Annotated in this window: 106 protein-coding genes, 2 tRNA genes and 4 pseudogenes (2 of these 112 only partly in view); 70 read left to right on the top strand and 42 right to left on the bottom strand. The window is 69.6% G+C overall.

Annotated elements, in window-relative coordinates; genetic code table 11:
• Positions 1-1,239 carry the 5' portion of an FAD-binding oxidoreductase gene (locus ACLJQF_RS19060; RefSeq protein ID WP_410610321.1) on the bottom strand. 54 nt of this gene lie to the left of the window's left edge, so the window shows 1,239 of its 1,293 coding nt (coding positions 1-1,239); it begins with the start codon at positions 1,237-1,239; the stop codon falls past the left edge of the window.
• 90 nt (positions 1,240-1,329) lie between these two features.
• Here ACLJQF_RS19060 and ACLJQF_RS19055 point away from each other — a divergent pair, with 90 nt between their 5' ends.
• The 3 genes from ACLJQF_RS19055 to ACLJQF_RS19045 are packed head-to-tail and all read left to right on the top strand — an operon-like array spanning position 1,330 to position 4,022.
• Positions 1,330-2,214 carry a LysR family transcriptional regulator gene (locus tag ACLJQF_RS19055; RefSeq protein ID WP_410610320.1) on the top strand — a complete coding sequence of 295 codons (885 nt, stop codon included), beginning with the start codon at positions 1,330-1,332 and terminating at the stop codon, positions 2,212-2,214.
• Between the two features lie 31 nt (positions 2,215-2,245).
• On the top strand, positions 2,246-3,049 hold the full coding sequence (locus ACLJQF_RS19050) for an oxygenase MpaB family protein (RefSeq protein ID WP_410610319.1): 804 nt from the start codon (positions 2,246-2,248) through the stop codon (positions 3,047-3,049).
• A 31-nt stretch (positions 3,050-3,080) separates the two neighbouring features.
• Positions 3,081-4,022 carry a DNA polymerase domain-containing protein gene (locus ACLJQF_RS19045; protein WP_410610318.1) on the top strand — a complete coding sequence of 314 codons (942 nt, stop codon included), beginning with the start codon at positions 3,081-3,083 and terminating at the stop codon, positions 4,020-4,022.
• Between the two features lie 31 nt (positions 4,023-4,053).
• Here ACLJQF_RS19045 and ACLJQF_RS19040 read toward each other — a convergent pair whose 3' ends face one another.
• Complete coding sequence (locus ACLJQF_RS19040) at positions 4,054-4,809, bottom strand: CDP-alcohol phosphatidyltransferase family protein (RefSeq protein WP_410610317.1); 756 nt, start codon at positions 4,807-4,809, stop codon at positions 4,054-4,056.
• Between the two features lie 66 nt (positions 4,810-4,875).
• Here ACLJQF_RS19040 and ACLJQF_RS19035 point away from each other — a divergent pair, with 66 nt between their 5' ends.
• The 6 genes from ACLJQF_RS19035 to ribA are packed head-to-tail and all read left to right on the top strand — an operon-like array spanning position 4,876 to position 9,812.
• Positions 4,876-5,838 (top strand): zinc-dependent alcohol dehydrogenase, encoded by a 963-nt coding sequence (locus tag ACLJQF_RS19035; protein WP_410610316.1) that lies wholly within the window; start codon positions 4,876-4,878, stop codon positions 5,836-5,838.
• A 31-nt stretch (positions 5,839-5,869) separates the two neighbouring features.
• Positions 5,870-6,268, top strand: coding sequence for a 6-pyruvoyl trahydropterin synthase family protein (locus ACLJQF_RS19030; RefSeq protein ID WP_410610315.1), 399 nt, complete (start codon positions 5,870-5,872; stop codon positions 6,266-6,268).
• A complete protein-coding gene (locus ACLJQF_RS19025) occupies positions 6,265-7,332 on the top strand; it encodes a glycosyltransferase family 4 protein (RefSeq protein ID WP_410610314.1) in 1,068 nt (355 codons plus the stop codon). The genes ACLJQF_RS19030 and ACLJQF_RS19025 overlap by 4 nt, the downstream gene beginning before the upstream one ends.
• Entirely contained in the window at positions 7,329-8,162 is an 834-nt protein-coding gene (locus ACLJQF_RS19020) for a methyltransferase domain-containing protein (RefSeq protein ID WP_410610312.1), read from the top strand. The genes ACLJQF_RS19025 and ACLJQF_RS19020 overlap by 4 nt, the downstream gene beginning before the upstream one ends.
• Entirely contained in the window at positions 8,159-9,145 is a 987-nt protein-coding gene (locus tag ACLJQF_RS19015) for a lysylphosphatidylglycerol synthase transmembrane domain-containing protein (protein WP_410610310.1), read from the top strand. Before ACLJQF_RS19020 ends, ACLJQF_RS19015 begins: the two co-directional genes overlap by 4 nt.
• A 13-nt stretch (positions 9,146-9,158) precedes the next feature.
• Complete coding sequence (ribA, locus tag ACLJQF_RS19010) at positions 9,159-9,812, top strand: GTP cyclohydrolase II (protein ID WP_410610309.1); 654 nt, start codon at positions 9,159-9,161, stop codon at positions 9,810-9,812.
• Between the two features lie 57 nt (positions 9,813-9,869).
• On the opposite strand, the gene ACLJQF_RS19005 is transcribed toward ribA, so the two are convergent.
• A complete protein-coding gene (locus ACLJQF_RS19005; RefSeq protein WP_410610308.1) occupies positions 9,870-10,580 on the bottom strand; it encodes a creatininase family protein in 711 nt (236 codons plus the stop codon).
• A 28-nt stretch (positions 10,581-10,608) separates the two neighbouring features.
• Between ACLJQF_RS19005 and ACLJQF_RS19000 the strand changes: the two genes are divergently transcribed.
• The 4 genes from ACLJQF_RS19000 to ACLJQF_RS18985 all read left to right on the top strand — a co-directional run bounded on the left by ACLJQF_RS19000 (position 10,609) and on the right by ACLJQF_RS18985 (position 14,811).
• Positions 10,609-11,409, top strand: a complete 801-nt coding sequence (locus ACLJQF_RS19000; protein ID WP_410610306.1) for an inositol monophosphatase family protein — start codon at positions 10,609-10,611, stop codon at positions 11,407-11,409.
• A gap of 152 nt (positions 11,410-11,561) precedes the next feature.
• Positions 11,562-13,037, top strand: a complete 1,476-nt coding sequence (locus ACLJQF_RS18995) for a serine/threonine-protein kinase (protein ID WP_410610305.1) — start codon at positions 11,562-11,564, stop codon at positions 13,035-13,037.
• 124 nt (positions 13,038-13,161) lie between these two features.
• Positions 13,162-14,220: a glycosyltransferase gene (locus tag ACLJQF_RS18990; protein ID WP_410610354.1), complete on the top strand. Its 1,059-nt coding sequence runs from the start codon at positions 13,162-13,164 to the stop codon at positions 14,218-14,220.
• Between the two features lie 39 nt (positions 14,221-14,259).
• Complete coding sequence (locus ACLJQF_RS18985) at positions 14,260-14,811, top strand: DUF4231 domain-containing protein (RefSeq protein WP_410610303.1); 552 nt, start codon at positions 14,260-14,262, stop codon at positions 14,809-14,811.
• A gap of 41 nt (positions 14,812-14,852) precedes the next feature.
• On the opposite strand, the gene ACLJQF_RS18980 is transcribed toward ACLJQF_RS18985, so the two are convergent.
• Together ACLJQF_RS18980 and ACLJQF_RS18975 are read right to left on the bottom strand one after the other, a co-directional pair.
• Positions 14,853-18,083 (bottom strand): GH92 family glycosyl hydrolase, encoded by a 3,231-nt coding sequence (locus ACLJQF_RS18980; RefSeq protein WP_410610301.1) that lies wholly within the window; start codon positions 18,081-18,083, stop codon positions 14,853-14,855.
• A gap of 92 nt (positions 18,084-18,175) precedes the next feature.
• The gene (locus ACLJQF_RS18975; protein ID WP_410610299.1) at positions 18,176-19,498 is read right to left on the bottom strand and encodes a PLP-dependent aminotransferase family protein; all 1,323 of its coding nucleotides are present in this window, start codon (positions 19,496-19,498) and stop codon (positions 18,176-18,178) included.
• Positions 19,499-19,545: 47 nt separating this feature from the next.
• Between ACLJQF_RS18975 and ACLJQF_RS18970 the strand changes: the two genes are divergently transcribed.
• The gene (locus ACLJQF_RS18970; RefSeq protein WP_410610297.1) at positions 19,546-20,538 is read left to right on the top strand and encodes an aldo/keto reductase; all 993 of its coding nucleotides are present in this window, start codon (positions 19,546-19,548) and stop codon (positions 20,536-20,538) included.
• Here ACLJQF_RS18970 and ACLJQF_RS18965 read toward each other — a convergent pair.
• Complete coding sequence (locus ACLJQF_RS18965; RefSeq protein WP_410610295.1) at positions 20,466-21,368, bottom strand: LysR family transcriptional regulator; 903 nt, start codon at positions 21,366-21,368, stop codon at positions 20,466-20,468. The genes ACLJQF_RS18970 and ACLJQF_RS18965 overlap by 73 nt on opposite strands.
• An 82-nt stretch (positions 21,369-21,450) precedes the next feature.
• Here ACLJQF_RS18965 and ACLJQF_RS18960 point away from each other — a divergent pair, with 82 nt between their 5' ends.
• Entirely contained in the window at positions 21,451-22,725 is a 1,275-nt protein-coding gene (locus tag ACLJQF_RS18960; RefSeq protein ID WP_410610293.1) for an MFS transporter, read from the top strand.
• A gap of 82 nt (positions 22,726-22,807) precedes the next feature.
• On the top strand, positions 22,808-22,984 hold the full coding sequence (locus ACLJQF_RS18955; protein ID WP_176174712.1) for a hypothetical protein: 177 nt from the start codon (positions 22,808-22,810) through the stop codon (positions 22,982-22,984).
• Between the two features lie 166 nt (positions 22,985-23,150).
• On the opposite strand, the gene ACLJQF_RS18950 is transcribed toward ACLJQF_RS18955, so the two are convergent.
• Complete coding sequence (locus ACLJQF_RS18950) at positions 23,151-26,048, bottom strand: tetratricopeptide repeat protein (RefSeq protein WP_410610292.1); 2,898 nt, start codon at positions 26,046-26,048, stop codon at positions 23,151-23,153.
• A 159-nt stretch (positions 26,049-26,207) separates the two neighbouring features.
• Here ACLJQF_RS18950 and ACLJQF_RS18945 point away from each other — a divergent pair, with 159 nt between their 5' ends.
• The 7 genes from ACLJQF_RS18945 to ACLJQF_RS18915 are packed head-to-tail and all read left to right on the top strand — an operon-like array spanning position 26,208 to position 34,666.
• Positions 26,208-26,858, top strand: coding sequence for a vWA domain-containing protein (locus ACLJQF_RS18945; protein ID WP_410610291.1), 651 nt, complete (start codon positions 26,208-26,210; stop codon positions 26,856-26,858).
• The gene (locus ACLJQF_RS18940; RefSeq protein WP_410610289.1) at positions 26,845-27,723 is read left to right on the top strand and encodes a hypothetical protein; all 879 of its coding nucleotides are present in this window, start codon (positions 26,845-26,847) and stop codon (positions 27,721-27,723) included. The genes ACLJQF_RS18945 and ACLJQF_RS18940 overlap by 14 nt, the downstream gene beginning before the upstream one ends.
• Before the next feature lie 46 nt (positions 27,724-27,769).
• On the top strand, positions 27,770-29,056 hold the full coding sequence (locus tag ACLJQF_RS18935) for a hypothetical protein (RefSeq protein ID WP_410610288.1): 1,287 nt from the start codon (positions 27,770-27,772) through the stop codon (positions 29,054-29,056).
• Positions 29,053-30,291, top strand: coding sequence for a KH domain-containing protein (locus ACLJQF_RS18930; protein WP_410610286.1), 1,239 nt, complete (start codon positions 29,053-29,055; stop codon positions 30,289-30,291). The genes ACLJQF_RS18935 and ACLJQF_RS18930 overlap by 4 nt, the downstream gene beginning before the upstream one ends.
• Positions 30,288-32,123 (top strand): vWA domain-containing protein, encoded by a 1,836-nt coding sequence (locus tag ACLJQF_RS18925; RefSeq protein WP_410610284.1) that lies wholly within the window; start codon positions 30,288-30,290, stop codon positions 32,121-32,123. The genes ACLJQF_RS18930 and ACLJQF_RS18925 overlap by 4 nt, the downstream gene beginning before the upstream one ends.
• Positions 32,124-32,128: 5 nt before the next feature.
• The gene (locus ACLJQF_RS18920; protein WP_410610283.1) at positions 32,129-33,940 is read left to right on the top strand and encodes a serine/threonine protein kinase; all 1,812 of its coding nucleotides are present in this window, start codon (positions 32,129-32,131) and stop codon (positions 33,938-33,940) included.
• A gap of 12 nt (positions 33,941-33,952) precedes the next feature.
• Positions 33,953-34,666 carry an SAVMC3_10250 family protein gene (locus tag ACLJQF_RS18915; RefSeq protein WP_410610281.1) on the top strand — a complete coding sequence of 238 codons (714 nt, stop codon included), beginning with the start codon at positions 33,953-33,955 and terminating at the stop codon, positions 34,664-34,666.
• A gap of 7 nt (positions 34,667-34,673) precedes the next feature.
• Here the strand turns inward: ACLJQF_RS18915 and ACLJQF_RS18910 are convergent, their stop codons facing one another.
• Positions 34,674-35,015 carry a hypothetical protein gene (locus ACLJQF_RS18910; RefSeq protein ID WP_410610279.1) on the bottom strand — a complete coding sequence of 114 codons (342 nt, stop codon included), beginning with the start codon at positions 35,013-35,015 and terminating at the stop codon, positions 34,674-34,676.
• Positions 35,012-35,500: a hypothetical protein gene (locus ACLJQF_RS18905; protein WP_410610277.1), complete on the bottom strand. Its 489-nt coding sequence runs from the start codon at positions 35,498-35,500 to the stop codon at positions 35,012-35,014. Before ACLJQF_RS18905 ends, ACLJQF_RS18910 begins: the two co-directional genes overlap by 4 nt.
• Before the next feature lie 265 nt (positions 35,501-35,765).
• On the opposite strand from ACLJQF_RS18905, the gene ACLJQF_RS18900 reads away from it, so the two are divergent.
• The 5 genes from ACLJQF_RS18900 to ACLJQF_RS18880 are packed head-to-tail and all read left to right on the top strand — an operon-like array spanning position 35,766 to position 41,188.
• Positions 35,766-37,175 carry a hypothetical protein gene (locus ACLJQF_RS18900; RefSeq protein ID WP_410610276.1) on the top strand — a complete coding sequence of 470 codons (1,410 nt, stop codon included), beginning with the start codon at positions 35,766-35,768 and terminating at the stop codon, positions 37,173-37,175.
• Positions 37,172-38,635: a DUF4407 domain-containing protein gene (locus tag ACLJQF_RS18895; RefSeq protein WP_410610274.1), complete on the top strand. Its 1,464-nt coding sequence runs from the start codon at positions 37,172-37,174 to the stop codon at positions 38,633-38,635. Before ACLJQF_RS18900 ends, ACLJQF_RS18895 begins: the two co-directional genes overlap by 4 nt.
• A gap of 23 nt (positions 38,636-38,658) precedes the next feature.
• Entirely contained in the window at positions 38,659-39,393 is a 735-nt protein-coding gene (locus ACLJQF_RS18890; protein ID WP_410610272.1) for a vWA domain-containing protein, read from the top strand.
• Positions 39,393-40,466, top strand: coding sequence for a PP2C family serine/threonine-protein phosphatase (locus tag ACLJQF_RS18885; RefSeq protein ID WP_410610271.1), 1,074 nt, complete (start codon positions 39,393-39,395; stop codon positions 40,464-40,466). The genes ACLJQF_RS18890 and ACLJQF_RS18885 overlap by 1 nt, the downstream gene beginning before the upstream one ends.
• A gap of 5 nt (positions 40,467-40,471) precedes the next feature.
• Positions 40,472-41,188 (top strand): protein DA1, encoded by a 717-nt coding sequence (locus tag ACLJQF_RS18880; protein WP_410610270.1) that lies wholly within the window; start codon positions 40,472-40,474, stop codon positions 41,186-41,188.
• A gap of 6 nt (positions 41,189-41,194) precedes the next feature.
• Here the strand turns inward: ACLJQF_RS18880 and ACLJQF_RS18875 are convergent, their stop codons facing one another.
• The 5 genes from ACLJQF_RS18875 to ACLJQF_RS18855 form a co-directional block, all read right to left on the bottom strand.
• Positions 41,195-42,928 (bottom strand): hypothetical protein, encoded by a 1,734-nt coding sequence (locus tag ACLJQF_RS18875; protein WP_410610269.1) that lies wholly within the window; start codon positions 42,926-42,928, stop codon positions 41,195-41,197.
• A 72-nt stretch (positions 42,929-43,000) separates the two neighbouring features.
• On the bottom strand, positions 43,001-44,200 hold the full coding sequence (locus tag ACLJQF_RS18870) for a DUF3322 domain-containing protein (RefSeq protein WP_410610267.1): 1,200 nt from the start codon (positions 44,198-44,200) through the stop codon (positions 43,001-43,003).
• Positions 44,201-44,204: 4 nt separating this feature from the next.
• Entirely contained in the window at positions 44,205-47,597 is a 3,393-nt protein-coding gene (locus ACLJQF_RS18865; protein WP_410610266.1) for an ATP-binding protein, read from the bottom strand.
• Positions 47,597-48,202 carry a DUF4194 domain-containing protein gene (locus ACLJQF_RS18860; protein ID WP_410610264.1) on the bottom strand — a complete coding sequence of 202 codons (606 nt, stop codon included), beginning with the start codon at positions 48,200-48,202 and terminating at the stop codon, positions 47,597-47,599. Before ACLJQF_RS18860 ends, ACLJQF_RS18865 begins: the two co-directional genes overlap by 1 nt.
• A gap of 10 nt (positions 48,203-48,212) precedes the next feature.
• Positions 48,213-49,679, bottom strand: coding sequence for a DUF3375 domain-containing protein (locus tag ACLJQF_RS18855; RefSeq protein ID WP_410610262.1), 1,467 nt, complete (start codon positions 49,677-49,679; stop codon positions 48,213-48,215).
• Between the two features lie 233 nt (positions 49,680-49,912).
• Here ACLJQF_RS18855 and ACLJQF_RS18850 point away from each other — a divergent pair, with 233 nt between their 5' ends.
• The 4 genes and pseudogenes from ACLJQF_RS18850 to istA all read left to right on the top strand — a co-directional run.
• Positions 49,913-53,212, top strand: a complete 3,300-nt coding sequence (locus tag ACLJQF_RS18850; protein ID WP_410610260.1) for an SNF2-related protein — start codon at positions 49,913-49,915, stop codon at positions 53,210-53,212.
• Positions 53,213-53,265: 53 nt separating this feature from the next.
• Complete coding sequence (locus ACLJQF_RS18845) at positions 53,266-54,135, top strand: hypothetical protein (protein ID WP_410610259.1); 870 nt, start codon at positions 53,266-53,268, stop codon at positions 54,133-54,135.
• A 234-nt stretch (positions 54,136-54,369) separates the two neighbouring features.
• Positions 54,370-55,833 (top strand): YecA family protein, encoded by a 1,464-nt coding sequence (locus ACLJQF_RS18840; RefSeq protein WP_410610257.1) that lies wholly within the window; start codon positions 54,370-54,372, stop codon positions 55,831-55,833.
• 172 nt (positions 55,834-56,005) lie between these two features.
• A pseudogene (istA, locus tag ACLJQF_RS18835) lies at positions 56,006-56,909 on the top strand (IS21 family transposase); the annotation flags it as partial.
• A 35-nt stretch (positions 56,910-56,944) separates the two neighbouring features.
• Here the strand turns inward: istA and ACLJQF_RS18830 are convergent.
• On the bottom strand, positions 56,945-57,856 hold the full coding sequence (locus ACLJQF_RS18830; RefSeq protein WP_410610255.1) for an IS3 family transposase: 912 nt from the start codon (positions 57,854-57,856) through the stop codon (positions 56,945-56,947).
• Positions 57,856-58,179, bottom strand: coding sequence for a transposase (locus tag ACLJQF_RS18825; protein WP_410610254.1), 324 nt, complete (start codon positions 58,177-58,179; stop codon positions 57,856-57,858). Before ACLJQF_RS18825 ends, ACLJQF_RS18830 begins: the two co-directional genes overlap by 1 nt.
• A gap of 501 nt (positions 58,180-58,680) precedes the next feature.
• Between ACLJQF_RS18825 and ACLJQF_RS18820 the strand changes: the two genes are divergently transcribed.
• Both ACLJQF_RS18820 and ACLJQF_RS18815 read left to right on the top strand, forming a co-directional pair.
• On the top strand, positions 58,681-60,351 hold the full coding sequence (locus ACLJQF_RS18820; protein ID WP_410610253.1) for an Eco57I restriction-modification methylase domain-containing protein: 1,671 nt from the start codon (positions 58,681-58,683) through the stop codon (positions 60,349-60,351).
• On the top strand, positions 60,341-61,066 hold the full coding sequence (locus ACLJQF_RS18815; RefSeq protein ID WP_410610252.1) for a PaeR7I family type II restriction endonuclease: 726 nt from the start codon (positions 60,341-60,343) through the stop codon (positions 61,064-61,066). The genes ACLJQF_RS18820 and ACLJQF_RS18815 overlap by 11 nt, the downstream gene beginning before the upstream one ends.
• Positions 61,067-61,164: 98 nt before the next feature.
• Here ACLJQF_RS18815 and ACLJQF_RS18810 read toward each other — a convergent pair whose 3' ends face one another.
• Together ACLJQF_RS18810 and ACLJQF_RS18805 are read right to left on the bottom strand one after the other, a co-directional pair.
• On the bottom strand, positions 61,165-61,404 hold the full coding sequence (locus tag ACLJQF_RS18810) for a hypothetical protein (RefSeq protein WP_410610250.1): 240 nt from the start codon (positions 61,402-61,404) through the stop codon (positions 61,165-61,167).
• A 133-nt stretch (positions 61,405-61,537) separates the two neighbouring features.
• Positions 61,538-61,613, bottom strand: a tRNA-Arg gene (locus tag ACLJQF_RS18805).
• A gap of 274 nt (positions 61,614-61,887) precedes the next feature.
• Between ACLJQF_RS18805 and ACLJQF_RS18800 the strand changes: the two genes are divergently transcribed.
• The 7 genes from ACLJQF_RS18800 (at position 61,888) to ACLJQF_RS18770 (ending at position 68,880) form a co-directional block, all read left to right on the top strand.
• On the top strand, positions 61,888-62,541 hold the full coding sequence (locus tag ACLJQF_RS18800) for a response regulator (protein WP_013230063.1): 654 nt from the start codon (positions 61,888-61,890) through the stop codon (positions 62,539-62,541).
• On the top strand, positions 62,542-63,150 hold the full coding sequence (locus ACLJQF_RS18795) for a trimeric intracellular cation channel family protein (RefSeq protein WP_410610248.1): 609 nt from the start codon (positions 62,542-62,544) through the stop codon (positions 63,148-63,150).
• Between the two features lie 66 nt (positions 63,151-63,216).
• Complete coding sequence (locus ACLJQF_RS18790; RefSeq protein WP_410610246.1) at positions 63,217-63,909, top strand: response regulator transcription factor; 693 nt, start codon at positions 63,217-63,219, stop codon at positions 63,907-63,909.
• Entirely contained in the window at positions 63,906-65,315 is a 1,410-nt protein-coding gene (locus tag ACLJQF_RS18785; protein ID WP_410610245.1) for an ATP-binding protein, read from the top strand. The genes ACLJQF_RS18790 and ACLJQF_RS18785 overlap by 4 nt, the downstream gene beginning before the upstream one ends.
• Before the next feature lie 202 nt (positions 65,316-65,517).
• A complete protein-coding gene (locus tag ACLJQF_RS18780) occupies positions 65,518-66,318 on the top strand; it encodes a DeoR/GlpR family DNA-binding transcription regulator (RefSeq protein ID WP_410610244.1) in 801 nt (266 codons plus the stop codon).
• The gene (galT, locus tag ACLJQF_RS18775) at positions 66,315-67,397 is read left to right on the top strand and encodes a galactose-1-phosphate uridylyltransferase (protein ID WP_410610242.1); all 1,083 of its coding nucleotides are present in this window, start codon (positions 66,315-66,317) and stop codon (positions 67,395-67,397) included. Before ACLJQF_RS18780 ends, galT begins: the two co-directional genes overlap by 4 nt.
• Positions 67,398-67,470: 73 nt before the next feature.
• Complete coding sequence (locus ACLJQF_RS18770; RefSeq protein WP_410610241.1) at positions 67,471-68,880, top strand: trypsin-like peptidase domain-containing protein; 1,410 nt, start codon at positions 67,471-67,473, stop codon at positions 68,878-68,880.
• A 137-nt stretch (positions 68,881-69,017) separates the two neighbouring features.
• Here the strand turns inward: ACLJQF_RS18770 and ACLJQF_RS18765 are convergent, their stop codons facing one another.
• From ACLJQF_RS18765 to ACLJQF_RS18745, 5 genes are read right to left on the bottom strand one after another with little or no spacing between them, the layout of a single operon-like run.
• Positions 69,018-69,545 carry a hypothetical protein gene (locus ACLJQF_RS18765; protein WP_410610240.1) on the bottom strand — a complete coding sequence of 176 codons (528 nt, stop codon included), beginning with the start codon at positions 69,543-69,545 and terminating at the stop codon, positions 69,018-69,020.
• On the bottom strand, positions 69,518-70,633 hold the full coding sequence (locus ACLJQF_RS18760) for a molybdopterin-dependent oxidoreductase (protein ID WP_410610239.1): 1,116 nt from the start codon (positions 70,631-70,633) through the stop codon (positions 69,518-69,520). The genes ACLJQF_RS18765 and ACLJQF_RS18760 overlap by 28 nt, the downstream gene beginning before the upstream one ends.
• On the bottom strand, positions 70,630-71,262 hold the full coding sequence (locus ACLJQF_RS18755; protein ID WP_410610238.1) for a methyltransferase domain-containing protein: 633 nt from the start codon (positions 71,260-71,262) through the stop codon (positions 70,630-70,632). Before ACLJQF_RS18755 ends, ACLJQF_RS18760 begins: the two co-directional genes overlap by 4 nt.
• On the bottom strand, positions 71,262-71,945 hold the full coding sequence (locus ACLJQF_RS18750) for a DUF2064 domain-containing protein (RefSeq protein WP_410610236.1): 684 nt from the start codon (positions 71,943-71,945) through the stop codon (positions 71,262-71,264). The genes ACLJQF_RS18755 and ACLJQF_RS18750 overlap by 1 nt, the downstream gene beginning before the upstream one ends.
• A complete protein-coding gene (locus ACLJQF_RS18745) occupies positions 71,942-72,586 on the bottom strand; it encodes a glycosyltransferase family 2 protein (protein ID WP_410610352.1) in 645 nt (214 codons plus the stop codon). The genes ACLJQF_RS18750 and ACLJQF_RS18745 overlap by 4 nt, the downstream gene beginning before the upstream one ends.
• A gap of 159 nt (positions 72,587-72,745) precedes the next feature.
• Between ACLJQF_RS18745 and ACLJQF_RS18740 the strand changes: the two genes are divergently transcribed.
• Genes ACLJQF_RS18740 through ACLJQF_RS18730 form a run of 3 tightly spaced genes read left to right on the top strand, consistent with a single transcriptional unit; the run spans position 72,746 to position 75,898 of the window.
• Positions 72,746-74,140: a hypothetical protein gene (locus ACLJQF_RS18740; RefSeq protein WP_410610235.1), complete on the top strand. Its 1,395-nt coding sequence runs from the start codon at positions 72,746-72,748 to the stop codon at positions 74,138-74,140.
• 10 nt (positions 74,141-74,150) lie between these two features.
• Positions 74,151-74,852, top strand: coding sequence for a response regulator transcription factor (locus ACLJQF_RS18735; protein WP_410610233.1), 702 nt, complete (start codon positions 74,151-74,153; stop codon positions 74,850-74,852).
• Positions 74,849-75,898, top strand: coding sequence for a sensor histidine kinase (locus ACLJQF_RS18730; protein WP_410610231.1), 1,050 nt, complete (start codon positions 74,849-74,851; stop codon positions 75,896-75,898). The genes ACLJQF_RS18735 and ACLJQF_RS18730 overlap by 4 nt, the downstream gene beginning before the upstream one ends.
• Before the next feature lies 1 nt (position 75,899).
• Here ACLJQF_RS18730 and ACLJQF_RS18725 read toward each other — a convergent pair whose 3' ends face one another.
• Genes ACLJQF_RS18725 through ACLJQF_RS18715 form a run of 3 tightly spaced genes read right to left on the bottom strand, consistent with a single transcriptional unit; the run spans position 75,900 to position 77,573 of the window.
• On the bottom strand, positions 75,900-76,160 hold the full coding sequence (locus ACLJQF_RS18725) for a Txe/YoeB family addiction module toxin (protein ID WP_410610230.1): 261 nt from the start codon (positions 76,158-76,160) through the stop codon (positions 75,900-75,902).
• Positions 76,157-76,480 carry a type II toxin-antitoxin system Phd/YefM family antitoxin gene (locus tag ACLJQF_RS18720; protein ID WP_410610228.1) on the bottom strand — a complete coding sequence of 108 codons (324 nt, stop codon included), beginning with the start codon at positions 76,478-76,480 and terminating at the stop codon, positions 76,157-76,159. The genes ACLJQF_RS18725 and ACLJQF_RS18720 overlap by 4 nt, the downstream gene beginning before the upstream one ends.
• A gap of 19 nt (positions 76,481-76,499) precedes the next feature.
• Positions 76,500-77,573 (bottom strand): NAD-dependent epimerase/dehydratase family protein, encoded by a 1,074-nt coding sequence (locus ACLJQF_RS18715; RefSeq protein ID WP_410610227.1) that lies wholly within the window; start codon positions 77,571-77,573, stop codon positions 76,500-76,502.
• A gap of 123 nt (positions 77,574-77,696) precedes the next feature.
• Between ACLJQF_RS18715 and ACLJQF_RS18710 the strand changes: the two genes are divergently transcribed.
• Both ACLJQF_RS18710 and ACLJQF_RS18705 read left to right on the top strand, forming a co-directional pair.
• Complete coding sequence (locus ACLJQF_RS18710; RefSeq protein ID WP_410610225.1) at positions 77,697-78,197, top strand: molybdenum cofactor biosynthesis protein B; 501 nt, start codon at positions 77,697-77,699, stop codon at positions 78,195-78,197.
• Positions 78,194-78,712, top strand: a complete 519-nt coding sequence (locus ACLJQF_RS18705) for a hypothetical protein (RefSeq protein WP_410610360.1) — start codon at positions 78,194-78,196, stop codon at positions 78,710-78,712. Before ACLJQF_RS18710 ends, ACLJQF_RS18705 begins: the two co-directional genes overlap by 4 nt.
• 5 nt (positions 78,713-78,717) lie before the next feature.
• Here ACLJQF_RS18705 and mscL read toward each other — a convergent pair whose 3' ends face one another.
• The 4 genes from mscL to ACLJQF_RS18685 form a co-directional block, all read right to left on the bottom strand.
• Entirely contained in the window at positions 78,718-79,137 is a 420-nt protein-coding gene (gene mscL / locus ACLJQF_RS18700; protein WP_410610224.1) for a large-conductance mechanosensitive channel protein MscL, read from the bottom strand.
• Positions 79,138-79,193: 56 nt separating this feature from the next.
• A complete protein-coding gene (locus tag ACLJQF_RS18695; RefSeq protein WP_410610223.1) occupies positions 79,194-79,817 on the bottom strand; it encodes an SAF domain-containing protein in 624 nt (207 codons plus the stop codon).
• Between the two features lie 130 nt (positions 79,818-79,947).
• Positions 79,948-80,259: an FmdB family zinc ribbon protein gene (locus tag ACLJQF_RS18690; protein WP_410610221.1), complete on the bottom strand. Its 312-nt coding sequence runs from the start codon at positions 80,257-80,259 to the stop codon at positions 79,948-79,950.
• Positions 80,260-80,345: 86 nt separating this feature from the next.
• Positions 80,346-80,936: a 5-formyltetrahydrofolate cyclo-ligase gene (locus ACLJQF_RS18685; RefSeq protein WP_410610219.1), complete on the bottom strand. Its 591-nt coding sequence runs from the start codon at positions 80,934-80,936 to the stop codon at positions 80,346-80,348.
• Positions 80,937-80,960: 24 nt separating this feature from the next.
• Here ACLJQF_RS18685 and ACLJQF_RS18680 point away from each other — a divergent pair, with 24 nt between their 5' ends.
• From ACLJQF_RS18680 to ACLJQF_RS18660, 5 genes are all read left to right on the top strand, one after another.
• Positions 80,961-81,866, top strand: coding sequence for a UTP--glucose-1-phosphate uridylyltransferase (locus ACLJQF_RS18680; RefSeq protein ID WP_410610217.1), 906 nt, complete (start codon positions 80,961-80,963; stop codon positions 81,864-81,866).
• Positions 81,863-83,140: a gephyrin-like molybdotransferase Glp gene (glp, locus tag ACLJQF_RS18675; RefSeq protein ID WP_086847382.1), complete on the top strand. Its 1,278-nt coding sequence runs from the start codon at positions 81,863-81,865 to the stop codon at positions 83,138-83,140. The genes ACLJQF_RS18680 and glp overlap by 4 nt, the downstream gene beginning before the upstream one ends.
• Entirely contained in the window at positions 83,140-83,808 is a 669-nt protein-coding gene (locus ACLJQF_RS18670) for a GNAT family N-acetyltransferase (RefSeq protein ID WP_410610216.1), read from the top strand. Before glp ends, ACLJQF_RS18670 begins: the two co-directional genes overlap by 1 nt.
• Positions 83,809-83,971: 163 nt before the next feature.
• On the top strand, positions 83,972-84,796 hold the full coding sequence (gene glpR, locus ACLJQF_RS18665) for a gephyrin-like molybdotransferase receptor GlpR (protein ID WP_410610214.1): 825 nt from the start codon (positions 83,972-83,974) through the stop codon (positions 84,794-84,796).
• A 53-nt stretch (positions 84,797-84,849) separates the two neighbouring features.
• Positions 84,850-84,922, top strand: a tRNA-Ala gene (locus ACLJQF_RS18660).
• On the opposite strand, the gene ACLJQF_RS18655 is transcribed toward ACLJQF_RS18660, so the two are convergent.
• Both ACLJQF_RS18655 and ACLJQF_RS18650 read right to left on the bottom strand, forming a co-directional pair.
• On the bottom strand, positions 84,914-85,372 hold the full coding sequence (locus ACLJQF_RS18655) for a hypothetical protein (RefSeq protein ID WP_410610212.1): 459 nt from the start codon (positions 85,370-85,372) through the stop codon (positions 84,914-84,916). The genes ACLJQF_RS18660 and ACLJQF_RS18655 overlap by 9 nt on opposite strands.
• A 59-nt stretch (positions 85,373-85,431) precedes the next feature.
• Positions 85,432-85,623, bottom strand: a pseudogene (locus tag ACLJQF_RS18650) (helix-turn-helix domain-containing protein); the annotation flags it as partial.
• A gap of 66 nt (positions 85,624-85,689) precedes the next feature.
• Between ACLJQF_RS18650 and ACLJQF_RS18645 the strand changes: the two are divergent.
• Positions 85,690-85,861, top strand: a pseudogene (locus tag ACLJQF_RS18645) (acyl-CoA dehydrogenase); the annotation flags it as partial.
• Positions 85,862-85,873: 12 nt separating this feature from the next.
• On the opposite strand, the gene ACLJQF_RS18640 reads toward ACLJQF_RS18645, so the two are convergent.
• Together ACLJQF_RS18640 and ACLJQF_RS18635 are read right to left on the bottom strand one after the other, a co-directional pair.
• Entirely contained in the window at positions 85,874-86,554 is a 681-nt protein-coding gene (locus ACLJQF_RS18640) for a winged helix-turn-helix transcriptional regulator (RefSeq protein WP_410610210.1), read from the bottom strand.
• 82 nt (positions 86,555-86,636) lie between these two features.
• On the bottom strand, positions 86,637-87,476 hold the full coding sequence (locus tag ACLJQF_RS18635; RefSeq protein WP_410610209.1) for an AfsR/SARP family transcriptional regulator: 840 nt from the start codon (positions 87,474-87,476) through the stop codon (positions 86,637-86,639).
• A gap of 609 nt (positions 87,477-88,085) precedes the next feature.
• On the opposite strand from ACLJQF_RS18635, the gene ACLJQF_RS18630 reads away from it, so the two are divergent.
• The 6 genes from ACLJQF_RS18630 to ACLJQF_RS18605 all read left to right on the top strand — a co-directional run bounded on the left by ACLJQF_RS18630 (position 88,086) and on the right by ACLJQF_RS18605 (position 92,867).
• Entirely contained in the window at positions 88,086-89,069 is a 984-nt protein-coding gene (locus ACLJQF_RS18630) for a TOMM precursor leader peptide-binding protein (RefSeq protein ID WP_410610207.1), read from the top strand.
• Between the two features lie 545 nt (positions 89,070-89,614).
• Entirely contained in the window at positions 89,615-90,391 is a 777-nt protein-coding gene (locus ACLJQF_RS18625) for a helix-turn-helix transcriptional regulator (protein ID WP_410610205.1), read from the top strand.
• 458 nt (positions 90,392-90,849) lie between these two features.
• Positions 90,850-91,113, top strand: coding sequence for a hypothetical protein (locus ACLJQF_RS18620; protein WP_410610204.1), 264 nt, complete (start codon positions 90,850-90,852; stop codon positions 91,111-91,113).
• Positions 91,114-91,312: 199 nt separating this feature from the next.
• Positions 91,313-91,567, top strand: coding sequence for a hypothetical protein (locus ACLJQF_RS18615; protein ID WP_410610203.1), 255 nt, complete (start codon positions 91,313-91,315; stop codon positions 91,565-91,567).
• A gap of 331 nt (positions 91,568-91,898) precedes the next feature.
• On the top strand, positions 91,899-92,027 hold the full coding sequence (locus ACLJQF_RS18610) for a 3-hydroxyacyl-CoA dehydrogenase NAD-binding domain-containing protein (RefSeq protein ID WP_410610201.1): 129 nt from the start codon (positions 91,899-91,901) through the stop codon (positions 92,025-92,027).
• Between the two features lie 333 nt (positions 92,028-92,360).
• Positions 92,361-92,867 (top strand): helix-turn-helix domain-containing protein, encoded by a 507-nt coding sequence (locus ACLJQF_RS18605; RefSeq protein WP_410610199.1) that lies wholly within the window; start codon positions 92,361-92,363, stop codon positions 92,865-92,867.
• Between the two features lie 163 nt (positions 92,868-93,030).
• Here the strand turns inward: ACLJQF_RS18605 and ACLJQF_RS18600 are convergent, their stop codons facing one another.
• Positions 93,031-93,876 (bottom strand): alpha/beta hydrolase, encoded by an 846-nt coding sequence (locus ACLJQF_RS18600; protein ID WP_410610196.1) that lies wholly within the window; start codon positions 93,874-93,876, stop codon positions 93,031-93,033.
• Positions 93,877-94,095: 219 nt separating this feature from the next.
• Between ACLJQF_RS18600 and ACLJQF_RS18595 the strand changes: the two genes are divergently transcribed.
• Entirely contained in the window at positions 94,096-94,851 is a 756-nt protein-coding gene (locus ACLJQF_RS18595; RefSeq protein ID WP_410610195.1) for an SDR family NAD(P)-dependent oxidoreductase, read from the top strand.
• Here ACLJQF_RS18595 and ACLJQF_RS18590 read toward each other — a convergent pair.
• The 3 genes from ACLJQF_RS18590 to ACLJQF_RS18580 form a co-directional block, all read right to left on the bottom strand.
• Positions 94,808-95,011 carry a TetR family transcriptional regulator C-terminal domain-containing protein gene (locus tag ACLJQF_RS18590; protein ID WP_410610350.1) on the bottom strand — a complete coding sequence of 68 codons (204 nt, stop codon included), beginning with the start codon at positions 95,009-95,011 and terminating at the stop codon, positions 94,808-94,810. The genes ACLJQF_RS18595 and ACLJQF_RS18590 overlap by 44 nt on opposite strands.
• A 357-nt stretch (positions 95,012-95,368) precedes the next feature.
• Positions 95,369-95,803 carry a VOC family protein gene (locus tag ACLJQF_RS18585; protein ID WP_410610194.1) on the bottom strand — a complete coding sequence of 145 codons (435 nt, stop codon included), beginning with the start codon at positions 95,801-95,803 and terminating at the stop codon, positions 95,369-95,371.
• 524 nt (positions 95,804-96,327) lie between these two features.
• Positions 96,328-97,929: a (2,3-dihydroxybenzoyl)adenylate synthase gene (locus tag ACLJQF_RS18580; RefSeq protein ID WP_410610193.1), complete on the bottom strand. Its 1,602-nt coding sequence runs from the start codon at positions 97,927-97,929 to the stop codon at positions 96,328-96,330.
• Positions 97,930-98,176: 247 nt separating this feature from the next.
• On the opposite strand from ACLJQF_RS18580, the gene ACLJQF_RS18575 reads away from it, so the two are divergent.
• Positions 98,177-99,925, top strand: coding sequence for a non-ribosomal peptide synthetase (locus ACLJQF_RS18575; protein WP_410610191.1), 1,749 nt, complete (start codon positions 98,177-98,179; stop codon positions 99,923-99,925).
• 21 nt (positions 99,926-99,946) lie between these two features.
• On the opposite strand, the gene ACLJQF_RS18570 is transcribed toward ACLJQF_RS18575, so the two are convergent.
• Positions 99,947-101,143: a cytochrome P450 gene (locus tag ACLJQF_RS18570; RefSeq protein ID WP_410610189.1), complete on the bottom strand. Its 1,197-nt coding sequence runs from the start codon at positions 101,141-101,143 to the stop codon at positions 99,947-99,949.
• 187 nt (positions 101,144-101,330) lie between these two features.
• On the opposite strand from ACLJQF_RS18570, the gene ACLJQF_RS18565 reads away from it, so the two are divergent.
• The 4 genes and pseudogenes from ACLJQF_RS18565 to ACLJQF_RS18550 all read left to right on the top strand — a co-directional run.
• Positions 101,331-102,107, top strand: coding sequence for a thioesterase II family protein (locus ACLJQF_RS18565; RefSeq protein WP_410610188.1), 777 nt, complete (start codon positions 101,331-101,333; stop codon positions 102,105-102,107).
• Positions 102,108-102,242: 135 nt separating this feature from the next.
• Entirely contained in the window at positions 102,243-103,472 is a 1,230-nt protein-coding gene (locus tag ACLJQF_RS18560; protein WP_410610186.1) for a pyridoxal phosphate-dependent aminotransferase, read from the top strand.
• A gap of 116 nt (positions 103,473-103,588) precedes the next feature.
• Positions 103,589-103,810 (top strand): MbtH family protein, encoded by a 222-nt coding sequence (locus ACLJQF_RS18555; protein ID WP_410610184.1) that lies wholly within the window; start codon positions 103,589-103,591, stop codon positions 103,808-103,810.
• A 170-nt stretch (positions 103,811-103,980) separates the two neighbouring features.
• Positions 103,981-104,244, top strand: a pseudogene (locus ACLJQF_RS18550) (putative immunity protein); the annotation flags it as partial.
• A gap of 84 nt (positions 104,245-104,328) precedes the next feature.
• Here ACLJQF_RS18550 and ACLJQF_RS18545 read toward each other — a convergent pair.
• Both ACLJQF_RS18545 and ACLJQF_RS18540 read right to left on the bottom strand, forming a co-directional pair.
• On the bottom strand, positions 104,329-105,711 hold the full coding sequence (locus ACLJQF_RS18545; protein WP_410610183.1) for an NDP-hexose 2,3-dehydratase family protein: 1,383 nt from the start codon (positions 105,709-105,711) through the stop codon (positions 104,329-104,331).
• Complete coding sequence (locus tag ACLJQF_RS18540; protein ID WP_410610182.1) at positions 105,711-105,905, bottom strand: hypothetical protein; 195 nt, start codon at positions 105,903-105,905, stop codon at positions 105,711-105,713. The genes ACLJQF_RS18545 and ACLJQF_RS18540 overlap by 1 nt, the downstream gene beginning before the upstream one ends.
• A gap of 324 nt (positions 105,906-106,229) precedes the next feature.
• Here ACLJQF_RS18540 and ACLJQF_RS18535 point away from each other — a divergent pair, with 324 nt between their 5' ends.
• The 6 genes from ACLJQF_RS18535 to ACLJQF_RS18510 all read left to right on the top strand — a co-directional run bounded on the left by ACLJQF_RS18535 (position 106,230) and on the right by ACLJQF_RS18510 (position 110,887).
• Positions 106,230-107,012 (top strand): tryptophan 2,3-dioxygenase, encoded by a 783-nt coding sequence (locus tag ACLJQF_RS18535; protein WP_410610181.1) that lies wholly within the window; start codon positions 106,230-106,232, stop codon positions 107,010-107,012.
• A 106-nt stretch (positions 107,013-107,118) separates the two neighbouring features.
• Positions 107,119-108,300: an acyl-CoA dehydrogenase family protein gene (locus ACLJQF_RS18530; RefSeq protein ID WP_410610179.1), complete on the top strand. Its 1,182-nt coding sequence runs from the start codon at positions 107,119-107,121 to the stop codon at positions 108,298-108,300.
• 16 nt (positions 108,301-108,316) lie between these two features.
• The gene (locus ACLJQF_RS18525) at positions 108,317-109,921 is read left to right on the top strand and encodes a GMC family oxidoreductase (protein WP_410610177.1); all 1,605 of its coding nucleotides are present in this window, start codon (positions 108,317-108,319) and stop codon (positions 109,919-109,921) included.
• A 193-nt stretch (positions 109,922-110,114) separates the two neighbouring features.
• Entirely contained in the window at positions 110,115-110,264 is a 150-nt protein-coding gene (locus ACLJQF_RS18520; protein ID WP_410610176.1) for a hypothetical protein, read from the top strand.
• A gap of 110 nt (positions 110,265-110,374) precedes the next feature.
• Positions 110,375-110,572 carry a hypothetical protein gene (locus tag ACLJQF_RS18515; protein WP_410610175.1) on the top strand — a complete coding sequence of 66 codons (198 nt, stop codon included), beginning with the start codon at positions 110,375-110,377 and terminating at the stop codon, positions 110,570-110,572.
• A gap of 24 nt (positions 110,573-110,596) precedes the next feature.
• Positions 110,597-110,887: a hypothetical protein gene (locus ACLJQF_RS18510; protein WP_410610173.1), complete on the top strand. Its 291-nt coding sequence runs from the start codon at positions 110,597-110,599 to the stop codon at positions 110,885-110,887.
• A 759-nt stretch (positions 110,888-111,646) separates the two neighbouring features.
• On the opposite strand, the gene ACLJQF_RS18505 is transcribed toward ACLJQF_RS18510, so the two are convergent.
• Positions 111,647-112,654, bottom strand: the 3' portion of a protein-coding gene (locus ACLJQF_RS18505; protein ID WP_410610171.1) for an extracellular solute-binding protein. Its footprint extends 366 nt past the window's final position; only the last 1,008 of its 1,374 coding nucleotides appear in the window; its start codon lies beyond the right edge, outside the window; it ends in the stop codon at positions 111,647-111,649.

Raw genomic sequence — 112,654 nt, 5'->3', positions numbered from 1 at the left:
CCGCCGCAGGTCGGCGGCCGGAAAGACGCTCTCCCCCACCTCCTCCGGCGCGTGCTCGCCGTAGACGAACGGCAGCAACCGGCCGGTCGTCCACGGCGCCAGCGCGTCGAACAGCTTCGCGTGCGCGCGCCGGACCGCCGCGACGCCGTCGTCGCCCACCATCGACAACGCCCGGACGACGAACTCGGCCGAGGAGTCCCAGCCCACGCCCGGCGTCTCCGGGGTCCGGGCGAGCGCGCCGCCCAGCCGGTCGATGATCAGCACCGGCGGCGCGGCCGCGCCGGGGCCCGCGTGCTCGACGATCGCGTCGAGCATGGCGTCGTTCAGCTGGGAGACGGTCGCGTTGGTGCCGTGGTAGCCGTGCGGCTGCCGCGGCTCGGCCGCGATCGACCCCGACTCGGTGAACGGCAGCCGGCGCAGCGTGTCCGTCAGCGCGGGGGCGACGGCCCGCAGCGGCGCGACGACGTCGTCGCCGTCCTCGCCGAGGTAGGCGATCCGGATCTGGGCGACGTGCCGGCCGCGCACCGGCTCGGGCACCATCGGCAGGTCAGGGTACTGGATCATGGCCAGTGACGTCGTCAGCGTGTCCGGCGCGGCCGCCGACCACGTCCGCCAGGCCCGCAGCACGGCCGGCACGTCGGCGCTGCCGAAGGTGAGGCTGCCACCGTAGAGGTCGCCGACCGGCAGGAGATCGAACTCGATCGCCGTCACGATGCCGAAGGCGTCGCGACCCCCGCGCAGGGCCCAGAACAGGTCCGAACCCGGCTCGACGCGCCGGAGTTCGCCGTCGGCGGTCACGACGTCGAGGGCGCGGACGTGGTCGGCGGCGCGGCCGTACCGGCGGGCCATCAGCCCGAAGCCGCCGCTGAGCGTGTAGCCGACGACGCCGACGTCCGGCGACGAGCCGCTGAGCGGCGCCAAGCCGTGCTCGCCGGCGGCTTGGATCACGGCCTCCCACCGGACACCCGCCTCGACGCGGGCGGTGCGGGCCCCGGCGTCGATCTCGACGCCGGTCATCCGTCGGGTGCTGATCAGGACGCCGTCGGTGCCCGCGGTCAGGCCGTGCCCGGTGGCCTGGACCGCGACGGTCAGCCCGTGCTCGGCCGCGTAGCGCACCGCGGCGGCGACGTCCTCGGCGCTTTCGGCGGCGGCGACGGCCGCGGGCGCGGTGGGCACCGACGTCTGGAATCCGGCGGCTTCTTCGGCGTACCCGTCCTGACCGGGGTGGAGGAGGTTCATCTCGGGTCCTTTCGTTCGTTGCCTCCAGCTTCGGACGGAGTCGATCAGAAGTCCAAGATCTGGTTTGTCTACTCGCTAGAATCAGTGCTTATGGAACTGCACCAGCTCGCGTACTTCGTCGCCGTGGCGGAGGAGGGCAACTTCACGCGCGCGGCGGAGCGGCTGCACGTCGCTCAGCCGGGAGTGAGTGCGCAGGTCAAGCGCCTGGAGCGGGAGCTCGGGCAGGAGCTGCTGGACCGCTCCGGCCGGACGGTCCGGCTCACCGACGTCGGCGCCGCGGCCCTGCCGCACGCCCGGGCCGCGCTCGCGGCGGTGCGGGGGGTGCGCGAAGCCGTCGAGGAACTCGCCGGGCTGGTCCGCGGGCAGGTCGCGATCGGCATGGTGACGTCGGTGGGCCCGGTCGGGCTGCCCGACCTGCTGGCCGGCTTCCACGAGCGGTACCCGGCGGTCGAAATCACGCTCTCGGAGGCCGACTCCGACACCATGCTGGCGGCGCTGCGCGAGGGACGGCTCGACCTCGCCGTCGTCGGCATCTCGACGGCCCCGCCGCCCGGCATCGCGACGCAAGTGCTGCTCGAGGAGCCGTTCCTGGCCGTCACCGCGCCGTCAGGTCCCTTCTCCGGACGGGACGAAGTGGACATTCCCGAGCTCGACGGCCTGCCGCTGATGGCGCTGCCCAAGGGGACGGGCCTGCGCACGGCGTTGGACGCGGCCTTCGCGCGGGCGGGGCTGACGCCGCGGATCGCGTTCGAAGCGGCCGACCCGAACGTGCTGGTGCAGCTGGCGACGCGCGGGCTCGGGGTGGCGATCGTGCCGGAGTCGCTGGCCCGGTACCACCAGGCGGAACTGCGGATCGTCGGCCTTCGCGGGCCGGGGTTGCGGGGCATGCTGGCGCTGGCCTGGCGGACGGACGGGCCGTTGAGCCCGGCCGCGCGCGCGTTGATCGCGTTCGCCCGGGCGGCTTACCGCTCTTGACGAGTCGTCAACAGGAGCGTTCCCTGGATCGATGACCGAGACCGCCCTCCGCGACGCCGTCATCGGCGCCGGGCTGCTGGCCGGCAGCGCGAACGTGATCATGCAGCTGTCCCGCGCGCCCGTCGGCCACGGCGTCCTGGAGAGCCGGGTCGACCGCGGCAACCTCTTCCGCCACCCGGTGAAGCGGACCCGGACCACGCTGACCTACCTGGCGGTCGCGACGATGGGCACCGACGCCGAGCGCGCGGCCTACCGGGCGGGCGTCAACCGGGCCCACGCGCAGGTGCACTCGACCGCGTCGAGCCCGGTCGCCTACGACGCCTTCGACACCGACCTGCAGCTGTGGGTCGCGGCCTGCCTGTACAAGGGCTTCGAAGACGTCTACCTCGCTCTCGTCGGCGGCGAGCCGGAGCGGTTCTACGCCGAGGCCGCCGCCCTCGGCACCACGCTGCAGGTGCGTCCCGAGATGTGGCCCGGCGACCGGGTGGCCTTCGAGGAGTACTGGGCCGGCGGGCTGGCCGGGATCGGCGTCGACGACACGGTCCGCCGCTACCTCACCCGGATCGTCGACCTGGAGTTCCTGCCGCCGGTGTTCGCCGTGCCCGGCCGCCGGTTCCACCGGTTCGTGACCACCGGGTTCCTCCCGCAGCGCTTCCGCGACGAGATGCGGCTGCCGTGGACCGCCGCCGACCAGCGCCGGTTCGCCGCGCTGCTCGCCGCGCTCGGCCGCGTCGTCCGCGTCCTGCCCGGGCCGCTGCGGCGGTTCCCGTTCAACCTCTGCCTCTTCGATCTCCGGTGGCGGCTGCGGACCGGACGTCCGCTCGTTGGGAGTTGACCGCCTCTCGCGGGGACGCGAGGGTGGGCCGATGAGCGGTGATGAAGAGCGGCACGGCGTCAAGCTGAGCAGTCTCGACCAGGAGGTCTTCCCCGACGCGGGGGTCACCAAGCGCGAGCTGCTGGACTACCTCGAAGCGGTGTCCGGCCGGATGCTGCCGGAGCTGCACGACCGGCTGCTGAGCGTCGTGCGGGTGCTGCGCGGCCAGGGGCCGTTCATGCAGAAGAACCTGCCGAAGTACACGCCGGAGTGGGTGGAGCGGCGGGCGCTGTGGGCCGACCGCTCGCGCCGCGAAGTCACCTACGCGCTCTGCAACGACCTCCGCACGCTGCTGTGGTTCGGCAACCAGCGCGCGATCGAGTACCACACCTCGCTGTACCGCGGCGAGCCCGCGAACGGGGCGACGCACCTGATCCTCGACCTCGACCCGCCCCCGGACGCCCCGTTTTCGCTGGCCGTGGGCGCCGCGAAGCTGGTGCGGGAGGCGTTGCGCAAGGACGGCCTCGACGGCGCGGTGAAGACCAGTGGCTCGAAGGGGGTCCACGTCTTCGTACCGCTCGCGCCGGGACAGCCGACGGAGGACATCGCCGCGGCCACTCGCGCGGTCGCGGCCCGGGCCGAGCGGATCGACCCGGCGCTGGGCACGACGGAGTTCGTGCTCGAACGCCGCGAAGGCAAGGTGTTCCTGGATTCGACGCGGGCCGGCGGCGGAACGGTGGTCTCGGTCTACAGCCCGCGTCACCGCCCGGGCGCGCCGGTGTCGTTCCCGGTCCGCTGGGCCGACGTCGACGACGTCAAGCCGGCCGACTTCACCGTGCACACGGTCCCGGACCTGCTGGGCGGCGGTGACCCGTGGACCGAGGAGATGCCGGAGCCGTTCGTGCTGCCCGCGGACCTGGTCGAGGAGGGGCACACGATCCCGATCGCCCGGGTGGCCGCGATGCACGAGGGCAAACGCCGGGCCCGCTCCTGACCCACCCGGGCACTTTCACGTGAAAGTGCCCTCAGGCGGCCTGGTTGTGGCCGTAGCCGAGGGGACGGCGCAGGGACGCGCGGGTGATCGTGACGATCCGGGCCGGCCGGTGCTCGACGCGGTGGCGGGCCAGCCAGACGACGTCCCGGCCGAACGACCACACCAGCGAGGACAGCGCGACCGCGACCGCGGCGAACGTCACCGACGGCGGCAGCAGCTCCGAGATCGCGACCACGAGCACGACGCCCTGCACGGCTGCGACCGTCTTGCGCGCCATGCTCGGGTACAGCGGCGCGGTCAGCCAGGACATGGTCCACGAGGCGGCGACGAACGCGTACCGCATCAGGCCGATCGCCAGCACCCACAGCCCGAGCGCGCGGGACACCTGGATGCACAGCAACAAGATCAAAAACGCGTCGACCTCCATGTCGAAGCGCGCGCCGAACTCCGACGCCGTCCCGGTGCGCCGGGCCACCTGGCCGTCGAGCCCGTCCAGCAGCAGCGCCACGCCGACCAGCCCGACCAGCCACCCGAGAGAAAAGTCACCCTCGGCGATCAGCGCCGCGGCGCAGCCGACGAGGAGGGCGCGGGCGAACGTGATCCAGTCCGCCGGCCCGAAGGCGCCGCGGCCGCTGCGGCGCAGCCCCCACTCGGTGAGCAGCACCAGCGCAAGGGCGTAGACGGCTCCGGTCGCCCAGGCGAGCGGCGTGAAACCGCCCGCGAAGACCCCCGCGGCGAGCACCGGCGCCGGGACCACCGAACGCAGGAGAAGGTCCTGTTTGATCATCTCGACTCCGCGAATTGCTCATAGGGTGGCGACACCAGCCTCCGGTCGCCCGCTGAGGAGAAACACGTGGAACAGGCTTTCTGGGTTCAAAGTCCCGGCTCGGGACAGCTGCGCGAGGAGCGGCTGCCCGAGCCGGGGCCGGACGACGTGCTCGTCCGCACCCTGTGCTCCGGGGTCAGCCGCGGCACCGAAACCCTCGTCTTCCGCGGCGGTGTCCCAGCGAGCCAGCACGGCGTCATGCGCGCTCCCTTCCAAGAGGGCGAGTTCCCCGGCCCGGTCAAGTACGGCTACCTCAACGTCGGCGTCGTCGAACACGGCCCGGCGCACCTCGCGGGCAAGACGGTCTTCTGCCTCTACCCGCACCAGACCGCGTACGTCGTCCCGGCGGCCGCGGTGACGCCGGTCCCGGAGTCCGTCCCGCCCGGGCGGGCGATCCTCGCCGGCACGGTCGAGACCGCGGTGAACGCCGTGTGGGACGCGCGCCCGCGGCTCGGCGACCGGATCGCCGTCATCGGCGCCGGGATGGTCGGCGCGAGCGTCGCCAAGCTCCTCACCGGCTTCCCGGCGACCAGGGTGCAGCTCGTCGACGTCGATCCGGCCAAGGCGGACATCGCCGCGGCGCTCGGCGTCGAGTTCGCCACGCCGGAGCGGGCGCTCGGCGACTGCGACCTCGTCGTGCACGCGAGCGCGTCGGAGAACGGCCTCGCCAAAGCCCTGGAGCTGCTCGCGCCGGAAGGGGAGGTCGTGGAGCTGTCCTGGTACGGCGACCGCCGGATCAGCGTCCCGCTCGGCGAGAACTTCCATTCGCGACGCCTGGCGATCCGCGGCAGTCAGGTCGGGACGGTCGCGCGCCCGGACCGCAGCTACGCCGAGCGCCTCGGCGTCGCGCTCGATTTGCTGGCCGATCCGGCGTTCGAAGCGCTGGTCAGCGGGGAATGCATGTTTGAGGATCTTCCTTCCGTGCTACCCCGGCTGGTCGCGAATGAACTTTCCGCCCTGTGCCTCCGTGTCATGTATCAGCCGCAATGACCACGTCCACCCGAACGCATCGGAGGTCTTGGTGTTCAGCATCACCGTCCGTGACCACGTGATGGTCGCCCACAGCTTCCGCGGGGAAGTCTTCGGTCCCGCGCAACGTCTGCACGGCGCGACCTTCCTGGTGGATGCAACTTTCCGCCGCACCGACCTCGACGAGGACAACATCGTCGTCGACATCGGCAAGGCCACGGAAGAGCTCGGGGCGGTGCTGAGCGACCTGAACTACCGCAACCTCGACGACGAGCCGGAGTTCAAGGGGATCAACACCTCGACCGAGTTCCTCGCGAAGGTCATCGCCGACCGCCTGGCCGACGCCGTCCACGCCGGACGCCTCGGCGAAGGCGCGCGCGGCCTCGAAGGCCTCACCGTCTCGCTGCACGAATCGCACATCGCCTGGGCGAGTTACGAGCGTGCACTGTGAACAGTCTGTACGTGATCCTCCCCGGGGACGTCGACGACAAGTCCGTCCCCAGCGGCGGCAACACCTACGACCGCCGGATGTGCGACCGGCTCGCCGAAGCCGGTTTCGACGTGCACGAGATCGCCGTCTCCGGCAGCTGGCCGCGGCCGGACACCGAGGCCCGCGCGGTCCTCGGCCACCTGCTCTCCGCGCTGCCCACCGGCTCGGCCGTGCTGCTCGACGGCCTGGTCGCCTGCGGCGTGCCCGAGGTCGTCGTCCCGCAGGCGCGCCGGCTGTCGGTGTCGGTGCTGGTGCACCTGCCGCTGGCCGACGAGACCGGCCTGCCGCCCGCGCTGGCCGCCGAGCTCGACGCGCTGGAGCGGGAGACGCTGCGGGCCGTCGGCTCGGTCGTCGCGACCAGCGAGTGGGCCGCGCGCCGGCTGATCAGCCACCACGGCCTGGCCCCGCACCGCGTGCACTCGGTGACGCCGGGCGTCGATCCGGCGCCGCTCGCCGTCGGCACCGACGGGATGTCCCGCCTGGTCTGCGTGGCCAACGTGACCCCGCGCAAGGGCCAGGGCGTGCTCGCCCAGGCCCTCGAGACCGTCGCCGACCTGCGCTGGACCTGCGAATGCGTCGGCGGGATCCGCCGCGAGACCAAGTACGTCGAGCGGCTGCGCGAGCACCGGCTCGGCGACCGCTTCCGGCTCACCGGGCCCCGCACGGGCCAGGCGCTCGCCGCGACCTACCACACCGCCGACCTCCTGGTGCTGCCTTCGCGCGCCGAGACCTTCGGCATGGTCGTCACCGAGGCCCTCGCCCGCGGCGTGCCGGTGCTGACCACCGACGTCGACGCGCTGCCCGACACGGTCGGCGTCGCACCGGACGGCTCGGTGCCGGGGATGCTCGTCCCCGGTGACGACGTCGAAGCGCTCGGCGCCGCCCTGCGCCGCTGGCTCACCGAGCCGGCGCTGCGGACGCGGCTGCGCACGTCGGCGAAGCTGCGCCGCGAGACGCTGACCGGCTGGGACGACACCGCCCGCCGGATCGCCGACATCCTCACGCGACAGGAGGCGGCGGCATGACCGCGTTCGCACCTGACTGGCTCTACCTGCGCGAACCCGCGGACGCCGCGGCTCGCGCCACCGGACTCCTCGACCCGCTGCAGGACCACCTGCCGACCGGCGAGGAGGTCGTCATCCGCGACCTCGGCTGCGGCACCGGCTCGCTCGGCCGCTGGCTGGCCGCCCGCCTGCCCGGTACCCAGCGCTGGATCCTGCACGACCACGACACCGAACTGCTCACCCACGCGCAGGAGAGCCTTCCGGGCACCGCGCTCGACGGCAGCCCGGTCACCGTCGTCGCCGAGCAGCGCGACATCACCGCGCTGCGGGCCGAGGACCTCGCCGGGACGTCGCTGGTCACCGCGTCCGCCCTGCTCGACCTGCTGACCAGGGCCGAGACCACCGCACTGGCCACGTCGATCGTCGAGGCCGGGTGCGTGGCGCTGCTGATGCTCTCGGTGACCGGCAGGGTGGAGTTCTCGCCCGCCGACCCGCTCGACCCCGCGATGGCCGCGGCGTTCAACGCCCACCAGCGCCGGGTCACCGAAGACGGCCGCCGGCTGCTCGGCCCGAACGCGGTGGACGTCGCCGCGGCCGAGTTCCGCCGGCTCGGCGCCACGGTCCGCCGCGCCGAGACCGCCTGGCGGCTCGGACCGGACCAGGCCGAACTGCAGCGGCAGTGGCTCGAAGGCTGGGTCGGCGCCGCCGTCGAGCAGCTGCCGGAGCTGGGCCCGGTCGCCGGCGTCTACCTGCAGCGACGGCTCGAGCAGGCGGCGGCCGGCGAGCTGTACGCGGTGATCCACCACGCCGACCTGCTGGTCCTGCCGCCGAACCTGGAGGTGGCGGCGTGAAGCGCGCACTGGCCTGGCTGCGGATCCTCGGCGCGGCCGGCATCCTCGCCGTCCTCGTCTGGCAGCTCGGCAGCGGCGCCTTCCTCGACGGGCTCAGCCGGATCAGCGCGCCCGGCGTGCTGGCCGCGTTGGCCATCGGCTTCGCAACGACGCTGTTCAGCGCGGGCCGCTGGCAGATCGTCGCCACCCGGCTCGGCCTGCGGCTTTCGCTGCGCTCTGCCGTCGCCGACTACTACCGCGCGCTGTTCTTCAACGGCGTGCTGCCCGCCGGCGTCCTCGGGGACGTCCACCGCGCGGTCCAGCACGGCCGGGACAGCGGGGACGTGCCGCGCGGCGTGCGGGCCGTCGTCCTGGAACGCACCGCGGGCCAGGTCGTGCTGATCGCGTCCGCGGTCACCGTGGTGCTGGCGTCGCCGTCGGTCGTGCCCGGGGCGTTCCGCGAGGTCGTCGTGGTGGCCGGGGTGGTCGTCGTGCTGGCGGCCGTCGCCGCGCTGGTCGTGGGCCGCCTGCTGGGCGGGCGCTGGATCCACAGCCCGTCGAAGTGGCGCCGCGGCTTCGCCGTCACCCTCGCCGACGTCCGGCTGGGCCTGCTGACCCGCGAGACCTGGCCCAGCGTGGGCTTCCTGTCGGTCGCGACACTGGCCGGGCACCTGGCGCTGTTCGTCGTCGCCGCCCGCGTCGCCGGGGTGGACGCGCCGGTGTGGCAGCTCGTGCCCTTGATGGTCCTCGCGCTGCTCGCGATGGGCCTCCCGCTCAACATCGGTGGCTTCGGCCCGCGCGAGGGCGTCTGCGCCCTGCTCTTCGGCGCGGCCGGTCTGGGGGCCGCCCAAGGTGTCACCGTCGCCGTGGTCTACGGCGTGCTCACGCTGGTCGCGAGCCTGCCCGGCGCCGGTGTCCTGCTCGTCCGGAGTGTCGCCGGGGTTCGCCCGGTGCCGCTTTCACGTGAAAGTGCCGCACGAACGACCGTGAAAGCTACGGGGTAGAGAGGTGGAGGCCATGACGGCCAGCGAGATCGTAGGAGATTTGCCGCGCCGGGCCGTGGTCGAGCGGGTGGTCGAAACCCGGCTGCCGACCCGGCACGGAACGTTTCGCGCGGTCGGGTACCTCGACCGCACCGGCACCGAACAGCTCGCGCTGGTCTACGGCGACGTGTCGCCGCTCGGCGCCCTGACCCGGGTGCACAGCGAGTGCCTGACCGGGGACGTCCTCGGCTCGACGCACTGCGAATGCGGCGACCAGCTGGCGGCCGCGCTGGACCGGATCGTCGAGGAGGGCTCGGGCGTGCTGGTGTACGTCCGGGGCCACGAGGGCCGCGGGATCGGCCTGCTCGCGAAGCTCGAGGCGATGCGGCTGCAGCAGGACGAGGGCCTCGACACGGTCGACGCCAACGTGGCACAGGGCCTGCCGGTCGACGCCCGCGACTACCACGCGGCGGCGGGCATCCTGACCGACCTCGGCGTCCGCTCGGTGCGGCTGCTGTCGAACAACCCCGCGAAGGTCGAGCAGCTCACGCGCTACGGAATCCGGATCAGCGAGCAGGTCCCGCTGCTGGTTCCGCCGAATCCGGAGAACCTGCGGTACCTGCGGACGAAGGCCGAGCGGATGGCCCACCTGCTGCCGCACCTGGACCAGGTCTTCGCCGGCTCGTGACCTCACCCAAGTTCGTGAAGGCCACCTTGAGGAACTTGTAGTTCCTCAAGGTGGCCTTCACGAACTTCGCGGCGTGCCTAACACCTCGAGGACGCCGGCGAAGCGCTGCACCAGCGTGTCCAGCACGACGTGCCCCTTCGCCGCAGTCGCCAGTGAAGGACGGCCGACCACTCCCGACTCCGTGTACGCCCGCAGGCCCAGCGTCAGCAGGTGCTCCCGGTCGGTGACGTGGTCGGCCTCCTCGTGTCCCGGGCGGACCAGGTGCGGGTGGGCGTGCAGCAGGATCGACGTCTCCAGCTCGCCCGCGTGCATGTCGTCGTCCAGTGACGTCCGCAGGCCGGCCGCCGTGTGGGCCGCCTGCCAGTCCGCGACGCCGGGGAACAGCGCCATCGCGCCCGCCGCCTCCTGGACCACATTGGACAGTACGTAGTTGCCGCCGTGTCCGTTGACCAGCACGAGCCGGTCCACGCCGGACGCTTTCAGCGACGCGGCGACGTCGGTGACCACCGCGTGCAGCGTGCGGGCCGAAATGCTCACCGTGCCCGCCCACCCCGCGTGCTCGTGCGAGCACGAGATCGTGATCGGCGGCAGGTGGAGGACGGGGTACGCCTCGGCCACCGCGCGGGCGAGAGTGGCGGCGATCACCGTGTCGGTGGCCAGCGGGAGGTGCGCGCCGTGCTGCTCGAAGCTGCCGACCGGCAGGACCGCGACCGACGCCCGCCGCTCCTGCTCGTCGGCGGTGGTGGCGAGCGGGAACAGCTCGGTCATGGGCGCGCCCCTTCTCTATGTTGGTGGCATGACCGAGCATGCCGCACTACTGGACGTCGCGCGCGAGGCCGTGGCGAAAGCGACGGAGATCGTCAGGTCGCGCCCGAGTTTTTCCGTTTCCGCGAAAGGCGATCGCGACCTGGTGACCGACGTCGACACCGCGGTCGAGGACGCGCTGCGGGAGTTCCTCGCCGCCGAGACGCCGGAGATCGGGATCCTCGGCGAGGAGCGCGGCCGCAGCGGGGACGCCGGTGGCCGCTGGTGGGCCCTCGACCCGATCGACGGGACCGCGAACTTCGCCCGCGGAATTCCACTCTGCGGGATTTCCCTGGCGCTGGTGGACGGCGAACACAGCACGGTCGCCGCGATCACGCTGCCGTACCTCGGCGTCACGTACACCGCCGCGCGCGGTGAAGGTGCCTTCGCGAACGGAAAGCGCGTCGGCGCTTCCACCGCGACCGAGATGTCCGACGCGATGATCGCCGTCGGGGACTTCGCGATCGGCGAGCTCGCCGAGGAGAAGAACCGGGCGCGGCTGCTGCTCCTTTCGGACCTCGGCGCGCGGGCGCAGAAGATCCGGATGCTCGGCACGGCGGCCATCGACCTCGCCTGGGTGGCGGACGGAAAGCTCGACGCCGCACTGATCCTGTCCAACAATCCCTGGGACACCATGGCCGGCGTGCTGCTCGTGCGTGAGGCCGGCGGCGCCGTCGTGGACCGCGACGGCAGCGAGCACAAGGTCGGTTCCGCGGCGACGATCGCCGTCGGCGCCGGGCTGCGCAAGGAGATCGTGGATGCGCTTGATCGTGCCCATGGGGTTGTTCGTTAGGATTCCCGGGTACACCGTGGGCGGCGCCACAGCGCACTTTTGCATCGTCGGGAATGCACTGTCCGCGCAAGGTTTTCGGTTACGTTGGTTCCGGTCGGCCGCGCAGGCTGGCATGCTGACCGGATCTCGTGGGCCACTTCGGAGAATGGTGGATGCTCGTGGAAAGTCGCCGGATCCGCGATCGGTACCGGCTGCTCGAGCCGATCGGCGGCGGCGCGATGGGCACGGTGTGGCGGGCCCAGGACGAAAAGCTCGACCGCACCGTGGCGATCAAGGAACTCCTGCTGCCGCACGACCACGACGAGCAACGCACCCAGGAAGCGAAGAACCGCGCGATGCGCGAGGCGCGGATCGCCGCGCGGCTGCAGCATTCCCACGCGATCACCGTGTTCGCCGTCCTCGAGGAAGAGGACCGGCCGTGGCTGGTGATGGAGTACCTGCCGTCGAAGAGCCTGGCCCTCGTGCTCGGCGAGGAGCCGGCGACGGTGGACGACGCCATCCGCGTCGGCGTGCAGATCAGCTCGGCGCTGGCCGGCGCGCACCGCGCCGGGGTCGTGCACCGCGACGTGAAGCCGGCCAACATCCTGGTCGCCGAGGACGGCACGGCGAAGATCACCGACTTCGGCATCTCGCGCGCGATCGGTGACGTCAAGCTGACGGCCACCGGGGAGATCGCCGGCACGCCCGCGTACCTCGCGCCCGAAGTGGCCCGCGGCGAGGACGCGGACTACGCCGCCGACGTCTTCTCCCTCGGCGCCACGCTGTACGCCGCGGTCGAGGGGCAGTCGCCCTACGGCACGGCCGACAACCCGATCGCCTTGCTCTACAAGGCCTCCAGCGGCGAGATCGTGCCGCCGGAGAAGGCCGGCCGGCTGACGCCGCTGCTGCTGCGGATGCTCGCCTCCGAGCCGGCCGAGCGCCCGTCGATGGACGAGGTCGAGCAGGAGCTGCTGGCACTGCTGCCGGAGGTCGAGCCCGGCGAGTCGGTGCTCGCCGCGACGATCCCCGAGACCGAGCCGCCGGCGGTGCCGGTCCTGCCGGCCGCCGTCACCGTGCCCGCGGGCGAGGTCACCGCGGTGTCGCCCGGCGCGCGCAAGGGCCTGATCGCGGTCGGGGCGGGCGCGGCGCTGCTGTGCGTGGCGGTCGTCGTGGCGATCTTGCTGGTCGTCCGGCAGAAGGCGCCGCAGGACAACGTCGCCGCCCCGCCGCCGTCGCAGACGCCGGCCACCTCGGCGTCCGCGGCTCCCTCGACGCCCCAGTCGACGCCCGCGCCCTCCTCTCCGCCGTCCTCGGCGCCCTCGACCGCGCCGGCATCGCCGACGATCTCGACGGTGGCCTCGTCGAAGACGGCGGCCCAGGCGCTGAGCGACTACTACGCGCTGCTCCCGGCGAATCCCCAGGCGGCGTGGAACCTGCTCACCGACCGGTTCAGGGCGTCGCGCAACCAGACGTACGACAAGTACAAGAGCTTCTGGGGCCAGTACCGGAAGGTGGAGGCGTCCAGCGTCAAGGAGGTCGGGCTCAACCAGGTCACGGCGCACGTCACCTACGACGGGGCCAAGCCCGAAAACGACACCTTCACGATGGTCCAGGTGAACGGAATCTGGATGATTGACGCGCAGAGCTGAACCTTCCCGGCTCGGGGTGCGTGTGACGTATGAGCCGTCACCGCCGTCGATCCACGCTGGAGGTAGCCGTGTCTGTTTCCGAACCCGACCTGCTCCGGCGTGCGCGGTGAGGCCCGCCGACCCGATGGTGTTCATCCTCCCGGCCGCACCGCCGGGCAGCGACACCTACGACAAGCGGATGTGCAAGAACCTGCCCGCCGTCGGGCAGCCGGTGCTGGAGCTGCCGATCGCCGGCGACTGGCCGGAGCCGGACGCGACGTCGAGACGGAGATTGGCGCGGTCCCTCGCCGCGCTGCCGGACCGGACGGTCGTGCTGCTCGACGGCATGATCGCCTCCGGCGTGCCCGAGATCGTCGTCCCGCACACGCGGCGGCTGCGCCTGGCCGTGCTGGTGCACCAGCCCCTGGCCGACGAGCCCGGTCTCACCCCGGCACACGCCGCGGAGCTGGACGCGTGCGAGCGCGAGACGCTGCGGATGGCCGGGATGGTCGTCGCGACCAGCCCATGGCTCGCCCGGCTGCTGATCGACCGCCACGACCTGGACCCGGGCCGCGTCTACGTCGCCAAGCCCGGCACCGACGCGGCCCCGCTCGCGGCGGGCGCGGACGGCGTGTCCCGGCTGCTCTGCGTGGGTGACGTGACCCGCCGCAACGGCCATGACGTGCTGGTCCAGGCCCTCGGCGAGGTCGACCACCTGGCCCTGTCGTGCGTGTTCGCCGGCTCGCTCGAGACGGACCGGGCGTTCGTCGAGGAGCTCGGCTGGTCGATCGAGCGCCTCGGCCTCGGCGGCCGGATCACCCTCGCCGGCGACGCGGTCGACCTCGGCGCGGCCTACAACGCGGCGGACCTGCTGGTCATCCCGGCCCGCGCGGCGACGTCCGGCATGTTCGTGGCCCAGGCCCTGGCCAGGGGCATCCCGGTGCTGGCCGCCGAGGTCGGCGGCGTGCACGACGCACTCGGCGTCGACGCGGACGGCGAGATGCCGGGTCTGCTCGTCGCGCCGGACGACCCGTTCGCGCTGGCGGACGCCCTGCACCGCTGGTACGCGGACCCGGAGCTCCGGCGCTCGTTGCGCACGGCGGCCCTCGGTCGCGGCAGCGCACTGGAGGAGTGGGACGTGGCGGCCCGCCGGCTGACCTTCGTCCTGTCGCGGCTGGCGTCCGAACCCCGGATCGTCGCCTGACGCTTGCCGTGCGGACGGCGGGTCCGAGAATCTGGCCGGATGTGGCCCAGACGCCGGACTTCGTCGCCGACCGAACTCGCCTCTGAACAGGGTTTCCTGGACCTGGTCGGGCGGCAGCCCGACCTTCCGCTCCGTGAGGTCTTCCTCGGCTTCCGCGATCTTGTGTCTGCGGACATCGAGTGGATCGATTCGCGGAAGAAGCGGTTCAAGAAGCCGGCTTCGTGGGTGCGGATCTCCGCGTTGGTGCTCACCGCGTTGTCCACTGTCGTGCTCGGCATCCCCGAGATTCCGCTACGCGCTTCCATCGCGTTGCCGCTGGTCGCGGCGGTCACGCTGTTGACCGGCCTCGAAACATTCTTCACCTGGCGCTCGCGCTGGCTGCTCATGGAAGAAACGCAGTACCGGATGAACCGGCTGCGCGACGAGATGGACTACTACCTGGTGACCACGCCGGCCGCGAACCTCGAACGGGATCGGCTCGACCGGTTCTACGTCGAGCAGCAGGACCTCTGGGCCGATGTGAGCCGTCGGTGGGTGGAGTTCCGCAAGCACGACCGCCCGCCGCAGCCGGGCGTCCGACCCTCGCCGTGACCTGGCGGAACGGTTCGCCGGGGAACCGGCGAACCGAACCGTCACGCCAGGGTGAGCGCGTAGATCTCCACCCGCGGATCGTTCGGCAGGCTCACCGACTGCACGGTCTTCCCACCGTCCAGCGCGCCCGAAATCCCGAACAGCCGGACCGGCGGCCCATCGACCCCGCTCCCCGCCTTGATCCGGTGCGGCATCTCCAGCACCACCGGACTCCCCGACCCGGCCCAGTCCCCGAACGTCAAGGCCAGGTCGCCGCTCGTCCCGTCCGTGTAGTGCGCCGTCACCGTCGTCGACACCGGCCCGTTGTGCGACGCCCCGACGATGCGCAGCGTCGCGTGCTGCCCGGCCGGCAGCAACAGCGACTGCCCGCGGGCCTCCACGAAGTTGGGCGAAGTCCCGGAAGCGTCCGGCGCCGCGTAGGTGACGCCGTCCCACACCACCGGGCCCGGTGAGGGGAGCAGGGCAGCGTCGTAGCTCCAGCCGCCGCCGTCGAAGTTGCCTTCCGAAGAGGAGGCCACGGTCGCCGTGCCGTCGTGGTTGCGGTCGCGGCCGAGCTCCACCGCGCACTGCGCACCCGGCGACACGCACGCCGACGGCGTCCGGACCTCGATGGTGGCCGAACGCGTCACCGTGTTCGAGCCGGACACCTTGACCTGCACCGGGTACGTCCCCAGCGCGGCCCCCGCGGGCACGTTCACCGTGATCGGCACGGATTCCGGCACCGGCAGCCGTCCGGACCAAACCAGGAGCAGGGGCTTGACCTGCGTCTTCCACGGCGACGTGACCGAAACCGTCACCGGCTGCAGCCCCGGGTTCTGGGCCACCACGTCCAGGTCGAGGTGCACCTGCCGCGCCGCGCCGGACGGGACCACCACGGACGTCTGCCGCAGCGAGGCGTCGACGTGCCGCCGCTGGTCGCCCGGCGCGTTGTTCACCGAAGGCGGTGCCGCGGAAACAGACGTCCCCCACGACGACGGCCGGGTCCCGAGCTGGTGCGAGAGTGTTCCGCCGTGCGCCAGCGAAGCCCAGTCCAGGGACGTCTGCCGGATGTTCCGGCCGTTGAGCGACACGCTCTGGATGTAGCGGTTCGCGTCGCTCGCACCCGGCGCCGACACCGTGAGCGTCCCGCCCTGTGCCGAGCCGTACTGTCCGATGCGGACGGTCGCCGACTCGAACTGCGGGCTCGACAGCGCGAGGAAGTTCGCGCCGCTCATCGTCGGGTACAGGCCGAGCGACGAGAAGACGTACCAGGCCGACATGGTGCCGAGGTCGTCGTTGCCGGTCATGCCGTCGGGGCCGGTGGTGAACAGGGTCATCGCCGCGCGGACGACGGTCGCGGTCTTCGCCGGCGCGCCGACCCAGTTGTACATGTAGGGCGCGAGCAGATCCGGCTCGTTGTTCGGGTTGTAGGTCGCCTTGCCGTAGTAGTCGTACGGGCTGGCGATCCAGTCCTTCCGCGCGGTGCCCGCCGGGTCCTTCAGCAGGTTGCCGTAGGAGAAGAAGGAGTCCAGGCGCTTCTCGGTCGACGTGCGCCCGCCCATCAGCGAGACGAGCCCGGCCGGGTCCTGCGGCACGAGCCACTGGTACTGGTAGGCGCCGCCTTCGTGGAACTGGTGGCCGGCGTCGACCGGGTTGTACGGCGTGACGAACGTGCCCTCGGTGGTGCGCGGGCGGAACTGCCGGATCGAGGAGTCCCACAGGTTGCGGTACCACTGGCCGCGGTCGGCGAACATCCGCGCGTCCGCCTGGTGGCCGAGCCCGCGGGCCATCAGCGCGAGCGACGCGTCCGCCGCGGCGTACTCCATCGTCGCCGACGCCGGGTGCTCGCAGTCGTTGTCGCCACCCTTGGCCGCGCAGTCCTTGCCGAGTTCCAGCCCGCTCGGGACGTACCCGCGCTCGTTGTAGTAGCCGACGCCGGACCGGCCGTTGTAGGGCGAATCGGCGGGCGGTGTGCTCGTCGCGTTCTTCTTGAGCAGCGCGTACGCCTCTTCTTCGTGCCCGGCGAGCAGGCCCTTCGACCACGCCTCGGCGAGGAACGGCGTCACCGGGTCGCCGGTCATGATGTTCGTTTCGCTCTCGGCCAGCGCCCAGCGCGGCAGCCACCCGCCGTCGCGGCCGATGGCGACGACCGACAGCGCGACGTCCCGCGCGACCTGCGGCTCCAGCATTTCCAGCAGCTGGTTCTGCGGCCGGTAGGTGTCCCACAGCGAGAAGTTCTGGTACGGCGTGTAGCCGCTCGCGGTGTGCACCTTGCCGTCGAAGCCGGTGTACGCGCCGTCGGTGTCGCCGGCCAGGTTCGGGTGTAGCTGCGCGTGGTAGAGCGCGGTGTAGAACGCCGTCTGCCGCTCGGTCGTGCCGCCGGCGATCTTGATCGCGCCGAGCCGATCGGCCCACTGCCGGTGCAGCGCGGCGCGGGTGGCGTCGAAGTCGTAGTCCGACGTCTCCGCCGCGAGGTTCTTCCGGGCACCGTCGAGACCGGTGTAGGACAGGCCGACCTTCAGCACGACGTCGTGGTCGGTGCTCGCGTCGAAGCTCGCCCAGGCGCCGTTGCCACCGGTGCCCGCCGCGTCCCGGCTGCCGTCGCTGCGCGTCGAGCCGCGCCAGGTGCCGAACGAGCTGAACGGCCGGTCGAACGTGGCGGTGAAGTAGACGGTGTGCTCGTCGTGCCCGGCGCAGAACCCGCCGGCGCGGACGCGGCCTTCGAGGGTCCGGTCGCCGACGACGTGGATCTCCGAGTCCTTGACGGACTGGTTGGCCTGACCGGTGTTGAACAGGACGTTCGCCTGCCCGGTCGACGGGAACGTGTAGCGCTGCCAGCCGGTGCGCGCGGTCGCCGTCAGCTCGGCGTCGATCCCGTACTTCTCGAGGCCGACGCGGTAGTAGCCCGGCTCGGCGTGCTCGTCGTCGTGGCGGTACGCGGACTTGTAGGCGTCTTTGTCAACGTTGTCCACGGCCCCGGTGGTCGGCATGATCGGCAGTTCGCCCATCACGCCGCAGCCGACGCCGGACAGGTGCGTCTGGCTGAAGCCGTAGATCGCGTTCTGCAGGTAGTCGTAACCACCCTGGCCGCCGGTGTCCGGGCTGACCTGCACCATCCCGAACGGCGCACTGGCGCCGGGGAACGTGTTCCCGAAGTTCTGCGTGCCGACGAACGGGTTGACCAGGCTCACCGGATCGACCGGCCCGGCGGCGTGCGCGGTGGCCTGGGTCGTGGCCGCGACCACGAACCCGACGGCGGCCGCGGCGATCAGTCGTCTGCTTGGCGACCCCATGGGGCGCGCACCTCCCAGGTGACAACGTTGTCAGAAGCGGACTGTTCCGCAGCTTTTCACATCGGCGGCCGTTTGAGAAGGCGGCAAGCAGGTCAAGCTGTTGTCATCGCTTGCCGGAGCAGCCGCGCGGCGGCTTCGATGCCGGAGTCGGCGAGGTTGCCGTAGCCGAGGACGAGCGCGGGGTCGCCCGCCGTCGTCCGGTAGCCGTCGAGATCGGCTACCTTGACACCGATCGCCCGCGCCTTCCGGACGACGGCCGCGGCGTCCTGGTCGAGGTGGAGCACGAGGTGCAGCCCGGCCGCGACCCCTGAGAGCCGCGCCGGCCCGAGTGCGCCGACGAGCTTGTCGCGCCGCGCGCGGTACCGCAGCCGTGCCGCCCGCAGGTGCCGGTCGTAGCCGCCGCTGGTGATGAAGTCCGCCAGCGCGAGCTGGTCGAGCACGGGTGGCGGGTGCGCCCGCACTGTCCACTGTGGAGGTAGCACGACCCAGCCGAGCCCGAGCGCGGGACCGAGCGTCTTGCTGACCGACCCGAAGAGCGCGACCCGGCCCGGGTCGGTGCCCTGGACGGTCCCGACCGGCCGCCGGTCGTACCGGAACTCGGCGTCGTAGTCGTCCTCCAGGATCAGGCCGTCGACGTCCCGCGCCCAGGTCAGCAGCTCGGCGCGCCGCCGCGGGGACAGGACCGAGCCGGTGGGGAACTGGTGCGCGGGCGTGACGAGCACGGCGCGGACGCCCGCCGGAATCCGCCCGACGTCGAGGCCTTCGTCGTCGACCGGCACCGGGTGGACGGTCATCCCGGCGCCTTCGGCCCGCCGCCACAACCGCGTCCACCCGGGATCCTCGACCGCGAGCCGGGTGCTGCCGCGCTCGACCAGCGCGCGGCAGACGCCGGTCACGCCGTCGGTGACGCCGCCGCAGACCAGCACGGTGCCGGGCGCGGCGCCGCGGACGCGCCGGAGGTACTCGCCGAGGACCCGCCGCAGCCGGGGGTGGCCGCCCGGCTCGGGCAGCCCGAAGTCCGGGTGTGGCGTGTTCGCGAGCACTCCGTGAAGCGCGTCCGCCCACGGCCGGCGGGGAAAGTTCCGCAGGTCGGGCAGGCCCGGAGCGAGGTCGTACCGCGGTGCCGCCGCGCGCGCCGGTTCCGGCGCCGCCACCGCGTCGCCCACCGGCCGGACCCGGGTGGCCGACCCGGTCCGCCCGGCCAGGTACCCCTCGGCGACGAGCTGGGCGTAGGCCTGCGTGACGACCCACCGCGAGCACCCGAGGTCGGCGGCGAGGCGGCGGCTCGGCGGAATGGTGCCGGTCAGGACGCCGTCCCGGATCGCCTTGCGCAAGGCCCTGGCCAGCTGTTCGTGCTTCGGGCCCGGCCCGGCCGGTTCCAGGAGCACGCCCCAATCGGTCTGTGATTCTGCCACGATATTGGACTGTAGTACCGGACCGATCCGGGCTTAGCGTGGTCGGCATGAAGAAGGTGGAACTGGGCCGGACCGGCCAGTACGTGAGCCAGGTGTCGCTGGGCTGCATGCTGATGGGCACGTCGACCGACGAACCGACGTCGAAGCGCATCCTGGACGCCTACCTCGGCGCGGGCGGCGACTTCCTGGACACGGCGAACTGCTACGCGTGGTGGGCCCCGGACGCCACCGGCGGCGAAAGCGAGACACTCCTCGGCCGGCTCCTGAAGGGCCGGCGTGACCGGGTCTTCCTGGCGACGAAGGTGTCGGCCGGCATCACGGACCTCCCGGCGGCGCGCGCCGCCCGGCATCCGGACGGCACGGTGGACTGGGCCGGGGTGGAGCGCACGTTCGAAGGCGCGGGCGCGGCGGTGATCGAGCGCGAGGTGGAGCTCAGCCTGCGGCGGCTGGGCACCGACCACATCGACCTCTACTACGTCCACGTCGACGACCGGTCCGTGCCGCTCGAGGAGACACTGTCCGCTTTGGACGGACTGGTGCGGGCCGGCAAGGTGCGGTACATCGGCTGGAGCAACGTCCGGACGTGGCGCCTGGAGCGCATCCGGTCCCTGGCGCTGGCCAACGACTGGGCGGCCCCGGTCGCGGTCCAGGTCCAGCACTCGTACCTGCGCCCCACCGGCGCCGACGTCCCCTCGATCGCGGGCGCCGAGCTGCTGGACTGGCTGTCGCTGCACCCGGACGTCTCGCTGGCCGCGTACTCCTCGCTGCTGCGCGGGATCTACGACGATGCCGCGTACCGGGAGTCCACTCCCGTCTGGCGGTCCTATGCGGGCCCGGACTCGGACGCGCGTCTGGCCGCGGTCGCGAAGGTGGCGTCGGCGCTGGGTGCGTCGGGCAACCAGGTGGCGCTGGCGTGGCTGGTGCACCACGGCGTCATCCCGCTGATCGGGCCGCGCACGTGGGAGCACTACGAGTCGATCGCCCCGGCCTTCACCTTGGAGCTGCCGGAGGAGCTGCTGTCCGTGCTGGACAACGCGTAGGCGGTGGCGAGCAGCGCGGCGACGCTCGGCTTGTGCTCGTCGCGCCGCCGCCACGTCATGGTGATGTCGGTGGCCGCCCCGGCCAGGGGAACGGCGATCGCGCCATCGCGGGCGACGAGGGCGGGCACGAGCCCGCACCCCTGGCCGGCGGCCACGCACCGCGCGAGGGCGGCGAGGCTGCCGACCTCCGCCTCGACGACGGGGCCGTCGATCCGGTCCAGCATCTCCCGGAAGCCGCAGCCTTGCGGCGTCGCGAGGAAGCCGACGCCGTCGAGGTCGGTGGGCCGGAGCTCTTCCTTTTGTGTCAAGGGATGCCCCGGCGGGACGATGACGACGAGTGGTTCGGTGCCCAGCGAGGCACTGGCGAGCGCCGGGTCGGCGGGCGCGTTGCCGAAGGTGAAGCAAACGTCCATTTCGGACCGTTGCACGGCCTGGTAGAGCTCGCCGCGGCTGCCCTCCCGGAGGGTGACCCGCACGCGCGGCCACCGCGTCCGGTACTCGCCGAAGAGGGCCGGGATCCGGTGCGCGCACAGCGTTTCCAGGGCACCGATGGTCAGGTCCCCTTCGGGTTCACCGCGCTCCTCGTCGACCGCGGCGCGGGCTTCCTCGACGAGTTCGAGCACCTGGTCCGCGTAGCCGACGAGCCGTTGCCCGGCGCCGGTGAGCCGCAGCCGCCGCCCGCGTTCGAACAGCTTCGAGCCGAGTTCCGCCTCCAGGGCCTGGATCTGCTCGGTGACGCTGGACTGCGCGTAGTGCAGCTCGGCGGCGGCGTGGGTGAAGTTGAGCGTCCGCGCCACGACGCGGAAGGTGCGCAGGTGGCGCAGTTCCATGGCATCCCCCATCGGCGTTCCCGATAGCCACCATCGTAACTCCCTGCTTCCGTCGATGTCACCGAGCGTCCAGGCTTTCGGAGTGGCAAGACTCCTCACCGGCCTTTCGCTGGGTTACTTCCTGGTCATGCTGGACACGACGATCGTGACGGTCGCGCTTCCGGCCCTTTCGCCTTCTTTGTCGGCGCAGCAATGGATTTCGAACGGCTACACGCTGACGTTCGCGGCTTTTCTCCTCACGGCGGGGGCGTGGTCGGACCGCTTCGGCGCCCGCCGGGTGTTCTCGGCCGGGCTGATCTCGTTCGCGGCACTGTCCGGTTTGTCGGCGCTGTCGTTCTCGGCGCCGATGCTGATCGCACTCCGGGCCCTGCTCGGCGTCGCGGGCGCCCTCCTCGTCCCGGCTTCGCTGTCGCTGATCGCGGCGGCCTACCCGGTGCCGTCCGCGCGGGCGAAGGCGATGGGGGTGTGGGCCGCGGTGAGCGGAACCGGCCTGGTGGCGGGCCCGCTGCTGGGCGGTCTCCTGACGGAGGCGTTCGGCTGGCGGGCGATCTTCCTGGTCAACGTCCCGGTGGCCGCGATCGCCTGGGTGTTGTCCCGGTCGGCCCCGCCGAGTCCGGTGCGACCCGGCCGCATCGACGTCGTGGGGCAGCTGTCGGCCGTGGTCGCTTTGTCGACACTGACCTACGCGCTGATCGAGCGGTCGTGGGGTGCCCTGCTGCTCACCGTCACCGCGGCCGCGGTGTTCGTGCGGTCCCAGCGGCACCCGGAGGCGATGCTCCCGGCGCGGCTGTTCCACGGCCGCGCGTTCCCGCTCGGCCTGGCGGCCGGCGCGATCGTGAACTTCGGGTTGTCCGGGGTGCTGTTCGTGCTGTCGCTGTATTTCCAGGAAACCCGCGGTTATCCGCCGTCGACGACGGGTCTGGCATTCCTGCCGCTGACGATCCCGACGGCGTTCAACCCGATTTTCACCGGTCGGCTGGTGGCTCGGTTCGGTCCGCGAATTCCGGCGATATCGGGTTTCGTGCTGATGTCCGGAGGCGCATTGCTCCAGGCGTGCTCGACGTCGGCGGCCCTGTCGGTGGTCGCGCTGGCCATGCTGGGCTTCGGAGTCTCGTTCGCCATCCCGTCGCTGCTGGCGATGGTGGTCGCCGCGGCGCCACCCGAGCTGACCGGCGTCGCGGGCGGTGCGTTGAACGCGTCCCGCCAGGCGGGTGCGGCACTCGGGGTGGCCATCCTGGGTGCCGCGCTGACCGCGACGACGGCGTCGATCGCGCTGGTCACGGCCGCGGGTGTGCTCCTGGCCGGCGCGCTGGCTGTTTCCTGTTCGTTTATGAAACAGGAAACCCCTTGTAGCTGAATGGGGTGAAGCGAATCCTCGGTGGTGAGCGCAGGAAATCAACGAAGCGCTCGAAATCACCATTCCCGAGGAGGGATTCGCCATGTTCAAGAAGCTGGCCAAAATCGGTGGTCCGGTGCTCGCGATCTGCGCGCTCGCCGCGCTGCCGGTGATCGGCTCCACCACCGCGTACGCGGACGACAACGGCGGGGCGCCGGCCGCCCCGGTCGTCACCCCGACCCCGACGCCCACCACCGACGGCAACCCCTGGCACGGCTGAGCCCTCCGGAACGGCCAACTCACCCGCGGGAACGGCCAACTCACCCACACCGCCGGCGAGTTGGCCGTTCCGGTGCGTGAGTTGGCCGTTCCGGTGCCTGAGTTGGCCGTTCCGGTGCGTGAGTTGGCTCGACTGACAACGTAGGTCGGCAAAGACCGTTTTCCACTCACGACCGGCAGGCGCAGCCCAGCGCCGAACGTTCTTCGCGCACCTCGCCGGCTTCGGGCAGGTCGAGCGCGGCGAACTCGGCCTCGGCCGCGGCCCAGTGCGTCACGGCGCCTTTGTGGTTGCCCATCGCGTGCAGCGTCTCGGCGACGCCGCGGTGGGCCCGGGCCCGGTAGGCGCGGTTGCCGCTGCCGTCGGCCAGGTCCAGCGCGGACTTGCCGGCGGTGAGCGCTTCCTGCCGGGCGCCCCGGGCCAGCGCCGTCGCGCCGCGGTCGAGGTAGAGCTGGGTGCGCAGGTCCGCGTCCGGCACGTTCGCCGCCACTTCCCGGGCCTTGTCGTGGTAGCGGACGGCTTCGGCGTACCGGCCGCGTTGCCGGTGCACGTTGCCGAGGTTGTTCAGCGCGTAGGCCTCGACGCAGTGGTCGCCGATTTCGGCGGCGTGGGCGTGCGCGTCCGTGTAGCTGGTCAGCGCCTCGGTGAGCAGGCCGAGGCGTTCCTGCACGGAGCCGAGGTTGTTGAGCGTGTGCGCCAGGCCCTGGACGTGGCCGATCTCCCGCAGCATCCGCGCGGCGGATCCGTGTTGCCGCACCGCGACTTGGAGGTTGCCGTGCTGTTCGTTGAGGTAGCCGAGCATGCCCAGCGCGTGGGCTTCGCCCCGGCGGTCTTCGGTCTGCTCGTACTTGGCCAGCGCGGCCTCGAGGTGGGCGATCGCCTGGTCGTGCCGGCCCAGTTCCATGGTGGGGATGGCGAGCGCGCACAGCGTCGCCGCTTCGCCGCGCGGGTCGCCGAGGCGGCGCCACTTGGGCAGGGCCTGGGCGGCGAGTTCCAACGCCTCGGCGAGCTGCCCGCGCCGGTCGTGCGCGGTGGCCAGCCGCAGCAGGACGTGCGCCTGGCCGTAGTCGTTGCCCGCGTCGGCGGCGACGACCCGCCAGGCGAGCTCGAGCGTGCCGATCCAGTCCTCGAACTGGTTCGTCGTGTTGAAGTAGCGCCACAAGAGCACGGCCAGGCGCCAGGTGTGCTCGGGCAGCGCGTGCGCGGCGGCGTAGCGGATGGCGGCGACGAGGTTGTCGCGTTCGGCGACGATCCACCGCAGCCCGGCGCCGGCGTCGGCGAAGCCCGGCGTCACCGCGCAGGACCGGTCCGTCGTCGACGGCAGCTGCGCCCGGTCGAAGGGGTAGGCGGCGCGGACCGCGGCGGCCAGCGTGACCAGGTAGTAGTCGAGCAGCCGCACCAGCGCGGGTTCGGGTGCCGGCTCGCCGGCGGCGAACTCCTTGAGCGGATCGAGCATCTGGTACCGCTCGGGCGCGGCCTCCTCCAGCAGGCTGACCTCGTGCAGGTCGTCGAGCAGCTCCCGGGCTTCGGCGACGTCGCAGCCGGCCAGGGCCGCGCCGCCGGCGACGTCGACGTCCGGGCCGGGCAGGCTGCCCAGCAGCCGGAACAGGGCGCGCTGCGGCTCGCCGAGCTGCCGGTAGGACACCCGGACCGCGGCGACGCCGTCGTCCTCGCCCCACGGCCCGTTCTCTTCGAGCAGGCGCAGCAGGTGCTCCAGCGGCCACCGGTCGTGCCGCCGGAACAGCGCGGCCGCCACGCGGATGGGCATCGGCAGGTGGCCGCACCGCCGGACCACCGCCTCGACGTCGGCCGCCCGGCCGCGCAGCCGGGACGGTCCGACCAGCGTGTGGAACAGCTCGGCCGCTTCCTCCGGCGGCAACGGCGCGAGCCGGATGTTTTCGCCGGTGTCGGCGTCGCCCATCCGCCGACTGGTGATGACGGCCAGGCAGCCGTCGGCTTCGGGCAGCAGCGGCCGGATCTGCTCCGGCGACGCCGCGTTGTCCAGCACGACGAGGGTGCGCGTGCCCCAGAGCGTCGCCTGGTAGAGGGTGACCTTCCGGCCCACGGTGGCGGGGATCTGTTCGGCGGGCACGCCGAGTTCGACGAGCAGCTCGCTGAGGGCGTCCCCGACGTCGGCCGGGTCGACGCCGGGCGTGAACCCGTTGAGCCGGGCGAGCAGCTGGCCGTCGGGGAACCGGCCGCGCAGGCGATGGGCCGCTTCGACCACCAGCCCGGTCTTGCCGACGCCGGGCGCACCGCTGACCCAGACCGCGCGACGCCCGGCCGAGGCGGCCGCCTCGATCGCGGCGAGCTCCCCGGTCCGGCCGGTGAACCCGCCGGGCCGGGACGGCAGCGAGCTGGGCGGATCGCCCTGTTCGGCGCGCGCGGCGAGCTTGCGCAGCACCGGCCCGGGCGCCATCCGCAGGGCGGCGAGGGCGTCGCGGGTGCCGTGGAAGACGCGCAGGGCGGCCATCCGATCGCCACCGGCGAGCAGCGCGCGCATCAGCAGTTCGGCGTGCTTCTGGCTGGCCGGATCGGCCTGGACGAGCGGCCGCAGCCGGTCGCGCGCCGAGCGGTGGTCGCCGGATTCGAGCTCGAGTTCGGCCAGGTCACCGACGACGTCGGGGTAGCTCTCGTCCGGCGAAATGACCTCGGGGCCGCCGACGCGGTCGATGTCGATGTCTTCGAGGAACTTCCCCCGCCACAGCCCGGCGGCCTCGCGCAGCAGCGCGATCGCCCGGCGGGGGTCGTCGGCGCGGACGTCCGCGGCTTCGGCGCGGAGCCGGTTGAACCGCGCGGTGTCCAGCTGGTCCGCGCCGACCCGCAGCAGGTAGCCGGTGGCGGTGGTTTCGATGGTCGCGTCCCCGACGACGTCCCGCAGCCGCTTGATGTAGCTGCGCACCAGGGTGGGCTTCGCTTCGCGGTCGGCCCAGACGATTTCGGCGAGGCGGGCGGGCGTGACGGGCTTGTTGGCGTGCAGGAGCAGCACGACCAGGACGAACCGCTGCTGCTGGTCGCCGAGCGGCACCGGCACGCCGTCCTGCCACGCCTCGAGCGGCCCCAGCATCCGAAACTCCACACGGCCTCCCCGGCGTCAGCTTGCTGTCCTCTTTTGATGTCGCGCAATCGGCCGTCCGGGTTTCGCAAATCCGCATTTCTTCCACGTTCGGTGCACACGGCGTTGGCACACTCCCGCCCTTCGATCTGGGGTGAAGGAGAAACGGATATGGGGTCCGACGTGTTGCCGTGTTACGTGGCGTGCGATGTCTCGCTGTCGATGACGGACCACATCGACGAGCTGAACACCGGGCTGCGCGAGTTCCGCGGCGCCGTCCACGCGGACGCATCGCTGGCCGGCCGCGTGTTCTGCAGCGTCGTGGGGTTCGGCGAGAAACCGCAGGTGGTCCAGTCGCTGCTCCCGATGGACGACCTCGCCGAGCTGCCGGAACCGCGCCCGTGCGCGGGCACGAACTTCGGCCCGTTGTTCACGTTCCTGCGTTCCGAAATAGACCGGGACGTGCGGGCGTTGGAGCGCCACCGCCTGCAGGTCCACCGCCCGCTGGTGTTCTTCCTGTCCGACGGCCAGCCGACGGACCCGGTGACGTGGCCTTTTGCGTTCGCCGCGCTGACGGACCCCGGCTGGCCGGTGTGCCCGCGCGTGGTGACGTTCGGCCTGGGCGACGCGGACCAGGAGGCACTCGGCCGGATCGGAACGTTCCGCACGTACCTCGGCCGCGACGGCGTCCGCATGGGGACGGCGCTGATCGCCTCGGTGATGCACGTTCTGTCCACTTCCGGTCCACCGGCCGACCGCACCCTGTCCAAAAGGGGGTTGCCATGGAGACCCACTGAAGGAGAAGCCGGTGGAGCGCACTGAGCTGGTCCAGGAGCTGAAGACCCTGCGTAAGGGCAGGGGCTTGCAGGCGAGCAGGCTGGCGGACCGGGTGGGACCGGCGCTGCGCTCGGCGTGCGGGGTGTCGGAGCAGGACGGAATGGTGACGATCCGGGCGAAGGTGACGGCCCGGCTGTCCGAGCTGTCGCTGCAGTTGCCGGAGGACCTCCGCCTGGCGGCAATGGCGGCCTTCGCGATCACGGCGGAGGCCCGCCAGCCGCTGTACCAGGAGCGGATGCGCTGGGTGGCCGCCCAGGTCGACCGCGACCCGCGCACGGTCCGCCGTCGCGTGGACGAGGCAATAGTGCTGCTGGCCGAGCTGGCATCGCCGGCGGCTCCGATCGGTACGCCGGGCCGCTGGCACACGACGGCCCTGACGATGGCGCTGGTGCTCGAGGAGTCGTGCCTGTTCGAGCAGCACCGCGTGGTGGCGGATCAGGACGGTCTTCGGTCGTTCGACCTGGCTTCGTCTTCGAAGAAGGGCTCGGTGCTCTACGGCGGAACGCTTTCGGAGGGCTCCGTGGAGCTGCCGGCACCGCTGTCCCGCGGCGGGTCGTGGGAGTTCGCGGCGGTGTTCACGGTGGAGCCGTCGATGCGGATGGTCTACCTCCCGCGGCACCGGTGCGAGGTCTTCGACCTGAGGCTGCGGTTCGGCAAGGAGGGCCCACCGGAGGTGCTGGCACTGGACGGCGCGTTCGAGAGGGACCTCGCGGACCCGGGGTACCGGGGACGGACCCTGCAGGTGGACGCGGCGGGGGAGGTCCACCTGCAGTTCCGCCACCTCACTCCGGGGCTGGTGTACGGAGCCCGGTGGGCGGCCGGGAGAAACTCGGTCCAATGTGGACAATAAGGGCCAGGTTGTAACGAATGCGGTCGCCGGGGCCGATCAGTGGGTCATGCTTGTCAGTCTCACGCGCGTCGGCGCGTCTCGGCAGAGGTTCGACAAGGCCTTCGCGGTCCTCGGGGTCAAGCCGGAGGCCATGACCCACGCCTTCGCCCAGGCGGACCTCCGGCTCGGTGGCGAACGGCTGCGGGTGACCGCGGGCGCCCCGGGCCTGTTCGCGATCGAACTGCCGATGAGCTGGCTCGGCACCCGCCCCGCGCGCGACGACGTCTTCACCGAGCTCGCGAGCGTGCTGGCCGAATCGGCGACGATCGCCGAGCGCATCGGCGGGGTGCTGGTGCCCGCGGGTGTCGCCCCGGCACCGCACTCGGCGGTGCCCGGCGGCGACGTGCACGTGCTGGAAGTACTGACTTCGGTCGAGCAGGAAGTGCTGTGCAACCTGTTGCGCAGCTGTGTTCCGGCGCTCATCGCGATGACCGGCCGGGGCGCTGCGGTGAGCGGCGGACGACCGGACCGCATCGGCTCCAGGTGGCTCGCGGGGTCCACGGCGCACCTCGCCACGAGGTTTCTCGCTTCGACGGCAAGCGATCACCTGGACCGCGTCAAAGCCGAGCTGCGGCGCCGGGACGGAGTCGCGCAGCTCGACCGCATGGACATCTCGCCCGTCGAGTTGCCGGACGGCACCCGGGGAGTCGTCGTGCGATGCCTGGAATCGGCGCCGACGCTGGCCACGAGCCGCGCGCAGGCGCTGGTGCTCAGCGCCTTGGCGATGCGTGCCCGCCGGCTGGTGCGCGACGGCCGGCGCGCGGGGCACGAACCCCAGCGATCGCTCGAGGAGAACCGCGCTCGCGCCGTGGCCGACGGATTCCGCGCCCGGTTCGTGGTGGAGGACCGGCGGCGGGGCCGGCCGGACCGACGCCCGGAACCGGGCAGGCTCCCGGCGCGGGATGCGGTGCGGCGGCTGCTGCAGGAGACCGCCGTCGAGTTCCGCAGCCTCGACGCCGGCGTCGACGAGCTGGCGCCCTTTCTGCTCGCGGTCGATCTCGCCGGGCTCGGCCTGCGGAACGCCGCGGCCGAACGGGACCTGCTCACGCAGTGGGCCGGCGCCGGCGACCTGGAGTTCGTCGCACGCTGCCGGGGCGCCCTCACCGATCCGAACGCCGGCGGGCCACTGCTCGCGGAGCTGACGGCCGCCGCGCCCGGCCGGGTATCGGTCGTGCTCGGGGAGTGGCGCCGGACGTTCGCCGACGCCGCGGCCGAGCGCTCGCCGAAGCGGGCAGCCGGCCGCTCCGCGAAAGATCGGCAACAGCCGCGCCGGGACCTGGAGGCCGCCCGATGAGCCAGGACGTCGAACTGGTGCTGGACCTGCGAGAGCTGCGGAATTCTCCCACCGACCAAGAAGGGTTCGCGCGGCTGTGGGCCGATCTCGAGCCGGCGCTGACCGGGCGTGACCTGAGGCGCCGCCCCGTGCACGAACTCGACGGAGCGGACGGCACGGTGCGGCTCGAAGTCGTCAGGTTGCCCTCCGGCACGACGGTCGCCGGGCCGGACACGACGTTCGCGGTCGTCGCCGTGCGGGAGCGTCCGAAGATCCGCTACCGGTGCCGGCACTGCACCGGGAAGTCCGAGTACGCGCCCTTCGTCTGCAAATCCTGTCCATCGGACGACAACGACAACCGCGTGTGCGACCGGCACGTGGTGATCCTCGACGGTGCGCTCGTGGCCACCTGCCGGGACCACCGGCCGTCCTGTCACGGCTGTGGCGAGCCGGCCGAGTTCCGGTGCGCGGGCCGGGCGTGCCGGCGCGAGCGGGCCTGGTGCCGGACGCACCGCCGTCCGCACCCGAGGGATGCGGACCTCGACTTCTGCCCGTCCTGCTACGAAGACGCGTTCCCGCGGTGCGAGAGCCCGTCGTGCACCGACCTCGGCTCCGTCCGCTGTGAGTACTTCACCCGCGACCTCCGCCGGTGCCCCCGGCGGATGTGCACCAGGCACGCGCAACGGTGGCAGGTGTTCGGCGGCGAGCGCGTGGGACTCGGCCGCTGCGCCGCGCACCGGACGGTGAAGGCGGTGCCGCCCGCCGATCTGCTCTTCCAGATCGTCACGGGAGCCGGCCGGCGCCGGCGCAAGGAAAGGTTGCCGAGCCTGTCCGGATTCGGCTACACGCTGCGGAATTGCGAACACGGGAAGCTGGCCCGCGACTATCCGGCCATCGACCGGATCCTCCAGGCGCTGGAGCGGGAAGCCGGCCGCGATCCGGCCACCGCGACGGCGATCACGGAGGCCCGGCCGGGCTGGGACCGGCAGCTGGCCGAGGCCGAGGAGGATCGGCGTGAAGGGGAACGGCTCGTCGAAGAGCTGCGGGGGATCGTCAGCCCGAAGCTCGCGCGGGTGATCCGGCTCGGCGAGTACAAGCGGGCCAGCCAGCGTCGGGAAAATTCGCGCAAGGCCATGCTGTTCGTCGAAGTGCCACCGCACCTCAAGGGTCTCTTCATCGGGCCGAAGGGGAGCAACATCCGGTCCTACCGGGAGCGGCTGAAGGTCGACGTCCAGTTCGAGGGGGGCGACCGATGACGGCCCCGGCTGTCGCCGCCTCGGACACCCACCGGCTGGCCGTGGTTCCGGGTGGGGGTCCCGTTTCGGGCACCCGGATCGGGGTGCCCGAGGGTGCCGGGGCCGGCCCGTGCGTGCTGACCGTCCGATGTGGACAAGGGTGGCTGCGCACCGCCGTGCTCACGACCGAGCTCGCGGAGGTGCCCGCAGAGCACGTGGCCGTCGACGACGACCTCGCCGCGCACTGTGACCTGGACGCCGCCGACCGGCCGCAGTGGCGGCTCGAGCGGGTCGAGCCGGTGCCGATCCGCAAGCTCGTGCTGGAGCTGCCCACCGAACGCGACCCCCGCGACGCGGCCAAGGACGTCGCGCGGGCCGGTCTGGTGGGCGAACTGCTGTGGGTGCCGCGGACCCACCCGGACCTTTCGGTACCGATCGACGGCGTTCCGCACCGCGTCCGCGAACTCGACGTCGGCGGGAAGCACGGCGTCGTCGCCCGGGTCACCCGGAGCACGGTGGTCGAGCTCTACGCACCGGCCGCCCGGGTCGGGGTCGACGTCGTCGTGCTGGCCGACACCAGCGCCTCGATGGCGGTCGAGGACCTGCCCGCCGGGGGCGGCGCGGGCCAGGGAAGCCGGTGGATCACCCGGATGGACGCCCTCCGGGAGTCACTGCTGCAGCTGCTGGAGATCAGGTTGCAGGTCTCCGGCCGGATGTCGCGGTTCGCGTTGCTCGAGTTCGACCGCCGGGTGCGGCACAGTTTCCCCAAGGGCGGCGGGATGGTGCAGTTCGACGCCGGGGCGGACGGCCGGCTGGTGACCGACTTCCGCCAGGCCACCGCCTTGATGCGGCCGTCGGGCGGCACGGACATCGGCAACGCGTTGCACGCCGCGGCCAATCTGCTCTACCAGCACGGCCGTCCGGGCAACGACAAGCTGATCGTGCTCGTCAGCGACGGCGCGAACTGGGTGCCCAAAGGTGAGGACGGGACCGGCGTGGTCGTGCCCACGGTCGACGAGCCGGTGAGCCTGATGGCGCACTTCCAGCGCGATCTCGGGATCCGCCTGCACGCCATCGGCATCAGCACCGTCGAGATGTACCGGAAGCGCGGCGGCGACATGGCGCGGCCGGAACTGGTCCCGAACCACACGCTGCTCGGCGAACTGGTGAAGGTCGGCGGCGGCGATCCGACCACGATCGGTGGCCTCGACGTCGTCGCCGAGTACTTCGGCGGTTTGGGCGGCGGCATCATCCACCGCGTCACCGAGCGGCTCACCGACATGGCGCGGCCCGGGCCCCTGCCGGACCGCACCCGCACCGCGCTGCGGGCGTTGCGGCACGGCGGAGCGGAGGACTGGGACCGGCACCGGGAAGAGCTCAAGATCAGCATCACCGAGCTGGCCGGCCGGTGCGACACCGAGTTCTTGCGTGCGCACGAGCGCACCGTGTGGGTGGACGACCGCTTCATCATGCAGCTGTCCGGCCGCGAGTTCGGTGCGCTGGTGACCGACGCGGCGGGCACGGCCGGCTTCCTCCTCGGTGTGTCGCGCGGGTTGCGACCGCAGCAGAGCGACCCACCCTTCGCGCCGCTCCAGGCCTTCCTCGACGAGCTGGCGGTGATCGGTGAAGGCGGCGGTGCCGACTACGCCCGGGTGGCGGGCTTGTGCGGAGTACCGGCCGACTCGCCCGCCGGTACCCAGGTCGCCGTGATGCGCCGGCTGCACGACGTGCTCGAACAGTTGTACCGGCAGCTCGTCGGGCCGGCGGCTACCCGGGTCTTGCCGCCGCGGGCTGCCGAGCGGCCGCCGGACGCCGCCGTCCGGGCCACGCCGACCTTCGTCTACCGGGAGTGACGCCCGTGGCGGAAGTGATGGCGGAGATGCGGGTCGGGCCGCCGGAGGCCGCCGACCGGTACGTGCTCCGGGAACGGATCAGCGAGGGCGGCGAAGGGGAGGTGTGGCTGGCCGCCACCGCCCGCCGCGACGGCGACACCGAACACCGCTGGGCGGTCAAGGTGCTGCACGCCAAGCACCTCAGCCAGGAGCACTACGAGACACCGGACCAGGCGCTCGGGCGGTGGTACCGCCGCGCGCAGGAGGCCCGGGACGAGACGAGCCAGCTCGTCGTCCCGGGCGTGGTCGGCGCGACCGAAGTGTTCGTCGGTGCCCCGCCGCACGCTCCGGGGTTCGCGGAAGACAGCCGGACGCTCTACGTCGTCTCGCGCTGGATCGACGGTGACGACCTGACCAGGTGGGTGCGCAAGCGCAAGCCGTCCTTCGCCGACATCTGCGAGATCGCGCGGCAGCTCGCCGAGATCATCGACACGATCGGCACGGGCCCGCTCGCCGTCCACCACCGGGACATCTCGCCGTCGAACGTGATGGTGAACGCGGCCGGCCAGGTCCACCTCATCGACTTCACGTTCGTGGTGCCCACCCGGAGCGGTCCGGTCACCCGCGTGGGCACCAGCGGGTTCACCGCACCGGAGGGCAAGGACAAGGGCACCGCGGAGGCGGACCGCTACTCCTTCGGCGCGGTCGTCTACTTCCTGCTCATGGGGCAGGCACCGCAGGAGACCGACGCCGCGTCGACCGGCCGGAACGCGTTGCGCCGGGCCGACTTCCCGGACGCCGTCGCCGGCCACATCGCGGCGCTGCTGGCCACCGATCCGAACGATCGGCCGCGTTCCCTGCGGGCCTGGGCCGCCGCGCTGCGGGCCATGACCGCGGCGGTCGATGCGCAGGCGAAGCGGCCGCGCATCGGTGATCTCGACCTGGCCGTCGACGGGACCGGAACGCCGACCGTCGTCGCGATCGGCGCCGGGGTCAAGCGGGCCAGGCTGGCGGCCGGGTCCTTGTGGACGCTCGTGCCGGACGCGGCCGCCCCCGATTTCCCCGTGGGGGTGCGGGCCGCCGTCGACGGGGCGGGTGCGGCGGTCCAGTTCGTGATCGATCGCTCGGACCGGCTCTGGGTGGGCCGGTCGGCCCGGTGGCACGAAGCGGGCATCGCCGTCGCGGACGGCGGGATCGCCGTCGTCCGGCAGGCGGACGGCGCGGTCACGGCCTTCGTCGTGGACCCGGACGGCATGCTGACGGCGGTCACCGCCGGCGTCGGCGCTCCGGTGCGCCGGATCGAGGAGCGGCGCTACGTGCGGAAGGTGCTGGCGGCCGCGCTGGACTCCGACGGGCGTCCCGCGATCGCCGTGATCACCCCGGACGACGAGCTGGCGGTGACCGGCACCGGCGGTCTCGACCGGCTGCACCCGGGCAGCACGGCCGCCGCGGGCCTGTGCCTCAGCAGCTGGGGTGAACTGCAGTGCCACTGCGTCCTGCGGGGCAGCCGCGAGCTGATCGTCTTCGAGCAGCGGTACGGGGTGTGGAACAAGAAGAGCGCCGTGGAGCTCCCCGGATCCGCGACGGACATCGCGTGCGTCGGCCAGCGCGACGGCGTCACCGTCGCGATCGCCGGTGACGACGGGCTGTGGGTGACGACGTCATCCGACGCGGCCGTGCCCGCGTGGCAGCGGCTGGCCGGGGAACCGAGCCACCGGGTCGCCCTCGGCGTCGGCGCGGCCTGGCGCCTGCGGCTCGCCGCCGTCCTCGGCGGGCACGTGGCCGTCGCCACCGAGGACTTCACCGGATCGTGGCCCGCCGCGCCGCGGAAGATCTAGCAGGAGTTGCCGATGTTCCACGAGTACGTGTACCTCTCGGACGCCAAACTGCGGCAGTTCGTGCCCAGCGAGCCGTCATGGTGGTCGAGGATCAGGGTCCGGAAGTTCGGGGGCAAGGCGCGGATCGCGTCCCTCGAGACGTCGGTCGAGATGGACGTGGCCGATGCCGCGGACACCGAGGTCCGGAAGCTGATCGACCACCTCGGCGAGGACGCCCAGTGGTACCGCCACGACGGGCTGATCCCGGGCACCTGGGTGTTCTTCGAGGGCCGGATCGGTTACCGGTCACTGCCCGGAGGTGCCGCGCTGTTCTGCGAGGCCGGCGGCTGGGACCGGACGTCGACGCGCATCCTGCTGCACGGTTCCGCGAACCACCTGGTGGGCCGGACGGCCGTGGCGGCGCCTGTTCAGCCGGACGGTTCGTACTCGGACATCGACGACGTGCCCTCCGCGCTGCAGTCGGCCGTCGTGAAGTCCGTGCGGCCGGAAGCCGAGCCCGCGTTCTGGGACCGCCTCGGCCGGCGTCGCGCATCGGAGCCGTGGCCGGTGAACCTGGCGGGTCAGGTCGAAGCCGTGTTCCGCCGGGTCGCGTGTACCGACGAGTACTTCGACGCGGCGCCCTATCTGGCCGGCTGCGCCCGGGTCAGCACCGTCGTGCGTCCGGCCGGGCTGCCGTTCGGCGTGGTGCTCGCGTCACCGCTGTTCGTCCGCCACGCGCGCCCGTGAGCGTCGGTCACCGGCTGCGGAACCACTTGCGGATCAGGCTGCCGGTGGTGGCCAGGAGGAACAGGAAGATGCCGGCCCGCCACAGATCGCCGCTGTCGCCCTGGCGGCCCGTGTAAGCGGCCGCGCCGTAGAAGAAGAACGCGGTGTCGAGGACGACGATGCTCAGCACCGACCAGCCGATCCAGGGCCGCCGCCGTGGGGCCGGTACCGGCAAGTACGGGTAGACGTTGGTGGTGTTGTTGATCTGCGGGCCGTTCTGGTTGACGTAACCGGTGGCGCCGGGGCCGAACGTGTTCTGCTGGTTGTTCCGCGGTGCGGTGGGGCGCCGTCGGGGGTGCGGGGTGCTCATCGCCGGCTCCGGTCTTCGCCTTGCGACTGGATGCTGTTCACCTGGTGCCCCTGGTTCACGTAGACGGTGCTCCGGTCCGCGGTGATGTGCTGGACGTTCCGGCCCGGCGGGGACGCCGGGGACGCTGCCGCGTCACCGGGCAGGCTTTCGATCAGCCCGCGCACGTCGGACTCGAAACTGTCGTGCCGCACGTACCGCGGAGCGAGTGCCGGGGGCAGGTCCCCGGGACCGGGCAGCGGGGTGCCGTCGAGGAGGACCGGCACGACGGGGATGCGGTGTTCGAACGCCGTCCGCAACTCGGTGCGGACCCGGTCACCGGGGTCGTCGAGCCACCGCGGACCGATCAGCGCCAGCACGACATCGCTCCGCCGCACCGAATCGCTGAGCACGTTCTCGCTGCCGAACTGCCGGGCGAGCCGATCCGCGATCGCGGTGGCGACCGGGAGGCTGTCACCGATCCGGTGACTGATGAACAGTTTTGGCACGGTACGCCCCTCATGCGCTCGGCAAGCTCGTTCGGGCGGGTCGTCGGAACTGGCCGGCCATATGTTACAAGGCGGCTTTCCGCTAATCACGCCGGTGTGCACCCGAGTCCTGAGTGGACAATTTCTGGACAGATCCGCGATTTTCGCCGTCTCCGGCCCGGATGGCTGATTTGTTGTCCGGGCTGCCGTAACGACCGGCCGGTCATCCCGATAACTCACCCGTGGCCGAGCGGGCGGCCGGTGAATCGGAGGGAAGGGGCTTCGGGTGACGCTGACCATCGAGCACGCCGATCTCGGCAAGCTGGGCGGGCAGCTCGGCCGTGGCGGTCAGGCGGTGGTGCTGGAGGCGCCGGAGGTGACGCTGCCCGGGGTGCCGGGACCGCTGGTCTACAAGCAGTACAAGAAACCTCCGAACTCCGGCGACGAGCTGCGCAAGATCGTCGCGCAGCGGGACAAGCTGTCCGCCGTGGACCGTGCCCGGCTCGACGGGTGCACCACCTGGCCCCTCCGGGTGGTGGAGCGCGCGGGCGTGCCGTGCGGGGTGCTGATGCGCCGGATACCGCCGGAATTCGGGGAACAGGTCAAAGAAATCCATACCGGGAACACGAAGTGGAAGCCTTGCGAGGTACAGTTCCTGTTCGTCGATACCGCTCTTCTCGGTGGTCCTCTCGTCGGCAGGCGGGTGCCGACCTGGGAACAGCGGCTGACGATCTGCCGCGACTTTGCCGGGATGCTTGATTTCTACCACGAACGCGTGAACGCGGTATTCGGCGACATCAACCCGAAGAACGAACTCTACCGGCTCGACGACACGCCTTCGGTGATGTTCATCGACTGTGACGGTGTGCGGCTGATGAGCCAGGGCGCCAGCAACGTCCAGCTCAACGTCGACGATTGGCGCCCGCCGGAAGGTGGATCGCTCAACCGGCTCACCGACCGGTACAAGTTCGGGTTGTTCGTCCGCCGATCCCTGCTGCCGGGTGCGCGGGCGTCCATCGCGACCGATCCCGGCGCCATGGCCGGCGTGCTCGACGCGGAGGGGGCGGATCTGCTCACCAGGGCGATCGCCAAGGGCGCGGATCCGCGGCAGCGTCCGTCTCCGTACGAATGGTGGCGGTACTTCAGCATCCTGCTCGGTGACGTTCTCGACCCGCCGTCCCTGACGCAGGCTTATGTCGACCGCCCGTTCGTCGCCGAGGGACTGGCGGTCCAGTTGCACTGGCAGGCGACCGACGCGGTCAGCCTCGACATCGTCGCCAACGGCCGGACCACCTCGATCGACGCCCGGCAAGGTGGCGGTGTCGTGCCGCTGTGGCTCGACCGCACGTCCCACGTGACCGTGACAGCGGTGAATCCGATGGGTGCCGACACGCGCGTCCTGGACCCGGTGGCCGTCATCCCGCCGCCGAGCGTGCTCGGCACCCCGGTCGCGATGCCGGAACTGCCGCGAGTGGCCGAGCTCACCGGTGCGCTGCCGCGGCCGGCCCTGCCCCAGTTGCCGGACGTCGTGCTGCCGGAGCCGTTCGATCCGCTCGCTGCGATGGCGTCCCCCGCCAGACCCTTCGGCTGGCCGGACTTCGAGATCGCCGGTTTTCCCTTCGATCTCGACGAGCTGCTTCTCGGTGGCCCTTCACTCGTCGAAGAGCTGCTCACCGACTCTGAGGAAACGACATGAAACTGCGTCTCGCGCTGGCCGCACTGGCCGGCGCCCGACCGGAAATCCTGAAGAAGGCCCCGGGCGATCTCACCAAGCACGCCGTCATGGGCGGTGTCCTGCTGAGCACCGCGAGCCTGGCCGGGGTGGCGGCGTTCTTCGCGCTGTCCAGCACCCTGGAGCTGCCGTGGTGGATCGCCCTGCCGAGTGCGCTGGCGTGGTTCGTGATCGTGCTGAACCTGGACCGGTTGCTGGTCGTCACGCTGAACGCCGCGTCGGGGTGGCGGGCGTTCGCCGTCGCCGTGCCGCGCATGGCGATGGCGGTGGTCATCGGCGCGGTGGTCGCCACCCCGCTGGTGCTGCGGATCTTCCAGCCGGAGATCAACGCCGAGCTGGAGAACATGCGCTTCGAGGCCGCCGCCCAGGTGCAGGTGAAGGTGAAGGACGCCTACCGGCAGGTCGACGACCTCGAGAAGCAGGAACGCGGCCTTCGGGACGCCATCGAGGGGCGCAACGGCGCCGCGGTGTCGGCCGACCCGGACGTCAAGACCGCGCAAGCCACCTACGACAAGGCGCAGGAAACCTACCTGCAAGCCGACCGGGAGGCCCAGTGCGAACTCGACGGCACCTGCGGGACGAAACGACCGGGCGAGGGAGATTCCTACCGCGCCAAGCGCGCCGCCGCCGATCGGGCGCTCGAAGCGCGTGACGACGCCAAACGCAAGCTCGACGCCAAGGTCGACGAAGTCACCACCCGTACTCGGAACGGTTCTTCGGCAGCTGCCGAAGAAGCGAAGAAGAAGATCGGTGCGGTGCAGACGGACCTGGTCAACGCCCAGGAACGCAAGCGGAAGGCGGAGAAGCAGGCGCTGGACGCCCAGGAACTGAACAAGGGACTGCTCGCCCGCCTGGAAGCGCTGGACCGGATCACCGACGGTCATCCGTCGGCGACGACCGCGCGGCTCGCGCTCACCGCGTTGTTCTTCTTGATCGAAGTTCTGCCGGTGCTCACGAAGCTGCTGATGATGTTCGGCAAGCCGACGCTCTACGACAGCCTGCTGACCCGCATCGACAGCGACGACGATCACCGGGACCAGGTGCGGTCCGAGGCCCGGCGCCAGGCGGCCGAAAACGAGGCGGACGCCTCCGTGCTGCTGGCCAAGCAGAAGTCCGACGCCCAGGTGCGGACCGCGCAGGCCACCATCGACGAGCTCGTCGACCAGCAGTCGCGGATCGCCATGGACGCCGTCCGCACCTGGGCGGAGGTGGCGAAGCTGCGCGCCGACGAGCAGCTCGACGAGTGGTACCGCAACCACGTCGGGCCGCACGTCCGCCCCGGCCGGCAGCCCGCCCCCGCGGCGTCCGTCACGTTGCCGGCCTTCACCCCGTCGATGCCGGGCCCGTCGGACGTGACGATGCCGCTGCCCGTCTACCCACCGGCGAACGGGTCGAGTCCCGTCTCGCACAACTCGCAACCGTGAACCCCTGATCGGAAAGGACGACGATGGAAAACGAGAAGGGCAAGCTTCTCCCGTTCTACCTGGTGGTCGACGCTTCGTGGTCGATGCAGGGCGTGAAGATGGCCACGGCCAACCGGATCATGCCCCGAGTCCAGCAGGCGGTCGCCGATGCGCCCATCCTGTCGGACAAGGTGCGGTTCGCCGTGATCGACTTCGCCGATGACGCCAAGGTGGTGCTTCAGTTGTGCGACGTGCTCGAGGTCGGTACGAAGCTGCCCAACCTCTCGCCTCGCGGTGGCACCTCGTTCGCTGCTGCGTTCCGGCTGCTGCGCACCCAGATCGCGACCGACGTCAAGCAGCTCAAGGCAGACGGGTACGCGGTGCACCGGCCCGCCGTGTTCTTCATCAGTGACGGCGAGCCCACTGATCAGGAAAGCCAGTGGAGGTCCGCCTTCGCGGAACTGACCGAGTACGACAAGGGCACGCTCACCGGCTTCTCGATGTACCCGAACGTCGTCCCCTTCGGCGTGGACGACGCCAACCCCGGAACGTTGAAGGAACTCATCCACCCGACTACCGGGAACAAGCCCATGCGCATGTTCCTGCACGTGGACGGTGATCCGGGAGCGGCGATCGCGTCGATGGCGGAGGTGCTCATCTCCAGCGTGCTCGCCTCGGGCGAAAGCATGGCCCTGGGCGACTCGGGGATCATCCTCCCGCCCGACGAGGACCTGCCTCCGGGCCTCGCCTCCTACACCGCCGACGACGACTTCGTGTGATGTCGACTGTGCAATCGAACTGGGACGGGCTGCCGGTCGTCGGGTACCCGGACGCCGACGGCGTGCCGACCGACGTCTTCCCCCTGCCGGCCGAGGTTCCGGTCGACATCCCGGAAGTTCCGGGTCGGCACCGTGCCGAGCACTTCGAAAGCGAACCGCCTGCTTGGGCCGGGCAGTACCTGCCGTACTCCGTGGGTGAACCCGGCCGTGCGGCCACGGAAGTCGTTTCGGTGCCGGATCCGGAGAACTGGCACCGCCGTGACTCCGTCATCGACGGGTTCGTGGTGCGTCCGGAGGGCGGGCCGCCGCTGGCCGAGGTGCGCGCGGCGAGCCTGCGCGGGCTTTCGCACCGTGCCTACGGCCGGACCCGCCAGGACGAGTACGCCTACCAGCTCACGCCCGACGGACGCCACCTGGTGCTGTGCGTCGCCGACGGGCTGTCTTCGGGGTCCTGGTCGCACTACGCCGCCGAGGTGGCCGCCCGGACCGGCGTGACGCTGCTCGTGAACGCCCTCGCGCACACCGAGCCGGCCGAGCTCGACTGGGATCGGCTGATGCGCGAAGTCGCGGGGCACATCGTGGCGTTCGCGCGCAAGCGGGTGCCCGGTGGCGCCGAGCTGGAGGTGTCCGAGGTGGCCGAGTGGATGTCCACCACGGCTGTCTACGCGGTGGCGGCGCTCGGCGACGAGGTGATGGACGTGCACGTGGGGTCCGTGGGCGACAGCTCGGCCTGGGTGCTGGCCGAGCCCGGCTGGGTACCGATGGCCGATGTGAAGAACGCCGACGCCGACGTGCACAGTTCCGCGGTCGGTGCGCTTCCGCTGGTGCCCGCCCAGCCGGTCGTCCGGCGGCACGCGCAGGTCGCTCCCGGCGAGGTGCTGGTGCTGATGAGCGACGGTGTCGGCGATCCGCTGCACAACGGAACGGGCGAAGTCGGCCGGTTCCTGGCGCACTCGTGGCGAAACCCGCCCGACGATCTGGCGTTCGCGGCGCAGGTCGGCTTCCACAAGCGCAGCTACGACGACGATCGGACGGTCGTGGCGGTCTGGCCGCTCCCGCGGCTCCCGCGGTGACGGAGGTGCCCGGGCGCCGTCTCGGCATCCTGGGCCCACCCGGAAACTGCGTCTGGTGCGGCCGCCGCCCGGTCGCCGCGTACGAGATGTCGATGCACGGGGAGATCACGTGTGCCGGCCACGGCGTGGCCGAGCGCTGCGGCCTGTGCACGCGGCCGAGGTCACCGGGCCCCGGGTGGAGCCGGCTCTCCGGTTCCGGGGTGCGGTGCCCCACCTGCGCGGCCGATGCGGTCGACACCCAGGAACGAGCCCGCAGGTACATCCCGCGGGTGCGCGAGCAGCTGACGGCGCTCGGGATCGAACTGGACCAGCGCGTCCGGGTCCGGCTCGTCGACGTCATCCACCTGCCGGACGGCGCCGCGGCCACGGGACTGACCCACGGGTGGGAGCATTCGAGGACGGTCGCGGGCATCGAGGTGGTCCGCGGGCTCACGAGTGTCCACTTCGGAGCCACGGTCGCCCACGAGATCGGGCACGCGTGGCTGATCCAGCGAGGCGCCCCGGTCACCGACCCGGTCCTGCTCGAAGGCGTGTGCGAGGTCTTCGCCTCGGCGTGGCTGAAACGGCAGCCCGGCAGGCTGCCTCAGGCACTCCGTGAAGCGATGGCGGCCGACCCCGACGACGTCTACGGCGCGGGTTACCGGCTGGTGCGGGACGCGGTGGCGCGGTCGGGAATTCATGCCGTGTTGCAGGAGCTTTGCCGGTCGGGAAGGTTGCCGTGACGAGCACTAGATGTGACCGCCGGCGTGCGCCCTTTGCGTCCTGTCGAAGACGAAGTACTTGATCCCGTACCGGTCTGCGAGTGTCTCCGAGATCGCCACCGCGGACCGCAGGCGTGCCTCGGCGCTACCACTGAACCTCACACCACGGGCGTCGGCATCGGACAGTTTGACCTGGTAATAGTCACCACGCTGCTTCACGCCGCTCTCACCGCGATCGCGTATCGCCGAACCGCGCGCTACGGCGTCTTCGAATGCGTTCAGCTGCGCACCCGTGCAAGCCTTGGCGAGTTTGACCCGGTCCACCCGGCCGTAGCACTTACTTGCGAACCTGGTGTACACCACGCTCCGATAGATCAGGGTGGGTTCCTCACCGGTGCGCCCGTCCTCGTCGGGATCGCGTTTGGGTACCGGGTCCGCCGTGGTCGCCGACGGACCGCCCTTCTCGTCCTCGACCTGCGGGGCACGGCGTGCCCAGCGTGCCCAGCGTTCCCGCGTCAGCAGCTGGTGGTGGTTCTCGACCGGCTTGGCCGCTTTGGTGGCGCGTTCGTTCCGGCGGGCCGTGTCCGCCTCTCGGGCGACGTCCACCGCGTCGGCCAGCACCATCAGTGCCTCGAGCAAGTCACCGGCGCGGACGATACCGGCGTGGCAGGCTCCCTGGTACTTGATCGAGAGATTGGGCTGCTGAGCGAGGGCGGCGTGCAAGGTGACAAGGGCCTCCCATTCCGCCTGTGCCAGCGCCCGCTGCACGTAGCGCAGCGACGACACGGGCGCATCGGCCCTGCTCGGCCTGCCGCGGCCCTGGCCGAGTGCGGCGTCCAGCTTCTGAAGTTCCTCGGCCAGGCGGCGCGCGAGCGTCTTGAACTTGCGAGTCAGCGATTCCTTCGCCTCCTTCCTCAGCCACTGCCGTAGGAACTCGCCGGTCTCCAGATACTCGTCACCCCCGGCGCCCGGAACAAGAGACGACAACGCCGCGTCGAAATAGACGTCACCCTCTTCATCGACGGTGCCGAGTTCTATTTCCATCGCCCGCTCGATCTCGGTGCGCCTCTCCTTGGCCGCGACCGCGCCGATCCCGGCGGCGTCCGACCGTTCCAACGCCGTCAGGTACGACTCGAGGAACGACAGGTGGTTGAACCCGGTCGAGTAGACCAGCTCAACCACGTCGCCGATGAAGTCGACGCTCCCGGCCAGACCGAACTTCTGGCCGAGGGCCAGCAGGATGTCGGCGTTGGCCGCGTGGTCTTTGCCGGGCACGTGTACCCGTGCGACCGCACGCCAGAACGCCGGCCAGAACGCCTGCGCACCCAAACTCCTCGCCAGCTCCACGATCCCGAACAGCGTGAGCCGGCGAACTCCGCGCAACTCCACCACCCAGAACGCAAGCATGTTTTCCGGACTCCACGTGCCGTACCGTTCGGCAACGGCTCCGTGGATCCAGTCTCGATGAGCCCTGCTCGCCGCACGCAATCCCACGAAGTCGCGCCAGCTGAGACGCGAGAGCGTTTCCCACGACAACTCAGGAGGCAGCACCGTCAAAAAGGACTGCCGCTGCACCACCACGGACCCCGTCCGCCCCGCCACCTCGCCCAGCACCCCGGCGACGGCCCGATTTCCCGCCGCACGCTGCTGCGCCAGAATTGCGGCCGGAACCGCCCCGACACCAGTCCCACGCCGGGCTCGACCAACCTCGGTGTCGCCGGTATGAATGTGACGGGCCACGTCACGCCGCGCATGACTCATCCATCCGGTATACCCGGCCGATCCCGACCACAGAAAGCCCCCAATCGAGGGACCCGCAACGAGCTTCCCGAATCATATCGCCCGTTCACCTTTGGGCTTAATTCGCCGAGGTGGTGAAAAAAGACGGGCCGCCTCTTGGATGGCTGCGTACGAGACGCGTTCTTGTTCCAGCCGCACGGAGCTGCCCAGCACATCTTCCACGAGGTCGGTGTAGAGGCTCGCCTCCTCCGGGAGCAGCGCCTCGAGGTGTTCGCTGGTGGGGGTGGGCTCGGAGACCCACTGTCCTTCGTGGTCCGAGAGAGTGACCCGGTCCATGAGCATGGACCGGGCGCCTTCGAACGAGCGGCGCACTCTGTTGAGGATCGCGAAGCCGTGCGTGTCGATATCGCCCCAGTAGACGAGGTTCTTGCCGGCCAGCCACTCGAGCGGCTGCAGCCGGGACGCCGCATATCCCTCGCCGAAGATGACGATCGCGTTCTCGGCGGGCGGGAACGCCAGATAGGTGATTTCGTTCTCCACGACGAACACCGTGCGCTCCGCGGGCGGCACGGCGGCCAGCTCGGGCACCCGGACGGTGAGCTCGCTGAATCCGTGACCGTCGGACAAGCGGCGGAACCGGACGTAAGCGGGTTTCTTCCGGAAGAAGTATCGGCCGGCGAAGTCCGCTGGTGGACAAGTTCGGTCCACGCGGTGTTCCGGGAGCAGAACATCCAGCAACGCGGCCAGCACGGCGCGGTGCCGCTCGATGAACTTGGTGTCGACGCCGGGTACGTCGATCTGCCGGACGTACATGTCAGGACGCGCGTGTGCGTCGATCCACCTGGCGGTGTCGAGGAGCCGTGGCCATTCACCCTGGTGCTTGAGGACCTCCATCGGTCTGCCGGACATCCAGTCGGCGATGACCGGAGCTCGGGACCGCGTCGCCTCCAGGAGCGTGGTGAACGTCCGCACCGCCGGCTGCACCCCGAGGAAAGCCCACAGCTGCTCGTAGGAGTCGATCCAGACCCGGCCCGGGATCTCGTTCGTTCCGGCGACCCGGCCGCCGACCGTTCTCGTCTCGACCCGGAGATGCCGGAGCCGGTGCCACTGCTCGATCCAAGCACGCACCTGCTCGAGGTGCGCGGCGGTGTCCTGCGCGCTCGGACCGCGCAGCCCGATCGCCACCGGTTCCCACGGGGTTCCGGCGGCGAGCTGGGCCAGGAACTCACCACGATCCCAACGCCGCCGCAGCCTGTCCAGCACATCGCCGGGAACGGTCCAGCCGGTCGGCACCGCGTCACGCGCCCTGACCGGATGCGGTGACACGAGCGTGCGCGAGCTGTTGTTGCCGGTATTCCTCGATGGTCAAGGTCTGCAACCGCGAGCTGTCGCCGGTCTTGTTGTCCACGAACCCGACCGCGGCGACGTACGGTTCGATGACGTGGATCTTCTGCAACGGCGTCACGATCAGCAGTTGCAGGCCCAATCGCCGGAACAGGCCGAGCGCGAACCGGGTCGACTCGTCGGAACCGCGGCCGAACGCCTCGTCGATGACGACGAACCGGAACGTCTTCGACTTGGTCACTCCCCAGTCGAGCTTGAACTGGTAGGCCAGCGATGCCGCGAGGATCGTGTAGGCGAGTTTCTCCTTCTGACCGCCGGATTTCCCGCCCGAGTCGGTGTAGTTCTCGTGTTCGGTGTCATCGGCACGCCATCGCTCGGACGCGGAGAACGTGAACCAGTTGCGCACGTCGGTGACCCGGCGGGTCCACTGCCGATCCGGTTCGGTCTGCCCCTCGCGCCCGCGGAACCGCTCGATCAGGGACTTCACCTGGAGGAACTTCTGCTCCGAGTACTGGCTGGAGTCGTCGCCGCTGAGCGATCCGCTGGTGCACTCCCGAAGATCCCTGCGGAAGTCGCGGATTTCGACGTTCACGGTGGGATGCGGCTCGAGCCGGATGAATCGGCCGGGGTTGTAATCGATGTCGACCAGGGAGTCGTTGATCGTTTCGATCCGCTGCTTGATCAGCTCGGCGTGCTTGGTCAGCTGCGAGTGGAAGCCCGCGATGTCGCGGATGGTGTTGGTGTTGAGGTAGGTCTTGAACTCGGCCTCGAACCGGGGCAGATCGTCGGACGCGATCCGCTCGTGCAGCGCGCGGTATTCGCCCGCGGACTGCACCGAGTTGTCGAACTCCTCGGTCTCCAGCGGGTACGCCTTGCGGAAGTCGCTCATCTTGCCGACCACCCGGGCCGCGACCTTGTTCTGCCTGCCGGTGAGCCGATCGATCTCCGCGGTGATCTCGTCGTTCACTTCGACGCGGCACGTGTCGCAGTCTTCCGGGGTGGTGAGACTTCTGGAGCCGATGCGCTTGTCCACGAGCGGAAACGACGCTCGCGCGGATTCGGCCGCCGGCCCGTCCAGCGTCATCTTCGTGTCGCGTAGCTGCTTCTCCGCGGCTTCTCGCTGCCCTCCGAGGTTCCCGAGTTCCTTCTGCGCCGTCTCCTTCGCCTCTTCCGTCGCCTTGATCTGCTTGCCGGCGGCTTCCAGCTCGACAGTCAGGCGTTTCAGCTCGTCCGACTGCTGTTCCAGCCGTCCCTTCTCGTCGGCGAGTTCCGCGATGCGGTTCACCGACGCCTGCCAGTCGATGTCGGCGAACCCGCCGAACTGCTCCAGCATGGTCAACGTGGTGGCGAGTTTGCCCTTGGCGCCCAGCTCGGCTTTGACCTGTTGCGTGCGGCCGTCCAGGCCACGCAGCTGAAGCTGAAGGCGATTCGCCTGGTCGAGCAGCGCGTCGATTTTGGCTTGGTTGTCCCAGCCCAGCACGTAGTGGCGGCGGTCGTCGATCCGGCGGGCGTCGTCCTTCTCGTGCCTGCCGCGAGCACCCTTGACCTGCCCGGCCTGGGTGACGGCCTTCGCGGCCCGCCGGAAGTCGGCCATCGTGTCCACGCAGTCGTAGTCGGCGCGGTGGGTCAGCTCACGATCCAGCCATGCCGAAAACGGCGAGTCCTTGATCTCCAGTTTGGTGACCAGGGACCGCTCGGACAGCGGCGGGGACGGGGTCTGCCCCAGCCGTTCGGGCACCCGGTAGTAGACGAGCTTGATGCCGAGGTGCCGTTCGTTGATCCACTCGGAAACCGCGTCGTAGTGCTCGCTCGCGACCAGCATCGACAACCCGAAGCTGCGGAGCAGCCGCTCGGCGGCGCCTTCCCACGCGGCGCAGCCGGCGCGGACCTGGATGAGCTCGCCGGCGAAGGGCAGCTCGGCGGAATCGACCCCCAGCGCGGCGCAGAGCGACTCCCGTACGTCCAGGCTGCGTTTGGGAATGTTGCTGCGCCGCTCCCGCACGCTCAGCAGCTCCGCGTTGAGTTCCGCGGCGTCGGTGGCGAGGTCGCGGCGTTCGACGGTGAGATCCGTCAGCTGGTTCTGCAGCTCGGCCTGTTCCTGGTCGAGCGAACCCTGCTTCTCGGCCACCGCACGCCGCCGCGCGGCGAACTGCGCGGGGTCGGCGACCGCGGGGAGGCCGGCCGCGGCCAAGAGCGTTCGATACCGGGCGTCCTGTTCCTTCCGCCGGTCACGTTCCTTTTCCTCGGCACCGATCTCGGCTTCGAGCTGGCTGATCCGGTCACCACCGCAGCCCGCGCGCTGGATCTCGAGATCGCGCTCTTTCCGACGCAGCCGGTCCAACTCGGCCTTGGCGCCCGCGAGGGCGGTTTGGTGCTCGATGATCTCGACGGCGAGTGCGCTCAGCCGTTCACCGAGCAACGTCGCCTTGCGGTCCGCGCAGTAGAACCGCAGAGCTTCCCGCGCGGCCTTGCCGGCCGTGATCCGCGCGCCGAGCTCGTCATGGGTGTCGCATTCGGCGAGCAGCGGTTCCAGCAACGTGAGCTGAGTGCGTGCTTTGAGCACGGCTTCGTGCGCCTTGGTCAGATCTTCGAAGTGGTCGACCAGCCGGTTGGTCCAGTCGACGGCGTCGAACGGCTCCAGCATGTGGGAGCGGACGAAATCGTTCAGGTTACCGACCGACTTCATCGAAACGGTCTGGTGGAACAGCTCCATCGCCTGTTCGGACTCGATGCCCAGCCGCCGGCAGAAGTCCTTGCTGTAGGCGGGAAAATGGTCGTGTACGCGGACCTCCTGCTTGCGCAGCCTGCGCTTGAGCGCCGCGATGTCCCCGCCGAAGCCGGCGAAGTCGCCCGCGATCGTCAAGTCCCGGTCGGCGGTCGCGTAGAACCGGTCCGGCTGACCGACGGACGCGTCGCGGAACCAGAACACCTGCGCCAGGGTGACGGTCGAGTCGTAGCCGCGGTTGGTGAAGGAACCGAGGATGACCGAGAACGACCGGCGGTCCCGCAGCCCGACCGGTCGGGAGGCCCCGGTCGCTTCGTTGCGTTCGGACTTGTAGTAGCCGAGAACGTACGAGCGGAGGTGCCGCTCCTTCGCCTCGGCTCCCGCCGCCTTGTTGTAGGAGATGCGATGTGCGGGCAGGAGCAAGGTGGTGATCGCGTCGACGATGGTGGATTTGCCGGAGCCGATGTCGCCGGTCAGCAGGCTGTTGCGCCCTTCGGGGTGAAACGTCCACACCCGCTGGTCGAAGGTGCCCCAGTTGTAGACCTCCAGGCGCTCCAGCCGGTAGCCGGCGAGCTCGGCGCTCTCGGTGTCGAGCCCGGCGGCGCTGAACAGGCCACTCATCAGTCCTGCTCCTCTCCGCCGCCGAGCTGGCCGGCGTACTCGGCGAGCCGCTGGTCGAACTCGGCCAGCCACTGCCCGTCCACGAAGGCCTTGAGGATGCGGCGCACCTCGTACGCGGCCTCCTGCCCGGTGATTCGCCGCAGGAAGCCGAGTTCGACGATCTTGCCGAGCTGGGTGTCGATCTGGTCGACCAGCCGTGCCTCGTTGCTGCTTTCGGGCAGGAACATGCGCACCATCTCGACGAGCTGCTCCCGGGTGAGGATCAGCCGGGTGTCGGCGCCGGACGCGTCGAACTCCGCGAGTTTCTTCCGCAGCAGGGCCAGCAGGAGGCTCACGTGGAAGGACAGCGCGCGCCGCGGGATCAACCGGGGCAGTTTCCCGGCTTCCTCCTCGTCGTCCGGCTTCGATCGAAGGAAGGCGTAACCCTCTGCTTCGTCGACGACGACGGTCAGGCCCATCACACCGACGTAGTCACGCACCTGGGCCTGCAGCGGCAGCAGGTGGCGCCACGCTTTTTCGTGGCTGTCCGCGTAGACCACCCCCTTCATCAGGTGTGTGACGACCAGTGGCAGGTCGAGCTCGTCTCGGCGCAACGATGTGGACACGCCGCCCATGCTAAAGGCGCCCACCGACAGAATCGCGCTCACCGGTCGTGCGGGCGTAGGTCACCCTGGGGATGGTCGCGACCCTTTCCACGCCGGTGTCGTCGGTCCAGCGCACCTGCTCACGGGTCGTTTCGTCGAAGACGACCTGGAAGGCCGGATCGCCGAGGGAGAGGTAGCCGACCAGTTCGGCCATCCCCTGTTCGAGTGGCTGCCGCACCAGCACCTCACTGAGCCCGACCTGGGTACGTTCGTGCAGTTCGCGGCGCACGATGTCGCACAACCGCTCCTGGTCCACGTAAACCTGTTCGAACAGGGCGGACGCATCGACGTCCTCCTCGGCGGCGGTGATGCCCGCACTGTCGAGCGGGACCTTCTCCTTCGGCGTGTAGAGCGGACGTTCCATCGGCAACGCGAGCAGCGGCGCGGTGCCGTCGAGCTCGCAGGTGAGCGCCGGCGGGGGCTGCTCGCGGAGCTTGAGCGCGGACGACTCGATGTTGTGCAGGATGTCCATCACGCGGCGGTTCTCCAGCCACACCTGGTCGTCGAGGAACCGCCGCAGCTGTTCCGACAGCAGCCGTACCGTCGCCTGAGTGCGCTCGGCGGCATCGAGCCAGTCGTAGTGGATGTGCCGCATGCGCGGGTCGGGTTCGCCGACGGCGTCCAGGGACTGCACCTTCTCGAGCAGGCCGGTGAGCTCGTTCTGCCGTTCGTGCGAAAGGAGGAAGTCGTAGAACGCCTGGAAGCTGCGTCCCTGGTCCGAGTCGGCGATGGTCGTCCGGTTGCCGATCACGTCGTCGAGCAGCTGTCCCTTGCTGCCCTCCCAACCCGCGATGCGGGCCCGCAGTTCCCGGTCGAGCCCGCGGAAGTTGGCCTCGACCTCGCGGAAGTCGGCCAGCAGCTCACGTGCTGTCGCGGCGAACTGCTGATAGCGGTCCCGCTGAGCCGAGTCGTCGAGGACGGTGAAGTCCCCACCGGCGACCCGGTTGATCTCGACGTCGATCTCGGTGCGACGCCGGTGCAGCTCGGCCAGCCGGACATCGGGATCGGTCTCGGCCCCGAACGCCATCTGGCGCAACAGCTCGAAGATCGTGTTCAGGCGCGACTCGGTACCGACGAAGGACCGCGCCCGAAGCGAATCGACCCAGGTCAGGGCCTTTTCCACGGCCGGGGTCGCATCGAAGTGCACCTCATCGGAACCGGCCGGGTAGTACTTGCGCAGCCAGCCGTTCGCCGGTGCCGCCCAATCGTCCAGGTAGGCCTTGGCCGCCTTGGGGAAAGTTCCCTCGCCGAGCCGCTCGTTGAGCGCGTACAGCTCGTCGTCCAGCCGGCCGGCCAGCTCGGTGGCCGAGATCGACCGGAGGTTGTCGTCGACGAAGACCTTCCGGAGGAAGCCGAGCACGAGCGGCGCGTTGTCGGCGCGCAACAACCGCCACGCCGGATCGTTGCGGCGCAGGAAGTCGAGTTCGTCGAAGTCCATCGATTCTCGGTGTTCACGCAGCTCGTGGAAATGTCAACACGAAGATTAGCCCAGGTGCGACCGTCGATGGGTACCGCCTGGGCGAGGCGAGTGCCAGGCGGGCCCGGGTGGTGTCTTGAATGACTCATTCCTGGCGTCGGAGGTCTTGAATGAGTCATTCAAGACGCTGCCGGAGCTGCCGCGCAGGGTGTGTCGGCCGAACCCTGCCCGCGCCGAACGTTATCTTGTCCCTCATGCAGAGGGTCACCACGCTCGATATCGATCCTGACGAGCTCGAAGCAGTGGTGGGCAGCACTTTCTACGACCGCGGCCTCGACTACGTGCGGCGAAACAGGGTTCTTCGCAGCCGATGGAGTGCCCAGGACAATGCGCTGCACGGAAAGGTGCTGGGCCGGGGCGAGGTCTACGAGACGTCGGCCTACTTCGAGTCCGTCGACGGGTTGCCCTACGGGTTCGAGCACGGCGATTGCAGCTGCCCGGTCGGCTTCAACTGCAAACACGTCGCGGCACTGGTATTGACGTACATCGTGGTTGACCGGCCGCCGGTCACGCCAGGCCGGCGGCAGGCGCTGGTCAGCAGTGCGCGCCCGGCGGACAAGCCTCCGAGCTGGGAGCAGTCTCTCGGAACCCTGCTCGAATCGCCTCCTGACCGCGCGACGCACCGCCAGGAAGCCATCCCGCTGGCGATCGAGCTGTCGCTGTCACCGCACGCAGGCACGCCGACGCTGTCCGCCCGGCTGGTGCAGCCCGGCCGGGTGGGCTGGGTCGGCGGCAACCTGGCCTGGAGCAAGCTGGGTACGCTGACGTACCAGGGCTACCGCGCCGACCAGTTGCGGGTGCTCAACGAGCTCTACGCGGTCTACCGGTCACATGATCAGAACTCGGGCTACTACTACTCGGATGTGAAGTCGATCGACCTGTCCGGCTACCGGAGCAGTCGGCTCTGGCCGCTCCTCGACGAAGCGGACGCTGTCGGAATCCGTCTGGTACACGCGAAGAAGGCGCTCGGCGACCTGCCGCCGTACACAGCCGCCGAGCTGCGCCTGGACGTGACCGAAGACGCCCGGCCCGGATCGCTCGCGGTGACCCCGGCGCTGACCGTGGCGGGGAGCACCGACGTCGTCCCGGTGCGGTTCATCGGCGCGAACGGCCACGGTCTCGTCTGCGCCGAGCGGGCGGATGTCGAGGCAACCGACGATCCCGGCCTCTGGCGCATCCGGCTCGCCCGGCTGGCGATTCCCGCCGCGCCCCAGCTGCAACGCATGATCCTGGCTGAGGAGTGCCTGAAGATCCCCGCGGGCCAGACCTCCCGTTTCCGGGACGAGTACTACCCGAGACTGCGGCACATCGCCCCGGTCGTCTCGTCCGACGGAGCCTTCGTGCCACCGGAAATCTCCGCTCCGACGTTGACGCTGAACGCGTCCTATCGCGACGGTCACGCGCTGGAGCTCGGCTGGGAGTGGGCGTACCAGGTCGGTGAGTCCCAGGTACGAGCGCCGCTCACGCCCGCCCGGCCGGAGGACGGCTTCCGCGACCCCGAGCGGGAACGCGCCATTCTCGCCGGACTCGACTTCCCGGCGGAGCAACTCGGCCTGGCACCGGTCGATCCGGCCGCGCCGGGTGGCGTCCTCCGCGGCATCGACACGATGCGGTTCACCACCGAGCTGCTGCCCCTGCTGACCGACCTGCCCGACGTCGCGGTCGAGGTCAGCGGCAGCCCCGCCGACTATCGCGAGGCCGGCGACTCGCTGGCCGTCAGCATTTCGACCGATGACATCGCGGGCGAGACGGACTGGTTCGACCTCGGCATCACGATCAGCGTCGAGGGCAAGGACGTCCCGTTCGCCTCGGTTTTCGCGGCATTGGCCACCGGTCAGTCACACCTGCTGCTCGACAGCGGTGCGTACTTCTCCCTCGAGAAGCCGGAGCTGCAGACGCTCCGCCACCTGATCGAGGAAGCCCGCGCCCTGCAGGACCAGGTCGGCGACTCGCTGCGGATCAGCCGCTACCAGGTCGGCCTCTGGGACGAGCTGGCCGCGCTCGGGGTGGTCGGCCGCCAGGCCAAGGCGTGGAAACGCCAGCTGGCCGCCCTGCGCTCGATCGACGGCGATGAGCGGGTGAAGCCGCCGGCGACCCTCGACGCGGAGCTGCGCCCGTACCAGCTGGAAGGCTTCCAATGGCTGGCGTTCCTCTGGAAGTTCCAGCTCGGCGGCATCCTCGCCGACGACATGGGCCTGGGCAAGACCCTGCAGTCCCTCGCCCTCATCTGTCATGCGAAGCGGGCCGACCGGAATCTGGCTCCCTTCGTCATCATCGCCCCGACCAGCGTGGTCTCGAACTGGGCAGCCGAGTCCGCCAGGTTCGCGCCCAAACTGTCCGTGGTGACGGTCGGCGACACCATGCGGCGGCGCGGAAGCACCCTGGCGGAAACGATCGCGGGCGCCGACGTCGTCGTCACCTCACACACGCTCTTCCGGCTCGACTTCGACGAGTACGCCGAGCTTTCGTGGTCGGGCCTCATCATGGACGAAGCCCAGTTCGCCAAGAACCACCAGTCGAAGATCTACCAGTGCGCACGGCGGCTCGCGACGCCGTTCAAGCTCGCCATCACCGGAACGCCGATGGAGAACAACCTGATGGAGCTGTGGTCGCTGCTGTCGATCACCGCGCCCGGACTGTTCCCCAACCCGGCCCGGTTCGCGGAGTACTACGCCCGCCCGATCGAAAAGCAGGACGATGCCGACCTGCTCGCCCAGTTCCGCCGGCGGATCAAGCCGCTGGTCAAGCGCCGCACGAAAGAACAGGTCGCCGCGGACCTGCCGGCGAAGCAGGAACAGGTCCTCGAAGTAGATCTCGCACCACGGCACCGCAAGATCTACCAGACCCATCTGCAGCGTGAGCGGCAGAAAGTGCTCGGCCTGATCGACGACCTGAACCGGAACCGCTTCACCATCCTGCGTTCGCTGACCTTGCTGCGCCAGCTCAGCCTGCATCCCGGACTGATCGACGAAGAGCACGCCGGCATCCCCAGCGCGAAGATCGACGCCCTGCTCGAACAAATGCGGGAAGTCGTCGACGGCGGGCATCGTGCCCTGGTGTTCAGCCAGTTCACCGGCTTCCTCGACGTCGTGCGCCGGAACCTGGAGAACGCCGGTGTCGAATACTGCTACCTCGACGGCAAGACCCGGAACCGCGCGGCGGTGGTGAAGAAGTTCAGGGGCGGCACCGCACCGGTGTTCCTGATCAGCCTCAAAGCGGGCGGCTTCGGGCTCAACCTCACCGAGGCCGACTACGTCTTCCTCCTTGACCCGTGGTGGAACCCGGCGACCGAGGCCCAGGCCGTCGACCGGACGCACCGGATCGGCCAGACCCGCAACGTCATGGTCTACCGGCTGATCGCCAAGGGCACCATCGAAGAGAAGGTGATGGAGCTCAAAGCCCGCAAGGCCGCGCTGTTCGCCGGGGTGATGGACGAGGGCAACGCCTTCGGCAGCGCTCTGGACGCTGACGACATCCGAGGCCTGTTCGGCTGAGCCGTCGGCCCTCTTCACGGCGGCGGAGTGGCAGGCACGTACCGTGTCGGCCTGTGGCTGGTACTTCTCGCATCGCGGACGCGCCCCTCGTCGACGTGATCGCCGCCGTCCTGGCCGAACGCGGGCCGATGACCGAGGAACAGCTCGTCTCCGTTCTGCGCGAGCGCGGGGTGCCGCTGGACGACGAACCGGACGACGACCTGATCGACGCGTTGGACGAAGGCGACAGGTTGCTGACGACGCTTCGCGACGACCGGTGGGCGTCCGTGCCCGCGCTGCTGGCCGGCCGGGTGTTCACGCACCGGCTGACCGCGCTCGAGGCCGAGCACGGCCTCCTCGGTCTCGAACCCGATCTGACCCTGGTCGAGACGCTGGTCCGGCGCGCCGGGCACCAGCGGCTGACGGACGGCTCACCGGTCGTTCCCGTGTTTCCCGAGGTCCACGACGAGGCCCTGGCCGAGCGAGGTATCCCGCCGGAGGCGATCGCCGACGGCGGGGCCCTGCTGCTCCCGCCCGGTTGTCTCCGCGACCGGGGGCTGTCCGAGGGCGACGTCGTCGCGGTGCGGGTCACCGACGACGGGCTACGCCTGGAGGCGGCTTCCAGCGAGGCGACACCGGCCGACCGGCTGGCCGCGTTGTCCCGCGCGCTGAAGGACGAGCTGGCCGTCGTCCCCGGCGGGCCGATCGTGCTGCATGAGGCACTCTCGATGGCGTGCGCGAGCGACCCGGCATTGTTCACTGAGCCGCTGCCGCCGTTGAGTGAGGCCCTGATCGCCTGCGGGCTGCAGTACGAAGCCGAATGGCTCGCCCCGGCGGCGTTCGATTTCCAGCAGTGGCGGACGGGCAGCCGTGGTGGGGCGATCGCGCGCCGACATCACCTCGACGAGGAGGCGGAATTCGCGGTTCTGGCGATCCTCGAGTAGTACGAGAGGGTTGCCGAGCTGCACGAGGCGGCTTCCGAAGCGTACGAAGAGGGCGGCGACGAGGCGCTCGCCGCAATCGCGGACGCACCCGCCGATGGCGTCGTCACCGGCGGGTTCGGCCCGGCTCTCCCGCTACTGGCCGAGGCGCCGGTCGCCGAGGCGGTCCTCGCGGAGATCCCGGCCGACACGGCGGCCGCGGCGGCACTGGGACTGTTCGCCGAGTCGCTCGAGCCGATGGCACCGCGTGCGGCCCGGCCGGCGTTGCGGTGGTTGCGAGGCAAAGCCCACGAGCGGCTGGGTGACGTGGCCGCAGCCGAAGCTGCTTACGAGGCCGCCGAGTCGATGGATCCGCAGTGGGCGCTGGCGCTGTACGCACTGGCCCGGTTCGCGGGTGATCGCGGCGACGTCGCCCGCGGACTGGCCCTGCTGCGCCGGGCCGGTGCTCCGCCGGACGACGTCCTGGCCGAGCTCTTCGTGCGGTTCGAGGCTGCGCCCCGCACCGACGTCGGCCGCAACGATCCGTGCTGGTGCGGGTCCGGCCGCAAGTACAAGAAATGCCACCTCAACCGCGAAACACTGTCGCTCGACGAGCGTGCCGGATGGCTGTACCAGAAGGCTGGTCTGTTCCTGGCCGACGGTCCCTGGCGCATCGGAATGATGGAGGCCGCGCAGGCGCGAGCGGAGTTCTCCGACAGTCCCTTCGCCCTGCTCGAGGCGCTGGAGGATCCGCTGACCGCGGACGCGGTCCTCTTCGAGGGGGGCGCCTTCGCCGAGTTCGTGGCCACTCGGGGCGTGTTGCTGCCCGAGGACGAGCGGCTACTGGCCGGGCAGTGGCTGCTCGTCGAGCGGTCGGTGTTCGAGATCGAGCAGGTCCGTCCCGGTGAGGGCTGCACGGTCCGTGACGTCCGAACGGGTGACGTCCACCAGGTCACCGAGCGGACGGGCAGCCGGCAGCTCAAACCGGGCGCGCTGATCTGCGCCCGCGTCGTGCCGGTGGGCGAAACCGAGCAGATCTTCGGCGGCATCGAACCGGTCGCCCTGCACCAGCGCGACGAGCTCATCGCACTCCTGGACTCCGCACCCGATCCGGAAACCCTGATTTCGTTCTTGAGCAGGCGGTTCGCGCCGCCCGTGCTGCAGAACACCGAGGGCGATCCACTGGTGCTCTGCGAGGTGACCCTGCGGACCGACGACCCGGCTGTACTGGCCGCCGAACTGGACGAGACGTACGAGCGCGACGGCGACACGTGGCACGAGCACATCACCGTCGACGGTATGGAACGTATTCGGGCCACCCTCCGCCTCGACGGCCACGACCTGATCGTGAGCGCCAACAGCGAAGCCCGCACCGACCGCGTGCTCGCCATCCTCCACACGCTCGACCCGACGCTCACGGTTGTCGCCGAATCCCGCGAATCCGCGCAGGACGCGGCCCGCCGTCCGGCTCCTGCTCCGGCGGAGGCTCCTGTCACTTCTCCGGAGGCTGCCGAGGTCCTGGCCAAGTTCGTCCGCGACTACGAGCGGAAGTGGCTCGACGAGTCCATCCCGGCCCTGTCCGGCCACACGCCTCGCCAGGCTGCCGCGGATCCCACCCGCAGGGGAGACCTGATCAGGCTTCTCGACTCCTTCCCGGACACCCACGGCAACCCGGGCGTCATGGACCGTGATCGCCTACGCGTCGCTCTCGGCCTCGAGTAACAGCTCGGATCGGCCCTCGGCGCAGACGTTCCGGCTTCCGCGGCGGCGCATGACGGATCGGTGTGCCGAGTCGACTCAACGCCGGCGGTGACTGAACCCGTCAGGATGTCGTCGCTTCGTGAAAACTGACCCCCGGGAGTCCTCCGAAAGTTGACCCCTCTGAGGTAGGAGGGTGCTGAACGTGGAGGACTGGGCGGAGATCCGCCGGTTGCATCGGGCCGAGGGCGTGCCGATCAAGGAGATCGCCCGGCGGCTGGGGATCGCGCGGAACACGGTCCGGGCGGCGTTGAGATCGGACGGGCCGCCGTCGTATGAGCGGGCGGCGCGGGGGTCGGTGGCGGATGCGTTCGAGCCGCGGATCCGGGCGTTGCTGGCCGAATGGCCGCGGATGCCGGGTCCGGTGATAGCGCAGAAGATCGGCTGGCCGCATTCGATGTCGCCGTTGAAGAAGAAGCTGGCCGCGTTGCGGCCGGAATATGCCGGGATCGACCCGGTCGATCGGGTGGCGTATGAGCCCGGGCAGGTCACCCAGTGTGACTTGTGGTTTCCCGAGCCACGGATCCCGGTCGCCGCGGGTCAGGAAAGGATGCTGCCGGTGCTGGTGATGACGTTGTGCTTCTCGCGGTTCCTGACCGCGACGATGATCCCGTCGCGGCAGGCCGGGGACATCCTGTCGGGCATGTGGCAGCTGATCAACGGGATCGGCCGGGTCACCAAGCAACTGGTCTGGGACCGGGAGTCCGCGATCGGCGGGACCGGGCGGGTCAGCGTCCCGGCCGCGGCGTTCGCCGGCACCCTGGCCACGAAGATCGTGCTCGCGCCGCCGCGGGACCCGGAGTTCAAGGGCATGGTCGAGCGGAACAACCAATTCCTGGAGACCTCGTTCCTGCCTGGCCGCGTTTTTCACCTCACCCGCGGACTTCAACACCCAGCTGGATGCGTGGCTGGCCCAGGCGAACAACCGGACCGTCCGGTCGATCCAGGGTCGCCCGGTGGAGCTGCTGGAGACCGACTACCAGGCGATGTTGCCGCTGCCGCCGGTTGCCCCGCCGATCGGGCTGAACCAGCGGGTGAGGTTCACCCTGAACGGTGGACAGGGGCTTACGAAGGTTCAGGCAGCCGTGGGGAGTGACTGCTCGAAGGTGTCGGGACTGAGCATCCCGATCGAGGAGTGCCGCCGCACACTGTTGTAGAACTTCACCCAATTGTCAATTGCAGCAACGAGTTCCGTCTTCGTGGCGTAGACGTGCCGGTAGTATTCCTCGTTTTTGAACGTCGACCAGAACGACTCCGCCGGACTGTTGTCCCAGCAGACCCCGGTCGCGCCCATCGACCGACGCAACCCATACCGCAAACACGCCTGCGCCGTCAGATGCGCCGTGAACTCGCCGCCGCGGTCGGAATGCAGAATCGTGCCACGACACCGGCCGCCACGTGCAGCCACCGCGGCGTCGATGGCGTCAGTGACCATCCTGGCACCAATATGGTCAGAGATGCTGTAGCCCAGCACTTTCCGGGAGTGCCCGTCCCGGATCGCGCACAAGAACATCTCGCCCTCACCACACGCCAGGTACGTGACGTCGGTGAACCAGACCGCATCAGGCCGGCCCCGGTCGGGGTCACGTTCGACCAGGTCCGGCGGGAACGACGCGGACGGATCGGCCACCGTCGTCTTGACCTTGAACGTGCGTGGGCTGATGCCCTCCAGCCCGATCGAAGCCATGATCTTGGCAACTGTTTTCGCCGTGACCACCTCACCCCCCTGACGCAGCTCGGCGGTGATCCGCGGCGAACCGTAGGTTCCGCGGGAGTCCTGGTGGGCCTCGATGATCTTCACCTCGAGGTCGGCTCGGCGTTGCTGCCGCGGCGTCAGCACCGTCGCCGCCACGCGTTTGGCGTGTGCGTAGTAACCCGAGGTCGACACGCCCAGCAACCGCGCCATCCGCCGGACCGAGAACTGCGTGCGCTGCGGCGAGGAGGTGCCGGTCTCGGCGATGGTGTCGGGGCCGGCGTACTTGGCCATCAGAGCGAACCGGGCCGGTTCTTCTGCATCGCGGCAAAGTACGCCGAAGCTTTTACCAGGAACGCGTTGTCCTTCTCCAGCTCGGTGACCTGCCCGCGCAGCCGCAGCAGCTCGGCCCGCTCGGCGGCCTCCAGGGGTTTGTCCCCGTGGGACTCGGCCGCGGTGATCCGGCGTCGTTCGTCTTTGACCCAGACACTGAGCATGCCCGGATCGATACCCAGCTCGCGGGCGACCTCAGCGATCGTGCGGCCGGAGTCGATCACGCGGTGAGCAGCCTCGACCTTGTACTCCGCCGGGTACGACCGGCGCTTGCGAGGAGGCATGAGGACATCCTTTCAGCAGGACAGCTGGTCCTACTAACTCGGTGTCCACTACCCGGGGTGAACGTCAAACAGCGGAGAGTGCGGAGATCGAGGCATCAATGGCCCGGCGTCTATCGATGGGCATGGCGCTAATCGTCTCAACTGTTCGGTGTTCGGTCAAGCACGAACATCGAACGGCAGTGTCATTGCTTCTTGAACGAATACCACTGGGCGACTTCAAGGGTGACCCGCGCCGTCTGATGGAGTGCTACTACGACGCACCCTGCACACGATCACCAGCTGACAGGTCTCCGCATCCGCGTCGAGTCCGCGATCAGCCTCATCCACGCTCTGCGCGATGTGAGTCTCGACTGGGCGCGACATGCGACTGCGATCGATGGCACGGTCCAGCCGAAGAGGATGCCTCCGGCCGGGTAAGACCGTCATCTGGTTGACAGCCGGGAGACCACCCCGGTCGTGTCGGCTTCAGAACCGTCAGTGGTCGTCTCTAGAGTGGCGGGGGTGACCCTGACCGTTTCCACACCGACAGCCAACTACGGCGAGATTTTCACTCGCCGCTGGGTCGTCGACGTTCTGCTCGATATCACCGGCTACACCGCCGATCGGGACCTTTGCTCGTTGCATCTGCTCGAACCGTCGTGCGGATCCGGGGCGTTCCTCGGCCCGGCGGTCGAACGCCTGATCTCCTCGGCGCTAGCCCAAGGCCGGGACTTCGCGCTGCTCGGCGACGCCGTCCGCGCGTATGACCTGCAGCCGGAGCACGTCAAGACCGCTCGCCGGATTTGCCGCGACTTGCTCGCTGCCGCAGGTGCGCCCGAAGACACGGCCACCACGCTTGCGAAGAGCTGGGTGCGTCATCAGGACTTCCTGCTGCCTGGCGTCGACGACCTGGCCGCCGACGTCGCCATTGGTAACCCTCCGTACATCCGTTACGACGACCTCGACGCCAGCACGGCGGCCGAGTACCGCCGCGCTTGGACAACCATGAAGGGCCGCGGCGACATCTACGTTGGTTTCTACGAGCGATGCCTCGGGATGCTGAAACCCGGTGGCAGAGTCGGCTTCATCTGCGCCGACCGCTGGATGCGGAACCAGTACGGCGTGGTTTTGCGCGACCTGGTGTCCTCCCAGTATTCGGTCCAGCACGTCTGGACCATGCACGATGTCGACGCGTTCGAGTCCGCCGTCTCTGCTTACCCGGCGATTACTGTGCTAGCCAATCAACCGCAGGGCACGTCGGTCGTCGCGGACACCACCGCCGCGTTCGGCGAGTCCTCAGCACAGGCGCTGGCCAAGTGGTCGCGCGACGAATCGCTGACGCTCTTCACTGACCTTGGTGTTCGCGCCCACCGCCTCCCGCACTGGTTTCCGGCTGGCGAGATGTGGCCCACGGGTTCGCCGGCACGCCTCGCTCTGATCGAGCGTCTCAACGACGGCTTCGCCTCACTGCACGACGAGGCCACCGGTACTCGTGTCTCCATCGGAATCGCCACTGGTGCTGACAAGGCCTATGTCACTAAGGACGCTGACGCGGCGGAGCCGGGTCGAATGCTGCCGCTCTCGATGCGCCGAGACCTGATGTCGGGCTCGTTCGAGTGGCAGGGCAACTACCTGGTGAATCCGTGGGACGCTGACGGCAACCTCGTCGATCTTGCCGACTATCCGCGCCTCACCGCCCACCTGAGCGCGCACCCGGCGATCAAAGATCGATTCGTCGCGAAAAAGAACCCCGATCGTTGGCATCGCACCATCGACAAAGTGAATGCCTCGATCATCGACAGGCCGAAGCTGTTGCTGCAGGACATGAAGGCGCATATCCACCCGGTGCTGGAGCCAGGTGGCCACTACCCTCACCACAACCTCTATTACGTCGTCTCGGAGACGTGGGACATGGAAGTCCTAGGCGGGATCCTGCTGTCCCGGATTGCGCAGGCCTTCATCGAGGCATACTGCGTGCGGATGCGCGGCGGAACCCTGCGGTTCCAGGCTCAGTACCTGAAGAAGATCCGCGTGCCCGCGCCAACCGCGATCTCCAGCGAACTCGCCGATGAGCTGCGCCGCGCCTTCCGAACGCGCGATGTCGAAGCTGCGACCTCTGCCGCGGCACGAGCTTACGGAATCGACATCCTGGAGTACGAGCTGACCGATACGGTGCCTAACCATGACGCGTGATGTCGAACCACTCCTGGTCAACTGGTGGAGAGCGAAAAACGAAGCCGTCGTCCGGCTCGCCGCCGACGGCAGGTCGGACACCGGCGCGCAGGCGCGCGACGCGCGGCACATGCAGAGCATCGCGATGTTCGTCAGGCAGATGTTCGTGGACGCAGGACTCGCCGAGTCGGACGTCAGCGTGGACAGCATCATCCCGGGCTACTACCGCCGCTCGAAGAACTGGGACGTGGTAGCAAAGCATAAGGGCCACCTGGTGGGCGTCGTAGAGCTGAAGTCGCAGGCGTCGAGTCCGGGCAACAACGCAAACAACCGCATCGAAGAAGCGATCGGCAGCGCCGTCGACGCGAAGGCTGTACAGGAATTGACGGGAGCGTTCGGCAATCTCGGGGTCTGGGCCGCGTGGTGCATGACGTTCAACCGAGACGCGGAGAGCGGTGACCCCATTCGATTGATGCCTGCGCAGAAGGCGAAGATCCGTTTCCCCCTCGACGACCCCGCGTTCCAGATCATGACATATGCGAGCCAGTACGCCATCGCGATTGAGCGGCTCATCTCACAGAAGGTCTATGACGCGGGGTGGATGCTAATCACCTGGGTCAACGACGATGGCACCATCGGCCACGCCGAGCCGATCCGGACCGCGACAGCCGAGACGCTGGCAACCCAGATCGAGGCGCGGGTCAAGTTCGCGATGCAAGCCCTGAGTGACGAGTAGCCGGTTTGACTGAACCGATGTCCAACCCCGCGAGATCGGCGATGGTGCGCGGGTTCGTCTTCCGGCCAGGCGAAACGCAGAGCACTCCCTGGTGAGGATCATGAACTGCTGCTCGCCTGGGCGTCCCCGACGATGCCAAGCGAGTCGTCAACATCGATGCCTTGGGGGAAGGCTCGCAGGCCGATGCCCGCGTTGGAAAGTTCGACCTCCGTCTCGTCCACAACGCCAGCCAGTGCTTGCGGAGCTTGGACGAGCTGGGCGAGATCCTCACCGAGTTGGGCGCTACCGACAGCAGCAGGGTCGAAGCTCTCCGTCGTGTCATGCAGACCTTCGTCCACTGGGGTCGACATCACCGGCCGGGAACCACTGCACCCACGTTCATCCCTGGCGACATGGATGTGGCAACCCAACGCTTCGCAGCCGCGTCACCAAGCCCTCCTGCGGAGCGAAAGGGTCATACGCTGGCTGACTTGGTGCCCCCGGCAGGATTCGAACCTGCGACACCCGCTTTAGGAGAGCGGTGCTCTATCCCCTGAGCTACGAGGGCCTGCTTCAGCCGACGCAAGCTTAGCTTGACCGGACGGTGTACGAGTGCGGGGGCACGGATGGCGTAGCCCGACTCTCGTCGTCACCCAGGTGAGTGGTTCTCACCGTCCTCCCACCTCGCGGATACACCCTGGCGCACCGCCGACCGGACCTGACCTGGACGGACGAGCGCCTCACCTGGTCGTGTCTGGTTTCGAACTGCTGAACAACAGTAGGTAACCTTCGTTAACGGGACGCGGGGAGCCGCCTCCTACTGGCTGTTGCGGAGGGCTTCGTTGATCAAGCTCATGTTCGCCGACGACGAGGAACTGGTGCGCTCGGGGCTGCGCGCGATGATGTCCGGGGCCCAGGACATCGAGATCGTGGGCGAGGCGAGCGACGGCAGATCCGCGGTGGAGGTCGCCCGGCGGTATCACCCCGATGTGGCCCTGCTCGACATCAAGATGCGGGCTCCTGACGACGGCATTCGGGCGTTGAGGGCCATCCTCGCCCTGCCCGATCCGCCCACCGTGGCCATGCTGACCACCTTCGACATCGACGAATACGTCAGCCTCGCGCTGCGGCTCGGGGCCAACGGCTTCCTGCTCAAGGACATCGACCCCGCCGCGCTGCTGCGGGCCGTACGGGATCTGAGCCGGGGTGGGGCCGTGCTGGATCCGGGTGTTGCCGCGCGGATGGTTCAGTCTCACCGGGACGAACAACGTGCTGCTCAGCCCGCCCGGAAGCTGCTCGCGTCGCTGTCCGAACGGGAACGGGAGGTCGTCGCTCTGATTGGCCAGGGCCTGTCCAATGCCGAGATCGGCGGGCGGCTTCACCTCTCCGAAGCCACCGTCAAGGGGTACGTCTCCGCTGTGCTCTCCAAGATCGGTGCGGCGAACCGGGTGCAGGCCGCGCTGCTGGCCTACCGCGGTGGACTTCTCGACCAATAGATGCTGCTCACGGCGCTGGAGTTCGTCGGGCTCGTCGCCTTCGCCGCGTCCGGCGCGCTCGCCGCGGTGCGGGCGCGGCTCGATGTCTTCGGTGTCGTCGTGGTCGGGCTCACCACCGCTCTCGGCGGTGGTGTCATCCGGGACGTCCTGCTCGGCATCCATCCGCCCACGACGCTGCGGAACTGGCCCTACCTCGCCGTCTGTGCCGGGACCGCGCTGGCCGTCTTCGTCTTCCACCCGCAGGTCGCGCGGCTGCGGCGAGGCGTTCTCCTTGCGGATGCGCTCGGGCTCGGCGTCTTCGCCACCGCCGGGACGACCATCGCGCTCAACGCCGGTGCCACCGTCTACGCCGCGTGTCTGATCGGGATGACGACCGGCATCGGGGGCGGGGCCGTGCGCGATCTGCTGCTCCGGGAAATCCCGCTCGTCCTGCGGAAGGAGATCTACGCCGTGGCCGCGCTGGCCGGCTCGGTGCTCGTCGCCGTTGGTCACTCTGTGCAACTTCCGGAGGGGCCGGTGACCGTTGTCGCGGCCGCTGTCGTCGTCAGTGTGCGGATGGTCGCGCTCTGGAGGCACTGGAACGCGCCGGTCGCGCGCGGTCCGGAGTGAGAAATCCTTTGTGAGTTCTGCGTGTGTTCTTAGGCGGGTCTCAGCACGCTGCGTAAAACTAGCGCCATGCGCATCCTTGTGGTGGACGACGACCGCGCCGTCCGTGAGTCGCTCCGGCGGTCCCTGGAGTTCAACGGCTACCAGGTCCAGCTGGCCAGTGACGGTGCGCAGGCCCTGGAGGCGATCATCGCCGACCGGCCCGACGCGATGGTGCTGGACGTCATGATGCCCCGGCTCGACGGCCTGGAGGTCGCTCGCCGCCTGCGCAGCACCGGTGACGATCTGCCGATCCTCGTGCTGACCGCGCGCGACACCGTCTCCGACCGGGTGTCCGGGCTGGACGCCGGCGCCGACGACTACCTGCCGAAGCCGTTCGCGCTCGAGGAGCTGCTCGCCCGGCTGCGGGCGCTGCTGCGCCGCGCCATCCCGGAGGGTCCGAACGGCCAGGCCTCGGAAGCGCTGGCCTTCGCGGACCTGACCCTCGACCCGGGCACGCGGGAGGTCCGCCGCGGTGGTCGCGAGATCAGCCTGACCCGGACCGAATTCGCCCTGCTGGAACTGTTCCTTTCCTACCCGAAGCACGTCCTCACGCGTGGCCGGATCCTGGAGGAAGTATGGGGTTACGACTTCCCGACGTCGGGCAACGCGCTGGAGGTCTACGTCGGCTATCTGCGCCGCAAGACGGAGGCCGAGGGGGAGCCGAGGCTGATCCACACGGTGCGGGGAGTGGGGTACGTCCTGAGGGAAACCCCGCCGTGACCGAACCGGGCGATCCCCGCGGCACGCGCTGGGGAGCCCGCCGGTTCTCGCTGCGCGGCCGGGTGACGCTGCTCGCCGCCGCCTGCGTCGCCGGTGCCGTCGCGCTGGTGTCGATCGGCGCGTACATGGTCGTGCGCAGCAACCTCTACCAGCAGCTCGACGACAGCCTGCTGGCCCGCGCGCAGGCCGCGGCCAACTCGCCGCAGGTGCAGACCGAGCTGCGGCAGGTCCCGGGCGCCTTCCTGGCCAGCGCCGACCTGCAGATCGGGCAGCTCAACGCGGCGCCCGACGTCCAGCACGCCGTGATGACCTACCCGCTGTCGAGTTCGCCGCCGCCGTTCGGGCCGGACGAGCTGGCCGTCGCGAACGGCGATTCGGCGGAGTCGCTGCGGACGGACTTCCGGTCCGACAGCCGCGTGGTCGCCCTGCCGACCGGGCACGGTGAGGCCATCGTGCTGGCCCAGTCGATGGGCCCGACCAAGCGGACGCTGAACGAGCTCGCGCTGGTGCTCTTCCTGATCGGCGGCGCCGGCATCCTGGTCGCCGCCGCGGCGGGCACCGCGGTGGCCCGCACCGGCTTGCGCCCGGTCGACCGGCTGACGTCGGCCGCCGAGCGTGTCGCCAAGACCGGCGACCTGCGGCCCATCCCGGTCAGCGGCGACGACGAACTCGCGCGCCTCACCCAGACGTTCAACACGATGCTCGGCACGGTCGCGGACTCGCAGGAACGCCAGCGCCAGCTGGTCGCGGACGCCGGCCACGAGCTCCGGACGCCGCTGACGTCGCTGCGCACCAACCTCGAGCTGCTGCTCGCCGCGAGCAAGCCGGGCGCGCCGCCGCTGCCGGACGAGGACCGCATCGACATCGTCGCCGACATCAGTGGCCAGCTCGACGAGCTGACGCAGCTCATCGGCGACCTGGTCGAGCTCGCGCGCCAGGACGAGCCGCGCGAGCGCTTCGAGCGCGTCGAGCTGCTGGAGGTCGTCGAGCGGGCGCTCGACCGGGCGCGGCGGCGGGCGGGTGAGATCAACTTCGACGTCTCGCTGCAGCCGTGGGTGCTCACCGGTGACAACAGCTCGCTCGAGCGCGCGGTGCTGAACCTGCTCGACAACGCGGTGAAGTTCTCGCCGCCCGATGCGACGGTGTGGGTGCGGCTGTACCCGCTCGGCGACGGTACCGCTGTGGTCGAGATCGCCGACGGCGGGCCGGGCATCGCCGAAGAGGACCTGCCCAAGGTGTTCGACCGCTTCTACCGCTCGTCGGAGGCGCGGACGCTGCCGGGCTCGGGTCTCGGGCTGGCGATCGTGAAGCACGCGGCCGAGCGGCACGGCGGGGCCGTGTACGCCTCGCGGGCGCCCGAGGGCGGCGCGTTGATGACGATCCGGCTGCCGGGGGCACCCGGCTGAACCGTTGGCGGCACGCTGCCGCCAGACTTGCGGTTCGCCGCGCTCGTGGCGTCGGCGGCGTCCTGTTCGTCTCGGGGCCGAGACCACACATGCTGCCGTCGCCATGACCTGGTGTTTCGAAGTTCACCCTCTTTCGCTCACAGATTCCGTGTTGAATCGTGTAGGATTTTGTGTGGTTGAGGTTCGACGGACGGAGTGAACGGTGCTGGCGCGTCAGCGACAGGCGGTGATCCTGGAAGAGGCCCGCCGGACCGGTGCGGTCCGTGTGAGCGACCTCGTGACCAGGCTGGGCGTGTCCGACATGACGGTGCGCCGTGACCTCGACGTCCTCGCCGGGCGCGGGCTCGTCGAAAAGGTGTACGGCGGCGCCACTTCGGTCGTCGGCAAGAGCACCGACGAACCCGGCTTCGAGGCCAAGTCCGTGCGCCAGCGGGCGCAGAAGGAAGCCATCGCCGAGCTCGCCGCGACGCTGATCCGGCCCGGTACCGCGATCGGCATCTCCGCCGGCACCACCACCTGGACACTGGCGCGGGCGCTCGACGCCATCCCCGGGCTCACCATCGTGACCAACTCGATCCAGGTCGCCGACGTGCTCCGCGGGTCGACGCAGCCGGACCGCACGGTCGTGCTCACCGGCGGCGTGCGGACGCCGTCGGACGCGCTGGTCGGGCCGGTCGCCGTGCACAGCCTGCGGTCGCTGCACCTGGACGCCGTCTTCCTCGGCGTGCACGGGATGGCCGACGGGCCGGGGTTCACCACGCCGAACCTCACCGAGAGCGAGACCGACCGCGCGCTGGTCGAGGCCGGGCGCAAGCTGGTCGTGCTCGCCGACCACACGAAGTGGGGCACCGTCGGGATCTCGACGATCGCCGACCTGGACGAGGCCGACGTCGTCGTCACCGATGACGGGATTCCCGGCGAGGCCAAGGAAATACTTGCCGAAAGGGCAGGGGAACTCATGATTGCCGAAACGGCGGAGACGGTCGAGGCCGAAGAAGCGTGAAGCGAACCGTACGAAACCTGGCCGACGGCCGGGAGATCATCTACTTCGACCAGCCCGGCGCGCCCGACCGCGTCGCCGAGGACACCCGTGACCTGCCGGCGGTTTCGGCCGCGTCGGAGATCCGGCTGGACCCGCTGACCGGCGAGTGGGTCGCGATGGCCGCGCACCGCCAGACGCGGACGTACAAGCCGCCGGCGGACCTGTGCCCGCTGTGCCCGAGCAAGCCCGGAAAACCGAGTGAGATCCCGGAAAGCGATTACGACGTCGTCGTCTTCGAGAACCGGTTCCCGTCCTTCGCCGAGGACGTCATCGGTGAGCCGTCCACTGTGGACGGGTTCGGCCTGGTGCCGGTGCGGCCCGGCCGCGGCCGCTGCGAGGTCGTCTGCTTCACCAGCAACCACGACGGTTCCTTCGCGCAGCTGAGCGCCAAGCAGGTGCGGGCCGTGGTGGACGCGTGGGCGGACCGCACGACCGGGCTGTCCGCGGTGCCCGGTGTCGAGCAGGTCTTCCCGTTCGAGAACCGCGGCGAGGAAATCGGCGTCACGCTGTCGCACCCGCACGGGCAAATCTACGGCTACCCGTTCGTCACCCCGAAGACCGAGCGGATGCTCGAAGTCGCCCGCGCCTACCAGGCCGAACACGGCCGCCCGGTGCTCGGCGACGTGCTCGCGGCCGAACGCAAGTCCGGCGCGCGCGTGGTGACCTCCGGCGAGCACTGGACGGCGTACGTGCCGCCGGCGGCACGCTGGCCGGTCCAGGTCCAGATCGTGCCGCACCGGCAGGTCCCGGACATCCCCGCGCTGACCGACGCCGAGCGCGACGACTTCGCCGACGTCTACCTCGACGTGCTGCGCCGCTGCGACGCGCTGTACGACCGGCCGCTGCCGTACATCGCGGCGTGGCACCAGGCGCCGGTGCGGCGCGACCGCGAGCTCGGCTGGCTCCACCTGGAACTGTTCTCCGTGCTGCGCGCGAAGGACAAGCTGAAGTACCTGGCGGGGTCCGAGTCGGGCATGGCGGTGTGGATCAACGACGCGACGCCGGAGCAGATCGCGGAACGGCTCCGCGCGGCGGGCTGAACCCGGCCATACTCATCTGCGATGCACAGGTTCGGCTCAGGAACCTCTCAGGACCATCGCGCAAGGTGAGGACATGACCGAGAACGACCCCAGCGCGCACGACCCCGCGGCGCCGCGGCACCCCGAGACCGGCCAGCAGCCGGCCCAGGGCGGCTGGGCGGGGAGCCCGTACGGTGAGCAGGCCCAGCCCGAGTCCGGCGGTGCGCCGCAGTATTCGGAGCCGTCCTATCACGCGGTGACGGGGGCCGATCCGGCGTACGGCGGGCAGACCGCGAACCCGTGGTCCGCCCCGGGTGCGCAGATGCCGTCCGGCCAGAACCCGCAGAGCGTCTACCCGCCGCCCAACCCGTACGGGCAGCCCGGCTACTCCGCGGCCCCGCCGCCGGAGCCCAAGCGGTCCGGCGGGAAGCTGCTCGCCGGCGTCGCGCTGGTCGCGCTGCTGGTCGGTGGCGTCGCGGGCGGGACGGTCGGGTACTTCACCGCCGGGTCGTCCGGCCCGTCCAGCAATGCGCTCAACGCGCCGAAGCCGGCCCAGCAGACCGGCAACGCGCCCGCCGGCTCGGTCGAGTCCGTCGCGCAGAAGCTGTCGCCGAGCGTGGTCGAGCTGCAGGTCAGCGGCCAGCAGGGGGCCGGCGAGGGCTCCGGGTTCGTGATCAGCACCGACGGCTACATCCTGACGAACAACCACGTCGTCGAGGTCGCCGCGAACGGCGGCCAGATCCAGGCCGTGTTCCAGGACGGCAAGAAGGCAGCCGCCAAGGTCGTCGGCCGCGATCCGACGACCGACATCGCGGTCGTCAAGGTCAACGGCGTCGGCAACCTGACCCCGGTGGAGCTCGGCCGGTCCGACGACCTGCGCGTCGGCCAGTCGGTGGTCGCCATCGGGTCGCCGTTCGAGCTGGCCGGCACGGTCACCTCGGGCATCGTCAGCTCGCTGCACCGGCCAGTGCGGGCGGGCGGCAGCAGCGGTGACCAGACCACGGTGATGGACGCGGTCCAGACCGACGCGGCGATCAACCCGGGCAACTCGGGTGGCCCGCTGGCGAACATGGCCGGCCAGGTCATCGGCATCAACTCCGCGATCTACAGCCCGCAGTCGGCGTCCGGAGGCCAGGGCCAGGGCGAGTCCCAAGGCGGCAACGTCGGCATCGGCTTCGCCATCCCGATCGACCAGGCCCGCCGCACCGCGGACACGATCATCAAGACCGGCCAGGCGGTGCAGACCTACATCGGCGCGGAGGTCAAGGACGCCCCGCAGGGCGGCGCCGAGCTGGGTGCCATCAAGCCGGGCAGCCCGGCGGAGAAGGCCGGCCTGAAGTCGGGCGACGTCGTCACCAAGATCGACGACCGCCCGATCGATTCGGCCGACACGCTGGTCGCGGCGGTCCGCACCCGGGCCCCGGACGAGAAGGCGACGTTCACCCTCTCCGACAGCCGCACGGTCGAGTTGACGTTCGGCGGCCAGCCCGTCCAGCCCAACTGATCCAGTTCAGACGCTCGGCCGCCCTGGCGCGGCCGAGACCAACTTAGGCTCGACCCCCGTTTTCGGGGCCGGACCCACAAGGCCACGCGCGACCAGGCACTCGATGCCGGTCGCGCGTGGCCGCATTTGTGCCCTGTTCAGGGGCCGGGACGGTCGGCCGGTGTGTCGGAACAGGCATCTCGCGTGTCTGGAGGGGTATCTCGCGTGATTGGCGGGGCATCACTCGTGATTGGGGGGACGACACGGGGACGGAGGGCGGTCAGGACCACTGCTAGCCAGACTGCTGCCACGGTGAGGGCCAGGGCGGGGGTTGGGTTGGTGTCGTGGAGGCCGGGCATGGGTGGGGTTCCGTACGGGCGCCAGAGCAGGGGGACCGCCAGGATGGCCAGCGTGGCGGTGCTGACCGTGCCCGCGACGACGGGGGTTCGCCAGCGGGGCGGGAGGAGCCGGGCCAGGGCGAGGCCGAGCAGGGCCGTCAGCGGGGCGATGACCGCGTCGTTGAGGATCGGGCCGCCGATGATCCAGCTCAGGGTGCCGAGGACGTCGGGACGCAGGGGCAGCGCGTACTCGGCGAACAGCATGACGCCCCACGCCAGCGCCGCGAGGCCTGGCAGCGCGAGGAGCGCACGGGCGATCTTCACAGCGCCTCCAGCTTCGTGACCCACTTCGTCTGCAGCACGCCGGGGCGGTTCGGGGCGATGATCCGGCAGGGGAAGCCGTGGTCGGGGGCGAGGACCTCGCCGTTCAGTTCCAAGGCCAGGAGTGTCAGCTCGTCGGCCGTGTGCTCGCCGGGGAGCACGCTGACGCCGTACAGCCCACCACGCTCCGAAGAGGACACCCGAAGCGCCGTGCCCGGTGCCGCGTCGACGGCTTTCAACAGCGTGGGCAGGGAGATTCCGCGCCAGGTGGCCGACTGGCTCCAGCCCTCAACGCACGCGATCGGGAGCTCTGCCGTCGTCTGCGGCAGGGCGCGCAGCTCGTCGAGCGAGAATTTCGTCGTGCCGCGCGGGGTCACCACCGAGAGCCGCCAGGACGGCGACCACGCGACGCCCGCGGCCGCCGCCGTGCGGTTCACCGGGAGGTTCTGGGTGCCCTTGCCGGTCTTCCAGGAAAGGGCGGAGACGCCGCGCAGGAACGGGACCGTCGCGCCCGCGGTGGCCACGACCGCGACGCCGGTCGCCAGCCCGGTCGTCACCAGGAAGCCCCGCCGGGACAGCCCCTCCGCCGGCGGCTCCTCGACGGTGGTCCGGCTCAGGGCCCGGCGGATGATCGGCAGCTTCACCGCGACGTGCACCAGGATCGAGCCGATGGCCAGCCACGCGACCGCATAGTGCACCTGTGGGAAGTAGAAGCCCCACGGGTAGTTCTGCGCGACGTTCAGCAGCCCGGTGGTCAGCTCGAAGAACGCCGCACCGGACAGCACCAGGATCGACAGCCGCTCCAGGGCATGCGGCAGCGAGCGGACGAGCGGCCGGCCGAACAGCTTCGGGTAGACGCTCCACAGTTTCGCCGGCAGCAACGGGATCGACGCCACGCCCGAGATCACGTGCAGCCCCTGCGTGACGCGGTACAGCCCGACCGGCCGGCTGGGCCAGGAGAACCACCCGGGCGGGTGCTGTATCAAGTGGCTGAGCAGTCCCGTCACGAAGCACGTCGTGAACGTGACCGCGAGTGCCAGGCCGATCTTCGACGTCACGCGCTCGTGGTGCGCCGCGGCCCGGAACTGGTCTTCCGCCGGGATCGGGAGTTTCACGATCGCTCCAATCGCGCGAACCAGCGGCGCCCGCGACGGGTGGTCCAGTCGACGCGCAAGCCCGCGCGCGCGGCGACCTCGGCGATCGCGTCGACCCCGACCCAGGCCCAGGTGAACCAGGCGACATCGGCGTGGCCGGGCCGCAGCCGGACGCGCTCGTGCCGCAGTCCCCGGCCGGGCGGCTCCAGCTCGACGAGGACGTCTCCGTCAGGGGCGATCAGCCGCGCCGTGCGGCGCAGCAGCGCGGCCGGGTCGCCGCCGATGCCGATGTTGCCGTCCGCGAGCAGGGCGTGCCGCCACCGCCCTTCGCCGGGTAGGCGGTCGAAGAGGTTGCGCTGCAACGCACTTGCACCGCGCCGTCGGGTCAGCGCGACGGCCGTGCGCGAGCTGTCGACGCCCAGCGCGACGATCCCGCGTCCGGCCAGCGCCGCGGTGAGCCTGCCCGGCCCGCAGCCGAGGTCGATGGTGGGGCCCGAACACGCGTCGAGCAGGATGTCGTCCCCGTCGGACGGCTCGGTCCAGCGTTCCACCGGTAGCTCGATCCGCTCGCCGTCGGCCAGCTCGAGCCAGCATCGGTGGCCGAGCAGGCCGCGGTCGAACTCGTGGCCGGTGCTCACCGGGGCCGTCATCACGCGACCGCCCGTCCGCCGACCGCCGCGACGGCGCGGGCGAACCGGCCACCCGGGCACGCCGCCGCCACCGAGCGGGCGTCAGTCATGGTGTCCACATCGGACAGCAGGGCCCCTCGCCGCGGCCGCAGCCCGCACGCGGTGAGGGCGCGCAACGTGCGTTCACCGGTGTCTTCGCGGGACATCGGGACGTCCGTGAGGGCCTGCGCGTGCCGCGGCTCGGCGAGGCCCAGCGCCCACCAGCCACCGTCCGCGGCCGGCCCGAGCACCGAGTCGTGGCCGCCGTGCAGGACCGGTGCGGCGGCCGCGGCGAGCGAATCCGGCGTGACCTGCGGGGTGTCCATGCCGATCTGGAGGACCGGCAGGCCGGTGTGCACCTCGGCGGCGTCCGCGTGGGCGTTCGCCAGCCGGGCGCCGAAATCGGGACCACGCTGCGGGATCGTGGTGACGTGGCGCAAGGCCATGCCGATTTCGACGGGCCGGGCGGCCGAGCCGAGGTCGCCGGTCATCGCGACGACGGGCAAGGCGCCGGGCACCGCGCAGACGGCGTCGAGCGTGTCGAGCAGCGCAGCCGCGGCGATCTCGGCCGCCTGAGCCGGGGTCGCGGGCGGGCTGAGCCGGGTCTTGGCGTGGCCCGGAACCGGCGCCTTGGCCACGACCAGCAGGACGAACGGACGCGTCATCGGGCCAGCACCCGCCCGAAGTCGCGGACCGCACGCAGCGTCCCCCGCACCGACCCGGACACCTTCGACTTCGTGCCCTTGGCGCGCTCGCCGTAGCGGACGTCGAACTCGCGGACCCGCCACCCGGCACGCTGGGCCTTGATCAGCAGCTCCAGGGGATAGCCGAACGCCCGGTCGGCGACGCCCAGGCCGAGCAGCGTCCGCCGGTCCGCGGCGCGCAAGGGCGCGATGTCCCGCACCGGCAGCCCGCGGCCGCGCAGCAGCAGCGCCAGCACGACGTTGCCCGCTCTCGCGTGCCACGGCCACACCCCCGGACCGGTCGGCACCCGGCGTCCGACGGCCAGGTCCGCCCCGTGCTCGACCGCGGTCACCAGCCGCGGCAGGTCGGCGAGGTCCAGGGACCCGTCGGCGTCGGCGAAGCACACGATGTCCGCGGTCGCGGCTTCCAGCCCCGCGTGCACGGCCGCGCCGTAGCCGCGGCGCGGCTCGTGGACGACCTTCGCGCCGAGCGAAGCCGCCACGTCGGGTGAGCCGTCGGACGAGCCGTTGTCGACCACGATCGCGCGGTAGCCCGGCGGCAGGCCGGCCAGCACGCCGGGCAAGGCCGCCGCTTCGTCGAGGCAGGGGAGGACGACGTCCACTTCCAAGTCAGTCACGGCGCCGACCGTAAGTCCGCGGGTAGTCTCGCAGAACCCTTGCGGCGCTTACCGAATCATGACGTCCGGTGAGTTCTTACCGCGTCGTTACGGCTGCCGTTCCCGGGGCGCGGATCGCCCGCCGCGAACCTAGGGTGGGCGACGATGAGCGAGCCGAAATCGGCAGCCCGGCTCGCCGAGCCGCCTGCCCGCGAACCCGAAGCCCCGGTGCCCGGCCGCCGCGCCGACCTCGGCGCGGTCGCCGCGGCGGTGGTGCTCGTCGCCACCGCCACCGCGGTCGGCCTCTACTACAACCGGCCGCACTCCGGCGTGGTCATCTTCGTGTCCGCGCCGCCGTTGTTCGCCGACTGGCTGCCGCACGTCGGCCCGGGTTCGGTGTTCGCCGTGCTGGTCGCGGTCGCGGTGGTGCTGCACGGCCCGGCGCTGGCCGCCCGCCTGCCGTGGCGCCGGGCGCTCGCCGCCGGCTATCTCGCCTCGCTCACCTGGATCTTCTCGCTGGCGATGGTCGACGGCTGGGCGCGCGGGTTCGCCGGGCGCCTCACCATTCCGCAGGAGTACCTCCACGAGGTCCCCGGCATCACCGACATCCCGCTGATGCTGCGTGAGTTCTCCGCCCGCATCCTCGACTTCCAGCCGCATTCGTGGACGACGCACGTGTCCGGTCACCCGCCGGGCGCGACGCTCGTCTTCGTCTGGCTGGACCGGATCGGCCTGCACGGCGGCGCGTGGGCGGCCACGGCCGTGGTGCTCGCGGGCAGCTTGGTGGCGGTGGCCGTGCCGGCCACGGTCGCCCTGCTCGGCCGGCCCGAGGCGGCCCGCGCGGTGCTGCCGTTCGTCGTCCTCACCCCCGGCGCGGTGTGGATCGGCGTGTCGGCGGACGGCCTGTTCGCCGGGGTGACCGCCACCGGTCTGGCGCTGCTCGCGCTGTCCGCGACGGGATTCGCCCACGGCCGCCGGTACGCCGTTCCGGCCGGGCTGGCCGCCGGGGTGCTGCTCGGCTTCGGGATCTTCCTGTCGTACGGCCTGGTGCTGCTCGGCGTGCTCGCGGTGGCGGTCGCCCTCCTCGGCCGGCAGTGGCGGGCAGCGGCACTGGCGATCGCCGCGGCGCTGGCTGTCGTGGGCATTTTCGCCTGGGCGGGTTTCTGGTGGCTCGACGGCTACCACCTGGTCGTCGAGCGCTACTACCAGGGCGTGGCACTGGTCCGGCCCTATTCGTACTGGGTGTGGGCCGACCTCGCGGCGGTGGCCGTCGCCGTCGGCCCCGCCGTCGTGGCCGCCGTGCGGCGGGGTCTCGCGTCTCCACGCCGGGCCTTCCTCACCGATCCGGTGCTCCTGCTCGGCCTCGCCGCCCTGGCGGCCGTCCTCTTCGCCGACGTCTCGGGCCTGTCGAAAGCCGAGACCGAGCGGATCTGGCTACCGTTCGGGGTGTGGTTGCTGCCGATGACGGCGTTGCTGCCGCGGCCCGGTCGCCGGTGGTGGCTGGCCGCGCAGGCGGCGACGGCGCTGGCGATCAACCACCTGCTGCTGACGGGCTGGTGAGGGAGACGTGATGAACGATCAGGCCGGACGGGTGCTCGTGGTCGACGACGACGAGACGGTCCGCGACGTCGTCCGCCGCTACCTCGAGGTGGCCGGGTTCGCCGTCGACATGGCCGGCGACGGTGCCGAAGGCCTGGCCAAGTTCGGCGCCCACGAGCCCGACCTGGTCGTCCTCGACGTCATGATGCCGGGGATCAACGGCCTGGAGGTGTGCCGGCGGCTGCGTCAGGTGAGCCAGGTGCCGATCGTCATGCTCACCGCTCTCGGCGAGGAGGAGAACCGCATCGCCGGGCTCCAGCTCGGCGCCGACGACTACGTGACCAAACCCTTCAGCCCCAAGGAACTCGCCCTGCGCGTGGCATCCGTGCTGCGCCGCGCCCGGATGCCACGTCCGGAGCCGGCCGCCGCCGAGCTCGTGGACGGCGGCCTGCGCCTGCAGATGAAAGCGCGGACCGCGACCCTCGGTGGCCGTGAACTGCCGCTCACCACCCGGGAGTTCGACCTGCTGGCGTTCTTCCTCGCCCACCCGGGCGTCGCCTACTCGCGCGCGGACCTGCTCGAGAAGGTGTGGAGCTGGGACTTCGGTGATCAGTCCACAGTGACCGTCCACGTGCGACGGTTGCGCGAGAAGATCGAGCGCGACCCGGCCAAGCCGACCCGGGTGGCGACCGTGTGGGGCGTCGGCTACCGCTACGACCGGGAGCAGCCGTGATCGGCTCGGGCGAGTCCTTCCCGGAGATGCTGACGCACCTCTGGCACATCCTGCCGTTCGCGCTGCTGTTCTCGCTGCCGGTCGCGGCGCTGGGCGGGGTGGCGTTGTACGTCCTGCGGCGCGGTTCGCTGACCACCACGCTCTCGGTGCTGGTGCTGATCCCGGTGCTCGCCACGCTGGTCGGCGTCCTGGGGATCAGCGGGTTCATGTTCACCCCGGCCCTGACCACGATGCTCCTGGTCTGCCTGCTCGTCGCGCTGGTCACCGTGCCCGCGGCGATCATCCTCGGCCGGGCGATCGCGCGCCGCAGTGTGTGGGAACGCGAGGCGCGCGACCGGGAACGCGCCGCCGAGGCGTCGCGGCGCGAACTCGTCGCCTGGATCAGCCACGACCTGCGCAGCCCGCTGGCCGGGATCCAGGCGATGGCCGAGGCGCTGGCCGACGGCGTGGTGTCCGAACGCGACGAGGTCGCCGACTACGCCCAGCGGATCAGCGGCGAGACCCGGCGGCTGTCCGCGATGGTCGGCGACCTGTTCGAGCTCTCGCGGATCACCGCGGGCGCCCTGGAGCTCACGATGTCCGCGGTGCCGCTGCGGGACGTCGTGAGCGACGCCGTCGCCGCCCAGGCGCCGGTGGCCCACCGGAAACGGGTCCGGGTGCTCGCCAACGCGTCGACCTGGCCGGTGGTGACCGGCAGCGACCCGGAACTGGCCCGGATCGTGCGGAACCTGGTGTCCAACGCGATCCGGCACACCCCGCCCGACGGAACGGTGGCGGTGCAGATCGGCGTCGACGGCGACGAGGCCCTCCTCGCCGTCGACGACTCTTGCGGCGGCATCCCGGACGACGAGATCAACCGGGTCTTCGACGTCGCTTTCCGCGGGACGCAGGCGCGGACGCCGGAGCGTGGCGGGACGACCAGCGGGGGCGGGCTCGGCCTGGCCATCGCCAAGGGGCTGGTCGAGGCCCATCGGGGGCGGATCGGGGTGCACAACCACGGGCCGGGGTGCCGGTTCGAGGTGCGACTGCCGCTCGCGATGCCCTGAACTACTTTCCGTAGTGATAGCGACAGGCTGCGACCCGAATCTCATCGACAGCGACCTTGTAGACGAGTCGGTGCTCGTCCGTGATGCGACGAGACCAGTAGCCCTGGAAGCCGTGCTTCAACGGTTCCGGCTTGCCGAGACCTTCGTTACCGTTGCGTTCGATGTCTTTGAGCAGCTCGTTGATGCGCTTGAGGATCTTCCGGTTTTCGGTCTGCCACCAGAGGTGGTCGTCCCACGCGTGTTCGTCCCAGATCAGTTTCATTCAACGAGTTCGTGCTGTGTCCCGCCGCCCGACTCCAGTCGCTCGATGGCAGTGATCAGCCGCCGCGCGTTCTCCGGGCTGCGGAGCAGGTAGGCGGTTTCCTTCAGCGACTGGTAGTCGTCGAGGGAAACGATCACGACCGGCTCGTGCCCAGCGCGCGTGATCACGACCTCTTCGCGGTCATTGACCACGGAGTCGAGCGTCTCGGCGTACTTCGCTCGAGACTCGGAGTAGCTCATGGTCTTCACAGACACCCTCCCTTCGACGTACAAGATTCTGTACGTCGAAGGGAGGGTGTCTGCAAGGGTGATCCCGCCCACGAGCAGCGCCGGTGCTTCCTCAGCGATTCGCGCACAGAGCGACTGGTGCCCGGAGTTCGGCCGTCGCGAAGTCGGCGATGCCCTCCGCGAAGGCGATTTCCGCGGTGAAGCCGAGCAGCTCGCGGGCGCGGGCCGGGTCCGCGACGACGTGGCGGACGTCGGCCGGGCGGGCGCCGCCGGCGACCTTCGGTGCTGGGCCGTTGCAGGCTCGGGCCAGCTCCGTCGCCAGGTCGCCCACCGTGTGCGGGGTGCCGGAACAGATGTTCAGCGGGGTGATCTCGGCCGCCGGGCCGTCCGTGCGCAGCGCCAGGACGTTGGCTCTGGCCACGTCGTGGACGTGGACGAAGTCGCGTTGCTGGCGGCCGTCTTCCAGGACCTGGGGGGCCTCGCCGCGCGCCAGTGCCGAACGGAAGAGTGACGCCACGCCGGCGTAGGGCGTGTTCTGGGGCATCCGCGGGCCGTAGACGTTGTGGTAGCGCATTGCCCACACCGTGCCGCCCGTCTGGCGGGCCCAGGCGCCGGCCAGGTGTTCCTGGGCCAGCTTCGTCGCCGCGTAGGTGCTGCGGGGGTTCAGGGGCGCGTCCTCGGGCACCAGCTGCCAGCTCAGCTCCGCCTCGCACGACGGGCAGCGCGGCTCGAACCGGCCCGCGTCCACATCGGACCGGCGGCGCGGCGACGGTGCCACCACGCCGTGGTCCGGGCAGGCGTAGCGGCCTTCGCCGTAGACGACCATCGACGAGGCCAGGACCAGCTTCCGGACGCCGGCCGCGTGCATCCCGGCCAGGAGCACCGCCGTGCCGTAGTCGTTGTGCAGGGCGTACGACGGTGCGTCGGACGGGTCGATGCCGTGGCCCACCACCGCCGCCTGGTGGCAGACCGCGTCGACGCCGTCCAACACCTCCGCGACGATTTCCGTGTCGGTGACGTCGCCGCGCAGGAACCGGTGCCTGCCGGTGTACGGCGGCGGAGTGCGGGAACCGTGGGCGGTGGGGAGGAGGTTGTCCAGCACCACAACCTCGTCGCCGCCGTCGGCCAGGAGGTCGGCGATGTGGGACCCGATGAACCCGGCTCCGCCGGTGACCAGTACGCGCACACCGGCCACGCTAGGGGTCTCCGGCAGGGCCCGCAGGAGCCCACGGCGGCACGTCACGGAATCGTCAGAACTCACCCGGCACCTCCCGGCGCCCAGCCGCCGAAACCGGCTACGGTGGGCGCCATGGAACGGAGTGCACAACGGCTGGGCCGGGCCCTCGTGGTCATCGTGGACGATCGCGTGGCGCACGGCGAGCACGAGGACACCACTGGCCCGCTGGTCACGGAGCTGCTCGAAGAAGCGGGCTTCATCGTCGACGGTGTCGTGGTCGTCGAGGCCGAGACCACAGGGATCCGCAACGCGCTCAACACCGCCGTGATCGGCGGCGCCGACCTGGTGATCACCGTGGGGGGCACCGGTGTGCTGCCGCGTGACCGGACCCCGGACGCCACCGCCGGTGTGCTCGACCGGCCGATCCCGGGCATCAGCGAGGCCATCCGCGCGTCCGGGCTGGCCGCCGGCGCGGTCGACGCCGGGATCTCGCGTGGGCTCGCCGGGGTTTCGGGCAGCACGCTCGTGGTCAACCTGGCCGGGTCGCGGTCCGCGGTCCGCGACGGGATGGCGACCCTGACCTCGCTCGTTCCGCACGTGATCGACGAGCTCTCGGGCCTCGAAGAGGTGTGACCGGGCCGGACCTCGGCGAGATCGAGGCTTGGTTCGACAACGTCCTCTCCGGACGGACCACTCGGGACGAAGCCGACCGCTGGGCCATGCGGTGGCTCAGCGACGATTTCGCGGGCGTGGTCGACCTCGACGAGGACCGGCTGTGGGCCCTCGGCCTGCTCGCGGGAATCGATCTACCGGACTGGCCGGGCGGTGGATTCCTGCACGACGAAGCGCAGATCCGCGGGTGGCGGGACGAGGTGCGAGCCCGCCACCACCGGGGTGGAGCGGTGGCGCGAGCCGGGCGGAGCTCCGTTGAGATTCGCTTTGGAGTTGTCAAAGAACAGTCGTGGGACACTGGGGTCATGCCGGGCGAACAGCGGAAGCCACAGACCAGCGAGCAGCGCCGCCGGGTCGATGAGATCTTCGGGGACGTCCTGCCCGAGACGACTTCCGATGAGCGCGACCCCGAGCGGCGTACCGGTCTCCCGGATGACTGGTACCGGGAGAACCGGCCACCGCACCACGACCGCTGACCTCGTCAGTCGCGGTCGGTGCCTCGCTGCTGGGTCTGCTGGGCGCGCAGCAGGTCGCGGATCTCGATCAGCAGTTCCACGTCCGTCGGCTCCGACGGACCCGGCTCCTGGCCGCGCTTGCGGCGGTCCTGCACCTTCTTGACCGGCATCACGATCACGAAGTAGACCACCGCCGCGACCAGCACGAAGTTGATCGCCGCGTTGATCACGCCGCCGAAGTCCAAGAACGTGGCTTTGTTGTTGTCGAAGATCTGGTACCCGAGGCCGTTCGCGGCGTCCATGCCGCCGATCGTGCTGATCAGCGGCTTGATGAGGCCGCTGGTGAACGCCGTGACGATGGCGGTGAACGCCGAGCCGATGACCACCGCGACGGCGAGGTCGACGACGTTGCCGCGCATCAGGAAGTCTTTGAAGCCTTTGAACACTGGTACTCCTCACGGACCGGGACGGGGACGCCGCCGCCCGTCTTGGCGGGCGCAGGCTAGCGGAGAGTAACCGTTACCGGACGCTCCAGTGAAATCGCCGCCACCCTCGTCGCGGATGCCTCCGGGAGCCGGAGCAGCACCAGTGGCCCCTTGAGCGCGGACGGCTCTCGGTGCCCGATCGTCACGACCGTCGCCCCACTCGCCAGGACGGACGCGGAGGCGGGCGCGGCCGGTTCCGGCGCCGCGACGACGTCGACGCGCTGCCCGGGCCGGAGCAGTTCGGCGATGGCCACGTCGGCCAGCCGGACCGGCACGGTCGCTGTGCCGGGATCTCCCGGGTCGGGGACCGTGGCCAGCCGGACGTCGGTCAGCGGCTCACCGGCCCGGACGGCGCCCGCCAGCAGGCGTCCGTCGACGGCGTCAAGGGTGCTCAGCACGCCCATCGGACGTGTTTCGTCGGGGAGGTCGGCCACCCTGACGTCGGCAGCGCGCAGCGTCGCGCCGGATGGGAGGTCGTGTGCCGCGAGGACGGTCGGTGCGCCTCGCGCGGAGCCGGGGTGGACGAGCAACAGCCCGCCCAGGACGAGCAAGCCGAGGGCGAGCCAGCGGCGGATGAGCCGCGTTCGCCGGCTCTGCAGCCTGGTCAGATGAAGTGCGCGGAGCTTCGGCAGGATGTCCACGGGGCCCCCTCGGCCGGATCGGGTGCGGCGGTGTGCCGCACGAGATCGACGTTAGGGAAGCCGGACGGGCCGCCGGAAGGGCCACGTCCGGCATCTGTGGACAACCGGGGTGTTGTGGATAACTCGCGGGTCAGGACGCCGCGGCGGCCGTCTTCGTCGTGGTCGAAGAGGAGGATGCCGAGCTCGTGTCGGACTTCGACTCCGTCTTGGTCTCGGTCTTGGTCTCGCTCTTCGTCGGGGCTGACGTGGTGCTCGACTTGCTCGAGTCACGCGAATCCGTGCGGTAGAACCCGCTCCCCTTGAAGACGACGCCGACCGAGCTGAACACCTTGCGCAGCACCCCGGAGCACTGCGGGCAGACGGTCAGGCTGGGGTCCGAGAACGACTGCACGGCTTCGAACCGGTGGTCGCATTCTTTGCAGGCGTACTGGTACGTAGGCACTGACGGCTCCTTTGCTGGCACTCATCCGACCAGAGTGCCAACCCAATTGTGCGGGAAGACATTCCCCGAAAGCAATTCCAGGTTGCTCACACCGGCAGCTCGACCACGCCTCGACCCGGTGTCAACGCCCCGGTCATGCGCACGTCGTGCGGCTCCCCGGGCAGCCGTTCGACCAGCTCTTCGTCCCGGACGACGGCCAGCAGCGCGGCCCCGGCCGCGGCACAGCCCAGCGAGCGGTCGTAGTGGCCGGCCCCGCGGCCGAGCCGGACACCCCGGCGGTCCACGGCAAGCGCGGGCACCAGTACCAGCTCCGCCGCCCCCACGGCGTCGGTACCCAGGCGCTTTCCGCCAGGTTCACGGATGCCCCGGAAGCGGCTGGGCACGAGATCGGCCTCGCCCGTGTACTCGGCCCAGTCGAGCGGATCCGTCCGCGACAGGATGACCGGCAGCAGCACCCGCGCACCGCCCGCCACCAGCGCGTCGACGAACGCCGTCGTGCCCGGCTCGGTGCCGAACGGGAGGTACGCGCACACGGTGCTCGCTGTGACCTTCGACACCGCACTGACCAGCGCCGAAGCCTCCCGCGCGTGCGATTCGGCTGCCAGCCCCGCCCGGGCGCGCGTCACCCGGTCACGCCACTCCGCTTTGCTCAGGTGCTCATTGCCCAGCGCGTGCATGACCTCACGTTAGGCTCTGCGCCCATGACGGGCGCCGCAACCACCCAGACGTTCAGAACCGCCATCGTGCCTGCCGCCGGCCTCGGGACACGGTTCCTCCCGGCGACGAAGGCCGTGCCCAAGGAGCTCCTGCCGGTGGTGGACACCCCGGGGATCGAGCTGGTCGCCGCCGAGGCCGCCGCCGCCGGTGCGGAACGCCTGATCATCGTGACTTCGCCGGGCAAGGACGCCGTGGTCCGGTACTTCGAAAAGCAGCCCGAGCTCGAGCAGAACCTCGAAAGCAAGGGCAAGACCGAACTGCTCGAGAAGGTGCGCCGGGGCACCGGCCTCCTCGCCGTCGAGACCGCCATCCAGGAGCAGGCCCTCGGCCTCGGCCACGCCGTCGCGCAGGCCGAACCGAACCTGCGGCCGGACGACGAGGCCGTCGCGGTGCTGCTGCCCGACGACCTGGTGCTGCCCACCGGCGTGCTGGAGCGGATGAGCGCGGTCCGCGCCGAGTACGGCGGCAGCGTGCTCTGCGCGTTCGACATCCCGAAGGCCGAGATCTCCCCGTACGGCGTCTTCGACGTCACCGACACCGATGACGAAGACGTCAAGCGGGTGCACGGGATGGTCGAGAAGCCGAAGCCGGAGGACGCGCCGTCGACCTACGCCGCGGCCGGGCGGTACCTGCTCGACCGGGCGATCTTCGACGCGCTCAAGCGGATCACCCCGGGCAGCGGCGGCGAGCTGCAGCTGACCGACGCGGTCGCGCTGCTGATCAGCGAGGGACACCCCGTACACGTCGTCGTCCACCGCGGCGGACGCCACGACCTGGGGAATCCGGGTGGTTTCCTGCGCGCCGCGGTCGATTTCGCGCTTGAAACGCCCGAGTACGGTCCATCTTTACGGGCGTGGCTGACGGAACGGCTCGGGACAGAGCGCCCATGACGGAATCCCTCGACGCGGCGCGGCCCGAGGTGGCCGGGGACGAGGCCGAGCTGCGCTCGGTCGACGCGCAGATCTCGATGACCTTGGACGCCGCCGTCCGGCCGCAGCCGGTGCGCGTGGCGATCTCCGAGGCCCAGGGGCTGCTCTGCGCCGAGGAGGTGGTCGCCGAGCACGCGCTGCCCGGGTTCGACCAGGCCGCGATCGACGGGTACGCGGTGCGCAGCGTCGACGTCCGCAACGCCGGCCAGGAGCCGGTGCAACTGCCGGTCGTCGGGGAGATCGCGGCGGGCTCGCGCCAGCCGCGGCGGCTCCAGCCCGGCCAGGCGGTGCGCGTCGACACCGGCGCGCCGCTGCCGACGCTGGCCGACGCCGTCGTACCGCTCGCCTACACCGACGGGCACCAGGCCAAGGTCACGGTGCACCGCTCGGTGCCGTCGGCGGGGTACGTGCGGCGGGCCGGCGAGGACGTCCAGATCGGGGACGTCGCGGTGCGCCGCGGCGACACGATCGGCTCGGCCCAGGTGGGCCTGCTGGCCGCGGTCGGCCGGGCGAAGGTCCTCGTCTACCCGCGGCCGCGGGTGTCGATCGTGTCGGTCGGCGACGAGCTGGTCGACATCGACCGGACGCCGTCGGTCGGGCAGGTCTACGACGTCAACTCCTACGCGCTGTCCGCGGCCGCCCGGGACGCGGGCGCCGAGGTCAGCCGGGTCGGCATCGTGCCGAGCGAGCCGAAGCGGCTGCGGGAGGTCGTCGAGGGACGGCTGCTGATGTCGGAGATCGTCGTGGTCGCGGGCGGCGCCGGAGGTGCCACCGGCGACGAGGTCCACGCCGCGCTGTCCGACCTCGGCCGGATCGACATGACGCGGGTGGCGATGCACCCCGGTTCGGTCCAGGGGTTCGGCAGGCTCGGCCCCGACTCGGTGCCGACGTTCCTCATCCCGGGCAACCCGATGAGCGCGCTGGTGGTGTTCGAGGTGCTGGTGCGGCCGCTGATCCGGGCGGCGCGCGGCACCCGCAACCCGCACCGGCGGATCGTCGGCGCGCGGCTGCTGTCGCCGATCACCTCGACCGAGGGCAGGCGCGGTTTTCTCCGCGGCCAGCTGCTGCGCGACGAAGCCAACGGCGAGTACCTGGTCCAGCCGCTCGGCCAGTCCGGGGCGCACCTGCTCGCGTCGCTGGCCGAGGCGAACTGCCTGATCAACGTGCCGGAAGAGGCGACCGACGTGCCCGCGGGCGAACAGGTCCAAGTCACCTTCCTGGCGCAACGAGCCTGATGAACTCCGTGTCGGGCGTGTCCTACCCGGTGGAAAGCCGACACCCGGGCTGGCCGGCTCGGCTCGGCCCGCTGCGGGTGCCCGCGGGCGAGGTCGCGATCCGGCCGGTCCGGCTGCGGGACGCCGGCGAGTGGTCCCGGATCCGGCTCCGGGACCGCGCACACCTCGAAATGTGGGAGCCGACCGGCATCGGCCCGTGGCCGGAACGCAACGCCTTCTGGTCGTGGCCGTCGCAGTGGGCGGCGCTGCGTTCGCTCGCTCGCCGTGGTCAGTGTCTCCCGTTCACGATCACCCTGGACGGTCGTCTCGCAGGGCAGATCACTGTGGGTAACGTCATCCGGGCGTCACTGCGGTCGGCCTGGATCGGCTACTGGGTGTCGTCCGAGGTGGTCCGCGGCGGGGTCGCGACGGCCGCCGTCGCGCTCGTCACCGACCACGCCTTCGGCCCGGCCGGGCTGCACCGGCTGGAGGCCACCGTGCGTCCGGAAAACGCCGCCAGCCTGCGGGTTCTCACCAAGGCGGGCTATCGACGGGAAGGCCTGTTCGAGCGCTACCTCGACGTCGCGGGCGGCTGGCGGGACCACTATTGCTACGCCGTGACGCGCGAGGAAACCGGGACCGGGCTGGTGTCGCGGCTGGTCGCGACGGGCCGCGCCGACTACGCCTGAACGTGATTACCCACCCGGGTCGGTAGCCGCGTTACCACATGCTGTGAGTTTCACCTAATCCGGTGAGGCATTTCCGTGATCGAACCCGGCGAGCCTCCGTCCGATCTGTTACTCCTGTGACTAACGTGATTCGTGGTGGAAGGATCGGGGGAGGTGACGGGAGATGCCCAGCTCCGTGATCATCGTCGCGCTCGCCGCGGCATGGCTCGTCGTGCTCGTGCCCATGGTCGCGCGACGGCGACAGCAGGTCGCGAGAACGACCGACTCGGCGCTCGCGGCCAGGGTCGTGCGCAGTGGACGCAACGAAGACCGGGAGGAATTCGCCATGTCCGACGATTCCGGGAAGTCCCGGCCTTCGGTGGAGGACGACCTCGCTGAGCTGGAGGCCGATCTCGAACTCGACGACGACCTCGAGGAACCGGAGCCCGAGCCGCTCCCGCAGCCGGCCCGCGGCTCGCGAGCCGAACGCGACCGGCCCGGCTACCGGCCCGGCCGAGGTGGCTTCGATCCTGAAGCCGCCGAGATCGCGGCCCGCGCCAAGTACGGCTTCCGGCAGCGCATCGTCGTCGTCCTGCTGGTGATCGCGGTGATCACCGGGGTCGTCGCCGGCGTCGTCTACCCGCTGGCCTGGTGGGGCCACGGCGCGATCGACGTCGTGCTCGTCGGGTACCTGGTGTACCTGCGCCGCCAGGTGCGCATCGAGGAGGAGATCCGGCAGCGCCGGCTCGCCCGGTTCAACAGCACTCGCGCGCCCCGGCGTCCTTCCGCGCCTCCCGCGGTGGAGGAAGAGGACCGCACGGAAGCACCGGAAGCCGAGGACGTCGAGGTCGTCGAGCCGGTCCGCCGCGAGGTGGTCGAGCGCCGGCCGTCCCCGACATCCCGCGTCCGCCGCAGCGCGGTCGTCGTCGACCTCGACGACGAGGACCCGGCGTTCGAAGAGCTCGACGAGCCCGGGACCGGCCCGTACCGCCGCGCGGTCGGGGAGTGACCCCCTGCGTGGGGTGCTCGTAGGGCACTGCTAAGCTCTACGAGCACAACCAAGGGGCTGTAGCGCAGTTGGTAGCGCGTCTCGTTCGCATCGAGAAGGTCAGGGGTTCGATTCCCCTCAGCTCCACCCTAGGAGTCTTACTGGAACAAGTGCCTGAATGAAGGCCGCGCAGTAGGACCGCGACGCCTGACGGCGAGCCAGGACCACCCGCATCGCGGGTGGTCCTTTTGGTTGTGCCCTCCGCGCCGGTTCTGCGGCCCGCTGACCTTGGATGGCGTGGAGTTCGCCGAAGGGCTCACGGAGTTCGCCGTCTGTGATCTTGTCGTCCTCGATGTAGATGGTGTGGAAGATCGCTTGGTTGAGTAGGCAGCGCTGTTGGTCGTTGCAGCGTTGATACAGCTGGTCGGGCTGTTCGAGGAGGGCAAGGCCGGCGTTGACGAGCTGGGCGCTGTCGGTGAGGTCGGCGTTGGCTGTTTCCAGGCGCTCCTCCAGTCGGCGGCGCTCGCGTGCGATGTCGCGCAGCTTCTCCTTGACCTTGGTCCGAGGCAGCGTGCTGTCGGCGGCGAGGTCGATCAAGTTCTCCTCCTTCGTGTCAAGTTCCTTGAGCTGTGCCGTGATCTGCTTGCGCAGAACGCCCGGATCCGCGGCTCGAACGCATCCGCCACCGACCCCCGCGCCGCCCGCTCATACTTCGGCGGCCCGTCCGATCTCAACGCCGCCCAGACCGTGTTCCGCGCGATCCCCAGCCGCCGGGCGATCTCCTTGATCGGCACGCCCTCGGCCCGATGCAACCGGCGGATCTCCGCCCAGTCCTCCACGTTCAGCACCCTCCTACCTCAGAGGGGTCAACTTTCGGAGGACTCCCGGGGGTCAGTTTTCACGAAGCGACGACAGACCGGGCGTGGTTGCTCGAACACGGGCGGCTGAGCGCGAGCAGGGGCAAGGCCGTGGTCGCCGCCGTCAACCAGCTGTGCAAGCAACTCCGCCCCGCACGCCCGCACGCTGGTCGACGCGTTCGCCATCCCGGAGCAGTTCCTGGCCGCGCCGATGGTGACCGAACAGTGAAGGCGGTCAGGGTCAACGGACGGCGAGGCCCTCCACCGGGGCCGGGGGCGCCGGGATGTGGAAGAGGTCGACGAACCGGTCCAGCAGGGTGAGGTCGCCGCTCGCCCGCAGGATCCCGGCCTCGATCGCCGCCAGCGGGCTCAGCCTGCCGCTCAGCAGCGGCTGGATCGAGCCGACCGACTCGATGACGAGGTCGGCCCCGGGAAGGGCGCCCTCGGCGACCTTGAGCGCGCCGTCGTCCACGAAGGCGTGCACGATCAGGTTGCCATAGCGGATCTCGAAGCTGACGTTGACGCCCGCCGCGTGCTCCGGCCGGAACGTCGTGTACAGCGAAAGGATCGCGGAGTCCATGGTGAACAGGTCGTCCGGCGCGGGGTCGAGCAGTGCCCTCGCGCCCCACAGCCCTAGCTGCAACAGCACCGGTTCCAGCTCACGGCCGTACTCGGTGAGTTCGTAGACCACGGCCGCGTCCAATTGCGGCAGCACGCGCCGCCGGAGCACGCCTGCCTTTTCCAGTTCGTTGAGCCTGCCGGAAAGCATGCTCGGTGGCAGCTTCGGCAGGGTCTGCCGCAGGTCCGAGTATCGCTTCGGGCCGAGCAACAGGTCTCGCACGACGAGCAGCGACCATCGCTCGCCGACGAGCTCGAGGGCGCGGGCGAGGCCACAGAATTGCCCGTAGGTTCGACCGGTCATGATGTGCGTCCCTTCTACGCCGGTGTGGGCGGAGTAGGTGTTGTTGTTTGCGTTCGAAAGCTGGTCTGTGCGCGTGGCCCCTTCAGCGGTGCGACTGGTCCGAGAGCAGGACGTGGTGCAGCTCCTGGAGCTCGTTACACGGCTCGAGGCCGAGCTCGCCGCTCAGCCTTGCCCGGAACTGCCGGTAGAGGTCCAGCGCCTCGATCCGCCTGCCGCTGAGGTTGAGCACCCGCATCAGTTGGCCGTTGAGGCCCTCGTCAAGGGGGTTGGCGGCGATCAGCGACCGCAACTCGCCAATCAGGTCGTGGTACATGCCCGCCTCGATCTCGGCATGGATGCGCAGGCGCTGCGTGTTTCGTCGCTGTTCCTCCAGATCGGTCGCATACACCGAGAGCACAGGGCCGCATGTCACGTTGGCCAGCGGCGGCCCGCCCCACAGGTCCAGTGCCTTGCGCAGGACGATGGCGGCTTCGGCGTAGTGCTGCCGGTCGAACAGCGCCCTGCCCTCCCTGGCCAGCCGCTGGAACACGGCGACGTCGACCTGGCCAGGGTCGACGCGCAGCAGATAGCCGGGTGCCCTGGTCACGATGATCTGGTCGCCGTCGCTGGCGAATCCGTTGGCTTCGATGTACCTGCGCAGTTGCCAGACGTGTGTCTGCATGGTGGTCCGGCCGCCGCGGGGCGGGTCGCCTGCCCACAGCTCCTTGATGATCAGGTCACCCTGCACGACCTTGCCGGGACGCATGAGCAGCATCGCCAGCACCTGGAGCACCTTCGGTGCCGTCGGCGCGTGGTCCTCGCCGTCCTTGCGGACCTCCAAGGGGCCGAGCAGGGTGAAGTGCGGCCCACCGTTGGGCTGGCCGGCGAACCCGGCCGCGGCGTCGTCAAATCGGTCCCATAACGCCAGGTCGGAATCCAACATACGTGGCTCCCATCGGTGACTTCCGTCGCTGGTTGACGTCCACCCAGTTGTATGTCGATCCAAGCGACGGTCGATTCCTGAACACTGGCAGATCGATCGTGGCCGCGGCAGTGCACCGGCCACGAATACCGATTTGAATCCGGCCCGCCGCACCTATGGTCAACGCATATGCGGTTCATGGATTGTGCACTGGTGATATCGGCGACACGAAACCAGAATTTCTCGCACAGCACTGACTTTCCCGAACCACTAGGAGTCTGTTGGTTAGTCACGTGCTGCACAATACTGAGGGTAGTGATGACTAATCGGGTCCAGCAAAGTACGCAAGATGGCAGCAAATACTACTCCGAACAGTCCAGCAATGTCTACTCCATCGATCTACAAATAGACGAATTCGACCAGTGGAGCAACCCTCGCCGGTTGCGGCTGGGTCCGACCGGTTGGACCAAGGCCGAGGCGTGTGAGGAAGCTGCTGATGGACCACGGTGCCGATAGAGCGCAGTTGATCGGGTTCAAGCGCAACTACGAGCCGAGATCAGCCCCGAGGATGGCGCGTTCCTGTTCTCCGAACGAGGCGTAACGGCGCTGCGCGGAGCACGGGTAGGCGCCGTGGTCGCCCTGCTCGACGGCACCAAGGACATCGCGGCCGTGCTGCGGGCCAGGCCGGGGAAGATGGAGGCCGAGCAGACCATCAGGGTGCTGGAGCGGCTGGTGCAGGCGGGCCTCGTCGTGCTTCGCACGCCGGGTGCGACCAGCACCAGCGAGCCCGCGCTCGCGTTCTGGGACGCCTGCGACGTCGACCCCGGCGGTTCCGCGGCCCGGCCTGCCGCCAGCGCCGTCGGCCTGCTCGCCGTGAGCGAGGCGGTCGAGACCACCGCGGCGGCGGAGGCGCTGCGGGCGGCCGGATTGCCGGTGATCACCGGCACCGGCCCCCGCCCCGCCGGCGGGACCGAGTTGACCGTGGTGCTCTGCGACGACTACCTGCAACCCGGGCTGGCCGAGATCGACGCGGCACACCGGGCGGCGCGCACCCCGTGGCTGCTCGCGAAGCCGATCGGCGCACAAGTATGGCTGGGCCCGGTCTTCCAGCCGGGCGAGTCGGCGTGCTGGCACTGCCTCGCCACGCGCCTGTGGGGGCACCGGCACGCCGAGGCATGCGTGCAGTCGATGCTCGGTCACGAGGGACCCGCCGCCCGGCCCCCGGTCTCCCTGCCGCCCCTGGTCGCCACCGCGGCCAATCTCGTGGCGCTGGAGGCCAGCAAGTGGCTGGCTGGCTACCGGCACCACGGCCAGCGATGCGTGTGGACGTTCGACAGCCTCGACCTGCGGGGCAGGATCCACGAGCTGCGGGCGCGACCGCAGTGCGCCGAGTGCGGTGACACCTCCCTGGTCGCCGCGCAGGCGCGCAGGCCGGTTCGGCTACGCCCGGTGCGCAAGGTCTCGGGTTCCGGCGGCGAGCATCGCGCGCTGACCCCGGAACAGGTCCGCGAGCGGTACCAGTACCTGGTCAGCCCGGTGACCGGGGTGATCAAGGAGATCAGGCAGGACTCCAGGGGACCCGCCCTAGAGCTGTGGTCGCCAGGCCCGGCATGACTAACGCCCCAGTCGCTCGCATGATCCGGGGGGTGGTGTCACCGGGTCTGGTGGCATCGAGGGACCGCTGATAGGGACACCCCCCCAGCGGTCAATCGCGTGCGCACTGCCCGTGCCACCGGCTGGGTACCACTGACTTGTCTGGTCCTTGACCCCTCTTTGACGTGCGTGAGAACAGGTGGGGTCATGCTAGCTCCCAGACGAGGTTGACGGCGCGATTCGTCGACACAGACGTCGGAAACAATGACGAGCCGGAACGTCGCCGCACCTCGCGCGGCGCTCCGGTAGGTCGTGGCCGGGGCAGACCACGACGCGAACTGGGGCCGAGCCGCCCGGTCAGGGACGTGCGGTGACTCGGAAGCGAGTGAGAGGCCGCGAGTGAGCAGGGACCACAGCAGGTAGGACATTTTTATCTCCAGGGGTACGGACTGTGCCGGAAATGCTGGAGTCCATTGGGGAGTCGAGTGGATCCGGCGGTTGCGGATCGTTCTCGAGGACCGGAGGAGAGACCTATGCAACTTGCCGTCCAGCAAGCAATTTCGGCGATGCGCGATCGTTACTTCGACCCCATCACCCTCGGCCAGATAGCGGCTGAGGTGTTCGTCAGCCCCTTTCATCTCTCCAGGGTGTTCGCGGAGCTGACGGGCGTGACGCCGGGCCGTTACCTGACCGCCGTCCGGTTGTTCGAGGCCAAGCGGCTGCTGCTGACCACCGATCTCACCGTGGCCGACGTCGTGTGCAGCGTCGGCTACAACAGCGTCGGCACGTTCACCAGCCGGTTCACCAAGGCGGTCGGCATGACCCCCACCCAGTACCGCAGCCCGGAGGTACGCGAGTTGCTGCTCGCCGTAAGCCCCGACTTCCACCGGGTGCCCCCGGCCGAGGCACTGCCCGGCGCGAACGGGCTGCCCGTGCAGGGCGCGGCGTCGGTGTCCGCCACGGTCGACCTGCCTGCCGAGGCCGCACCGGCCAACGTGCTGGTCGGCCTGTTCGCCGAGCGCATCCCGCAGTGCGGGCCCGTGGCGTACGCCGCGCAGGCCGGTGTCGGCTCGACCAGGCTGACCATCTCGGACGTGCCGCCAGGGCGGTGGACCGTGCTCGCGGTCGCCGAGGGCGCGCACGGCGGGGGCGCGGAGAGCATCTACCTCGGCACGGTTCGGCAGCCGGTCGCCGTGTCGCCGGGTGGCGCCACCAGGGTGCACCTGCGGTTGCGCGACCTGCAACCGACCGATCCGCCCATCGCGATCACGCTGGCCTCCGACACCTTCCCACACGGTATGAGCCGCGATCTGGCCCGTCCCGAGCTGCGGGTTGCGGCCTGACCAGGGGAGCGATGATGGCGACGACGTTCGGCGCCCTGCGCCGCAGGTTCTTGGCCCCCTCGCTGGCCGATGTGAGCTTCGCCGGCCGCGTCCTGACCTGAGGATTGAGTTGCCGATCGAGGGCGGCTTCGGTCTCGCTGGGCGGCCCGGCTCCGGACGCGTGGGCGGTGTGCCGACGTCCGCATCCGGAAGTGGAGCAGCATCCGTCGGCGAGAGGCGAAGAAAGGAGCCGAACATGAATATCCCGGACTGCGGAAACGGGGAAGACCATTGCCTACCGGGAGTTCCTCGGCGAGCAGCAGGCCGCGTTGCGGCAGCGGCCCTGCCGTGAGCCGCCGGTCATCTACCACGAACGGGGCGAGCAGCGTGCCTGCCGACACGGAGACGAGGGAGCTGCTGGTCGGGGATGCCCACGTGTTCAGCCCCGCCACGTTCCGGGACGCCAGGGAGTGCTCGTCGTGACCTACCAGGAGCCGGTGATGATGCACACGACCGGGCACCGGTTCCCGGTCGTGCAGACCGGGCACAGCCGCTCGCGTCGCGACTACGTCATCGAGGAGGACCTCGCCGTGTCGCCGCTGGACCCGGAACTGGGCCTGCCGATCGAGAATCCGCCCACCGTGTCCGAACGCGATCAGTCGGCGCCTTCCCTCGCCGAGGCGCTGGACCGGGGCCTGCTTCCCGACTACGAGACGAGCATCGCACTGGAAGCGACGTTATGAACGCGCGTACGTGGACCGTGTGCAACGAACGGGCGATCTACCGCAGCCCGTGGGTCGATCTCGCACTGTCCGAGGTGGAGCTTCCCACCGGGGTCACGTGCGAGCACCATCTGGTCAGGGTGCCGCCCTCGGTTGCCGTCGCGGTGACCGAGGCGGACCGGGTGTTGATGCTGTGGCGGCACCGGTATATAACCGACACGTGGAGGGTTGGCGACCGCACCGGCTCTCCGAGCTGTCGTATGTCCAGCCGATGGCCGGTATCGCCAATGCGGAGCATTTCGTGCTCCGTGGCCACGGGGCCAGCTATGTCGGTCCGCCAGTCGACTGCCACGAGTCCCAGCACATCGCCTGGGTTCCGTTGGCCGAGGCGGAAGAGCTGCTCGAACGAAGGCGGATCGTCGCGGCAGCCTCGGTGGCGGGAGTGCAGCGGCTCCTGCTCGCCAGCCGAGCATAGCTGCGGGTGATGCCACCGTTGCTTTTGGACTTGCGTGCGGTCATCGGAGCGACCGGCGACTTCGGCAGGTGCCGACGATCAGCAGAGGCGCCCCACCCCTGTGCGAGCTGTGCTGCTCGGAACGAGGTCGGCTCCATCCACGAGTACGGGTCCGCGCCCTTCGGCACCACGATCGACGAGACGACGCAGCCCGGCCGACCCCGGACGCGCCGGACAACCCCGCAAAGGCCATCCAGGTGCTTGCAGAACCACGAGTTCACCCCAGGATGAACGGGGGAGTGTGCACTCGAAGAGAGGACGACCTCCGATAGGCGGCCGTACCGTCGTTCTCGTGGACCTCCGCACTGTGACCGTGCTCGGCGCAGGCACGATCGGCACGTCGATCGTGCCTGCGCCGAGCCGCAGCGGTGTGCGCGTCCGGCTGGCCGACCCGACGCCGACGCGCTCGCCGCCGCGGTGAGTCGCGGCGCGGGCGTTCCGCTCACCCCGGGGGCGGGAGCCCGCCGATGTCGTCGTGCCTACGTTCCAGGGCATCCCGTGGTCGCCGGGGACCTTGGTGATCCGGCGACTGTCGATGCGGGACTGGCGGGCCATGAAGCGGACGCACTGAGGCATCACCCGCAAGATCATCGGCGAGGTTCCCGGGCAAGCACCAACCGGTTCGACATGGGGTCGGAACGGTCTACGAACTGGTGGATCGCGGGGGCCTTCAGTCCCTCCAGTCGACGTCGGCGCCGCAGAGCTCGGGGATGAATATTTCTACAAGCGATTATTGATTGGGACTGGAGGACTAATGATGGGGAGTCGGAACTCCGACGTAGTCTTCGTCAGGTGGCCCGCGCAGGCGGACCTGCGGAACCGCTATCAGCTTGAGGGGAGACCTCGATTACTTGTCGTAGAAGGAGGCGCGGTACCGCCGGTCAGCAACGATCCGATTGAAGATTGGGCTCGCCAGCCGATATCTCGGGTTGACCTGGATGCGAGGGTCAATGCCTTGCAGAACCGGTTCGACAGCCGCCGGGCGCCGAGGATCGACTCAGCGGGAACTCTAATTTTCGGAAGTCACTCGATCACGATCTCGACCACTCAGGCCCACCTCATGGCCCTGCTCGTCGAACGCTTCGGCGAGGTAGTGTACCGCAACGAGCTCACGAACTATTTGGCAACGCAGGTAACGACCCTTACAAGGAACTCGCTCGACCTGCATATTATGCGGCTCCGCCGAAGACTTCAGTCGATCGATCTGTCGATCCGCACCGCGTGGGGCCGAGGATACATCCTGGAGGCTATGCGCTCCTGAAGCAAAGCCTCTGGTGCGGACTTCTCGTTGGATCACGTGATCGCGATCGCTGCCACGTGCGCATCGCCGATACGGCCAGCTTCGACCACGCGGCACTGTGCCCGCTCATCACCCGAAGCACGCCGGGGAGCACTGTCGGCTGGCTGCCGACCGCTCGCAATGCTCAACTGTTGCTGGTTAGCAGTCGAACCAAGGTGCTGCCGACAGGTGTGTCCGGGTTGGCGAGGTCGAACGGCAGGTCGAAGTGATTTCGGTGCGCGAGGACCATTTCCTCGACGGCGATTCCGTTCGCACGTAGGGCAGCGACGTAGTTGTCGTGCTGACGGGCGTACTCCGGTGTCTCGAGTCCGCCACGGGCGACGGTGATCGGTGGCGCCTTGACTGGGGTGTGCTGGATGGGGCTGTTGCGGCGAGCCGATTCCTCCGTGAGGCTCAGTGCATCGTTGACGTAACTGTGCCGGACTGGGTCGAGGTCGTAGATGCCGCTGAGCAGTGTGGCTGAGCCGAACACTTCGGCTGGTGTCCGCCCGTCGGGCAGCCAGCCGTCGGTTAGGGCCATGGCGACCAGGTGCGCACCCGCTGAGCTGCCGCTGAGGTGGATCCGGCCCGGCGCGATGCCATAGGTGTCCGCGTTGTCCACCAGCCACAGCAGGCCACGGCGCACCATTGCCACAATCACGTCGAGGTCGTAGTTCGGTGCGAGACCGTAGCCCAGGGCAGCGAAGGCCGCGCCAGCGTGCAAGGCGGCAGGCGCGGCGAAGCTGGACTCGTTCTTGCTGAGCTGCTGCCAGTTGCCGCCGTGCACGTAGACCAGCAGTGTGTTGCTGTCGTAATGCGGAAAGAGGTCAAGCTGCTCGACATCGGAATACCCATAGTGCACGGTATGATGCCGGTATGTGGCTCGGGCGCCTGCGCTACGTGTGGCGTACTCGTGTAGGTAGTACTCGATGTCGGTAATGCACGAGCTGGGCGAGTACTGTTGGTCCAAGTCGCCCCAGATGGTCGTCATTATCATAACCCCCAACTAGTACGGTATCACACGCTAACATTTGTCTTGGCAACGTTTCGACTGCTTAACAGAATTCTGAAAGACCGATCTAAAGCATCTTTCAAAGACATTTCGTAGGTGTGGTCGGTGTCGTGGCGCACGTGTAGCGTCTGGTGCCGTCAGCATGCGGCCAGCTGTGGGCGAAGCGTCGTGGAAACTGCAAGTGAGGAGCGTACGCGGATGAGCTTGTCCGGCAGAACTGTAGTCGTGACCGGCGCCGGTTCGGGGATCGGCCGTGCGACGTGTGCAAGGTTGTGCCGGGCAGGCGCGCGGGTAGGCGCGATCGGTCGGCGCAAGGAACCACTGCTGGCTCTGCGCGATGACCTCAGCGACGAGCCCGGTGACGTGGTAGCGCTGCCCGCCGACGTCGGTTCGGCAGCCGAGGTCGAGCACGCGGTACGGACTCTGACGGATCGGTGCGGTCCGGTGAGCGGAGTCGTCAACAATGCCGGCCTGGCGCGCTTCGCGCCGATCGAGTTTTCCTCGCCGTCCGATCTGGACGACATGTTCGCGGTGCACCTCCGTGGACCGGTGAACGTGCTGCGGGCCTGCTTACCGGAACTGCGTAAGCATCGTGGCGCGGTGGTGAACGTGTCGTCGGTCGGTGGCCTTCTGGCGATGCCGAACCGATCCCTCTACGGCGCGACGAAGGCCGCTGTGAACAGCCTGACCCGGTCGTGGGCACGGGAGCTGGCGCCACAGGTCCGGGTGAACGCGATCCTGCCCGGCCCGGTCGACACGCCGATGTACGACGACCTGGGGCTTACCGGTCCACAGACCCAGACCCTCCGTGCGGACTTGCTGGCATCGACCCCGTTGGAGAGGTTCGGCGAACCCGATGAGATCGCCCGGTGGGTCACCCTGCTCCTCGATGACGACACGTCGGGGTGGGTCACCGGTGTGCTCTTCCCGGTCGACGGCGGCCGGACCAGTTGATCCGGCTGCATGCCAGGTGACGGGCACGTTCTTTCGTGATCAGGCCTGGCTCTAGCGCACGGTGGACTGCCACTCCATCAGCGAACGCGGCCAGCGCTACCGCCGCAGTCTCCGCTTTACTGGTACGGCCGTCACCGCGTGCGCATCTGTGGAATCTGATTTGTCAAGTTTATTCCTGTTTGCCCTGTTTCACCGAGACGATCGGCAGCAAAGGTCGCGGTCGCCGGGACACCGATGTCGCGTGGCGTGCTCCCCGATCGTGTGGGAACGTCGATCAGCCGTCCCAACAGGCTGTCGAGGGCGGTCTGCCCCTCGTCGACGGCGGCTCGCTCGTCGTCGTTGAGGGGTGTGTCAGTTGATCTGACACTCCCGAGTCGGATGAGTCGAGAGGTTCAAGTCCGGTTCTGTGAGAGCCGGGCGGTGCGATCCCGCCCCGGCTACTCACCAGCTTCTCGTCGGACCGAAGACCGAGGCCGAGGTGATCCCTTCGGCTGCCGTTGTAGCGAGGCGGTGTCGATCATGCGAAGGTCGTCGCTCCCCACTCGGTGGCGGGGACGTTACGGACGTGCTCGGTGAACTCCCACAGGTGGTTCTCGTGGTCGAGGGCGAGGTACTGCCGTAGGCCCCAGGGTTTGTCGCGGGGTTCGTGGAGGGTTTGGGCGCCCTCGGCGCGCGCGTGGGCGTAGTGCTTGTCGACGTCATCGACCCAGACGATCAGCTGAGCAACGGCTGGCACACCGGTGGGCGGGATGGTGAGCCGCTCGCCGACCTTGGCGAGCATGACGACGCCAGCACCGGTGTGTAGGTCGGCGTGGCAGACAGTGCCGTCGACGGTTTGGCGGAGTAGTTCGCGGAAGCCGAAGACCCGGGCGAGCCAGGCTACGGCGGCCGGTACGTCGGTGTAGCCAAGTTCGACGACTACTCCGGGGAATCCAGCGTCGGGGTTGTACACCGGCCCCTCCGGGGCTAGGAAGGGGTGACGGCCCCTGGCCGACACCTTGGGCCCAGCAAGTCAGCTGGGAGTCGCAGGCACGTGGCCGCGGATGGAGTAGGGGTCGAGTACGTCGTCGGGGTGACTCTCGATGGAGAGCTTGGTGCCAAGGCCGAGTTGTTCGGCGGCTTGTAGGATGACATCCAGGGCGAGGTGATCTTCGAAGGCGACGCCGTTGGAGTCGAAAACGGTGAGGTTTCCGCGATATTGAGCCCACTTGTCGGGGTGGGCGCACAGGGGGCCAGTGATAGGCCGATTTCGTCCTCGGTCTTGCCGGCAATCCCCTTGAACCGTAGAGACGTGAACTTTGTGGATCTTTCCTTTGGGTTCGCTCTCGGTCCGCTTGCTGTTGGGCGCACGCCCGCAGGAGGGGTCAAGGCTGGCCGGAGGCCACCCGGAGGGCTTGGCCTTGACCCCGGCGAGGACGACGCCCATGCTTGCGCGGCGAGGGGCGAGCCGAACTCGGAGCCCGGCGCGGGGGTGTTTCATGCCGCCTGTGCGCTGGCGCCGGGCGGGGTGAGGGCGGCCAGGGCGCGCAGTGCGACCTTGTCTGCCTTACCTACCGGCGTGCGGGGCAGTTCGGAGACGGACACGAGCTTGTCCGGGATCTTGTAGGTCGCGAGACCGCGACCTCGCAGGAATACCTTCAGGGCTTGGAGCTCGACGCTCTCGTCTCGCAGTACGACGAATGCGTAGGTGCGCTCACCCAGTACTGGGTCCTCGACCCCCACGACCGCCGCGTCCCGGACGCCGGGATGCGCCATGAGCTGTTCCTCCACCTCCTCGACCGGAACCTTGTCGCCAGACCGGTTGATCACGTCCTTGAGCCGGCCGACGACGACGATGTTGCCGTCCGACCTACGTCGCACCAGGTCCCCGGTCCGGAAGAACCCATCCGACGTGAAGGAGTCGGCGTTCTCCTGTTCGGCACGGTAGTAGCCGCGTATGGTGTACGGACCTCGCGCCAGTAGCTCACCTTCGACGTTGTCCGGTACGTCGTGGCCGGCGTCGTCTACAACCCGGATTTCGTCGTCGGGAGCCATTGGACGGCCCTCGGTGTTGAACCTCACCTCATCCGGGTCGTCAAGCCGAGTGTAGGTGAGGAGCCCTTCGCCGACACCGAACCACTGACTCAGGTCGCAGTTCAGGAACTTGCGCGCTTCCTCGGCCTGCGCTGGTGTCAGCTTGGAACTGCCGATCTGCAAGTGGACGCCGGAAAGGTCGACAGGCGTCCGCTGCGCGTAGTCGATCCAAAGCCGCACGGTTCCCGGTACCAACGTCGTGAGCGTGACCTGCTCCGCACGGATGAGCCCGATTAGCTCCGCCAGCCGAGAAGTCGGGGCGAGTACGACCTTGCCACCGACGAGCAGCGTTCCGAACAGCCCAGGGCAACCGAGCGCGGCGTTGTGGGCGACCGGGTTCACGGCTAGGTACGTCGACGTGCTGTCGACCCGGAGCGCGTCCACGGTAGCCAGCATGTTGTACGCGTAGTCGTTGTGCGTGCGGGGGATCAGTTTCGGTCGACCAGTCGTCCCGCCGGAGAGCAGAAAGAAAGCCGGCTCGGACGGATCGACCTGCGAATACCGCGTCTCCGGCGCGCTGTCGGCGAGCTCGTTCGCAATCAGCACCTGCTCGACCCCTGGGACGTCTTGCTGCACCTCTTGGGCGAGTTGCCGGTAGTCGAAGCCTCGGAACTCGCTCATCACGATCAGTGCGACGGCGCCGGACTGCGAGGCCAGGTGAACGAGCTCGTGCTTGCGATGCCCCGGCAGAGCCAGCACCGGAATGGCACCCAGCCGGAACAACGCGAAAACCACGGTCGCGAACTCCGGCACGTTCGGCAACTGCACGACGACCCGATCGAGCGGGCCGATCCCACGAGCTACGAACTGCCGGGCTACGAGGTCGGAGCGGGTTGCGAGGTCCGCGTACGTGAGCCGCTGCTCGCCGTACACGACAGCCACCTTGGTGGCATGTTCGGCGCAGGCCGCCTCCAGGAGCTCGCCCAGTGATCGCCCTTGCCAGTAACCCTGGCGGCGATACTGCTCGGCGAGTTCGTCGGGCCAGGAAACGCAGCCTTCGAGCATCTCGGCTCCCGATCAGACTAGATATCGAACTGAGGATCAGCGGTACGACAGGCCAACGGTCTTCACCATCTGGCATCCGCCGCCGTCAGGCAATCGTGCTGACAGAGACGCGACAGGAGCCCCGTGCGGGTTTGGTTCGGCGCTGTCCTGTCTCTGTCAGTTCGATGGTCGTCATCGGCCTGGGCTTCTAGGGTCCGTAGCAGGTGCGGTGTCCCTTCCATGAGTCGGCTGATCCAAGGAGTTGACCTTGTCCACGGTTCCGGAGTTGTTCGAGTCGACTGTTGCCCGCTTCCCCGACCAGCCCGCGGTCATCTTCGGTGACATCAGTTTGAGTTACACCGAGCTGAACACCCACGCGAACCAGCTGGCCAGGCGCTTGGTGGCCCTGGGAGTCGGGCCGGATTCCTTGGTGGCGGTCGCCATACCGCGCTCGGACGAGCTGATCATCGTGCTGCTGGCCGTGCTGAAGGCCGGCGGCGCGTACCTTCCGCTGGACCCGACCTACCCTGATGATCGGCTGGCGCACATCATCGACGACGCGAGCCCCGTCCTGGTGATCCGGTCGAGCCAGGTTCCCTGCCTGAGTGGCGAGGTGGCCGACTACGTGATAGACGACCCCGACCTGCAGGAGGACATCCAAGGTGAGGCGACCGGCGACCTGACTGACGCTGAGCGGCTGTCTCCGTTGTACACATCCCATTTGATGTACGTGATCTACACGTCAGGCTCCACTGGTACGCCGAAGGGCGTGGCGGTGACTCATGCAGGTACGGGCGATATGCTCGCAACTCACGCGCACCGAATCGGTCCGGGCCCTGGTGACCGGGTGCTGCAGTGGGCGTCGATCAGCTTCGACGCCGCATTTTGGGACATCACCCTTGCGCTTCTGTCCGGAGCCGCGCTGGTCATGGTGTCCTCAGACGACGTCCTGCCGGGAGATCCGTTGCGGGAAACCCTGCTGAAGCACCGGATCACCCACGCGACCTTGCCGCCGGTGGCCTTGAGTGCCACTGACGCCGATGGCGTTCTGCTAGGCGGCACGGTGATGTCGACGGGCGATACCTGTACGCCGACCTTGGTCCGCAAGTGGGCACCCGGTCGACGGCTCTTCAACGGTTACGGTCCGACCGAGGTGACTGTCGGCTCCACCCTCAGCGGACCGGTCGACCCGGCTGTCGACGAGATCACCATCGGGACGCCTTGGCTCGGCGAGACCGTCCAGGTGCTCGACGAGCGCATGCAAGAAGTTGCCGACGGCGCCGAAGGGGAGCTGTACCTGTCCGGGCCCGGGCTGGCCCGCGGTTATCTCAACCGTCCGAGCCTCACTGCCACCCGTTTTGTCGCCGATCCACAGGGAGCACCCGGCAGCCGGATGTACCGCTCCGGCGACCGCGGCTCGCGTCGGACTGATGGAGAGATCCTTTTCTCGGGTCGCGCCGATGCCCAGGTGAAGGTTCGTGGCTTCCGGGTCGAGCTTGCCGAGGTCGAGGCAGCCTTGGCCGGTCACGCCGCGGTCAAACTCGCCGTCGCTGCGGTGGAAGGGGAACTGGCAGACGCCCGTGTGGTTGCGTACGTGACGACGTCGCCGGGGGCGGAAGTGACCGAGTCGGAGCTGCGCCACCATGTCCGCCGTATGTTGCCGGAATTCATGGTGCCGTCGACAGTCACCCTGCTCGACCAACTTCCGACGACGCACAACGGAAAGATCGACCGGAAGGCGTTGCGACCGCGCCCCGCCGAGCCCCCTGCCGAACAGCTCAGCTGGCAGGAGGGTATGCCGTACGCCGATGTGCTGTGCGCGATCGTCGCCGAGCTCCTGGGCCTGCCGGTGGTCACCCCGGATCAGAACTTCTTCGAGATCGGTGGGCACTCTGTGCTGGCGACGAAGCTGGCCGCCCGGATCCGGCAGGACCTCGGCATCAAGATCCCGATCCGCTCACTCTTCGAGGCCGGCAGTATCTCGGAGTTGGCGCTAGTGGTGGAGAGAGCCGTCTGACCGGCGACTGAGACGGCCCGCTCACCGGAAGCTGACGGGCAAACTACTGTAGCCGAACAGGAAGTTCGAGTAGATCCGCGAGGGCGTGCCATCCAGCTCGATTGAACGCACCGACTCCGCGAGCGAGGACAACAGAGCCCGCAGTTCCGCCCGGCCCAGAAACGCACCGACGCAGAAGTGGGGCCCGTGGCCGAAGGTGAGGTGCTTGTTGGACTTGCGTGCCAGGTCCAAGGTTCGCGGATCGGGAAACACTGTCTCGTCGTCGTTGGCCGAGGTGTTCCACAAAGTGACGATGTCCCCGGCCCGGATCTTCTGACCGGCGATCTCCAGGTCGGTGAGCGCGGTCCGGGCAAAGTGCATAGCGGGCGTGACCCAGCGCAGCACCTCCTCGACCGCGTCGTCGAGGGAGGCGACGCCGGCCCGCAGCGCGGCCCACTGCCCAGGGTTCTCGGCCAGCGCTTTGACCGCTCCGATCGCTGACATCCGGGACGATTCATCGCCGCCCAGGATGAGGCTGTAGCAGTTCAGGGCGACCTCCTCCTCGCTGAGCAGCTCGCCGTCGACCTGGGTGCTCGCGATCATGGTGATGACGTCATCGCCGGGGTTCTCCCGGCGGTGCTTGGCGAGATCCATGAAGTAGGAAACGATGTCGTTGCGGGCGATCAGCGAGTCGAGGTCGTCAACCTCCTCGCTGTCCGCGGACAGCGCCAGCTTGTTCCACCTAAGCAGCTCGGCGCGGTCGCCGTCGGGGATCGACAGGAGATCGCAGATCGTCGTCATCGGGATGTGCTCGGCGACCTCGGCGGCGAAGTCGAACGTGCCCACATCGACCACGCTGGCGACCAGACTCCGGGTGCGTTGCTCGACCCGCTTGACCACCGGTCCGAGGACCTTGGGGGAGAACGCCCGCAGCATCAGGTTCCGCAACTGCTGGTGGCGGGGGCGATCGGTGACGGCGAGCATCTTGCCGCTTGCGGAGTCGTTGCCGTGCAGCAGTACGTCGAGCACGGTGCCGCGCGCCGAGCTCAGGAATTTGGCGTTGCGGTACGCCGCCTGTATGTCGCTGAACCTGGTGACCACCCAGAATCCCGGCAGATCGCCGGGGGAGTCGTGCCAGTAGATGGGATGCTGCGGCCGAATCACCTGCCAATAGTCACGGGGTTCGTGCCGGACGAACGTCGCCGGATCCGTGAGATCGAGAAACTCGCCAGCACCCACCTGCGTCTCCTTCAGCCGGACCTTTGCGCGGACAGCAATTGCCAGCGTGACTAGGCGACTCGTCGAGTCCGGAGTGTCTTGCGTAGTTCCTTCACCGGTGACTGAGAGACGAAAGATTCAAGCCCGGCCACCCGCAGAGGTGCAAGGCTCTGATAGAGCATGTCTGCTTGAACGTTAGGTGGAGGTCATGACTCCTACCGGGGACCGAGGTTGGCTACGGCGGTCGCACGTCATCCCGCGGCCGGCGATCCGACTCGTCTGCTTTCCGCACGCCGGTGGTGCGGCCGCGAGCTATGCCGGCTTTGCGAACGAGCTGCCCGCCCAGGCCGAACTGGTGGTGGCCCAGTACCCGGGTCGTGGCGACAGGTTCGCCGAACCCGCCGTGGAGGATGTCCGGCGGATGGCGTCGTCCGTGAGCGCGGAACTCCTGACTCTCGAGCCCCACGCCCCGCTGCTGTTGTTCGGGCACAGTTTCGGTGCTTTGGTGGCCTACGAGACCGCGCTCGCGTTGCAGCGCAGCGGAGTACGGCCGGTGCAACTCGTCATCTCGGCGTCGCCTCCGCCACGGCTGGCCGGTGGGGGGAAAACCCATCTCCATGACGACGACGAACTGTGGTCGATCGTCTGCGGCTACGGTGGAGTCGAGCCGGAGATTGCCGCCGACGCCGACTTGCGTGAGGTTCTGCTGCCGATTCTGCGCTCGGACATCAGGGCCAACGAGCTCTACGAACCGCCGGTGAACCCACCTTCGCTCGACTGTCCGGTGATCTGTTACCACGGCATCGGCGATCCACTCGTGAACGAGTCCGAGCTGGTTGAGTGGGGCGAAGTCACCGCTGGGTCATTCTCCGTACGTCGTCGCGCGGGTGGGCACTTCCACGTCTTCTCAGCAGTCGATGACCTGCTCGAGGACGTCTTCGCCGACGTAGCGATCGATGGTCTGCGGCGACGGGCGGTGTCGTGAGCATCGCCGAGCGCTCCGTCATCGATCATCGGTGCAGCTATCCGTGGTGCGTGGCCGCATGACTTCATCCGCCTGGCAGCAGTGTCTCGACCTGACAGTGACCGCGCAACTGACCATGAGTTGGGGACCGAAACGATGAGCCATCCGCCTATTGCCACAGCGATTCCGTCGTCGTCGCTGCACCAGATCTTTCGTGCCGCCGACGCCCGCGCGCTGGCCACCGGGTCACCGGTGACCAGGCTTCACGTCGGAGAGCCGTACTTCGCCTCCCCTCCCGAGGTCGCCGAGGCGATCGCGGAAGCTCAGCGGGCCGGCCGGACGTCGTACACCGATGTCGAAGGTCTTCCGGAACTGCGGCGCGCGTTGAGTGCGAAGCTGGAACGGGAGAACCGCATCGACGCGCCGATCTCGCGGATCTTCGTTACGCCGGGTTCCTGTCAAGGACTGCAGGCGCTGTTGCTGTCGCTGGCCGAACCGGGGACCGAGATCCTGCTTCCTGAGCTGCACTGGCCGATCCATGTGCAGCAGAGCCTGCTCGCGGGTCTGCGCCCGGTGTTCTACTCACTCGACGACAGGTACTTCCCGGACCTCGAATCGATCGCCGAGAAGTCGGGACCCAACACCCGGATCCTTCTGGTGAACTCGCCGGCCAATCCCACCGGCGCGGTACTGGACGCGGACCGGATAGAGGGTCTGCTCACCCTCGCGCGCGATCGTGGATGGCACGTGATCAGCGACGAGGCATACGAGCACTTCGTGTACGAGGGCGACCATCTGTCCCTGGCGGCAAGTGAACGCCAACTGCCCGTGGAGAAGCGGATTGTGCACAGCGTCTTCACGTTCTCCAAGAGCCTGGCGATGACGGGCTACCGGCTCGGCTACGTCGTGCCGGCGACGGAGGAGGCAGCCGCCGGGCTGAGGGTGGTGCAAGAGGCCGGCATCATCGCTCCGCCGACACCGGTGCAGTACGGCGGAATCGCGGCGCTGCAGATGCCCGATGTTGCACAGGCGAACCGCAAGTTGGTGCAGCAGAACAGAGACACCGTGTTACCCGCACTTCGAGACGCCGGCCTGATCCGCGAGCTACCATCCGGCGGGTGGTACGCGATGGTGGATGTCAGCAGCACCGGTCTGGGAGCAGAGGCCTTCTCAGCGCAGTTGCTCGCGGAACGTAGTGTGGCCGTTGTTCCCGGCTCGGGGTTCGGGTTACGTCCGCAGCTTGATGACCGAGGCGCTCTGGTGGCGATGGACACCGATTCCCATGCGGACAACCTTGTGCGGATCGCCTTCTGCGTGGATCCAGAGATTCTCAAGTCGGGTGTGGATGCACTTCTTGCCTTCGTTGACGAGCGGAAGGCGCGGTGACTTCATGAGCTGCTGCTCCAGGTGATGTCACACCAAGAAATGTACTGGCCCGACAATGCGGCTGAGATCAGCCGCATTGTCGGGCCGTTGACCAACCCCAACTCGGGAGCTGACTCATGACTGTGAACCCCTTCGATGACGACAACGGTGAGTTCTTCGTACTGGTCAATGACGAGGGCCAGCACTCACTGTGGCCGACGTTCGAGGACGTTCCGGCCGGCTGGCAGGCCAAGTTCGGTCCGGCGACGCGAGCCGAGAGCCTCGCCTATGTCGAGGAGAACTGGACCGACATGCGGCCGCGAAGCCTGCAGGAAGCGATGGCGGCCGACAAGGCGTAACGCGGCGAGCAGCCGCGGATCTGACCGGTATAGGCATCCAACCCTGGACGGTCCGGAGCAGCGCCGCAGAACTTCGCCCGCGGTGGCGGCGGATGACGACCCCCCGCGGATGGCGATCAAGGCGGGTCGGGCATGGCTGCTCGCGACGTGAGTGACGTCCGGCCGCCCGGGCTGCAGCCCGGGCGGCCGGTCATGCTGCTGCGACGACTCACATGCCAACGCATGCTCCGCATGCGGCTGCAGGCGGGGTGAAGTACGTTCCCTTCGCCGCCACTGGTCGGGCCCGCCCGTATGGCGCTGATGAGCTGATGGAGCTAGGCCCCGCGCCATTGCTTACGTGGCCGAATGCCCGCTCGATGGTGTTGCGCTACCATCGCCACCCTCACGCGCACGACGATCCCGGGCACACCAGTTGCCCAGCGTGCCCTCGTTGACCGCCAACTCCCGCGCCACCTGCGCGATCGGCCCGCGGGCGAGTCTTGTCTCACAGGTCGGTCATGATCCGGCGGACGGCCACTTTACGGTAGCGTCTTCAAGAAGGCCACCAGGCTACGGGCTTGAACGTTGACGTAATGGCTGTGCCTCAGCAGTTCGGCGAGCTGGCCCGCGGCGACCCAGGTGTAGTCGGCAGGCATTAGCTTGGGCAGCGTCTCGTCCGCCTCGATTATCATGTACTGGCTCGCCGCGTTCCGGAACCGGCCACCTTCTTCCGAATGGAAAGCGGCGTAGCGAATCCGCTCAGGGCCGGCTGCCATGACGTAGTCCAACAGAAACGGTGCGTCGCCCGGAGCGTAGTTGGCGGGGACGCATTGCACGGTTGGGCCGAGCTCGATGGCGCCGAGGAAGCCTGCCTCCATCGTCGCGCGGACCAGAACGTGCAGGACGCCGCGGAACTCCTTGACGACGAAAGCCACGATCCCGTGCCCGTGCTGCTCGATCAGCGGTTGGTGCCAGCTCGACACCTCGCGGGTACCCGCGCGAACCGACACCCCCACGACACTGAAGAACCTGCCGTCACCTCGCGTGATTTCCCAGTCGGTGCGGATCCACTCGGGGAGGTTGGTCAGGCGCACCCGTTGTGCGTCGAGTTCGCTGTCGACCTGCCGTTCGGTGAGCCACCTCAGCAACGCGTTCGTGCTTCGGTGCGCGCCGGGCAGGGTGGCGTCACGCGACCACGCGGGCACCGAACTCGCCGGCAGGCAGGACAGCACCGTCCGCGAGTCCATGTTGATGACGTAGTCGCGAGCCAGAAGTCCGTTGATCTGGCCGAGAGTCAGCCAGCAGAAGTCGCGTCCGACCTCGACGTGCTCAGCTACCTCGACAACCATGTTGCGATTGCGCTTGCGGTAGAACCACGAACCGTGCTCGGACTGAAGCACGTCGACGATCGCCTTGCCGCGTCGCGGGCCGATGAAGTGGTGCAGGTAGGCCACCTCGCTGCCGCCGTGCGCCCTGCGGTAATTGCTCTTCGTGGCCTGCACCGTCGGCGACAGTTGCACGAGGTTGACGTTCCCCGGTTCCATTTTCGCCTGCATGAGGAAGTGCAGGACGCCGCCGAACCTCTTGGCGACGATGCCAAGGATGCCGATCTCCGGCTGGTTGATGATCGGCTGATGCCACTCCGGCACCGCTCCGTCCGCCGCCCGCACCCGCAACCCTTCGACCGTGAAGAACCGGCCGCTGCGGTGGGTCAGATTTCCACTGTCGCCGGCGAACGTCCAGTGGTCGAGTTCGTCGAGCGGGACACGCGAGACCTCGAAATCGTTGGCCACACAACGTTCTGCCAACCAGTCGTCGAACTCGGCAGTGGACAGGTGGAATCCACGCGTCGTGGCCGCCGACACGGCGAGGTCCGCGACGATGTCGGCCTCCGAGCCCTCCTGCTCCAGCGGGCTCGCCATCACCGCTCCCGACCGTCGGTGCGCTTCCGCACGCCGACGAGTTGCATCGACACGCCTTCCGGACAGGAGCCGACCGAGGTCATCCGCTCCCGGTCGATCCACGAAGAGGCGAAAACGTCGCCGGCTGCGGCAAGTTCGTCCGCACCCGACGTCGGCTGGAGGATATTGATCACGCTGTGCGCCTCCCTGAGCACGGAGCCAGTCGATCCGGTGCCCAGAGTGTGCGCTCGGGCGTTCGGCAAAGTCGTCTTCCCGAATGCGTCGCGTGACCCGAGCCGCACTCGAGAGTGCCACCGGCGTCGTCGCGGCGTGGTCGTCGCTCAATTCGGCGACGACCTCGTTCGCGCGGTCCCCGCCCGATGGTTTGTCATCCAAACCTACAAAGTCCCACACGGCCCGTGGCGGAACTTCTTGCGGTATGCCTGAGTTCCACGCCTCGGTGGACCGTATTGCTTCACCATTGCTCTCGTTGTTCGCCGTGCTGTCGCGAATCGTCTCGGCGTGTCTAACCTTGAATCGTGGAAGAGACGACGGAGTATCACGCCTACCTGGCACTCGACGAACTACTGTCGCTCCAGCGTACGCGGACGGGCGAGCACGACGAGCTGCTCTTTCTCGTGACGCACCAGGTCCACGAACTTTGGTTCAAGCTGATCCTCCACGAACTCGCCAGGCTCCAGGACCACCTGGCCGACGGCGCCGACGGCGCCGCCCTGCGCACGCTGCAGCGCACCGCGGCGCTGGTTCGTACCGTGGTCGCCAACGCCGACGTGATGGCGACGTTGACGCCGGGCCAGTTCAACAGCTTCCGGCACGCACTCGGCCGCGGGAGCGGGGCGCAGTCCACACAGTTCAGGCGTATCGAAGCCGTGCTCGGCAGGCGAGATCCGCAGATGTTCGAGTACTACCAGGTCGGTGCTGGTGAGCGCGCCGAGCTCGAGCAGGTTCTACGTCGACCGACCGTCTTCGACTCGCTCGCCCGTTTCCTCGCCGACCGCGGGTATCCCATGCCGGACTCCCTGCTGGACCGCGACGTGTCCAAGCCACCTGCTCCGTCCGAGGACGTGCAGCAGGCCCTCCGGAAGGCCTACCTCGAAGACGGCGTGATAGCGCAGATCTGCGACGCGCTCATCGAGGTCGACCAGTGCTTCCAGCAGTGGCGCTACCAGCACGTGAAGTTCGTCGCGGCGATCATCGGCGACAAGGCCGGCACCGGCGGATCGTCGGGAATCCCGTACCTGCGTTCGACCTTGTTCCACCAGATGTTCCCCGACCTGTGGGCGATGCGCAGCGAGCTGTGACGGCCGTTCGCAATGCGGGAGACGCCATCCCGGAACGCCCCGGGAAACGATGCCTTGACGCAAGGCGCCCTTCGATCCTGTCCAGGCCGAGGCCACCGAGGAGGCCATGGTGACGCTCCAGCCCCCCACCCACGACGAACTCGTCGATCGGGCGACGAAACTCGTTCCACTGCTCCGCGATCACGCCCAGTGGACCGACGAGAACCGGCGCCTGCACGAGGAGACGATCGAGGCCCTCGCCGCCGCGGGTGTCTTCAAGATGCGGATCCCGGCCCGCTACGGCGGCTACGAGTGCGACACCCGCACCGTGGTCGACGTCGCGGCCGAACTCGGCCGCGGTGACGGCGCCGTCGGCTGGATCGCCTCGGTGTGGTGGATTCCCGGGTGGATGGTGGGCATGTTCCCCGACGCCGTCCAGGACGAGGTCTACACCACCGAGAACGTCCGGGTCTGCGGGACGCTCAGCCCCACCGCCATGGCCGCGAAGGCGCCCGGCGGTTATGTCGTCAACGGGCAGTGGGGGTTCATCAGCGGCGCGCTGCACAGCCACTGGCAGGTCGCGATCGCGGTGACCCCGAACGCGAGCGGCGAGATGGAGCCGATCGTCGCCCTGATCCCGATGGCGGACCTGGGAATCGTGGACGACTGGAACACGACCGGCCTGCGCGGCTCCGGCAGTGTCACCACGGTCGCCGAAGACGTGTTCGTCCCCGCGGAACGCACGCTGCCGCTGATGGCGCTGCTGACCAACCAGTCCGCCTCGGTCCTCAACGCGGACATCGACATGTACCGCGCCCCGCTGGCGGCGCTGGCGTCCGCGTGTTCGGTCGGCAACGTGCTCGGCATGGCCCGGGCGGCGTGGGACTGCTTCCAGGACCGGATGCCGGGCCGCAAGATCACCTACACCGACTACACCGACCAGCGCGAAGCCACGATGACGCACCTGCAGGTGGCGGAGGCCAAGGTCGCGATCGACGAGGCCGCCTTCCACGCCTACCGGGTCGCCGATCTCGTCGACGCGAAGGTCGCCGACCACAGCGAGTGGTCCACCGAGGACCGGGCGCTGGCGCGGATCGCCATGGGCGCCACCTGCAAGCGCGCGCTCGAGGCGGTCGACACGCTCTACGTGGGCAGCGGCGGCTCGGCGATCTTCTCCAGCGTGCCCATCCAGCGCACCTGGCGCGACCTGCACGCGCTCACCCAGCACGCCCTGAACACGCCGCACATCCTCTACGAGATCTACGGCCGGGTGCTGTGCGGCCTCGCCCCGAACACGCAGTTCTTCTGATCAGCCAAGGAGCGATATGTACGACTACATCATCGTCGGTGCGGGATCGTCGGGCTGCGTCCTGGCGGCACGGCTGACGGAGGACCCGGACATCCGGGTCTGCCTGGTCGAGGCGGGCCCGACGGACAGCCATCCGAACATCCAGGTGCCCGCCGCGTTCGCCAAGCTGTTCCGGACCCAGGTCGACTGGGACTACGACACGCACGACGAGGCCCACCTCAACCGCAGGCGCGTGTTCCTGCCCCGTGGCCGCGTGCTCGGCGGGACCAGCTCGATGAACGCGATGGCCTACGCGCGCGGCAACCCGTACGACTACGACTCGTGGAACCAGCCGGGCTGGGCCTACGCGGACCTGCTGCCGTACTTCAAGCGGTCCGAGGACAACGAGCGTGGCGCGTCGGCCTACCACGGCGCGGGCGGGCCGCTGTCGGTGTCGGAGAACCGGTCCAAGAACCCCAGCACGGCGGCGTTCATCGCGGCGGCCACCGAGGCCGGGTTCGCGGCCAACGACGACTTCAACGGCCCGGAGCAGGACGGTTTCGGCTTCTACCAGGTCACCCAGCGCAACGGACGTCGCTGCAGCACGGCGGCGGCGTTCCTGCACCCGGTGATCGACCGGCCCAACCTCACCGTCGAGACCAACCTCCAGGTGCACCGGGTGCTCATCGAGGACGGCCGGGCGACCGGCGTCGTCGGGTACCGGCTGGAGGACGAGATCGTCCTGCGGGCCGAACGCGAGGTGCTGCTCTCCGGCGGCGTGTACAACTCCCCGCAGCTGCTCATGCTCTCCGGTGTCGGCCCCGCGGACACGCTGCGGAAACTCGGCATCCCGGTGGTCGCCGACAACGAGGAGGTCGGCGCGAACCTGCAGGACCACGCGCTGGTGCCGCTCATCCTCACGCATTCCCAGCCGATCAGCCTGCTGGCCGCCGGCGAGCCCGCCAATGTCGAGCTGTACCAGCGCGAGGGCCGCGGGCCGCTCGCGTCCAACGGGCCCGAGGCGGGCGGCTTCGTGCGCACCGACAGCACCTTGCCCGCGCCCGACCTGCAGTTCTTCGCGGCGCCGGGCATGCTGGCCGACAGCGGCCTCGGGCCGCCGACCGCGCACGCGATCTCGTTCGGTCCCGCGGTCGCCACCCCGCAAAGCCGCGGCCGGGTGCACCTGGCGTCCGCCGATCCCACGGCCAAGCCCCGGATCGTGCACGGCTACTACTCCGACCCGGCGGACATGGAACGCACCCTGGTCGCCCTGCGCATGGCGATGGACATCAGCCGGCAGCCCGCGATGCGGCTCTACAACGAAGGCGTGTTCCGTTACCCGGACTCGGAGTCGGACGCGGACCTGGCGTCCTACGCCCGGAAGTACACCCAGTCGATCTTCCACCCGACGAGCACCTGTGCCATGGGCACGGTGGTCGACGCCGACCTGCGGGTCCGTGGCATCGACGGGCTGCGGGTGGTCGACGTGTCCGTCATGCCGGAGGTGGGCCGCGGGATCCCCAACGCGACGGCGATCGTCGTCGCGGAGAAGGCGGCCGACCTGATCCGCGGCATCCCCGCCCCGGAAGCGGCGGAGTTGCCGGAGGCGAGGGTGCTGGCCGCCGCCGACCGGGGTCGCTGACCGTGCGCCAAGCTACTCCGGGCCTGGCCGAACGGGCAGCCGGGAACGAGGTGGTCACCGCGAAAGCCGTGGCCGGCGCGGTCCGCGCCAGGATCCCCGCGGCACGGAGCCTGCTCCAGGTGGGTGCGGCACCGGACGCTGCTGCGACGGCTGGCCGGCGAGTTCGAGCACGTCGAGGGGTTCGGTAGGTGGCGTGGTCGTCGTGGTGCTGTCGCCTCACCGGGTGTCCACGGAGTACCCGGAGTACACCGAGGTGCTCGGCCGGGCGGGCCTGCATGCCGAGTTCGCGCCGAGCACGGCGGCAGCTGGTTCCGGTTTCGTCATCGGGTCCCGGCCGACTTAGCTTGAGTTTTAAGGCTTGGGAGGCTGACCAGTCACCCGGTTGATCATGGGTGAAGCCCTTGGTTGATCATTCTTTCTTGCGACAGACGGAAGATCGACCAAGGGCTTCAGTTGATCAGTGTGCACGATGGCGGCGCGGCTGCTGCGCTGGGGGACCTGTCCCGGTTCCGTGAGGCGTTTTACGGGTGTCTGACGGTGCGGGCGGACGGGTTGTTCGAGTTGACCGATGCGGCGCTGTGCACCGGCGGACCGGTCACCTCGCTGGTGGAACTGTCGCTGGAACCTGAGCACCGGCGACGGAGGAGATGATCGCTCAGGCGCCCAGCTCGCCGCGTGGCGGGGACTGATCGCCAACGCCCGATCCTGGCCTACGACGCCGCCTGCCTGCACGACGGTGGGCCGCCGAAGGACCGGCTCGCCACGATCAAGCAGCCGGTGCTGGTCCTGACCGGGAAGACGATCGACAGCGCGATGGCCGGGCTGGCGTCCGGGTTCTTCGACGACGACGCCGACGCGCTCGTTGCGGCCGTGCCGCGGGCCGAGCGCGATGTGATCCAGCAGGAGGGCCACGTCGCCGACCCCAAGGCGGTTGCGCCGATACTCCAGCGGTTCTTCGGCGTCTGACCCCCGGCGGTACGTCGGGGTGCCGCCATCAGCGGCGACCGCGCCACGACTCCCACGCCATAAGCCTGTGCGCGGCGGGAATGACCTCCCGATCCACATCACTGTTTCGGCGACGATGCCGAGGAAGTGGCGTCGAGCCGCGCTATCCTGCGCAGCCGCGATGTGCCATCCCGCGAACTTGGATGACCCGGCACAGCGGATCATTCCCCGCGTCACCAGGGTTCCATCGCCTGCCTGATCTCGTCCCACGTGACGGTCGGATCCGGGTTGTGCATGTGGAACACGTCGATCCAATCGGTCCGCAGCCGGCGCAACGAATCTTGATCCATCAGGCGAATGCCTCGTCTTCGGCGGTGGACACCCCGAAGTTGAGTAGGAGATGGCCCCGATAAGCTCACAGGTACGGATACGGGCCAGCTTGTCCGCCAGGTCCGCGTCCACCTCGAGCGCAGTACAGCGGTGGTCAGCGGAAGACCCGCCGACCTTGGTCGGCCTGCCGGCATCGCGAGCGTCTCCGCTCCGCGCACCTTGTCCCGCCAGAAATCGCGGGACGGCATGATCGCACCGACCATCGGTCGGCTCGGTCGTCCGAGGAGACATCGCGCAGGTCTCGCGCCTTCAGGCACCACCTGAGACGGCGCATGCGCTGGTCGGGTCGCGGACGATCAGCGGACGTGCCAGCCGTGCACGATGTGATGGCGGGGCCCGAAGTGGCGATCCACTGACATCCTCGATCGTCGTCATGACAGATCCTCCACGTCAGTACACTTCGAGCCGCGCTGGGGTCGAGGGGACCGGCCGCAGGCAGGCGGCGTTGTGCTCATCCAGGAGACGCTGTGCCTCCTCGGTCGCCTGCTCGAACCTCGGACCGGGGTCCGCGCCTGACAACAAAACGTCCTTCAATGCCCTGGTCATGGCGTGCTGGACGCCCGCGAAGTCACCCAACAACGCACCGGACGTCGCGGCGCACTGCGCCGACGTGCGGAGCTGGTCACTGGCCGCTCGATGATGTGGATTGGCTGCGAACCAGCCCTCGCCCTCCAGCGTGTCGTAAGCCTCGTTGGTGATTGGGAGGAATCCGTGCGCCCGGTGCCATCGAATGATGCTCGACGGCTTGATCAGGTGCTGGATGAACGCGAGCGCGCCGTCCTGCTTGGCTTCGTCGAGACCGTCCCGCAGGAACAGGGAGTACCCCGACACCAGGCTCCCCACGTAGGGCACCGACGAGTTGAACGGCATCGGGCTCGCGGTCACCTCGAAGCCGTTCTCCTCGCCGGAACGGACGAACTCCTCGGACTGCTTCGACGAGCTCAGCGCGAACACCGCATCCTGCCGGGCGAATGTCTCGAACGCGCTCCAAAAGGCCCCCTCTGAGTAGACGTAGTGACCGGCCGCATGCAAGTCCCGCACCCACTCGACCCACGAGATCATTTCCTTGGAGGCCAGGTCGACCACGGTAGCTCTGGCTTCCCTGCCGTTGCCGTTGTTTGCGATGAGACCGCCCTGCTGCGCCAGTGCCTGCTGGAAGATCCAGCCGTTGTTGGGCCAGGCCGCCCCGTAGGCTGGAGCTTCGTCGAGCCGCGCGACCGCCTCGCACGCCGTAACGAGCTCATCCCAGGTCCTGGGGGGAGTGTCGATCCCGGCCTTGCGCAGGATCGTCATGTTCGAGTACAGCAGGGGAGTGGTGGCCGTCATGGGCACGGAGAACTGGTCGCCCTGATACGTGTAGAAGTTCCGTGAGAGCGGTTCGATGTCGTCGATCAGCAC

The organism is Amycolatopsis sp. lyj-109 (genome assembly GCF_046548995.1).
Lineage (GTDB): Bacteria > Actinomycetota > Actinomycetes > Mycobacteriales > Pseudonocardiaceae > Amycolatopsis.
This window is presented reverse-complemented; position numbering and strand designations above follow the sequence as displayed.

What these genes read in the sequence shown, in the direction of transcription:
- ACLJQF_RS19055 (WP_410610320.1), top strand. Translation starts at nt 1,330, where the DNA reads ATGGAACTGCACCAGCTCGCGTACTTCGTCGCCGTGGCGGAGGAGGGC.
- ACLJQF_RS19050 (WP_410610319.1), top strand. Translation starts at nt 2,246, where the DNA reads ATGACCGAGACCGCCCTCCGCGACGCCGTCATCGGCGCCGGGCTGCTG.
- ACLJQF_RS19045 (WP_410610318.1), top strand. Translation starts at nt 3,081, where the DNA reads ATGAGCGGTGATGAAGAGCGGCACGGCGTCAAGCTGAGCAGTCTCGAC.
- ACLJQF_RS19040 (WP_410610317.1), bottom strand. Translation starts at nt 4,809, where the DNA reads ATGATCAAACAGGACCTTCTCCTGCGTTCGGTGGTCCCGGCGCCGGTG.
- ACLJQF_RS19020 (WP_410610312.1), top strand. Translation starts at nt 7,329, where the DNA reads ATGACCGCGTTCGCACCTGACTGGCTCTACCTGCGCGAACCCGCGGAC.
- ribA (WP_410610309.1), top strand. Translation starts at nt 9,159, where the DNA reads ATGACGGCCAGCGAGATCGTAGGAGATTTGCCGCGCCGGGCCGTGGTC.
- ACLJQF_RS19005 (WP_410610308.1), bottom strand. Translation starts at nt 10,580, where the DNA reads ATGACCGAGCTGTTCCCGCTCGCCACCACCGCCGACGAGCAGGAGCGG.
- ACLJQF_RS19000 (WP_410610306.1), top strand. Translation starts at nt 10,609, where the DNA reads ATGACCGAGCATGCCGCACTACTGGACGTCGCGCGCGAGGCCGTGGCG.
- ACLJQF_RS18995 (WP_410610305.1), top strand. Translation starts at nt 11,562, where the DNA reads ATGCTCGTGGAAAGTCGCCGGATCCGCGATCGGTACCGGCTGCTCGAG.
- ACLJQF_RS18990 (WP_410610354.1), top strand. Translation starts at nt 13,162, where the DNA reads ATGGTGTTCATCCTCCCGGCCGCACCGCCGGGCAGCGACACCTACGAC.
- ACLJQF_RS18985 (WP_410610303.1), top strand. Translation starts at nt 14,260, where the DNA reads ATGTGGCCCAGACGCCGGACTTCGTCGCCGACCGAACTCGCCTCTGAA.
- ACLJQF_RS18980 (WP_410610301.1), bottom strand. Translation starts at nt 18,083, where the DNA reads ATGGGGTCGCCAAGCAGACGACTGATCGCCGCGGCCGCCGTCGGGTTC.
- ACLJQF_RS18970 (WP_410610297.1), top strand. Translation starts at nt 19,546, where the DNA reads ATGAAGAAGGTGGAACTGGGCCGGACCGGCCAGTACGTGAGCCAGGTG.
- ACLJQF_RS18965 (WP_410610295.1), bottom strand. Translation starts at nt 21,368, where the DNA reads ATGGAACTGCGCCACCTGCGCACCTTCCGCGTCGTGGCGCGGACGCTC.
- ACLJQF_RS18955 (WP_176174712.1), top strand. Translation starts at nt 22,808, where the DNA reads ATGTTCAAGAAGCTGGCCAAAATCGGTGGTCCGGTGCTCGCGATCTGC.
- ACLJQF_RS18950 (WP_410610292.1), bottom strand. Translation starts at nt 26,048, where the DNA reads ATGCTGGGGCCGCTCGAGGCGTGGCAGGACGGCGTGCCGGTGCCGCTC.
- ACLJQF_RS18945 (WP_410610291.1), top strand. Translation starts at nt 26,208, where the DNA reads ATGGGGTCCGACGTGTTGCCGTGTTACGTGGCGTGCGATGTCTCGCTG.
- ACLJQF_RS18935 (WP_410610288.1), top strand. Translation starts at nt 27,770, where the DNA reads ATGCTTGTCAGTCTCACGCGCGTCGGCGCGTCTCGGCAGAGGTTCGAC.
- ACLJQF_RS18930 (WP_410610286.1), top strand. Translation starts at nt 29,053, where the DNA reads ATGAGCCAGGACGTCGAACTGGTGCTGGACCTGCGAGAGCTGCGGAAT.
- ACLJQF_RS18925 (WP_410610284.1), top strand. Translation starts at nt 30,288, where the DNA reads ATGACGGCCCCGGCTGTCGCCGCCTCGGACACCCACCGGCTGGCCGTG.
- ACLJQF_RS18915 (WP_410610281.1), top strand. Translation starts at nt 33,953, where the DNA reads ATGTTCCACGAGTACGTGTACCTCTCGGACGCCAAACTGCGGCAGTTC.
- ACLJQF_RS18910 (WP_410610279.1), bottom strand. Translation starts at nt 35,015, where the DNA reads ATGAGCACCCCGCACCCCCGACGGCGCCCCACCGCACCGCGGAACAAC.
- ACLJQF_RS18895 (WP_410610274.1), top strand. Translation starts at nt 37,172, where the DNA reads ATGAAACTGCGTCTCGCGCTGGCCGCACTGGCCGGCGCCCGACCGGAA.
- ACLJQF_RS18890 (WP_410610272.1), top strand. Translation starts at nt 38,659, where the DNA reads ATGGAAAACGAGAAGGGCAAGCTTCTCCCGTTCTACCTGGTGGTCGAC.
- ACLJQF_RS18885 (WP_410610271.1), top strand. Translation starts at nt 39,393, where the DNA reads ATGTCGACTGTGCAATCGAACTGGGACGGGCTGCCGGTCGTCGGGTAC.
- ACLJQF_RS18875 (WP_410610269.1), bottom strand. Translation starts at nt 42,928, where the DNA reads ATGAGTCATGCGCGGCGTGACGTGGCCCGTCACATTCATACCGGCGAC.
- ACLJQF_RS18865 (WP_410610266.1), bottom strand. Translation starts at nt 47,597, where the DNA reads ATGAGTGGCCTGTTCAGCGCCGCCGGGCTCGACACCGAGAGCGCCGAG.
- ACLJQF_RS18855 (WP_410610262.1), bottom strand. Translation starts at nt 49,679, where the DNA reads ATGGACTTCGACGAACTCGACTTCCTGCGCCGCAACGATCCGGCGTGG.
- ACLJQF_RS18850 (WP_410610260.1), top strand. Translation starts at nt 49,913, where the DNA reads ATGCAGAGGGTCACCACGCTCGATATCGATCCTGACGAGCTCGAAGCA.
- ACLJQF_RS18840 (WP_410610257.1), top strand. Translation starts at nt 54,370, where the DNA reads ATGGCACCGCGTGCGGCCCGGCCGGCGTTGCGGTGGTTGCGAGGCAAA.
- ACLJQF_RS18830 (WP_410610255.1), bottom strand. Translation starts at nt 57,856, where the DNA reads ATGGCCAAGTACGCCGGCCCCGACACCATCGCCGAGACCGGCACCTCC.
- ACLJQF_RS18825 (WP_410610254.1), bottom strand. Translation starts at nt 58,179, where the DNA reads ATGCCTCCTCGCAAGCGCCGGTCGTACCCGGCGGAGTACAAGGTCGAG.
- ACLJQF_RS18815 (WP_410610252.1), top strand. Translation starts at nt 60,341, where the DNA reads ATGACGCGTGATGTCGAACCACTCCTGGTCAACTGGTGGAGAGCGAAA.
- ACLJQF_RS18795 (WP_410610248.1), top strand. Translation starts at nt 62,542, where the DNA reads ATGCTGCTCACGGCGCTGGAGTTCGTCGGGCTCGTCGCCTTCGCCGCG.
- ACLJQF_RS18790 (WP_410610246.1), top strand. Translation starts at nt 63,217, where the DNA reads ATGCGCATCCTTGTGGTGGACGACGACCGCGCCGTCCGTGAGTCGCTC.
- ACLJQF_RS18770 (WP_410610241.1), top strand. Translation starts at nt 67,471, where the DNA reads ATGACCGAGAACGACCCCAGCGCGCACGACCCCGCGGCGCCGCGGCAC.
- ACLJQF_RS18755 (WP_410610238.1), bottom strand. Translation starts at nt 71,262, where the DNA reads ATGACGGCCCCGGTGAGCACCGGCCACGAGTTCGACCGCGGCCTGCTC.
- ACLJQF_RS18750 (WP_410610236.1), bottom strand. Translation starts at nt 71,945, where the DNA reads ATGACGCGTCCGTTCGTCCTGCTGGTCGTGGCCAAGGCGCCGGTTCCG.
- ACLJQF_RS18740 (WP_410610235.1), top strand. Translation starts at nt 72,746, where the DNA reads ATGAGCGAGCCGAAATCGGCAGCCCGGCTCGCCGAGCCGCCTGCCCGC.
- ACLJQF_RS18735 (WP_410610233.1), top strand. Translation starts at nt 74,151, where the DNA reads ATGAACGATCAGGCCGGACGGGTGCTCGTGGTCGACGACGACGAGACG.
- ACLJQF_RS18725 (WP_410610230.1), bottom strand. Translation starts at nt 76,160, where the DNA reads ATGAAACTGATCTGGGACGAACACGCGTGGGACGACCACCTCTGGTGG.
- ACLJQF_RS18710 (WP_410610225.1), top strand. Translation starts at nt 77,697, where the DNA reads ATGGAACGGAGTGCACAACGGCTGGGCCGGGCCCTCGTGGTCATCGTG.
- ACLJQF_RS18685 (WP_410610219.1), bottom strand. Translation starts at nt 80,936, where the DNA reads ATGCACGCGCTGGGCAATGAGCACCTGAGCAAAGCGGAGTGGCGTGAC.
- ACLJQF_RS18680 (WP_410610217.1), top strand. Translation starts at nt 80,961, where the DNA reads ATGACGGGCGCCGCAACCACCCAGACGTTCAGAACCGCCATCGTGCCT.
- glp (WP_086847382.1), top strand. Translation starts at nt 81,863, where the DNA reads ATGACGGAATCCCTCGACGCGGCGCGGCCCGAGGTGGCCGGGGACGAG.
- ACLJQF_RS18670 (WP_410610216.1), top strand. Translation starts at nt 83,140, where the DNA reads ATGAACTCCGTGTCGGGCGTGTCCTACCCGGTGGAAAGCCGACACCCG.
- glpR (WP_410610214.1), top strand. Translation starts at nt 83,972, where the DNA reads ATGCCCAGCTCCGTGATCATCGTCGCGCTCGCCGCGGCATGGCTCGTC.
- ACLJQF_RS18640 (WP_410610210.1), bottom strand. Translation starts at nt 86,554, where the DNA reads ATGACCGGTCGAACCTACGGGCAATTCTGTGGCCTCGCCCGCGCCCTC.
- ACLJQF_RS18635 (WP_410610209.1), bottom strand. Translation starts at nt 87,476, where the DNA reads ATGTTGGATTCCGACCTGGCGTTATGGGACCGATTTGACGACGCCGCG.
- ACLJQF_RS18625 (WP_410610205.1), top strand. Translation starts at nt 89,615, where the DNA reads ATGCGCGATCGTTACTTCGACCCCATCACCCTCGGCCAGATAGCGGCT.
- ACLJQF_RS18605 (WP_410610199.1), top strand. Translation starts at nt 92,361, where the DNA reads ATGATGGGGAGTCGGAACTCCGACGTAGTCTTCGTCAGGTGGCCCGCG.
- ACLJQF_RS18600 (WP_410610196.1), bottom strand. Translation starts at nt 93,876, where the DNA reads ATGACGACCATCTGGGGCGACTTGGACCAACAGTACTCGCCCAGCTCG.
- ACLJQF_RS18595 (WP_410610195.1), top strand. Translation starts at nt 94,096, where the DNA reads ATGAGCTTGTCCGGCAGAACTGTAGTCGTGACCGGCGCCGGTTCGGGG.
- ACLJQF_RS18580 (WP_410610193.1), bottom strand. Translation starts at nt 97,929, where the DNA reads ATGCTCGAAGGCTGCGTTTCCTGGCCCGACGAACTCGCCGAGCAGTAT.
- ACLJQF_RS18565 (WP_410610188.1), top strand. Translation starts at nt 101,331, where the DNA reads ATGACTCCTACCGGGGACCGAGGTTGGCTACGGCGGTCGCACGTCATC.
- ACLJQF_RS18560 (WP_410610186.1), top strand. Translation starts at nt 102,243, where the DNA reads ATGAGCCATCCGCCTATTGCCACAGCGATTCCGTCGTCGTCGCTGCAC.
- ACLJQF_RS18555 (WP_410610184.1), top strand. Translation starts at nt 103,589, where the DNA reads ATGACTGTGAACCCCTTCGATGACGACAACGGTGAGTTCTTCGTACTG.
- ACLJQF_RS18545 (WP_410610183.1), bottom strand. Translation starts at nt 105,711, where the DNA reads ATGGCGAGCCCGCTGGAGCAGGAGGGCTCGGAGGCCGACATCGTCGCG.
- ACLJQF_RS18530 (WP_410610179.1), top strand. Translation starts at nt 107,119, where the DNA reads ATGGTGACGCTCCAGCCCCCCACCCACGACGAACTCGTCGATCGGGCG.
- ACLJQF_RS18525 (WP_410610177.1), top strand. Translation starts at nt 108,317, where the DNA reads ATGTACGACTACATCATCGTCGGTGCGGGATCGTCGGGCTGCGTCCTG.